Annotated in this window: 114 protein-coding genes, 1 tRNA gene and 1 pseudogene (1 of these 116 running past the window's edge); 57 read left to right on the top strand and 59 right to left on the bottom strand. The window is 70.3% G+C overall.

What is annotated here, in order from left to right; genetic code table 11:
* From AC2YHJ_RS04680 to AC2YHJ_RS04700, 5 genes and pseudogenes are all read left to right on the top strand, one after another.
* Window positions 1–527, top strand: a pseudogene (locus AC2YHJ_RS04680) (hypothetical protein); the annotation flags it as partial.
* Between the two features lie 83 nt (window positions 528–610).
* Window positions 611–733, top strand: a complete 123-nt coding sequence (locus AC2YHJ_RS04685) for a hypothetical protein (RefSeq protein WP_487394302.1) — start codon at window positions 611–613, stop codon at window positions 731–733.
* A 108-nt stretch (window positions 734–841) separates the two neighbouring features.
* On the top strand, window positions 842–3628 hold the full coding sequence (locus tag AC2YHJ_RS04690) for an ATP-dependent DNA helicase (protein WP_487394303.1): 2787 nt from the start codon (window positions 842–844) through the stop codon (window positions 3626–3628).
* Between the two features lie 65 nt (window positions 3629–3693).
* Window positions 3694–4206, top strand: a complete 513-nt coding sequence (locus AC2YHJ_RS04695) for a hypothetical protein (RefSeq protein WP_487394304.1) — start codon at window positions 3694–3696, stop codon at window positions 4204–4206.
* A gap of 22 nt (window positions 4207–4228) precedes the next feature.
* Window positions 4229–5173, top strand: a complete 945-nt coding sequence (locus AC2YHJ_RS04700) for an aldolase/citrate lyase family protein (RefSeq protein WP_487394305.1) — start codon at window positions 4229–4231, stop codon at window positions 5171–5173.
* Window positions 5174–5193: 20 nt separating this feature from the next.
* On the opposite strand, the gene AC2YHJ_RS04705 is transcribed toward AC2YHJ_RS04700, so the two are convergent.
* From AC2YHJ_RS04705 to groES, 6 genes are all read right to left on the bottom strand, one after another.
* Window positions 5194–6378 carry an amidohydrolase family protein gene (locus AC2YHJ_RS04705; RefSeq protein ID WP_487394306.1) on the bottom strand — a complete coding sequence of 395 codons (1185 nt, stop codon included), beginning with the start codon at window positions 6376–6378 and terminating at the stop codon, window positions 5194–5196.
* A complete protein-coding gene (locus tag AC2YHJ_RS04710) occupies window positions 6375–7334 on the bottom strand; it encodes a threonine dehydratase (protein ID WP_487394307.1) in 960 nt (319 codons plus the stop codon). The genes AC2YHJ_RS04705 and AC2YHJ_RS04710 overlap by 4 nt, the downstream gene beginning before the upstream one ends.
* 21 nt (window positions 7335–7355) lie before the next feature.
* Complete coding sequence (locus tag AC2YHJ_RS04715) at window positions 7356–7559, bottom strand: cold-shock protein (RefSeq protein WP_487394308.1); 204 nt, start codon at window positions 7557–7559, stop codon at window positions 7356–7358.
* 197 nt (window positions 7560–7756) lie between these two features.
* Complete coding sequence (locus AC2YHJ_RS04720) at window positions 7757–8734, bottom strand: Bug family tripartite tricarboxylate transporter substrate binding protein (protein WP_487394309.1); 978 nt, start codon at window positions 8732–8734, stop codon at window positions 7757–7759.
* A gap of 112 nt (window positions 8735–8846) precedes the next feature.
* Window positions 8847–10490: a chaperonin GroEL gene (gene groL, locus AC2YHJ_RS04725; RefSeq protein WP_487394310.1), complete on the bottom strand. Its 1644-nt coding sequence runs from the start codon at window positions 10488–10490 to the stop codon at window positions 8847–8849.
* A 49-nt stretch (window positions 10491–10539) separates the two neighbouring features.
* Window positions 10540–10854 carry a co-chaperone GroES gene (gene groES, locus AC2YHJ_RS04730; RefSeq protein WP_487394311.1) on the bottom strand — a complete coding sequence of 105 codons (315 nt, stop codon included), beginning with the start codon at window positions 10852–10854 and terminating at the stop codon, window positions 10540–10542.
* Window positions 10855–11149: 295 nt separating this feature from the next.
* Here groES and AC2YHJ_RS04735 point away from each other — a divergent pair, with 295 nt between their 5' ends.
* On the top strand, window positions 11150–11431 hold the full coding sequence (locus AC2YHJ_RS04735) for an usg protein (protein ID WP_487394312.1): 282 nt from the start codon (window positions 11150–11152) through the stop codon (window positions 11429–11431).
* A 78-nt stretch (window positions 11432–11509) separates the two neighbouring features.
* Window positions 11510–12532 (top strand): 2-hydroxyacid dehydrogenase, encoded by a 1023-nt coding sequence (locus AC2YHJ_RS04740; RefSeq protein ID WP_487394313.1) that lies wholly within the window; start codon window positions 11510–11512, stop codon window positions 12530–12532.
* A 223-nt stretch (window positions 12533–12755) separates the two neighbouring features.
* On the opposite strand, the gene ubiM is transcribed toward AC2YHJ_RS04740, so the two are convergent.
* The 3 genes from ubiM to AC2YHJ_RS04755 are packed head-to-tail and all read right to left on the bottom strand — an operon-like array spanning window position 12756 to window position 15593.
* Window positions 12756–14057, bottom strand: a complete 1302-nt coding sequence (gene ubiM, locus AC2YHJ_RS04745) for a 5-demethoxyubiquinol-8 5-hydroxylase UbiM (RefSeq protein WP_487394314.1) — start codon at window positions 14055–14057, stop codon at window positions 12756–12758.
* 58 nt (window positions 14058–14115) lie between these two features.
* The gene (locus AC2YHJ_RS04750; protein ID WP_487394315.1) at window positions 14116–14811 is read right to left on the bottom strand and encodes a TVP38/TMEM64 family protein; all 696 of its coding nucleotides are present in this window, start codon (window positions 14809–14811) and stop codon (window positions 14116–14118) included.
* Window positions 14808–15593 (bottom strand): glycosyltransferase family 2 protein, encoded by a 786-nt coding sequence (locus AC2YHJ_RS04755; RefSeq protein ID WP_487394316.1) that lies wholly within the window; start codon window positions 15591–15593, stop codon window positions 14808–14810. The genes AC2YHJ_RS04750 and AC2YHJ_RS04755 overlap by 4 nt, the downstream gene beginning before the upstream one ends.
* Before the next feature lie 128 nt (window positions 15594–15721).
* Between AC2YHJ_RS04755 and AC2YHJ_RS04760 the strand changes: the two genes are divergently transcribed.
* From AC2YHJ_RS04760 to AC2YHJ_RS04775, 4 genes are all read left to right on the top strand, one after another.
* Window positions 15722–16810 carry a COX15/CtaA family protein gene (locus tag AC2YHJ_RS04760; RefSeq protein WP_487394318.1) on the top strand — a complete coding sequence of 363 codons (1089 nt, stop codon included), beginning with the start codon at window positions 15722–15724 and terminating at the stop codon, window positions 16808–16810.
* Window positions 16807–19449: a PAS-domain containing protein gene (locus AC2YHJ_RS04765; protein ID WP_487394319.1), complete on the top strand. Its 2643-nt coding sequence runs from the start codon at window positions 16807–16809 to the stop codon at window positions 19447–19449. Before AC2YHJ_RS04760 ends, AC2YHJ_RS04765 begins: the two co-directional genes overlap by 4 nt.
* Entirely contained in the window at window positions 19446–20873 is a 1428-nt protein-coding gene (gene tldD, locus AC2YHJ_RS04770; protein ID WP_487394320.1) for a metalloprotease TldD, read from the top strand. Before AC2YHJ_RS04765 ends, tldD begins: the two co-directional genes overlap by 4 nt.
* 66 nt (window positions 20874–20939) lie before the next feature.
* On the top strand, window positions 20940–21218 hold the full coding sequence (locus AC2YHJ_RS04775) for a hypothetical protein (protein ID WP_487394321.1): 279 nt from the start codon (window positions 20940–20942) through the stop codon (window positions 21216–21218).
* A gap of 6 nt (window positions 21219–21224) precedes the next feature.
* On the opposite strand, the gene AC2YHJ_RS04780 is transcribed toward AC2YHJ_RS04775, so the two are convergent.
* The 3 genes from AC2YHJ_RS04780 to AC2YHJ_RS04790 all read right to left on the bottom strand — a co-directional run bounded on the left by AC2YHJ_RS04780 (window position 21225) and on the right by AC2YHJ_RS04790 (window position 23673).
* Window positions 21225–21464, bottom strand: a complete 240-nt coding sequence (locus AC2YHJ_RS04780) for a hypothetical protein (RefSeq protein WP_487394322.1) — start codon at window positions 21462–21464, stop codon at window positions 21225–21227.
* 103 nt (window positions 21465–21567) lie between these two features.
* Window positions 21568–22911 (bottom strand): glutamate--cysteine ligase, encoded by a 1344-nt coding sequence (locus tag AC2YHJ_RS04785; protein ID WP_487394323.1) that lies wholly within the window; start codon window positions 22909–22911, stop codon window positions 21568–21570.
* 36 nt (window positions 22912–22947) lie between these two features.
* A complete protein-coding gene (locus tag AC2YHJ_RS04790) occupies window positions 22948–23673 on the bottom strand; it encodes a 16S rRNA (uracil(1498)-N(3))-methyltransferase (RefSeq protein ID WP_487394324.1) in 726 nt (241 codons plus the stop codon).
* Between the two features lie 29 nt (window positions 23674–23702).
* Between AC2YHJ_RS04790 and ubiA the strand changes: the two genes are divergently transcribed.
* From ubiA to AC2YHJ_RS04805, 3 genes are read left to right on the top strand one after another with little or no spacing between them, the layout of a single operon-like run.
* The gene (gene ubiA, locus AC2YHJ_RS04795; protein ID WP_487394325.1) at window positions 23703–24602 is read left to right on the top strand and encodes a 4-hydroxybenzoate octaprenyltransferase; all 900 of its coding nucleotides are present in this window, start codon (window positions 23703–23705) and stop codon (window positions 24600–24602) included.
* The gene (locus tag AC2YHJ_RS04800) at window positions 24599–25240 is read left to right on the top strand and encodes a class I SAM-dependent methyltransferase (RefSeq protein WP_487394327.1); all 642 of its coding nucleotides are present in this window, start codon (window positions 24599–24601) and stop codon (window positions 25238–25240) included. Before ubiA ends, AC2YHJ_RS04800 begins: the two co-directional genes overlap by 4 nt.
* A gap of 48 nt (window positions 25241–25288) precedes the next feature.
* Complete coding sequence (locus tag AC2YHJ_RS04805; RefSeq protein WP_487394328.1) at window positions 25289–25705, top strand: type IV secretion protein Rhs; 417 nt, start codon at window positions 25289–25291, stop codon at window positions 25703–25705.
* Window positions 25706–25735: 30 nt separating this feature from the next.
* On the opposite strand, the gene AC2YHJ_RS04810 is transcribed toward AC2YHJ_RS04805, so the two are convergent.
* The 4 genes from AC2YHJ_RS04810 to AC2YHJ_RS04825 all read right to left on the bottom strand — a co-directional run bounded on the left by AC2YHJ_RS04810 (window position 25736) and on the right by AC2YHJ_RS04825 (window position 29823).
* Entirely contained in the window at window positions 25736–26263 is a 528-nt protein-coding gene (locus AC2YHJ_RS04810; RefSeq protein WP_487394329.1) for a hypothetical protein, read from the bottom strand.
* 14 nt (window positions 26264–26277) lie between these two features.
* On the bottom strand, window positions 26278–27579 hold the full coding sequence (locus AC2YHJ_RS04815; protein WP_487394330.1) for a c-type cytochrome: 1302 nt from the start codon (window positions 27577–27579) through the stop codon (window positions 26278–26280).
* A 137-nt stretch (window positions 27580–27716) separates the two neighbouring features.
* On the bottom strand, window positions 27717–28895 hold the full coding sequence (locus tag AC2YHJ_RS04820) for an MFS transporter (protein WP_487394332.1): 1179 nt from the start codon (window positions 28893–28895) through the stop codon (window positions 27717–27719).
* Window positions 28896–29073: 178 nt separating this feature from the next.
* Window positions 29074–29823, bottom strand: coding sequence for an SDR family NAD(P)-dependent oxidoreductase (locus tag AC2YHJ_RS04825; RefSeq protein WP_487394333.1), 750 nt, complete (start codon window positions 29821–29823; stop codon window positions 29074–29076).
* Window positions 29824–29998: 175 nt separating this feature from the next.
* Here AC2YHJ_RS04825 and AC2YHJ_RS04830 point away from each other — a divergent pair, with 175 nt between their 5' ends.
* The 8 genes from AC2YHJ_RS04830 to AC2YHJ_RS04865 all read left to right on the top strand — a co-directional run bounded on the left by AC2YHJ_RS04830 (window position 29999) and on the right by AC2YHJ_RS04865 (window position 36982).
* Window positions 29999–30325 carry a hypothetical protein gene (locus tag AC2YHJ_RS04830; protein WP_487394334.1) on the top strand — a complete coding sequence of 109 codons (327 nt, stop codon included), beginning with the start codon at window positions 29999–30001 and terminating at the stop codon, window positions 30323–30325.
* A gap of 85 nt (window positions 30326–30410) precedes the next feature.
* Entirely contained in the window at window positions 30411–31031 is a 621-nt protein-coding gene (locus tag AC2YHJ_RS04835; RefSeq protein WP_487394335.1) for a hypothetical protein, read from the top strand.
* 67 nt (window positions 31032–31098) lie between these two features.
* Window positions 31099–32109, top strand: coding sequence for a C-terminal binding protein (locus tag AC2YHJ_RS04840; RefSeq protein ID WP_487394337.1), 1011 nt, complete (start codon window positions 31099–31101; stop codon window positions 32107–32109).
* Window positions 32110–32253: 144 nt separating this feature from the next.
* Window positions 32254–33231: a TRAP transporter substrate-binding protein gene (locus tag AC2YHJ_RS04845; RefSeq protein ID WP_487394338.1), complete on the top strand. Its 978-nt coding sequence runs from the start codon at window positions 32254–32256 to the stop codon at window positions 33229–33231.
* On the top strand, window positions 33191–34384 hold the full coding sequence (locus AC2YHJ_RS04850) for a TRAP transporter substrate-binding protein (protein WP_487394339.1): 1194 nt from the start codon (window positions 33191–33193) through the stop codon (window positions 34382–34384). The genes AC2YHJ_RS04845 and AC2YHJ_RS04850 overlap by 41 nt, the downstream gene beginning before the upstream one ends.
* A 106-nt stretch (window positions 34385–34490) precedes the next feature.
* Window positions 34491–35033, top strand: coding sequence for a TRAP transporter small permease (locus AC2YHJ_RS04855; protein ID WP_487394340.1), 543 nt, complete (start codon window positions 34491–34493; stop codon window positions 35031–35033).
* A gap of 5 nt (window positions 35034–35038) precedes the next feature.
* Complete coding sequence (locus AC2YHJ_RS04860; RefSeq protein ID WP_487394341.1) at window positions 35039–36343, top strand: TRAP transporter large permease; 1305 nt, start codon at window positions 35039–35041, stop codon at window positions 36341–36343.
* A 108-nt stretch (window positions 36344–36451) separates the two neighbouring features.
* Window positions 36452–36982 carry a papain-like cysteine protease family protein gene (locus AC2YHJ_RS04865; RefSeq protein WP_487394342.1) on the top strand — a complete coding sequence of 177 codons (531 nt, stop codon included), beginning with the start codon at window positions 36452–36454 and terminating at the stop codon, window positions 36980–36982.
* A gap of 87 nt (window positions 36983–37069) precedes the next feature.
* On the opposite strand, the gene AC2YHJ_RS04870 is transcribed toward AC2YHJ_RS04865, so the two are convergent.
* Together AC2YHJ_RS04870 and AC2YHJ_RS04875 are read right to left on the bottom strand one after the other, a co-directional pair.
* Window positions 37070–37639 carry a DedA family protein gene (locus AC2YHJ_RS04870; RefSeq protein ID WP_487394343.1) on the bottom strand — a complete coding sequence of 190 codons (570 nt, stop codon included), beginning with the start codon at window positions 37637–37639 and terminating at the stop codon, window positions 37070–37072.
* Between the two features lie 146 nt (window positions 37640–37785).
* Window positions 37786–38190, bottom strand: coding sequence for a VOC family protein (locus AC2YHJ_RS04875; RefSeq protein WP_487394344.1), 405 nt, complete (start codon window positions 38188–38190; stop codon window positions 37786–37788).
* A 173-nt stretch (window positions 38191–38363) separates the two neighbouring features.
* Here AC2YHJ_RS04875 and mscL point away from each other — a divergent pair, with 173 nt between their 5' ends.
* Window positions 38364–38864, top strand: coding sequence for a large conductance mechanosensitive channel protein MscL (gene mscL, locus AC2YHJ_RS04880; RefSeq protein ID WP_487394345.1), 501 nt, complete (start codon window positions 38364–38366; stop codon window positions 38862–38864).
* A gap of 34 nt (window positions 38865–38898) precedes the next feature.
* On the opposite strand, the gene AC2YHJ_RS04885 is transcribed toward mscL, so the two are convergent.
* The 3 genes from AC2YHJ_RS04885 to AC2YHJ_RS04895 are packed head-to-tail and all read right to left on the bottom strand — an operon-like array spanning window position 38899 to window position 45198.
* A complete protein-coding gene (locus AC2YHJ_RS04885) occupies window positions 38899–43440 on the bottom strand; it encodes a DUF3320 domain-containing protein (protein ID WP_487394346.1) in 4542 nt (1513 codons plus the stop codon).
* Window positions 43437–43601, bottom strand: a complete 165-nt coding sequence (locus AC2YHJ_RS04890; protein WP_487394347.1) for a hypothetical protein — start codon at window positions 43599–43601, stop codon at window positions 43437–43439. Before AC2YHJ_RS04890 ends, AC2YHJ_RS04885 begins: the two co-directional genes overlap by 4 nt.
* A 28-nt stretch (window positions 43602–43629) precedes the next feature.
* Window positions 43630–45198: a Na+/H+ antiporter gene (locus AC2YHJ_RS04895; protein ID WP_487394348.1), complete on the bottom strand. Its 1569-nt coding sequence runs from the start codon at window positions 45196–45198 to the stop codon at window positions 43630–43632.
* Window positions 45199–45277: 79 nt separating this feature from the next.
* On the opposite strand from AC2YHJ_RS04895, the gene AC2YHJ_RS04900 reads away from it, so the two are divergent.
* Entirely contained in the window at window positions 45278–46234 is a 957-nt protein-coding gene (locus AC2YHJ_RS04900) for a S1C family serine protease (protein WP_487394349.1), read from the top strand.
* 41 nt (window positions 46235–46275) lie between these two features.
* Here AC2YHJ_RS04900 and AC2YHJ_RS04905 read toward each other — a convergent pair whose 3' ends face one another.
* The 6 genes from AC2YHJ_RS04905 to AC2YHJ_RS04930 all read right to left on the bottom strand — a co-directional run bounded on the left by AC2YHJ_RS04905 (window position 46276) and on the right by AC2YHJ_RS04930 (window position 50519).
* Window positions 46276–46452, bottom strand: coding sequence for a hypothetical protein (locus AC2YHJ_RS04905; protein WP_487394350.1), 177 nt, complete (start codon window positions 46450–46452; stop codon window positions 46276–46278).
* Complete coding sequence (locus tag AC2YHJ_RS04910; protein ID WP_487394351.1) at window positions 46449–46973, bottom strand: DUF1003 domain-containing protein; 525 nt, start codon at window positions 46971–46973, stop codon at window positions 46449–46451. The genes AC2YHJ_RS04905 and AC2YHJ_RS04910 overlap by 4 nt, the downstream gene beginning before the upstream one ends.
* Before the next feature lie 55 nt (window positions 46974–47028).
* Entirely contained in the window at window positions 47029–47781 is a 753-nt protein-coding gene (locus tag AC2YHJ_RS04915) for an SDR family oxidoreductase (RefSeq protein ID WP_487394353.1), read from the bottom strand.
* Window positions 47782–47890: 109 nt separating this feature from the next.
* Complete coding sequence (locus AC2YHJ_RS04920; protein WP_487394354.1) at window positions 47891–48322, bottom strand: CBS domain-containing protein; 432 nt, start codon at window positions 48320–48322, stop codon at window positions 47891–47893.
* Window positions 48323–48492: 170 nt separating this feature from the next.
* On the bottom strand, window positions 48493–48750 hold the full coding sequence (locus AC2YHJ_RS04925) for a hypothetical protein (protein WP_487394356.1): 258 nt from the start codon (window positions 48748–48750) through the stop codon (window positions 48493–48495).
* Entirely contained in the window at window positions 48750–50519 is a 1770-nt protein-coding gene (locus tag AC2YHJ_RS04930) for a glucan ABC transporter ATP-binding protein/ permease (RefSeq protein WP_487394357.1), read from the bottom strand. The genes AC2YHJ_RS04925 and AC2YHJ_RS04930 overlap by 1 nt, the downstream gene beginning before the upstream one ends.
* A 201-nt stretch (window positions 50520–50720) precedes the next feature.
* Between AC2YHJ_RS04930 and AC2YHJ_RS04935 the strand changes: the two genes are divergently transcribed.
* The 3 genes from AC2YHJ_RS04935 to AC2YHJ_RS04945 all read left to right on the top strand — a co-directional run bounded on the left by AC2YHJ_RS04935 (window position 50721) and on the right by AC2YHJ_RS04945 (window position 53829).
* Window positions 50721–51686, top strand: coding sequence for a Bug family tripartite tricarboxylate transporter substrate binding protein (locus AC2YHJ_RS04935; protein WP_487394358.1), 966 nt, complete (start codon window positions 50721–50723; stop codon window positions 51684–51686).
* Between the two features lie 95 nt (window positions 51687–51781).
* Window positions 51782–52771: a Bug family tripartite tricarboxylate transporter substrate binding protein gene (locus AC2YHJ_RS04940; protein ID WP_487394359.1), complete on the top strand. Its 990-nt coding sequence runs from the start codon at window positions 51782–51784 to the stop codon at window positions 52769–52771.
* 65 nt (window positions 52772–52836) lie between these two features.
* Window positions 52837–53829 (top strand): tripartite tricarboxylate transporter substrate binding protein, encoded by a 993-nt coding sequence (locus AC2YHJ_RS04945; RefSeq protein ID WP_487394360.1) that lies wholly within the window; start codon window positions 52837–52839, stop codon window positions 53827–53829.
* Between the two features lie 5 nt (window positions 53830–53834).
* Here the strand turns inward: AC2YHJ_RS04945 and AC2YHJ_RS04950 are convergent, their stop codons facing one another.
* Window positions 53835–54182: a hypothetical protein gene (locus AC2YHJ_RS04950; protein WP_487394361.1), complete on the bottom strand. Its 348-nt coding sequence runs from the start codon at window positions 54180–54182 to the stop codon at window positions 53835–53837.
* 150 nt (window positions 54183–54332) lie between these two features.
* A complete protein-coding gene (locus AC2YHJ_RS04955) occupies window positions 54333–54587 on the bottom strand; it encodes a hypothetical protein (protein WP_487394363.1) in 255 nt (84 codons plus the stop codon).
* A 386-nt stretch (window positions 54588–54973) separates the two neighbouring features.
* Between AC2YHJ_RS04955 and AC2YHJ_RS04960 the strand changes: the two genes are divergently transcribed.
* Window positions 54974–55963 (top strand): Bug family tripartite tricarboxylate transporter substrate binding protein, encoded by a 990-nt coding sequence (locus tag AC2YHJ_RS04960; RefSeq protein ID WP_487394364.1) that lies wholly within the window; start codon window positions 54974–54976, stop codon window positions 55961–55963.
* Window positions 55964–55967: 4 nt separating this feature from the next.
* Complete coding sequence (locus AC2YHJ_RS04965; protein WP_487394366.1) at window positions 55968–56606, top strand: glutathione S-transferase family protein; 639 nt, start codon at window positions 55968–55970, stop codon at window positions 56604–56606.
* A 1-nt stretch (window position 56607) separates the two neighbouring features.
* On the opposite strand, the gene AC2YHJ_RS04970 is transcribed toward AC2YHJ_RS04965, so the two are convergent.
* Window positions 56608–57441: a sterol desaturase family protein gene (locus AC2YHJ_RS04970; RefSeq protein WP_487394367.1), complete on the bottom strand. Its 834-nt coding sequence runs from the start codon at window positions 57439–57441 to the stop codon at window positions 56608–56610.
* A 100-nt stretch (window positions 57442–57541) separates the two neighbouring features.
* Between AC2YHJ_RS04970 and AC2YHJ_RS04975 the strand changes: the two genes are divergently transcribed.
* Window positions 57542–58162: a TetR/AcrR family transcriptional regulator gene (locus tag AC2YHJ_RS04975; protein ID WP_487394368.1), complete on the top strand. Its 621-nt coding sequence runs from the start codon at window positions 57542–57544 to the stop codon at window positions 58160–58162.
* A 232-nt stretch (window positions 58163–58394) separates the two neighbouring features.
* Here AC2YHJ_RS04975 and AC2YHJ_RS04980 read toward each other — a convergent pair whose 3' ends face one another.
* The 3 genes from AC2YHJ_RS04980 to AC2YHJ_RS04990 all read right to left on the bottom strand — a co-directional run bounded on the left by AC2YHJ_RS04980 (window position 58395) and on the right by AC2YHJ_RS04990 (window position 62022).
* On the bottom strand, window positions 58395–59369 hold the full coding sequence (locus AC2YHJ_RS04980) for a Bug family tripartite tricarboxylate transporter substrate binding protein (RefSeq protein WP_487394369.1): 975 nt from the start codon (window positions 59367–59369) through the stop codon (window positions 58395–58397).
* 84 nt (window positions 59370–59453) lie between these two features.
* The gene (locus tag AC2YHJ_RS04985; protein WP_487394370.1) at window positions 59454–60908 is read right to left on the bottom strand and encodes a M81 family metallopeptidase; all 1455 of its coding nucleotides are present in this window, start codon (window positions 60906–60908) and stop codon (window positions 59454–59456) included.
* 55 nt (window positions 60909–60963) lie between these two features.
* Window positions 60964–62022 (bottom strand): TauD/TfdA family dioxygenase, encoded by a 1059-nt coding sequence (locus AC2YHJ_RS04990; protein WP_487394371.1) that lies wholly within the window; start codon window positions 62020–62022, stop codon window positions 60964–60966.
* A gap of 141 nt (window positions 62023–62163) precedes the next feature.
* On the opposite strand from AC2YHJ_RS04990, the gene AC2YHJ_RS04995 reads away from it, so the two are divergent.
* Window positions 62164–63099 carry a TAXI family TRAP transporter solute-binding subunit gene (locus AC2YHJ_RS04995; RefSeq protein WP_487394372.1) on the top strand — a complete coding sequence of 312 codons (936 nt, stop codon included), beginning with the start codon at window positions 62164–62166 and terminating at the stop codon, window positions 63097–63099.
* 39 nt (window positions 63100–63138) lie between these two features.
* Here the strand turns inward: AC2YHJ_RS04995 and ypfJ are convergent, their stop codons facing one another.
* From ypfJ to AC2YHJ_RS05010, 3 genes are read right to left on the bottom strand one after another with little or no spacing between them, the layout of a single operon-like run.
* Window positions 63139–63984: a KPN_02809 family neutral zinc metallopeptidase gene (gene ypfJ / locus AC2YHJ_RS05000; protein ID WP_487394373.1), complete on the bottom strand. Its 846-nt coding sequence runs from the start codon at window positions 63982–63984 to the stop codon at window positions 63139–63141.
* Window positions 63985–63996: 12 nt separating this feature from the next.
* Window positions 63997–64734 (bottom strand): aspartate/glutamate racemase family protein, encoded by a 738-nt coding sequence (locus tag AC2YHJ_RS05005; protein WP_487394375.1) that lies wholly within the window; start codon window positions 64732–64734, stop codon window positions 63997–63999.
* Window positions 64734–65654, bottom strand: coding sequence for a TauD/TfdA family dioxygenase (locus AC2YHJ_RS05010; protein ID WP_487394377.1), 921 nt, complete (start codon window positions 65652–65654; stop codon window positions 64734–64736). Before AC2YHJ_RS05010 ends, AC2YHJ_RS05005 begins: the two co-directional genes overlap by 1 nt.
* A 107-nt stretch (window positions 65655–65761) precedes the next feature.
* Here AC2YHJ_RS05010 and AC2YHJ_RS05015 point away from each other — a divergent pair, with 107 nt between their 5' ends.
* Both AC2YHJ_RS05015 and AC2YHJ_RS05020 read left to right on the top strand, forming a co-directional pair.
* The gene (locus AC2YHJ_RS05015; protein ID WP_487394379.1) at window positions 65762–66904 is read left to right on the top strand and encodes a M20/M25/M40 family metallo-hydrolase; all 1143 of its coding nucleotides are present in this window, start codon (window positions 65762–65764) and stop codon (window positions 66902–66904) included.
* A 300-nt stretch (window positions 66905–67204) separates the two neighbouring features.
* The gene (locus tag AC2YHJ_RS05020) at window positions 67205–67477 is read left to right on the top strand and encodes a hypothetical protein (RefSeq protein ID WP_487394381.1); all 273 of its coding nucleotides are present in this window, start codon (window positions 67205–67207) and stop codon (window positions 67475–67477) included.
* Here AC2YHJ_RS05020 and AC2YHJ_RS05025 read toward each other — a convergent pair.
* Complete coding sequence (locus tag AC2YHJ_RS05025; protein WP_487394382.1) at window positions 67468–68697, bottom strand: MFS transporter; 1230 nt, start codon at window positions 68695–68697, stop codon at window positions 67468–67470. The genes AC2YHJ_RS05020 and AC2YHJ_RS05025 overlap by 10 nt on opposite strands.
* A gap of 247 nt (window positions 68698–68944) precedes the next feature.
* Between AC2YHJ_RS05025 and AC2YHJ_RS05030 the strand changes: the two genes are divergently transcribed.
* Window positions 68945–69769, top strand: coding sequence for a DMT family transporter (locus AC2YHJ_RS05030; RefSeq protein ID WP_487394383.1), 825 nt, complete (start codon window positions 68945–68947; stop codon window positions 69767–69769).
* Between the two features lie 80 nt (window positions 69770–69849).
* Here AC2YHJ_RS05030 and AC2YHJ_RS05035 read toward each other — a convergent pair whose 3' ends face one another.
* Window positions 69850–70272 (bottom strand): gamma-glutamylcyclotransferase family protein, encoded by a 423-nt coding sequence (locus AC2YHJ_RS05035; RefSeq protein ID WP_487394384.1) that lies wholly within the window; start codon window positions 70270–70272, stop codon window positions 69850–69852.
* Here AC2YHJ_RS05035 and AC2YHJ_RS05040 point away from each other — a divergent pair.
* The 14 genes from AC2YHJ_RS05040 (at window position 70271) to AC2YHJ_RS05105 (ending at window position 81967) form a co-directional block, all read left to right on the top strand.
* Complete coding sequence (locus tag AC2YHJ_RS05040; RefSeq protein WP_487394386.1) at window positions 70271–71254, top strand: MBL fold metallo-hydrolase; 984 nt, start codon at window positions 70271–70273, stop codon at window positions 71252–71254. The genes AC2YHJ_RS05035 and AC2YHJ_RS05040 overlap by 2 nt on opposite strands.
* Window positions 71251–72654: an L-lactate permease gene (locus AC2YHJ_RS05045; protein WP_487394387.1), complete on the top strand. Its 1404-nt coding sequence runs from the start codon at window positions 71251–71253 to the stop codon at window positions 72652–72654. The genes AC2YHJ_RS05040 and AC2YHJ_RS05045 overlap by 4 nt, the downstream gene beginning before the upstream one ends.
* 72 nt (window positions 72655–72726) lie before the next feature.
* Entirely contained in the window at window positions 72727–73704 is a 978-nt protein-coding gene (locus AC2YHJ_RS05050) for a Bug family tripartite tricarboxylate transporter substrate binding protein (RefSeq protein WP_487394389.1), read from the top strand.
* A 114-nt stretch (window positions 73705–73818) separates the two neighbouring features.
* Window positions 73819–74460, top strand: coding sequence for a YjbE family putative metal transport protein (locus tag AC2YHJ_RS05055; RefSeq protein WP_487394391.1), 642 nt, complete (start codon window positions 73819–73821; stop codon window positions 74458–74460).
* 78 nt (window positions 74461–74538) lie between these two features.
* Complete coding sequence (gene dctP, locus AC2YHJ_RS05060; protein ID WP_487394393.1) at window positions 74539–75513, top strand: TRAP transporter substrate-binding protein DctP; 975 nt, start codon at window positions 74539–74541, stop codon at window positions 75511–75513.
* Between the two features lie 65 nt (window positions 75514–75578).
* The gene (locus tag AC2YHJ_RS05065; protein WP_487394395.1) at window positions 75579–76175 is read left to right on the top strand and encodes a TRAP transporter small permease; all 597 of its coding nucleotides are present in this window, start codon (window positions 75579–75581) and stop codon (window positions 76173–76175) included.
* 148 nt (window positions 76176–76323) lie between these two features.
* Window positions 76324–77601, top strand: coding sequence for a TRAP transporter large permease (locus AC2YHJ_RS05070; protein ID WP_487394396.1), 1278 nt, complete (start codon window positions 76324–76326; stop codon window positions 77599–77601).
* Window positions 77598–78245 carry a DNA-3-methyladenine glycosylase family protein gene (locus AC2YHJ_RS05075; RefSeq protein ID WP_487394397.1) on the top strand — a complete coding sequence of 216 codons (648 nt, stop codon included), beginning with the start codon at window positions 77598–77600 and terminating at the stop codon, window positions 78243–78245. The genes AC2YHJ_RS05070 and AC2YHJ_RS05075 overlap by 4 nt, the downstream gene beginning before the upstream one ends.
* Before the next feature lie 122 nt (window positions 78246–78367).
* Window positions 78368–79501, top strand: a complete 1134-nt coding sequence (locus tag AC2YHJ_RS05080; RefSeq protein ID WP_487394399.1) for an acyl-CoA dehydrogenase family protein — start codon at window positions 78368–78370, stop codon at window positions 79499–79501.
* Window positions 79502–79597: 96 nt separating this feature from the next.
* A complete protein-coding gene (locus tag AC2YHJ_RS05085; protein WP_487394401.1) occupies window positions 79598–80230 on the top strand; it encodes a TetR/AcrR family transcriptional regulator in 633 nt (210 codons plus the stop codon).
* Window positions 80227–80700: a VOC family protein gene (locus AC2YHJ_RS05090; protein WP_487394402.1), complete on the top strand. Its 474-nt coding sequence runs from the start codon at window positions 80227–80229 to the stop codon at window positions 80698–80700. Before AC2YHJ_RS05085 ends, AC2YHJ_RS05090 begins: the two co-directional genes overlap by 4 nt.
* Before the next feature lie 19 nt (window positions 80701–80719).
* Window positions 80720–81070, top strand: a complete 351-nt coding sequence (locus tag AC2YHJ_RS05095; RefSeq protein WP_487394404.1) for a DUF1428 domain-containing protein — start codon at window positions 80720–80722, stop codon at window positions 81068–81070.
* A 14-nt stretch (window positions 81071–81084) separates the two neighbouring features.
* Window positions 81085–81507, top strand: coding sequence for a VOC family protein (locus AC2YHJ_RS05100; RefSeq protein WP_487394405.1), 423 nt, complete (start codon window positions 81085–81087; stop codon window positions 81505–81507).
* A 1-nt stretch (window position 81508) separates the two neighbouring features.
* Window positions 81509–81967, top strand: a complete 459-nt coding sequence (locus tag AC2YHJ_RS05105; RefSeq protein WP_487394406.1) for an SRPBCC family protein — start codon at window positions 81509–81511, stop codon at window positions 81965–81967.
* 7 nt (window positions 81968–81974) lie between these two features.
* Here the strand turns inward: AC2YHJ_RS05105 and AC2YHJ_RS05110 are convergent, their stop codons facing one another.
* Window positions 81975–82343 (bottom strand): ArsC family reductase, encoded by a 369-nt coding sequence (locus AC2YHJ_RS05110; protein ID WP_487394407.1) that lies wholly within the window; start codon window positions 82341–82343, stop codon window positions 81975–81977.
* Window positions 82344–82425: 82 nt separating this feature from the next.
* On the opposite strand from AC2YHJ_RS05110, the gene AC2YHJ_RS05115 reads away from it, so the two are divergent.
* Together AC2YHJ_RS05115 and AC2YHJ_RS05120 are read left to right on the top strand one after the other, a co-directional pair.
* Window positions 82426–83007 carry a dihydrofolate reductase family protein gene (locus AC2YHJ_RS05115; RefSeq protein ID WP_487394408.1) on the top strand — a complete coding sequence of 194 codons (582 nt, stop codon included), beginning with the start codon at window positions 82426–82428 and terminating at the stop codon, window positions 83005–83007.
* A gap of 5 nt (window positions 83008–83012) precedes the next feature.
* Window positions 83013–83672, top strand: coding sequence for a glutathione S-transferase family protein (locus AC2YHJ_RS05120; RefSeq protein WP_487394409.1), 660 nt, complete (start codon window positions 83013–83015; stop codon window positions 83670–83672).
* An 8-nt stretch (window positions 83673–83680) separates the two neighbouring features.
* On the opposite strand, the gene AC2YHJ_RS05125 is transcribed toward AC2YHJ_RS05120, so the two are convergent.
* From AC2YHJ_RS05125 to AC2YHJ_RS05140, 4 genes are all read right to left on the bottom strand, one after another.
* Complete coding sequence (locus AC2YHJ_RS05125; RefSeq protein WP_487394410.1) at window positions 83681–84334, bottom strand: 2'-5' RNA ligase family protein; 654 nt, start codon at window positions 84332–84334, stop codon at window positions 83681–83683.
* Between the two features lie 95 nt (window positions 84335–84429).
* Window positions 84430–84903 carry a Cys-tRNA(Pro) deacylase gene (gene ybaK / locus AC2YHJ_RS05130; RefSeq protein WP_487394411.1) on the bottom strand — a complete coding sequence of 158 codons (474 nt, stop codon included), beginning with the start codon at window positions 84901–84903 and terminating at the stop codon, window positions 84430–84432.
* A 1-nt stretch (window position 84904) separates the two neighbouring features.
* Entirely contained in the window at window positions 84905–86158 is a 1254-nt protein-coding gene (locus AC2YHJ_RS05135) for a M20/M25/M40 family metallo-hydrolase (RefSeq protein ID WP_487394413.1), read from the bottom strand.
* Window positions 86151–87545 carry an amidase gene (locus AC2YHJ_RS05140; protein WP_487394415.1) on the bottom strand — a complete coding sequence of 465 codons (1395 nt, stop codon included), beginning with the start codon at window positions 87543–87545 and terminating at the stop codon, window positions 86151–86153. Before AC2YHJ_RS05140 ends, AC2YHJ_RS05135 begins: the two co-directional genes overlap by 8 nt.
* Window positions 87546–87724: 179 nt before the next feature.
* On the opposite strand from AC2YHJ_RS05140, the gene AC2YHJ_RS05145 reads away from it, so the two are divergent.
* Genes AC2YHJ_RS05145 through AC2YHJ_RS05155 form a run of 3 tightly spaced genes read left to right on the top strand, consistent with a single transcriptional unit; the run spans window position 87725 to window position 89183 of the window.
* A complete protein-coding gene (locus AC2YHJ_RS05145) occupies window positions 87725–88069 on the top strand; it encodes an ArsR/SmtB family transcription factor (RefSeq protein WP_487394416.1) in 345 nt (114 codons plus the stop codon).
* The gene (locus AC2YHJ_RS05150; RefSeq protein WP_487394417.1) at window positions 88066–88542 is read left to right on the top strand and encodes an SRPBCC family protein; all 477 of its coding nucleotides are present in this window, start codon (window positions 88066–88068) and stop codon (window positions 88540–88542) included. The genes AC2YHJ_RS05145 and AC2YHJ_RS05150 overlap by 4 nt, the downstream gene beginning before the upstream one ends.
* A complete protein-coding gene (locus AC2YHJ_RS05155) occupies window positions 88539–89183 on the top strand; it encodes a glutathione S-transferase family protein (RefSeq protein WP_487394419.1) in 645 nt (214 codons plus the stop codon). Before AC2YHJ_RS05150 ends, AC2YHJ_RS05155 begins: the two co-directional genes overlap by 4 nt.
* A gap of 60 nt (window positions 89184–89243) precedes the next feature.
* Here the strand turns inward: AC2YHJ_RS05155 and guaA are convergent, their stop codons facing one another.
* From guaA to AC2YHJ_RS05190, 7 genes are all read right to left on the bottom strand, one after another.
* On the bottom strand, window positions 89244–90824 hold the full coding sequence (guaA, locus tag AC2YHJ_RS05160; protein ID WP_487394420.1) for a glutamine-hydrolyzing GMP synthase: 1581 nt from the start codon (window positions 90822–90824) through the stop codon (window positions 89244–89246).
* 81 nt (window positions 90825–90905) lie between these two features.
* Window positions 90906–91469 carry an N-acetyltransferase family protein gene (locus AC2YHJ_RS05165; RefSeq protein ID WP_487394422.1) on the bottom strand — a complete coding sequence of 188 codons (564 nt, stop codon included), beginning with the start codon at window positions 91467–91469 and terminating at the stop codon, window positions 90906–90908.
* Entirely contained in the window at window positions 91466–92803 is a 1338-nt protein-coding gene (locus AC2YHJ_RS05170; RefSeq protein WP_487394423.1) for an RsmB/NOP family class I SAM-dependent RNA methyltransferase, read from the bottom strand. The genes AC2YHJ_RS05165 and AC2YHJ_RS05170 overlap by 4 nt, the downstream gene beginning before the upstream one ends.
* Complete coding sequence (locus tag AC2YHJ_RS05175) at window positions 92800–93477, bottom strand: haloacid dehalogenase type II (protein ID WP_487394424.1); 678 nt, start codon at window positions 93475–93477, stop codon at window positions 92800–92802. The genes AC2YHJ_RS05170 and AC2YHJ_RS05175 overlap by 4 nt, the downstream gene beginning before the upstream one ends.
* Window positions 93478–93706: 229 nt before the next feature.
* Window positions 93707–95212, bottom strand: coding sequence for an IMP dehydrogenase (gene guaB / locus AC2YHJ_RS05180; RefSeq protein WP_487394425.1), 1506 nt, complete (start codon window positions 95210–95212; stop codon window positions 93707–93709).
* Window positions 95213–95399: 187 nt separating this feature from the next.
* Entirely contained in the window at window positions 95400–96386 is a 987-nt protein-coding gene (locus AC2YHJ_RS05185; RefSeq protein WP_487394426.1) for a tripartite tricarboxylate transporter substrate binding protein, read from the bottom strand.
* Window positions 96387–96405: 19 nt separating this feature from the next.
* On the bottom strand, window positions 96406–97554 hold the full coding sequence (locus tag AC2YHJ_RS05190; protein ID WP_487394427.1) for a mandelate racemase/muconate lactonizing enzyme family protein: 1149 nt from the start codon (window positions 97552–97554) through the stop codon (window positions 96406–96408).
* A gap of 92 nt (window positions 97555–97646) precedes the next feature.
* Here AC2YHJ_RS05190 and AC2YHJ_RS05195 point away from each other — a divergent pair, with 92 nt between their 5' ends.
* Entirely contained in the window at window positions 97647–98630 is a 984-nt protein-coding gene (locus AC2YHJ_RS05195; RefSeq protein WP_487394428.1) for a LysR family transcriptional regulator, read from the top strand.
* 123 nt (window positions 98631–98753) lie between these two features.
* Here the strand turns inward: AC2YHJ_RS05195 and AC2YHJ_RS05200 are convergent, their stop codons facing one another.
* Both AC2YHJ_RS05200 and AC2YHJ_RS05205 read right to left on the bottom strand, forming a co-directional pair.
* Entirely contained in the window at window positions 98754–99434 is a 681-nt protein-coding gene (locus tag AC2YHJ_RS05200; protein WP_487394429.1) for an RlmE family RNA methyltransferase, read from the bottom strand.
* 12 nt (window positions 99435–99446) lie between these two features.
* Window positions 99447–100520 carry a Ppx/GppA phosphatase family protein gene (locus AC2YHJ_RS05205; RefSeq protein WP_487394430.1) on the bottom strand — a complete coding sequence of 358 codons (1074 nt, stop codon included), beginning with the start codon at window positions 100518–100520 and terminating at the stop codon, window positions 99447–99449.
* 170 nt (window positions 100521–100690) lie between these two features.
* Here AC2YHJ_RS05205 and AC2YHJ_RS05210 point away from each other — a divergent pair.
* Both AC2YHJ_RS05210 and AC2YHJ_RS05215 read left to right on the top strand, forming a co-directional pair.
* Window positions 100691–100764 (top strand) — tRNA-Gln (locus AC2YHJ_RS05210).
* 63 nt (window positions 100765–100827) lie between these two features.
* On the top strand, window positions 100828–102603 hold the full coding sequence (locus AC2YHJ_RS05215; RefSeq protein ID WP_487394432.1) for a DUF6538 domain-containing protein: 1776 nt from the start codon (window positions 100828–100830) through the stop codon (window positions 102601–102603).
* Here the strand turns inward: AC2YHJ_RS05215 and AC2YHJ_RS05220 are convergent.
* The 3 genes from AC2YHJ_RS05220 to AC2YHJ_RS05230 all read right to left on the bottom strand — a co-directional run bounded on the left by AC2YHJ_RS05220 (window position 102600) and on the right by AC2YHJ_RS05230 (window position 104302).
* Window positions 102600–103142 carry a hypothetical protein gene (locus tag AC2YHJ_RS05220; protein WP_487394434.1) on the bottom strand — a complete coding sequence of 181 codons (543 nt, stop codon included), beginning with the start codon at window positions 103140–103142 and terminating at the stop codon, window positions 102600–102602. The two genes, AC2YHJ_RS05215 and AC2YHJ_RS05220, sit on opposite strands and share 4 nt — an antisense overlap.
* 204 nt (window positions 103143–103346) lie before the next feature.
* Window positions 103347–103760, bottom strand: a complete 414-nt coding sequence (locus AC2YHJ_RS05225) for a hypothetical protein (protein WP_487394435.1) — start codon at window positions 103758–103760, stop codon at window positions 103347–103349.
* 68 nt (window positions 103761–103828) lie between these two features.
* A complete protein-coding gene (locus AC2YHJ_RS05230; protein ID WP_487394436.1) occupies window positions 103829–104302 on the bottom strand; it encodes a hypothetical protein in 474 nt (157 codons plus the stop codon).
* Between the two features lie 867 nt (window positions 104303–105169).
* On the opposite strand from AC2YHJ_RS05230, the gene AC2YHJ_RS05235 reads away from it, so the two are divergent.
* Window positions 105170–105508: a hypothetical protein gene (locus tag AC2YHJ_RS05235; protein WP_487394438.1), complete on the top strand. Its 339-nt coding sequence runs from the start codon at window positions 105170–105172 to the stop codon at window positions 105506–105508.
* Between the two features lie 60 nt (window positions 105509–105568).
* Here AC2YHJ_RS05235 and AC2YHJ_RS05240 read toward each other — a convergent pair whose 3' ends face one another.
* The 4 genes from AC2YHJ_RS05240 to AC2YHJ_RS05255 all read right to left on the bottom strand — a co-directional run.
* A complete protein-coding gene (locus tag AC2YHJ_RS05240; protein WP_487394439.1) occupies window positions 105569–107839 on the bottom strand; it encodes a hypothetical protein in 2271 nt (756 codons plus the stop codon).
* A 125-nt stretch (window positions 107840–107964) separates the two neighbouring features.
* Entirely contained in the window at window positions 107965–108189 is a 225-nt protein-coding gene (locus tag AC2YHJ_RS05245; protein WP_487394440.1) for a hypothetical protein, read from the bottom strand.
* A 229-nt stretch (window positions 108190–108418) separates the two neighbouring features.
* Window positions 108419–108697: a hypothetical protein gene (locus AC2YHJ_RS05250; RefSeq protein WP_487394442.1), complete on the bottom strand. Its 279-nt coding sequence runs from the start codon at window positions 108695–108697 to the stop codon at window positions 108419–108421.
* A gap of 4 nt (window positions 108698–108701) precedes the next feature.
* Window positions 108702–108800: the final stretch of a recombinase family protein gene (locus tag AC2YHJ_RS05255; RefSeq protein ID WP_487394443.1), read on the bottom strand. Its footprint extends 612 nt past the window's final position; the window shows 99 of its 711 coding nt (coding positions 613–711); its start codon lies off the right edge, out of view — the gene reads right to left on this strand; the stop codon is at window positions 108702–108704.

Genomic DNA, 108800 nt, shown 5'->3' on the forward strand with positions numbered 1-108800 from the left:
CCCCTGCGCCACGCGCCGCGCGCTATACCGGCCCGACGCCGGCTGATCCCTTCGCCGGGCAGATCGACGACATCTTCGAGGCGATGGAAGCCGCCGAGGCCGCGGCGGAACGCGCTGCCTCAGCGCCGCGCGCGACCCGCGCGGCAGCCCCGGCGCCTGCGGCCGAGGCCCCGGTTGCGGAAGCCGAAGCGCCGGCCGCCGAGGCCGCGGTTGCGGCAGCCGAAGCCCCGGCCGTCGAGGCCGCGGTCGCCGTCGAAGCAACCCTCGTCGCGGAACCCGTCGCCGAGGTGCCTGTCGCAGCGAAGCCGGTGGTCGAGGCGCCGCCGGTCGTCGTTGCCGAACCTGCGCCGGAACCCGTCGCGACCACCCCGCCGTCGGCACCCGAACCCGCGGCACCCGTCGCCGCGGCGCCGGAACCCGCACCCGCCCCGGCCGAGCCGGTCGTCGGTGCACCGGTCCAGCCGGTGGTGCTCGGCACCGGGGCCGAGGCCGATCGGCCGAAGCGCCAGGGCTGGTGGCGCCGCTGACGCCACCAACGCGGCACCCCGCGCCCGTTCAGGCGGAAGCGCCTGAGCGGGCGGCGGGTGGCGCAGAGCGATCGGAAGGTGCGATGCCCGCCTCCGGGCCAGTACCGCCGGACGACAGTGCGCCGCAGGTGGATGCGCTGGTCACGGCGTCCAACCGCTTCATCGCGGTTCACGGCGCGTTCGGCGACGAATTCTCCACGCTCTGACGCCACTGACCCGGTCGTGCGCTAAACGCAGTTCGTCACCCGATCGGGCAAGTCCACCCGATCCGGATCGGCTCTCAGCACCACCGCCCCGCCCTGCTACCCTGCATCATGGCTTCCGCCCCGCGACTCCTGCTGCCCGACGTGCCGTCCCTCGTCGCAGGCTTCGGGCGGGCCGTGCTCGTCACCGCCGAGGGCGAGATCGAGACGCTGACCGCCGAGGCCGCGGCGGCGCGGCTGCGCGACGCCGCGCCGCTGCTGGTGCATGCGCCCGCCACCGCCCGGCGCCTCGGCATCGCGGGCATCGAGGCGGCGCACGATCTGCTCGAACTCTTCGCCTTCTGCCGCCCGGCGGAACCCTGCGCACCGACGCCGCGCGGCCTGGCGCTGGCGCTCGACCTGCCGCAGCCGGCGGATGAGGAAGCCGCTGCCGCCCTGCTGCCGCAGATCGCGACCGACCTGCTGCGCCACCTCGCCGACACGCGGGAAGCGGCGCGCAACCGCGACGCGGCGGGCCTTGCCGCACGCATGGGGGAAGCCGGCTGGGCCTGGGCGCCATCGGTGCTCGCAGCACTTGGCGAACCGGCGGCGAAGCCCACCCCGCATGCCTACAAGGTCTGGCGCCGCCTGCCGGAATGGGAGGACAACGCCCCTGCCCCGCCCGCCACGGCCTTTCCGGTGGAACCCGCCGAGGCGCGACGGCGGCTGGCCGAAATCCTCGGCGCCGGGTCGGAACAGCGGCCGCAGCAGGCAGACTACGCATCGGCCGCAGCGGGCGCATTCGCCCCGCGCGAACACCCCGGTGCGCCGGCCCTGGTGCTGGCTGAAGCGGGCACCGGCACGGGCAAGACGCTCGGCTACATCGCACCGGCCAGCCTCTGGGCGGAGAAGAACGGCGCACCGGTCTGGATCTCCACCTTCACCCGCAACCTGCAGCGCCAGATCGACCAGGAGACGGCGCGGCTGTTCCCCGACCCGGAGGAGCGCCGCCGCCGCGTCGTGCTGCGCAAGGGGCGGGAGAACTATCTCTGCCTGCTGAACCTCGACGACCAGACCTCGGGCGGCCCGCCGCCGTATTGGGCAGTGGCACTCGGGCTCGTGGCGCGCTGGGCGCTGGCGACGCGCGACGGAGACCTGCTGGGCGGCGACTTCCCGGGCTGGATCACCGAGTTGTTCGGCCCCGGCGCCGTGCTGCCGCTGGCCGACCGGCGCGGCGAGTGCATCCATTCCGCCTGCCCGCACTACAAGACCTGCTTCGTCGAGCATTCCATCCGCCGCGCGAAATCGGCGCAGATCGTTATCGCCAACCATGCGCTGGTGATGGTGCAGGCGGCCCTCGGCGGCGGGGAGGACGGGCCGCCGCTGCGCCTGGTCTTCGATGAGGGCCATCATCTGTTCGACGCGGCGGATTCCGCCTTTTCCGCCGACCTGACCGGGGCAGAGATGGCCGAGTTGCGCCGCTGGCTGCTGGGCGCGGAAGGCGGGCGATCGCGCGCGCGCGGCCTGCGCCGCCGGCTCGAGGAGCTGATCGGCGACAAGCCCGAGTTGAACGCGCAGCTCGACGCCGCCTTGCACGCCGCACGCGCCTTGCCGCTGCCGGGCTGGCCGTCCCGCCTGCCCGGCGGCGGCAGCGCCCGCCCGGACGAAACCCCGAATGCCGGGGAGGTCTTCCTGCGCGCCGCACGCGAACAGGTGCTCGCCCGCACACAGGAGGCACGCGGCGCCGGCCTCTACGATTCCGAATGCGACCTATTCCCGCTGACCGAGGCGCTGCCGGGTGCGGCCGAAAGCCTGTCGCGGGGCCTGCGCCGGCTGGAGGAACCGCTGGTCTCCCTGCGCGACCGGTTGGCTGCGCGGCTGGAGGATGAGGCAGAGGAGCTGGAAGTCGGCGACCGCATCCGCATCGAGGCCGCCTGCCGCTCGCTCGACAACCGCGCGCTGCGGCCGCTGCGGGCCTGGACGCAGATGCTCGCCACCATCCAGGCCGATCCGCCGCAGCCCGGCGAGCGGCCGGATTTCGTCGATTGGCTGTCGCTCGAACGGCGTGGCGGGTCGGATACCGATGCCGGGATGCATCGCCATCACCTCGACCCCACCGAGCCCTTCGCGCGTGCCGTCGCCGCGCCGGCGCACGGGCTGCTGATCACCTCCGCCACGCTGCGCGACGAGGGGGAGGCCGAGGATGACGACCCCGAGGCGACGTGGCGGGAGGCGGAGGCGCGCACCGGCGCATCGCACCTGCCGATCCCGGCGATCCGCGCGGCCATGCCGTCGCCCTTCGACTACGCGGCGCGGACGCGCTGCCTGGTCATCACCGATGTCGCGAAGGAGAACACCGGCCAGGTCGCATCGGCCTTCCAGGCGCTGTTCCTCGCCGCCGGTGGCGGCGGGCTCGGCCTGTTCACCGCCATCCGCCGGCTGCGCGACGTGCAGCAGCGCATCGCGGGACCGCTGGAGCAGGCGGGCATCCCGCTCTACGCCCAGCATGTCGATGCGATGGACAATGCCACGCTGGTCGATGTCTTCCGCGCCGAGGAACACGCCTGCCTGCTCGGCACCGATGCGATGCGCGATGGCGTGGACGTGCCGGGCCGCGCGTTGCGGCTGCTGGTGTTCGACCGCGTGCCCTGGCCGCGCCCGACCATCCTGCACCGCGAACGCCGGCTGCATCTTTCCGGTGGCCGTCCCAAAGACTACGACGACCGCGTCGCCAGGCACCGGCTGCGCCAGGCCTTCGGGCGGCTGATCCGCCGGGCCGACGACAAGGGCGTCTTCGTGCTGCTGGACCGGTCCTGCCCGTCGCGGCTGCTGCACGGGCTGCCGCCGGGGGTGCTGATCCGCCGGCTCGGCCTCGCCCAGGCGGTGGCGGAAACGCGGGACTTCCTCGCCGAACCGTGACCCCTTCCTTCCGGGGCCGAGCGGGAGCATCTTCGGCTCCTGTTCCCGGCGGGAGGAGAATTTCCATGCCCATGACGCTCGACGATTTCGTGGCCCGTGCGCGGGAGGCTCTCAAGAGCCACCCCGGCCTGGAAGGCCGCATCATGGTCTGCGACCTGGTGGGGGAGGCGCTGAAGGACACCGCCTTCGTCGCCGCCCATATCAACGACAAGACGCCCGAGCGTCAGGTGCTCTACGAGGATCCGGAACTCGGCTTCACCGTGCTGGCCCACGTCTATCACGACGCCAAGATCTCGGCGCCGCACGACCACGGGCCGTCCTGGGCGATCTACGGCCAGGCGGCAGGCGAGACGATCATGACCGACTGGGAATGCCTCGCCCGGCCGACCGAGAGCACGCCGGGCAAGGCGCGGCGCATCAAGGACTACGCGATGAAGCCGGGCGATGCGTATCTGTACGAGCCCGGCATCCTGCACTCCCCGCGCCGCGACGGACCGACCCGCCTGCTGCGGATCGAAGGGATGAACATGGACCGCGTGAAGCGGCTGCCCTACCTGCCGGTGGACGCGGCCGCCTGACGGGCGCGGACAGCCGCCCGCCATGCCCCGCCGCATCAACCGGGCGGTCGAACTCCTGGCGGATGGGCAGGCGATCTACTACGCCGGTCACCATACCGGCCATGTCCTGACTGCCGCCCAGGGCCGCGAGGATGCCGGCACCTGGGCCGACTACATCAATGTCGGCATGGAACACGGCGCCTTCGACATGGCCGGCCTCGCCGAGTACATGCGGGGCCTCGCGGAAGGCGGCCCGACGCGTTCGGGCCACCGCACCCCGGCGGTGATCGTCGAGGCGCCGGTCGCCGGCACCGATGCGGCGAATGTCCGGCACAATGCCTGGCAGTTCCGCCAGATCCTCGGACGCGGCGTGCATGGCGTGCTGCTCTGCCAGGCGGAATCGGCCGACGCGGTGCGCGCCTTCGTCGAGGCCTGCCGCTATCCGGACCATCTCGCGGGCGTCGATACGGGTTTGCCGGGGCCGATCGAACGGATGGACGGCGCGCAGCTCGGCTCCCCCGGCCCAGGGCTGCTTGGCGTCGGGACCCGCGGGCGCGGCTCGGAGCAGACCGCGGCGGCAATCTGGGGCGTGTCGGCCGAGACCTATATGCGGCTCTGCGATCCCTGGCCGCTCGACCCAGAGGGCGAATTGCTGCTCGGCGTGAAGATCGAGAGCCCCGAAGGTGTCGCGCATTGCGAGGAGATCCTCGCCGTGCCGGGCCTCGGCTTCGCGGAGCTGGGTCCGGGCGATCTCTCCCTCTCCCTGCTCGGCCAGCGGGAGGTGCAGCACCCCTATCCGCCGCTGCTGCCCGCGGCGCGTGAGCGCGTTTTCGCGGCTTGCCGCGCCCATGGCCTGCCCTTCCTCGAAGGCTGCACGCCCCAGAACATCGCGGAACGCCTCGACGAGGGCGTGCGCGTCATCGCCGGCGGGCGCGAGGACACGGCCCGGATCGGCCGCGCACATCAAGGGCGCCGCATGCCGGTGTGAGCCCGGCGCGCGGCGAGGCCCTACGCGGCCAGCAGGACGCCGTCCCGCACCACCACGCGCCCGCCCGCGACCACCAATCGCCGCGCGGGTCGCGCCACCACGGCTTCCGCCAGGCTGCGCGCATCCACCAGCACCAGATCCGCGCGCGATCCTGGCGCCAAGCCGTAATCGGCGAAGCCGCAACCCGCAGCGCCCGCGCCGCTGACGCAGTCGAAGGCGAGCGCGATCTCGTCGTCGCGCCGGAAGTTGTTGCGCAGCCCGACCAGCATGGCGCGCTCGAGCATGTCGGGCGAGCCATAGGGCGTCCAGGTGTCGCGGATGCCGTCATTGCCGCCGAAGATCGTCACCCCGGCCGCACGGCATGGCGCGACCAGCGGCACGGGGCGGGAGGCAGGTGCGGTCGTCGCGATCGCCACGCCGAGTTGCGCCATCTGCGCCAGCAGCACGTCGCGCTCGCGTTCCGTGATGTCACCGAGACAGAAGGCGTGGCTGACCACCACCTTGCCTTCCATGCCAAGGGCGCGCGTGCGTTCGAGGATGAGTTCCAGCGAGAAGGCGCCCATCGAGCCCGGTTCGTGCAGATGGATGTCGACCGGCTTGCCGTGCTTCTCCGCAAGGCCGAAGACGATGTCGAGGTGCTTCACCGGGTCGCGCTCGATCGCGCAGGGATCGAGCCCGCCGACGACATCCGCGCCGAGCGAGAGCGCGGCATCGAGTGCCGCCTCCGTCCCCTGCCGGCCGAGCAAGCCCGATTGCGGGAAGGCGACGATCTGGATCTCCTGCAGGCCGTCCATTGCGGCACGGGTCTCCAGGACGCGCTCGACGTGCTGCGTGCCGGCGAGCGTATCCACATCGACATGGCTGCGGATGCGCGTCGTGCCCGCAGCAAGGAAGGCGCGCGCCATCGCGAGCGACGCGGCACCAGCGTCGTGCCCGGTGCGGGCGCGCCATTCGCGCTCGGTGTCGATCTTGTCGATGATGCGCGGGCCGACCTCGTTCACCAGCCAGTCGGGCTGGTGGAAGGTGGTCTTGTCGAGATGCGTGTGGCCTTCGACGAAACCGGGCAGCAGGAGCAGGCCCTGGCCGTCCTCGACCGGGACACCGGTCGTGGCGGCACCGGATGCGGCGATGCGCCCGCCCTTCACCAGCACATCGGTCGCGGCCCCGCCCATCGGGCGGACGTTGCGCAGCAGAAGGTCGGTCATGCAGTCCTCAACACCCAATCGCGAAACAGGTCCAGATCGATATTCCCGCCACACAGCACCAAGCCGACGCGCTTGCCGCGCATCGTGTCCCGTTCCTGCAGCAGGGCGGCAAGCGGCGCGGCACCTGCACCCTCGGCAAGGTTGTGCGTGTCCTGCCAATAGGCGCGGATCGCCGCGGCGACCTCGTCATCCGTCACGGTGACGACGCGCGCAGCACCGGCGCGGATGATCGCGAGCGCCGACGCATCGGGCACGCGCGTCGCCATACCGTCCGCAAGCGTGTCCGCGCGCGGTGTCGTCACCACATGCCCGGCGGCGAAGGACAGCGCATAGGATGGCGCGCCGGTCGATTGCACGCCGATGATCTGCGTGGACAGCCCCAGCAGGTCACGCGCCAGGATGCAGCCGCAGATGCCCGAGCCCAGCCCGATCGGCACATACAGCGCATCGAGCGGCGGCGCGTCGCGGAAGAATTCCAGCGCATAGGTCGCGACCCCCTTCACCAGGTCGGGCGCAAAGGACGGCGCGAATTCCAGGCCCTCGGCCGCGGCGAGGCGCATCGCCTCCTCCCGTGCCGCGTCGAAATCCTCGCCATGTTCGACCAGCCGCGCGCCAAAGGCGCGCATCGCGGCGTTCTTCTCGCTGCTGTTGCCGTGCGGGACGAGGATGGTGACGGGCACGCCATGACGCTGCCCGGCATAGGCGAGCGATTGACCATGATTGCCGCGCGTCGCGCTGACCACGCCCTTCACATGCGGACGTTCGCGCCTCAGTCGGTCCATGTAGACCAGCCCGCCGCGCACCTTGAAAGCGCCGGCGGGGGTGTGGTTCTCGTGCTTGACGTGCACTTCCGTGCCGCAGCGCGCGGCGAGCAACGGCCAGGCGATCCGCGGCGTGGGTGGGAAAGCCTGGTGGACGAGTTGCGCCGCCGCTTCGAGTTCCGCGAGTGTGAACATGTGGCGGCGGCGCGTCGCGCCTTACAGCGGCTTCAGGTTGGTCGCAGCGGCCTTGCCGCGTTCGGTGACGACCTCGTAGCTGAGCTTCTGGTTCTCGTTCAGCCCGGTCAGCCCGGCCTTCTGCACGGCGGTGATGTGGACGAAGACGTCCTTGCCGCCATCCTGCGGAACGATGAAGCCGAAGCCCTTCGTCGCGTTGAACCACTTCACGGTGCCGATCGCCATGCGACCTGTCTCCTTGCGTCGCCCGGCGGCGGTGCTCGCCGCCGAATTGTCCAGTCGCGCCCAATATCGGCTTGAGGGCGACCGGGCTCCCGGAGGCACGGCAAGGCGAGGCCAGACACGATTGGCCCCCGAATCACGCGCAGATTGCGGTCGCCGCGTCAATCAAAGCTGAACCGTCCGTCATCTTCGCGGCCGCGTCACTCGACGCGGATGCCAAGCTCGGGAATGGTCCGCCCCCAGAATGCATGCTCGTCGCGCACCTGTGCGGCGAAGGCATCGGAACTGACCGGCGCGGTCAACGGTTCCAGCCCGTCGCGGCCGAGCTTCTCATGGAAGGCGGGCATCGCGGCGATCTCGGCGACCGCCGCGCGCAGTGCGGCAACCGGTTCGCCCGGCGTGCCCGGCGGATAGAACACGCCGTGCCAGCCGGTGACGTTGTAGCCGGGCAGGCCCTGCTCGGCGACCGTCGGCACGTCGGGGAAGGTCGGCGAACGCTGCGCGCCCGTCACCGCGATCGGACGCAACTGGCCTTCGCGCACCAGCGGGATCGCCGGCGGCGGGGAGGAGATGTTGAACTGCACCGTGCCGTTCACCGCATCCATCAGCGCCGGCGCGGTGCCGCGATAGGCGACGTCGTTCAGCTCGATGCCAGCCATCTTCGCCAGCAGCTTGCCGGCCAGGTGGTTGTTCCCGCCATTGCCCGAATGGCTGAAGGTGACATGGCCCGGGTTCGCCTTCGCCAGCGCGATCAGTTCCTGCAGGTTGGTCGCGGGGAAGCGCGGATTGCCCACCAGGATGTACTGGTAGTTCGCGACGATGCCCGCGGGCACCAGCACGCGCGCGGGGTCCTCGCGCTCGGGCGTGCGATAGACATGCGGGTTGATGACGATGTTCGAGGAAACGGCATAGAGGAAGGTGTAGCCGTCCGGGCGGGCGCGCACCGCGGCCAGCGTCCCGATCGACCCGCCGGCGCCGCCGCGATTGTCCACCACCACCGTCTGGCCGAGCTGCTGCGAGAGGATCTGCGCGAATTCGCGCCCGACGATGTCGGTGCCCCCGCCCGCGGCATAGGGGACGATCATCGTCACCGGGCGGTTCGGCCGCCAGCCGCCCTGGGCGAGCGCCAGCGACGGCGCGAAAAGGGTCGGTGCGAGAAGAAGGCTGCGGCGCTTCATGGGACGGTTCCTGGCAAGCGGTTTTCCGCGCCATAGCACGGCGCAAAGAAAAAGGGGCAGTCCCAAAGGACTGCCCCCAATTCGTTCCGGTCCGGCGAAGGACCGGACGGGATCAGAAGTCCATCCCGCCCATGCCGCCCATGTCGCCCGGGCCACCGGCCGGAGCCGCCGGCTTCGCCGGACGCTCGGCGACCATCGCCTCGGTGGTGATCAGCAGGGAGGCCACCGAAGCGGCGTCCTGCAGGGCGGTGCGCACGACCTTGGTCGGGTCGATGATGCCGGCCGCGACGAGGTTCTTGTACTCGTCGGACTGCGCATCATAGCCGTACTCGTAGGTGTCGGTGCGCAGCACCTCACCGGCGACGACGGCGCCGTCCTTGCCGGCATTCTCCGCGATCTGGCGGATCGGCGACTGGATCGCGCGGCGCACGATCTCGATGCCGACCTGCTGGTCGGGGTTCTCGGCCTTCAGGCCGGCCAGCTTCACCGAGGCGCGCAGCAGAGCCACGCCGCCGCCCGGGACGATGCCTTCCTCGACCGCGGCGCGGGTCGCATGCAGCGCGTCATCGACGCGATCCTTGCGCTCCTTCACCTCGACCTCGGTCGAGCCGCCGACGCGGATGACGGCAACGCCACCGGCCAGCTTCGCCAGACGCTCCTGCAGCTTCTCGCGGTCGTAGTCCGAGGTGGTCTCCTCGATCTGCGCCTTGATCTGCTCGCAGCGGCCGGTGATGGCGGTCTTCTCGCCGGCACCGTCGACGATCGTGGTGTTCTCCTTCTCGATCTTCACGAGCTTCGCCTTGCCGAGCATGGCGAGGGTCACGCTCTCGAGCTTGATGCCCAGATCTTCGGAGATCACTTCACCGCCGGTCAGGATGGCGATGTCTTCCAGCATCGCCTTGCGGCGATCGCCGAAGCCCGGCGCCTTCACGGCGGCGATCTTCAGGCCGCCACGCAGCTTGTTGACGACCAGGGTGGCCAGCGCCTCGCCCTCGACGTCCTCGGCCACGATCACGAGCGGACGGCCCGACTGCACCACGGCCTCGAGAAGCGGCAGCATCGGCTGGAGCTGCGACAGCTTCTTCTCGAAGATGAGGATGTAGGGGTTCTCCATCTCGGCGATCATCTTCTCCGCATTCGTGATGAAATACGGGGAGACATAGCCGCGATCGAACTGCATGCCCTCGACGACGTCGAGCTCGGTCTGGATCGACTTGGCTTCCTCGACGGTGATGACACCCTCGTTGCCAACCTTCTCCATCGCCTTGGCGATCATCTCGCCGATCTCGGTCTCGCCGTTGGCGGAGATCGAGCCGACCTGCGCCACCTCGGCCGAGGTCGTGATCTTCTTCGTCTTGGACTCGAGTTCCTTGACGATCTCGACCACGGCCTTGTCGATGCCGCGCTTCAGGTCCATCGGGTTCATGCCGGCGGCCACGGCCTTGGCACCTTCGCGCACGATGGCCTGGGCCAGCACGGTCGCGGTGGTGGTGCCGTCACCGGCCAGGTCGTTGGTCTTCGAGGCCACTTCGCGCACCATCTGGGCGCCCATGTTCTCGAACTTGTCGGCCAGCTCGATTTCCTTGGCGACGGTCACGCCGTCCTTCGTGATGCGCGGGGCACCGAAGGACTTGTCGATGACGACGTTGCGGCCCTTCGGGCCCAGCGTCACCTTCACGGCGTCGGCGAGGATGTCCACGCCACGGATCATACGTTCGCGCGCCGAAGCGCCGAACTTCACGTCCTTAGCAGCCATTGCTTTCTACCTCTGAATTCTGTTGTCGGATGCGGTGCGAAGCGGCGCCTCAGGCGGCCTTCTTCGCCTCGGCGGTGCCTTCGAGAATGCCCATGATGTCGGACTCCTTCATGATCAGGAGCTCCTCACCATTCAGCTTCACCTCGGTGCCGGACCACTTGCCGAACAGGATGCGGTCGCCGGCCTTCACGTCGAGCGGGCGGATCTCGCCCTTCTCGTTGATCGTGCCCGCGCCGACGGAGACGACTTCGCCTTCCTGCGGCTTTTCCTTGGCGGTGTCGGGGATGATGATGCCGCCGGCAGTCTTTTCTTCCGCGGTGACGCGGCGAACGAGAACACGGTCGTGCAGGGGACGGAAGTTCATGGATGTCCTCTCCTGAGCCTCGGGTTGATGACGGCTCGCCCTGGGAAGCCTGGCCGGTCGCAGAACGCCCCGGCCGTTAGCACTCCCCCCAGAGGAGTGCCAGCGATCTAAGCCGAGGGTCGCGCGACGTCAAGCGTTCGGCAGCACTCGCCACGCACGAGTGCTAATGATCTGAATATACAAGATTTTTCTTGCCTCCTGCTGCGCTGCACATGTCATCCTGTGAAGCAACTCACGGCGCCGCGACGGCGTTGCAGGTAGGAATGGCACGTCACACCACCCTCAAGGGAAAGGAATGACCAAGGTGCTGCAGGGACTGGAACCGATCCTCCGAATCCCCGACTGGCGGATCACGACCGCCGAGTTGCTCTACCACCTGCCCGACCACCCGCATGTTCTGCAGGCTTATATCTGGCAGAAGATCGACCACGCGCCGGATTTCCCCGAGCTGACCCGCTTCCTCGACTTCTGGCGCCGCGAGATCGAAGGCCCGCTGCATTCGGTGCGCGTCGCCTCCTCCGCCCTGACCCGCCCTGCGGAGCTGCGCTACGCCAACGGGGTATTCACCCTTCACTGAGGCGCCGCGCCACGCGACTATGCCCCGCCCGTCGCGCCGCAGAACGCGGTAGCGCAGGTATCGAGGCGGGGAGGCCCCATGCGCATCGCCATGTTCAGCACCAAGCCCTATGACCGCCGCAGCTTCGAGGCGGCGCCGGCGGCCGCGGCGCATGAGATCCTGTTCCTCGAGCCCCGCCTCGCGCCGCTGACCGCGCCGCTCGCCATGGGCGCCGAGGCGGTCTGCATCTTCGTCAATGACGACGCCTCCGCCCCGGTGCTGGAGGCGCTGGCCGCCGGAGGGACCAGGCTGATCCTGCTGCGCTGCGCCGGCTTCAACAATGTGGACCTGGCCGCCGCGCAACGCCTCGGCATCAAGGTCGCGCGCGTGCCGGCCTATTCGCCGCATGCGGTCGCCGAGTTCACCATCGGGCTGATGCTGTCCCTGGTGCGCGGCATTCACCGTGCCTACCAGCGCACGCGGGACGGCAATTTCGCGCTGGAGGGCCTGCTCGGCTTCGACCTGCACGGCAAGACCGTGGGCGTGATCGGCACAGGCAAGATCGGCGCCATCGTCGCGCGCATCCTGGCGGCCGGCTTCGGCTGCCGGGTGCTCGCCTATGACGTCCATCCCGACCCCGCGCTGGTGGCGATCGGCGTGACCTATGCCGACCCGCGCGCGATCGCGGCCCAGGCGGACATCGTGACGCTGCACTGCCCGCTGACCCCCGAAACGCACCACGTCGTCCGCGCCGAGACGCTCGCCATCGCCCGCCCGGGCCTCGTCGTCATCAACACCAGCCGTGGCGGCCTGGTCGATGCCGAGGCGGCGATCGATGCGCTGAAATCCGGCCAGCTCGGCGGCCTCGCCATGGATGTCTACGAACAGGAAGCCGACCTGTTCTTCGAGGACCTGTCGAACGAGATCCTGGCCGATGACGTGATCGCACGGCTGCTGACCTTCCCCAACGTGCTGGTCACCGGCCACCAGGCCTTCTTCACGGCCGAGGCGATGGGCGCCATCGCCGAGGTGACGCTCGGCAACGCGACCCGCGTGGCGGCGAAGGAAGCGCTGGGGGCGTCGGAGGTGACGGTCGCGGCGACGGTGCCGCGGCCCGCGTGAGGCCGGAGGGGCACCGCCCCTCCGGACCACCCCGCCAAAGGCTTAAGGCCTTTGGAAACCTCGATTCCGCCCTCGATCGTGGTCCGCGCGGGCCGGGTTTCTGGACAAGCGGCGATGTTCGCTATATGTTCACAACATCAACTGGGCGAATCATGCCCTGTCGTCGATGTGAACCCAAAGGGAAGCGGCCCGCGGCTCGATAAAGGCCTAAAGCGATAAAAACCTAAAAGTCTAAAGTGCCCCAACCCAAGGTCGTAAAAACCCAGCGGTCAAGGGGGCCGCTGCCCCCTGGTGGGGAGAGGTCCGGAGAGGGGCGACGCCCCTCTTCGCCCTTTTGCCTGCCCGCGCCGTGCAATGGCTTCCAGGAACGGCCCGGCGCGTCCATCAGGCCGGCGACGATCGCCTTGCGGACCGGCGCCAGCACCGCCCCGGCCCCGATCAGCGCCGCGCGCGCCAGGCGTGCCGGCGCCCGGTCATCCGAATACAGCCTGGCCACGGCATTGGTCGCGAGGAACAGCGGCAGCGTCGCGCGCCGATGCGCCGCGGCGTAGCGCGACAGACCCGCCTCCGCGCCGGGATCGGTGGCGCGGCGGATCTCGCCCGCCAGGATCTCCGCCCCCGACAGCCCAAAATTGAAGCCATGCGCGGTAACGGGGTGCATCCCGACCGCCGCATCCCCCAGCAGCGCGAAGCGACGCGCGGCGAAACGATGGGCGTAGGTCGCGACCAGCGGATAAGCGTGCCGCGTCCCCGCCAGCGTCATCGGCCCGAGCCGCGATTCATACCGGCGCGTCACCTCGGCGCCGAAATCATCGGGCGACATCGCCATCGCCGCCTCCGCGACCGCAGGCGGCAGGGTCAGCACCACGGACGACATCGCCCCGTTCAGCGGCAGCATGGCAATGGTCTGGCCATGGCCGAACCATTCCGTCGCGATGCCGCCATGCGGCACGTCGTGGGCGACGCGCGCGACGATCATGGTCCGCCCGAAATCGAGCATCGCCGCGCCGATCCCCGCCCGGCGCCGCGCCTCGGAGAAGCGGGAATCAGCGGCAACGACCAGCCGCGCGGCCACCACCTCCCCGCCATCGAGGCTCACCTGCGCGCCCTCGGGCGCCAGGGACAGGCCGGTCACGGGCCGGCCCGTGACCAGCCGCGCCTCAGTGGTCGCGACGGTCTCGAACAGGGCGCGGCGGATCAGATGGTTCGGCACCAGCCGGCCGAGCGGTTCGCCGTCCCGCCCCGGCGCGAAGCGCAGCGCCAGCGGATTGGCGCCGTTGATCACCTTCGCTTCGCGCAGCGGCGCCGTCTCGGCGGCCGGGATGCGGTCCCAGGCGCCGAGGTCGCGCAGGATCGCCTGCGAACGATGGGTCAGCGCGATCTCCCGCCCGTCGAAAGCGGGGTCCGCGATCGCCGCTTCCGGCGCGCGTTCCAGCAGGGTGATGCGCAGCCCGCTGCCGGCGAGCGCACAGGCCAGGGCGAGGCCCGCCGGTCCGGCCCCGATGATGGCGACATCCGTATCCATGCGGTCTGCTTCCTCCGGACGACCCGCGCCGTCCTTGATCCTGCGCAGAATTGGCGCCTCAGGCGTCGTCTTCCAATGCGCGGCCCGCCTGGTGCCGGCGCAGCAGCATAAGCCCGATCAGCGCCGAGACCACGAACAGCGCGACCCCGAGCCCCAATTGCCAGGCGCCATCCACCCGGATGCCCTTGCCCAGCAGGGCGAAGACCACCGTCTGCGGCAGGTAGCCTATGGCCGACGCGGCCAGGAAGGGCAGCAGGCTGATCCCCGCCATGCCGGCCAGCAAGTTCAGCGCCAGGTTGTTGCCCACCGGCAGCAGGCGGAGCGCCAACGTCGCGCCGAAAGGGCTGCCCGCCAGCACGTCTCGCAGCGGCCGCAACCGGTGCCCGAAGCGCCCGGCAAGCCGCCGTTCCGCCCAGCCCCGCCCGACTGCCCGTGCCCAGAGATAGGAGATCGCGCAACCCACCACCTGGGCGGCGAGCGACAGCGCCGTGCCCTGGACGACGCCGAGCGCATAGCCGCCGAGGAATGCGACGCCCTGGCGCGGCGCGCCCGCGGCCGTCGCCGCCGCGCCGATCGCCACGAACACCAGGTCCCCGAGCAGCCCCTGCCCCAATACCCAGCGATCCACCCAGGCGGTGCCCGGCGCGAGGCCGATCTCGCGCAACAGCAGTCCCGCCGCCACCAGCCCGATGGCGAGGATCGCCAGTTTCAGCAGCGCCGCGCGGCGCCGCCCGGACGCCGCCGGCGCGGTCATGGGGCTGGATCGGTCTCGATAACCGGCCGCCTGCCGCGCCGCTGCAGCCAGGCCATGCCGATCAGGTCGAAGATGCCGACCAGCAGCCGGTCGAGCGTGCCGTAGTTCGACGCGCCGCGCACGCGCGGGCGGTGATTCACCGGTTCGCTGACCACGGCGCCGCCCTGGCGCAGCGCCAGCGCCGGCAGGTAGCGGTGCATGTGATCGAAATGCGGCAGCTCGAGGAACAGGTCGCGCGGGAACACCTTCAGCCCGCAGCCCGTGTCGGGCGTCGCATCCCGCAGCAGGCGGGATCGCACGCCATTGGCGATGCGGCTGGTGTAGCGCTTCACCCCGCTGTCCTTGCGGTTCACCCGGTGCCCCGCGATCAGCGTGCGGCGGCCGGCTGCGGCCTCGGCTTCGGCGCGGGCGAGCAGCCGCGGGATGTCGGCGGGGTCGTTCTGCCCATCCCCGTCCAGTGTCGCGATCCAGCGCCCGCGCGCCGCCTTCACGCCGGTAACGATCGCCGCCGACTGGCCGCAGGATGCCTTGTGGCGGATGGCGCGGACCGGCGCACCAGCTTCGCGCGCCGCGCGCAGCGCCGCCGGCGTGTCGTCGGTCGAACCGTCATCGACATAGACGATCTCATGCGGCACGGCGGGCAGCGCGGCCTCGATCTCCGCCACCAGGGGCGCGATGTTCGGCGCCTCGTTGCGGACAGGGATGACGACCGACAGGACGGGTGGCGCGGCCTCCCCGCCCGCCGCGGCGGGCCCGGATGCGGCGCTGGGCTCGGGAACCATGGGCGGGCGGTAGCAGCCCCGCCCCGCCCCGGCAAGCAGCCCCCGCCGCGGAGCGGCAAGCAACCACTGTCGCGCAGCGGCTGTCACCCCAGGGTGCAGCCCGCCCGCCACTGGCCTATATCGCCGCCATGCCTTTCGATTCACGCGGCGCCGCCGCGCCCACCGCCGAGGATGCCGCCGCCGACCGCCGAGCCGTCGCGCGATGGCTCCTGTTCGTCGCCGCACTGGTCTGGGTCATGGTCGCGATCGGTGGTGCGACGCGGCTGACCGGGTCCGGCCTGTCGATCATGGAATGGGCGCCGATCACCGGCATGCTGCCGCCGCTGTCGGAAGCCGAGTGGAACCGTCTTTACGATCTGTACCGCACCATCCCGCAGTATCAGCTCGTCAACCAGGGCTTCGGGCTGGAGGGGTTCAAGCAAATCTTCTGGCTGGAATGGATCCACCGCTTCTGGGGCAGGCTGATCGGCATCGCCTATGTGGCCGGGCTCGCGTGGTTCTGGCTGCGTGGTCGCATCCCGGCCGGATACAAGCCGCGGCTGCTGCTCCTGCTCGCCCTCGGCGGGATGCAGGGCGCGGTCGGCTGGTTCATGGTCGCTTCGGGCTTCGAGGCTGACCGCACCGCCGTCTCGCCCTATCGCCTCGTGATCCATCTCGGCCTCGCCTTCCTTCTGTTCGGCGTGCTGCTCTGGACGGCGATGACGCTGCTGCGGCCGCGGCCGGATACGGCACCCGTGCCGACCAAGCTGCGCCCGCTGGTGCATGCGGCGGCCGGGCTCGCAGTGCTAGCGATGCTGGCGGGCGGCTTCGTTGCGGGTATCCGTGCGGGCTTCGATTACAATACATTCCCCTTGATGGAGGGCCGCCTCGTGCCGCAGGGCTATTGGGTGCTGGAGCCGGGCTGGAAGAACCTCACCGCCAATATTCCGGCGGTGCAGTTCAACCACCGGCTGCTCGCGACCCTGACGCTGGCCGTGGCGGCATGGGCGGCGTTCGTTGCCATCCGGGCCCTGCCGCGCGGGCGGGTGCGCGGGGCGGTGATGGGCCTCGCCATTGCGGTGGCGCTGCAATACGCGCTCGGCATCGCCACGCTGCTCGCCGTCGTGCCGCCCTGGCTCGGCACGCTGCACCAGGCCGTCGCGGTGCTGGTGCTGACCGGGGCGCTGCTCGCCATCCATGCGCTGCGCCGCCCGGCGCCGCCGGCCGGACCCGAGTGACCCCCGGGGACGCCGCTCTCCGGGCCATCGAGGCCCTGCCCCACGCCATCATGGTGGTCGATGGGGCGGATCGGCTCGTCCTCGCCAATGCCGCGCTGTGGGGGGAAGCCGGGGCGGCCCCGGCACGCTTCCCGCCGGGCACGCCGCTGCGCGACATGCTGCGCCTGCTGGCCTTCCGCGGCATGCTCGGCCCCGGCGATCCGGCCCTGCTTGCCGCGCAGGCCCTGCATCAGGACCGCACCAGCCTGCAACTCCGCCATCTGCGCAGTGCCGACGGCGCCCGCCTGTCGGAGGTGACGAGCCTGCCGTTGCCCGGCGGCGGCTTTGCGCTGTGCTCGGTCGACATCACCGCGCTGCATCGGGCGGAGGCGGCCGCGCGCGCCCGTGCCGCGCTGCTCGAACGCGTGCTGAACAGCCAGCGCGGCGGCGTCGCGCTGTTCGATACCGCGCAGCGGCTGACCGTGCACAACCCCGCCTACCGCCGCCATACGGGCGCGACGCCCGAGATCCTCGCCGGCCGCCCGACCCTGCCCGAGATCATGGAGGCGCTGTCCACGCACGGGGAATTCCCCACCAGCCGCGACCGCGACTACGCCGCGGGAGTGATCGCCGCCGATCGCCGCCGGATGCTGCAAGGCCAGCGCGAGCGCATGGACGGCACCATCGTGCGGTTCCACAGCACCCCCGAACCCGATGGCGGCTTCCTGATCGAGACCGACGAGGTCACCGACCTGCGCCAGGCCGAGGACGAGGCACGTCGCCGCGCCGCCATCCTCGACGGCGTGCTGGAGGCGCTGCCCCACGGCATCAGCGTCTGGGGGCCGGATCGTCGCGTCGCGCTGTTCAACGATGCCTATACGCGGCTGATGGAAGGCGCGCCGCTGCAGGTCGGCGACACGCTGCACGACGTCATCCAGCGCCGCGCCGCGGCCGGCGAATACGGGCCCGGCGAGGCCGAGGCGGTCTATGCGCGGGAGATGGCGCGCGACCTGTCCCGCCCGCAGGAACGCCGCCGGCTGCGCGCCAACGGCACCGCGCTCGACGTGCGCACCGCGCCGCTGCCTGATGGCGGGCACATCTCCGTCGTCACCGAGATCACCGCGCTCTGGCGGGCCGAGGAGGAAGCGCGCCAGCGCGCCCAACTGCTCGAGACCGCCATGGGATCGATGCGCCACGGCCTCGTCGTCTATGGGCCGGACCGGCGGGTGGTGGCGGCCAATGCGCTGGCCGGTCAACTCGCCGGGCATGTGCCCGGGGCGATCCGGCAAGGCGCCACGCTTGATGAGCTCGTGCAGGAACTGCACGCGACCGGCGGACTCGGGCCGGAACCGGAAGCCGGGCGAATCCTGCGCGCCGCCCTCACGCTCGACCGCAGCCGCCCACACCGGATGGTGCGACGCACCCCGACCGGGCGCGTGCTGGAGGTGTCCTCCGACCCAACGCCCGGTGGTGGCTTCGTCGTCACCCATATCGACATCACCGCCCGCGCGGAGGCCGAGCGCGAAGCCCGCGAGCGCGCCGACATCCTGCGGGTGATGCTCGACAACATGCGACACGGTATCGCGCTGTTCGATGCGGAGGGCCGGCTGCTCGCCTGCAATGCTCTGGCCGCCGACCTGTGCGGGCTGTCGCCGGAGGAGGTACGCCCGGGCACGACGCTCGCCGAGATGCGCCGACGGCAGACCGAGCGCGGCGAATTCGCCATGCCCTTCGAGGAAACGCGCGCCGACAGCGCGCTGTGGAACCGCCCGCTGCAGGCGCCCGACCACTACATCCGCCGGCGCCCCAATGGCCGGATCATCGAGGTGGCGACCGACCGCACCCCCACCGGCGGCTTCGTGCGGACCTATACCGACGTCACCGAGGACCGCCATGTGCGCGACGAGCTGGAACGCGCCCGTGCCGCGGCGGAAGCCGCGAGCGAGGCGAAGTCCCGCTTCCTCGCCACCATGAGCCATGAGCTGCGCACGCCGCTCTCGGCGGTGATCGGCTATGCCGAGGCGCTGCTGGCCAACCCCGCGCCGGAGAGCATCGGCGAGTATGCCGGTGCGGTGCGCGAGGCGGGGCGGCAATTGCTGTCCCTGATCAATGACATCCTCGATGTCACTCGCGTCGGCGGCGCCGAACCCGAGGCCGGCATGATCCCGGTCGAGCCGGCCGGGCTGCTCGCCAGCCTTGCGGCGACGGTCGGCATGGAAGCCGAGGCGGCGGGGCTGAGCCTTGCCGTTGAGGCCGCGCCCGGCCTGCCGCGCGCGCGCTGCGACGAAAGGCGGCTGCGCCGCATCCTGAACGTGCTGGCCGGCAATGCCGTGAAGTTCACCCCGGCGGGCGGGTCCGTGCGCATCGAGGCCGCAAGCGACGGGGCAGATGGGCTGCTGTTCCGCGTCATCGACAGCGGCATCGGCATGGAACAGGCCGACATACCGCGCGCCTTCGAACCCTTCACCCAGTTGGAATCCTCTCTCGCCCGGCGCTATCCGGGCTCGGGGCTCGGGCTGCACCTTGCCAGGCTGCTCGCCGAAGCCATGGGCGCGTCCCTCGCGCTCGACAGCCAGCCGGGTGTCGGCACCACCGCGACCCTTCGCCTGCCGCGCGCCATCACCATCTCTGAGAGCGCGGCACCACAGGAGACGACATGACGGCCCTTGCCACCACCGATGCCCTGTTCTTCGGGCTGCTCGACCGCGATGCCGCCGAGGCCCGCCTGCGCGAGGCAACCGAGGGCTGCGAGGATGGCGAGCTGTTCCTGGAATACCGGGAGAGCGAGGCGATCGCGATCGACGATGGCCGCATCCGCTCAGCCTCCTACGACGCGACGCGCGGCTTCGGGCTGCGCGCGGTGTCCGGCGAGGCGGCCGGTTATGCCCATGCCGGCGAATTGTCCGATGCAGCGCTGGCGCGCGCGGCGGAGACGGTGAAGGCCGTGCGCCAGGGCCGGTCCGGCGTGCTGGAGGCCGGGCCGCGGGCGACCAACGCGCGGCTCTATGCCGATGCCAATCCGCTGACGCAGATGGATTTCGCCGCCAAGACCGCCCTGCTGCAGGAGATCGATGCCTTCGCCCGCGCCCGCGATCCGCGGGTGAAGCAGGTGATGGCTTCCATCACCGGCGAATGGCAGGCGGTGCAGATCATCCGCCCCGACGGACAGCGCGTCGCCGACCTGCGGCCGCTGGTGCGGGTGAATGTCTCGGTCGTGGTGGAGCAGGATGGCCGGCGCGAGACCGGATCCTTCGGCACCGGCGGACGCTTCGACTATGCGCGGATCCTGACGGAGGAAAGTTGGAAGGCCGGTGTGGAGGAGGCGCTGCGCCAGGCGCTGGTGAACCTCGACAGCGTGCCGGCACCTGCGGGCGAGATGGAAGTGGTGCTGGGGTCAGGCTGGCCGGGCATCCTCCTGCATGAAGCGATCGGCCACGGGCTGGAAGGCGATTTCAACCGCAAGAAGACGTCTGCCTTCGCGGGGCTGCTCGGGCAGCGCATCGCGTCGCCGGGTGTCACGGTGGTTGATGACGGCACCATCCCCGACCGGCGCGGGTCGCTGACCGTCGATGACGAAGGCACGCCGACCAACCGCACCGTGCTGATCGAGGACGGCATCCTGACCGGCTTCCTGCAGGACCGGCAGAATGCGCGGCTGATGGGCGTCGCGCCCACCGGCAATGGGCGGCGGCAATCCTATGCGCATATCCCGATGCCGCGCATGACCAACACCGTGATGCTCGGCGGCGCGCATGAACCGGGCGAGGTGATCGCGAGCGTGAAGCGCGGCTTGTACGCGGTGAATTTCGGCGGCGGGCAGGTGGACATCACCTCCGGCAAGTTCGTGTTCAGCGCGTCCGAAGCCTATCTGATCGAGGACGGCAGGATCGGCGCGCCGGTGAAGGGTGCCACGCTGATCGGCAACGGGCCGGATGCGCTGACCAAGGTGACGATGGTGGCGAACGACATGGCGCTCGATCCTGGCATCGGCACCTGCGGCAAGCAGGGGCAGGGCGTGCCGGTCGGCGTGGGTCAGCCGACGCTGAAGATGGCGGGGCTGACGGTGGGCGGCACGGCCGTCTGATGAAGCGGTTCATCGTGGCCTGATGCGGGGCCGGCCAGACTGACGGAAACAAACCAGGAGGTCCCGATGATCCCCGCCCCGCCGCTGCCGCCGCCCGAGGCGTTGCTCGACGAGCAGAAGCGCGAGGAGGCCCGGCGCCAGGCGGAAGGCAGCGGGATCGAGACGGTGGCAGATGGGGCGGAACTCGCGCTCGATGTCGCAACGAGCGGGGCGCTCGACCTCGCCGCGCAGGCGGCCGGCGTGGTCGTCGATGCGACGGGTGCGGTGCTTGGCGCCACGGTTGAGGTGGCGAAGGTCTCGCTCGAGGTGGTCGGCGGAATCCTGGGCGGGCTCGCGGACCTCTGATCGCCGTCAGCGCCGCCCGGCCATCGCATCCATGAGATGCTTCTCGCGCCGCGTGAGCATCCGGTGCGCCACCCACCAGGATAGCGGCGCGGCGAGCACGGTGCTCAGCGCCGCCGCGCCATAGATCGCCAGCGCGCCGGCGGTGAAGTCACGCAGCAATCCGGGAAACTGCGTGACGATGACGATGAAGGCGCCGAACAGCACCGCGCTGATCGGCATCCAGGCGATGGCAGCGATCTTCCACATGCGTGCCTCCTGACCACAGGTCAGTCATGCAACGCAGCGCATGCTGATCGGATGCATGCCGATGAAACCGCAATCATCGCAGCGGCCTCCCGGGCCGCGCCGATCAGACCGCCGCTTCGTCGAAGATTCTCGCGACATCGCCGCCCCAGGCCGTCGCATTGCGTTCCAGCCAGCGATCCGCCTGGGTCTGCCCGGTCGCGACGATGGCGTCGAGCGGGTCGAGATGCATCTCCTCCCCCTCCCCGCGCGCCTTCAGCCCGTCGCGGGCGATGGCGAGCACGTCGCGCGCCACGTCCTGCAGCGAACGACCACCAATGCTCGCCGTCAGCGCCTGCGCCGGCACCGCGTTGCGGAGTTCGCGGAGTTCCGCAACCGACCAGCCCTTGGTCAGGGCGCGGGCCGCCTTCTGCGCGGCATCGTCATACAGCAACCCGACCCAGAAGGCCGGCAGACCGGTCAGATAGGCCGGCGCGCCGGCATCCGCGCCGCGCATCTCGAGGAAGCGCTTCAGCCGCACATCGGTGAAGACGGTGGTGACGTGGTCCGCCCAGTCGCCCATCGTCGCCGTGTGGTCCTTGAGCTTCTCGGCACGGCCTTCAAGGAACGCGCGGAAGGACTGGCCCGCCGCATCGATCCACTGCCCCTCGCGCATGATGAAGTACATCGGCACGTCGAGCACCCAGTCGGCGAAGCGATCGAAGCCGAAGCCGTCCTCGAACACCACGGCAGGAATGCCGGTGCGGTCGGGGTCGGTGTCGGTCCAGACCTTGCCGCGCAGCGTACGGTAGCCGTTGGGCTTGCCCTCGGCGAAGGGCGAATTGGCGAACAGCGCGGTCGCCAGGGGCTGCAATGCGAGGGAGACGCGCAGCTTCTCGACCATGTCGGCCTCGTCGCCGAAGTCGAGGTTCACCTGCACGGTGCAGGTGCGCAGCATCATGTCGAGGCCCATATGCCCGACGCGCGGCATGTATTCCCGCATGATCGCGTAGCGACCCTTTGGCATCCACGGCATCTGCTCGCGCGTCGCCAGCGGATGGAAGCCGAGCGGCGCGAAGCCGAGGCCGAGCGGTTCGGCGACCTCGCGCACCTCGCGCAGATGCTCGGCCGTTTCGGCATGCGTCTCGTGCAGCGTGCGCAGCGGCGCGCCCGACAATTCGAACTGCCCCCCGGGTTCCAGCGAGACCGAGGCATCGCCACGCTTCAGCCCGATCGGGTTGCCGCGGTCGAGGATGGGTTCCCAGCCGAACCGCATCAGCCCTTCGAGCATGGCGCGGATGCCGCCGGGTTCGTAGGGCGGCGGCGCGAGGGTGTCGCGGCGGAAGCCGAACTTCTCGTGCTCGGTGCCGATGCGCCATTGGTCGCGCGGCTTGCTGCCGGCGGCGAACCACCCGGACAACTGACGCGCGGAGGTGATCGGCGTGGGATCCGACTCGCCAGGATTCGACATGCAGCCCTTCCGCGGGCGCCGCAGGACGCGGCGCGTTCAGATCCGGTCCCAGTCTCCCGCCAGTGCCTGAAGCACCGCGAGGCCCGCGACTGCCGCCGTCTCCGCCCGCAGGATGCGGGGGCCGAGGGCAACGGCAGTAACAAAGGGACGACGGGTTGCGTCGTCAAGTTCGCCCCCCTCGAAGCCACCCTCGGGCCCGACCAGCCAGCCGCAGGGAAGGCTGAGCGATTCGACGACGTGACGGATCGGCAATGCATTCCTGCGCTCGGCGGCGACCAGCAGCGGCGCGCCGTCCCAGGCATCGAGCGCGGCATGCAGCGGCTGGGCCGGGTGAATCACCGGCACCGACAGCCGTTCGCATTGTTCCGCCGCCCCGCGCGCGATGGCACCCAGCCGGTCGAGGTTCACGCGGTCCACCACGCTGCGCCGCGTGGTGACGGGGTGGACGCTGGCCACGCCGAGTTCCGTCGCCTTTTCCACCACCCAGTCGAGCGCATCGCGCTTCAGTGCGGCGACCACCAGGCGCAGATCGGGTTCCGGGGCCGGGGCGCGCAGGCGCTCACCCAACGCGAAAGCGCAACGATCCTTGCGAAGTGCGGCGACGCGCGCGGCGAATTCGCCATCCCGTGCATTGAACACCGCCACCGCATCGCCAGGGCCGCGCCGCAACACGGTGCCGAGGTGATGCGCCTGGGCCGGCGTGCCGGGGATCTCCGCCCCTTCGGAAAGGCGCGTGTCGAGGAAGAATCGCGGGGTGGACATGCAGGGTCTCCGTGGCCTCTATACGCCGCGTGAGCGGTTACACCGACATCCGCGCCGGCGGCTGGGTCGCGCGCCTGCCCGAGGGCTGGCGCCCCTATGCGCTGTTGATGCGCCTCGATCGCCCGATCGGGTCCTGGCTGCTGTTCCTGCCCGGGCTGTGGGCCTTCGCCATGGTCGCACCGTCCTGGGGTCGTGGGCTCTGGCTGACGCTGCTGTTCGGCCTGGGCGCGGTGCTGATGCGCGGCGCCGGCTGCGTGGTCAACGACCTGTGGGACCGCGACCTCGACCGCCAGGTGGAGCGCACGGCGGGGCGGCCGCTTGCTTCCGGGGCGGTGCGGCCGCAGCAGGCGCTGGCGTTCCTCGCGGCGCTGCTGGTGGTGTCCTGCGGCATCCTGCTGATGCTGACGCCTGTGGCGATCCTGCTCGGTGTGCTGTCGCTGGTGCCGATCGCGCTGTATCCGCTCGCCAAACGGGTGACGGATTTCCCGCAGGCGATGCTGGGGCTGGTGTTCTCCTGGGCGGCGCCGACCGGCTATGCGGCGGCGACGGGCGGGCTGGATGCGGCAGCCATTGCGCTGTGGGCGGCGGGGTTTTTCTGGATCCTCGGCTACGACACGATCTACGCGCATCAGGACCGCGAGGATGACGCGCTGGTCGGCATCCGCTCCACCGCCCTGCATTTCGGGGATCGCACGCGGCCCTTCCTGGTCGGCTGCTACGCGGCGATGGTCGCGCTGCTGGGCCTTGCCGGCTGGCTCGGTGGCTTGTCCTGGTGGTTCGCGCCGGCACTGCTGCTGCCGGCGGGGCTGCTGGCGCGGCAGGTGGTGGCACTCGACATCCGCGACCCGGCGCTGTGCCTGCAGTTGTTCAAGGCGAACCGCGATGTGGGACTGGCGGTGGCGCTTGCCTTCCTGATCGGCCGGCTGTGAGTCCCGAGGACTTCGTCCGCACCCACACCACCATCGCGCGCACGAGCCTGGTGCCGGAGATCGCGCTGCACCTCGCCACCGAGATCACGCCGATCTGGCAGGCGACCGAGACCTGGCTCGCCGAACAGAACATCGAACCACCCTTCTGGGCCTTCGCCTGGCCCGGCGGGCAGGCGACGGCGCGGCTGCTGCTGGACGATCCCTCGCGCGTGGCCGGGCGGCGCGTGCTGGACTTCGCGGCGGGCTGCGGCATCGCCGCGGTGGCCGCTGCCATGGCCGGTGCTGCATCCGTCGAAGCCGCCGAGATCGACCCGCTCGCGCTGGCCGCCGTGCGGCTGAACGCGGCGCTGAACGGCGTGGAGGTCGCGACGCCGGATGGCGACATCGTGGGCGCGCCCCGCCGCTGGGACGTCATCCTCGCCGGCGACGTCTGCTACGAGGCGCCGATGACCGCGCATATCCTGCCCTGGTTGCGCGCCATGGCGGCGGCCGGGGCGGAGGTGCTGCTCGCCGATCCAGGGCGCGCCTACCTGCCCGCCGAGGGCTTGCAGCCGCTCGTGCGCCACGCCGTCGCGACGTCGCTGGAACTCGAAGACCGCACGCTGCGCGAGGTGACGATCCACCGCCTGCTTCCGTGACGCCGCCGCAACATGCTAACCTCCGGCTACTTGTTCGGAGGCTGGATCATGCGCCGTCTCGCCATCGCCATCCTGCCGCTGTTGCTGATGGCCGCCCCCGCAGCGGCGCAACGTCAGAACATCTACGACGCGCAGGGCCGCTACCAGGGCTACACCGAACGCAACGGCAACCGCGTCACCCGCTATGACGGGCAAGGGCGGTATCAGGGCTACACGGAGCACAGCGGCGGGCGCGCGACCACTTACGACGCGCAGGGACGCTACCAGGGATACAGCGAGCGCAGCGGCGACCGCGTGACACGTTATGACGGCCAGGGGCGCTATCAGGGCTACGGCGAGCGCAGCGGCAACCGCGTCCAGACCTATGACGGATCGGGCCGCTATGGTGGCGTGACGGAACGCGGGCCGAGCGGCACGCGCAGCTATGACGGCACGGGGAAGTTCTCCGGGAGCACCTCGCGCTGAAGCGACGGCTTCCGATCATGGCGCCGCGCCTCAGCCGATGGGCCAGTGCGCGTTGACCAGGTCCCTCTGGCGGCGCGCGCGGATCTCGCCCTTGGCCGGCCAGCGTCGTTCCTGGCCATGGGCCTCGGGGTAGTGGCGCCAGCCGAAATTCTGCGGCACGGCGCGGATGCGATGGATCTCCCGCGCCGCCACGCCGCGCGGCACCAGCACTTGCAGCCCGCGCGGATCGGGATGCGTCAGGAACAGCCGGACCGCCTCGGCCGCCGTCATCGGCCGTGGCCAGGCGCGGTAATGCGCGGCGAAGACCGGCTCGGCATCTCCGATGCGGAACTGCACGGCGCAGGATGTGCGGTGCCCGTCGCATTTCAGCACCCGCAGCCATTGCAGGCTGGCCTGGATGTCCGGCACGACCGGCACGCAGAACACCGCACGGCCGGGCAAAGGGTCGCCACCGGCGTGCACTGCCCCTGGCTGCAGCGCAAAGCCATACGCGCGCAGGCCGGACCGGCGGATCGCAGCGGTGTCCCGGCTGTCGGCGATATGGACGAACATGGCCATGACGATGCCCTCCGCTACCGCGTCGCGACGTCCAGGAAGCGCAGCAGCGCAGCCAGGTCCTCAGCGTTGCCGACTGTCTGCACCGGCATCTTGGTCCCAGGCGTCACCACATCCGGCCCGCGGGTGAACAGGTCGGCCACCGTCTCCGGCGTCCAGACGATGTCGCCGCGCGCCAGCCGGTCCGAATAGGCATAGCCGGCGACGCTGCCCATCCGCCGCCCGAACAGCCCATGCAGCGTCGGCCCGGCCATGTTGCCACCCTCCGCGGTCAGGGAATGACAGGCCGCGCAGGCACGGAAGACGCGCGCGCCATGGGGGTCGAGGCCCTCGGCCAGCGGCGCATCCACCGCATCGCCGACCGGCCCGATCATGCGACCCGCGAGCGCATCCCAGCGCCGCACCCGTCGATCCGCCCCGCCGGTCCACAACGTCCGCCCATCCGCATCGAAGGCGGCCGACCAGACCGGCGTGCCGGGGCCGTCGAGCGTGTGCAGCAGGCGGCCCTCCGGCAGGCCCAGCACCGCGACGGAACCGCCCAGCGAGGCCGCCGCCAGCAGCGTGCCCGCCGCATTCACCGCCAGCGCCACCACCGGCCGTCCCAGCGACAGCACCTCCCGCGCTGCGCCGGCCGGCGGGATCAGCCGCACCGCCCCATCCACGCCCGCCGCCGCCAGCCCGCCATCCGGCAGCGCCGCCAGGGCGTTCTGCGGCAGGGCGAATTCGGCGATCACCTCATCCGGCCCCCAGGCGCGGATGGTGCCGTCGAAGCCGGCGCTGGCCGGCACCCCATCGGCGCGGAAGGTAACGGCGTTGACGTTGCCGCGGTGGCCCTCGAGCACCCGGGCCGTCCCGTCCTCCGCCCAGAGCCGCACCGTCCCGTCCCAGGATGCGGAGGCGATCACGCCATCCCGCGCCGCCAATCCCGCGACCGGCCCGTCATGTCCCAGCAGGACGCGTTGCGGCACGCCATTGCGCGGGTCGGGGCCCCAGACCGCGATCCGGCCATCCTCCCCGCCCGAGGCCACCCGCCCATCCGGCAGCGCCGCCAGCGCATTCACCGCCCCGGCATGCCAGCGCACCACCGCGCGCGCCCGTCCCGCCGCGAGGTCCCAGAAGATCACCGACTGGTCGAAGCCGGCCGAGGCAAGCGTGCCCGGCAGCACGGCCAGCGCACGGACGGGGCCGCCATGGACGGCGGCACGGTCCTGCGCTTGTGCCGGCGCGACTATCGCGACCAGCAGGGCGAGGACTTGGAGCAGCCCCGCCCCGCCCCGCCCCGTGCTGCCTTCCGCTCCCTCGCGCGTCATCGGCATCATCGCAAATCCCTGGCATCGGTCGCGCGGCGGGATCGACGCACCTTCGCGATCGTCGGCGAACCACGCGCAAAGCCTCGGCCTTTTGGGCGCCGAATTCCAGCCATCGCCTGAGGCCGGGAGGACGCAGCCGCGTGGCCTCAGGCCGGCGCCACGCGCGGCGGCGCCTGCAGGCGGGACAGCAGCAGCAGCGCCGCGACCAGGGCAAGATTGACCGCGCCCGCGACCGAGCCCGCGATGAAGCCGGGCACGTAGCTGCCCGTCAGGTCGAAGCCGACCGCGCCCTGCAACCCGCCGGCGGCGTGGCCGAGCCAGGCGAATGACAGGATGATCCCCATCAGCGCCCCGCGCCGATGGGCCGGCGTCAGGGCGCGCGCGCTCACCAGGATGCTCGTCATCACGCCGGCATAGGCGAAGCCATAGACCACGCCGAAGCCCATGAAGCCGCCCCAGGTCTCGAACTGGGTGAAGGCGGCGACGCCGATCAGTTGCAGCGCCGAGGCCACGGCCCAGGACTGCACCGGCCCAATGACGTCGCACAGCTTGCCATAGGCGATCCGCCCACCGATGGCGGCGACCAGCATCGCCAGCATCACGCTGCCCGCATCGGTCGCCGAGATGCAGAAGCCCTGGATCAGCGGCATCAGGTGCATCAGCGGGACGGCCATGCAGGCGCAGCAGAAGAAGACGGCGGCGCTCAGGATGGGTACGGCGACGCGGACCGGGACCGGTGGTGCCGATGCTACGCCGGCCGCCGCCCGGGCCGCCGGGGCTTCCCGCATCCGCGTCGCGAGCGGCGTCAGGATGAGCAGCGTCCCGCCCCCGAGGGCGAGCAGCGCGCCGCGCCAGCCGAAGGCGTCGATGAGATAGGCCGAGAGGAACGGCACGCCCCCCTGCCCCACCGCCTGGCCGGCGGCCGCGATGCCGATGGCAAGGCCCGCCATGCCCGGAAACCAGTTGCCGACGGCGGCGAAGAGCGGCGCGAAGATCGCGCCGCCGCCCAGCATCCCCGCGATGAAGAACACCGCATAGGCCTGCCAGGGGGACGTCACCTGGGAAGCGGCCATCAGGCACAGGCCCGTCGCGATGGATGCCGTCATGCAGATGGCGCGCAGGCCGATGCGATCGGCGACGAAGCCCATCGCGGCGCTGCCGAGGGCAAGCCCAAGCAGGCCGAACGAGTTGATGGCGGCGATATCGGCGCGCTTCCAACCCTCGGCGAGTTCGATCGGGATGAAGAAGGCGGTCAGGCCGTTGACCAGCGTGCCCATGATGAGCGCGAGCATCAGCGCGGCCGAGGACACGATGAACCAGGGCATGCACGACCTCCGCGATGGGGGTTCACCCACGCATCGGCCAGCATCCACCTCCGTGCCCGGAGCCGCTGCTATCGAGATCACAGCGCGGCATCCGAGGCGCACCCGGCGCGCGGCGCTTGTCCACCGTCAGCGGGGGCCGGGGGGGGCGCCGGCGATGCCCCCCTTCAAGCCCCCGGCGTCACACCACCATTCCGCCACTCACATGCAGCAACTGCCCGGTGACATAGGCCGCGGAGGGCGAGGCCAGGAACGCGATCGCCGCCGCGACGTCGTCGGGCGTGCCGAGCCGCTTCAGCGGAATCCGCGCCGCGATCGCATCCCACTGCGCCTGCGTCATAGCCGCATGCGCCCCGGGGTCCTTGCGCGTATAGCCCGGCACCACCGCATTGACCGTCACATCCGGCGCCCATTCCAGCGCGAGCGCCTTGACCAGCGCTTCCACCGCCGCCTTGGCCGCGGCCGAGGCCGGGAAGGCCGTCACGTCGTTGCGGAACAGATGCGCGACGAAGGAGGACACGGCGACGAGCCGCGGGTCCCTGCCCTGCCGGAGGATCGGCCCGGCCTCCCGCGCCAGGCGCAGGAAGGCGAGCGCGATGGCGTCGTGGCTCTTCGCGAAGCCTTCGTCGGTCAGGGATGCGACGGCCGTCCGATCCGCGAAGCCGGCATTGGACACCACCACGTCCAGCCCGCCGAGCAGCCCAGCCGCCTCGCGCACCGCCTGTTCCGGCGCGCCGGCTTCCGACAGGTCGCAGAAGATCTCGAAGACCTCGCCGCCACGGGCGCGGATGGCCTCGGCAGTGCGGGCGGAGCCTTCACGGTTACCGCGCGTGTGGACCGCGATCGCTACGCCCGGCCCGGCCAGTGCCCGGCAGGCGGCCGCACCGATGCCGCTCGCCGCGCCGGTGACCAGGATGTTCCGTTGCCCCATGCCGTTCGCCCCATGCCGTTCCCAGGATCCGCCGGCGCCGTCGCGCCGCTCCGCGGAAGTATAGCCAGCCGCCCAGCCGGCTGACGACGCCACCCCAGCGGCGTGATGAATGGCGGCTTGCGCGATTTATCGCAATTGCGGATCATTCGCATATCAACCACCCCGGATGCCCGCCATGCCCCGCCTCTCCCTCCTGCCGGTCGCAGCCTTCGCCCTGGCCCTCGCCGGTTGCGAGACGCAGCAGCAGATCCTCGCCGACGAGCAGGGTGTGGCCACCCAGGTCGCGCTGCAGCGCGCCCGCTTCGAAATGAACTGCCCGACCGCGACCGCCGAGGTGCTGTCGAGCCAGCTGCTGCAGCCGATCGCCTGGCGCGGGCTTGAGCGCGCGGAATACATGGTCGGCGTCAGCGGCTGCGGGCGGCGCGCCACCTACATCTCCGTCTGCCAGCTTGGCTCGCCGAGCTGCCTTGCGATCCAGCCGCGGACGCAGATCACAAACTGAACGATCCCGCATCGGCGCCGCCGCGACAGGATGGCCCCCGCCCGGCATGATGGCGGCGGGGTCCATCCTGGAGGGTGCCGCTTCGATGACGATGACGGCGCCCGGCGCTTCGATGCTCGCCAGCCTCGCCTTGCTGGTGGCAGGCTGCGCCGCACCGGCGGAACCGCCTGATGGCGACATCCGCATCCGCTACGCCGTCACCGGGCAGGTGCGGCAGGCCGATGTCGTGCTGCGCCAGCAGGCCGACGCCCGACATGGCTGCATGATGGCCCAGCGCCTGCGCCTGCCGAGCGGGACCGGCCCGGCCCCGCGCCCCGACCAGCCGCCGAGCCACGTCGCCGGCTACTCCGTGGTGTTCGGGCCGGACTTCCCGCCGGAGATCGCGCATCTCAATCCTGAATGGATCGCCTACGGCCCGCAGACGCGGTTCTCGTTGGAAGTCTTTCCTCGTCCCGGCGCGCTGGAGGCCGAAGGACCGGTCACGCTCGGCCGCGCCTTCCGCATCACCGTCGCCGCCGGCGACCGGCTGTGGGAACGCAACGTCGCGGAGGACGGCCCGGCCACCGATGCCGTCGTGACCATCGCGCCCGACGGGCTGTCGGGCCACTTCCGCGTCGCCGGCCTGGTCCAGCAGATCCCGCACAACCGCATGCCGGACAGCGAGGCCATCGCCGTCGCCGGCACCTGGCGCTGCCCCGCGCGCTGACCCCGGCCCGCCTTGCGCCCCCGGTCGACCGCCCGCATCCTCCGCCGCAGATGATGGAGGAAACCGCGTGACGCTGACTGTGGTCGAGCCCGAGGGGCTCTATCCCGACACCTCGCTCGAACAGCGGATCATGGGGCCTTCGGTCCGCATCCTGCAGGGCGCGTGCAAGACCTCCCTCGCCGAACTGCCCGACGAGATCTGCCAGCAGGTCGAAGGGCTGATGACGCTGCGCATGGCGGTGCCGGCGGACCAGATCGCGCGCTTTCCGAAGCTGAAGGTCATCGTGCGGATGGGCGTCGGCTATGACCGCGTCGATCGCGTGGCGGCCGCCGCGCGCGGCATCAAGGTCTGCAACGTGCCCGACTACGGCACGCAGGAAGTCGCGGAATTCGCGGTGCTGATGGCGCTCGCGCTGCGGCGCGGGCTGACGATGTACCACGACACCCAGCGCGGGCCGAACCCCGCACCCTGGGCGGTGATGCGCCACCCGGCGGTGCGCCGGCAGGATGTGCAGACCTTCGGCGTGCTCGGCCTTGGGCGCATCGGCACCGCGGCAGCGCTGCGCGCGAAGGCGCTGGGCTACCGCGTCGTGTTCTATGATCCGGCGCTGCCCAATGGCGCGGATCGCGCGATCGGCGTGACGCGTTGCCGCACGATGGACGAGATGCTCGCCCAGGCCGACGTGCTGTCCATCCATTGCCCGCTGACGCGCAACACGCGCGGCCTGGTGGGTGAACGCGAGCTGCGCCTGCTGCCGCAGAACGCGGTCGTCATCAACACCGCGCGCGGGCCGATCCTCGACATCAATGCGCTGGAGCAGGTGATGAAGGAGGGCCACGTCGCCGCCGCCGGCCTCGACGTGATCCCGGAAGAACCGCCGGCCAACAACATTCCGAACCTGCTGCGCGCCTATCGCGACCGCGAGGACTGGCTGACCGGGCGGCTGATCATCTGCCCGCACATCGCCTTCCACACGCCCGAGGCATGGGACGATATCCGGCTGAAGGGTGCCGAGACGATGCGCGACGTGCTGGTGGAAGGGCTGTCCACCAATGTCATTCCGCCGGAGAGTGATTGAGAGGTTCTGGGTTGCCCCCGGCGCCGGCGCAGGCCGGCCCCGACCCCGCCGCCTGGCCGGTTTGAGCCGATCACCGAATCCGGCGTAGCCTCATCACGAAGCCGCGGGCCCGCGCCGCGGCGCAAGGAGAGGATACGCCGGACCATGACGATGCATCGCCGCGCCCTGCTGGGTGCTGCCGGGGCCGCCGCCCTGGCGCCCGTCGCCAACGCCCAGACGCGCTGGCAGATGGCCACCGCCTATGCCGACGGCAATCTGCACACCCGCAACATCCGCAGCTTCATCCAGGAGATCGAGCAGGCAAGCGGCGGGCGGCTTGCGGTGCAGCTGCACAGCAATGGCGCGCTGCTGCGCATGCCTGACATCAAGCGCGGCGTGCAGACCGGCCAGGTCCAGATGGGCGAGATCCTGCTGACCGCCTACGCCAATGAAGACCCGATGTTCGATGCCGATGCGCTGCCGCAGCTGGTGACGAATTTCGCCCAGGCGAAGAGGCTGTCCGACCTGCAGAAGCCCTTCATCGAGACGCGCTTCGGCCGGCAGGGCCTGTCGCTGCTGTACATGGTGCCCTGGCCGGCTGCCGGTCTTTATGCGCAGCAGGAGGTCACGAGCCTCGAACAGCTGCGCGGGTCGCGCTTCCGCACCTATTCGCCGATGACCAATCGCTTCGCCCAGTTGATCGGCGCGCAGCCGACGCTGGTGCAGTCCGCGGAACTCGCACAGGCCTTCGCCACCGGCGTCGTCCAGGCGCAGGTCACCTCGGCAGCGACCGGCGTCGATACCTCGGCCTGGGACTATGCCCGCGTCTTCACGCCGCTCGGTTTCACCATGACGAAGAATGCAGTGTTCATCTCTCGCCGCGCGCTGGAAGGGCTGCCGCGCGACGTGCAGGATGCGATCCGAGCCGCTGCGGTGCGCGCCGAGGCGCGTGGCTACGAACTCGCCGAAGCGGCACAGCGCGAAACCGAGGCGGCGCTAGCCTCACGCGGTATGCGGGTGACGCAGCCGACGCAGCAGCTTCTCGATGATTGCGCCCGGGTGGGCCGCATCATGGCCGATGAGTGGGTGACGCGCGTCGGCGATGACGGCCGCCGGCTGCTCGAACAGTACCGGGCCGCCTGAACGGCTGCGTGCCCGGCGTGCAACGGCGCGCCGGGACAGCCCAGGACGAAGGCAATCGTGCCGCCGCCTGATCATTTCCAAGGCGGCATTCCTCTTGCGCCGTGCAAGGCACGACGCCGAGAATGCCCCCGTTCAAAACACTCAAACTGGGGGCTTCCGTATGCAATCGATCCGCCGCCGCGGCTTGCTCGCGGCCACCGGCAGCTTGGCCGTTGCCGCGTCCGGCACAGCCCAGGCCCAGACCCGCTGGCAGGTCGCCACCGCCTATCCGGACGGCAATTTCCACACCCGCAACATGCGCGAATTCGTCGATGCGGTGCAGGCGGCCTCCGGCGGCCGGCTCCAGATCCAACTGCATTCCAACGCCTCCCTGCTGCGCATGCCAGACATCAAGCGGGGCGTGCAGACGGGCCAGGTGCAGTTCGGCGAGATCCTGCTGTCGGCCTATGGCAACGAGGACCCCTTCTTCGAGGTGGACAGCGTCCCGCAGCTGGTGACCAGCACGGAGATGGCGCGCAAGCTCGCCGAGTTGCAGAAGTCCTATGTCGAGGCCCGGCTGCAGCGTCAGGGATTGTCGCTGCTCTACTGGGTGCCGTGGCCGCCGTCCGGCTTCTACAGCAACGCGCCCATCGACACCGTCGACGCGCTGCGCGGCACCAAGATGCGCACCTTCAACGTGCTGACCAACCGCTTCGCGACGCTGTGCGGTGCGACGCCGACCCTGGTGCAGCAGGCCGAGGTGCCGCAGGCCTTCGCCACCGGCGTGGTGAATGTGATGGTCACCTCGGCGGCCACCGGCGTCGATGTACAGGCATGGGATTTCTGTCGTGTCTTCACGCCCATCGGCTTCACCCGCACGAAGAATGCGATCTTCGTGCAGACGCGCGCCCTCCAGGGACTGCCCGCCGATGTGCAGGCGGCGATTCGCACGGCCGCGGCGGCCGCCGAGGCGCGTGGATGGGCGATGTCGGACGCCGAGACGGTGAGCCAGCAGGCCACCCTCGCCCAGCGTGGGATTACAGTGCAGCAACCCAGCGCGGCACTGATGCAGGGATTGGCGCGGATTGGCGCTACCCAGGTCGATGAATGGGTCGCCAAGGCCGGTGACGAAGGCAAGCGGCTCATCGACTCCTACCGCGCCGCCGTCGCATGATCGGCAGCGGGCGGCCCGCCGGCCGCCTGCTTTTGCCCACGAATGAGCCTCGAGACCACGGAGCGCCACGCATGACCCCGAAACCACAAACCCCGGGGCATCGGCCATGACCGGGATTCGCCGCGCTCTCGATGCGCTTTATTCGCTGGCCGCCGGTCTCGCTGCGCTGTCGCTGCTGCTCATCTTCCTCGTGATGATGGCCCAGGTCGTGATGCGCGAGCTGGAACTGCAGTTCCCCGGCGCCGACGACATCACCGCCTATCTCTGCGTCGCCACCACTTTCTTCGCGCTCGCCCGTACCTTCAAGAACGGCGAGCTGATCCGCGTCGGTATCTTCATCGAGAAGCTCCCCGGCGGGCTGCGGCGCGCCGTTGAGGTCGCGGTGCTCAGCCTCGCCGCCGTGATGATGGCCGCGATCACCTGGTTCACCCTGCAGGACGTGCTCTTCTCGATCGAGATCGAAGAAGTAGCGCAGGGCACGGTGCCCTTCCCGACCTGGATCCCGAAATCGGCGATGCCGCTCGGCGCCGGTATCCTGCTGATCGCGATTATCGACGAACTGGTTCGTGTCCTCTCGGGCAGGCTGCCCGAATACGTGCAGGCCGCGCTTGATCGTGCCGCCCGCGGCGACTTCTCGGCCGAGGTCTGATCTCCATGGAACTTCTCACCCTCGCGCTGCTGCTGCTGGTGCTGCTGTGCATGCTGCTCGGCTTCGGGCTCTGGATCTCGATGAGTCTCGCCGCGGTCGGCTACGTCGCGATCTCCACCATGCATCCGGAACCGGGTCTCTTCCTCGCCACGGCGATGTGGGATTCGACCAGTTCCTGGACGCTGTCCGCCCTGCCGATGTTCATCTGGATGGGCGAGATCCTGTTCCGCACCAAACTGTCGGAAGAATTGTTCAACGGCCTTTCGCCCTGGGTGCGCTGGCTGCCCGGGCGGCTGCTGCATGTGAACGTGCTCGCCTGTGGCATCTTCGGTTCGGTCTCCGGCTCCTCGGCGGCGACCTGCGCGACCGTCTCAAAGATCGCGCTGCCGGAGCTGCGCAGGCGCGGATATGACGAAGGTGTCGCGATCGGCTCGCTTGCCACCTCGGGCACGCTCGGCATCATGATCCCGCCGTCGATCATCATGGTGGTCTACGCCGTGGCGGCCGAGGTCTCGATCGTGCGCGTCTTCATCGCCGGATGCCTGCCGGGGCTGCTCGTGATGGTGCTGTTCAGCGCCTACATCGTCGTCTGGGCGATGCTGAATCCGCAGAAGCAGCCGGCCAAGGAACCGGCGCTGCCATTCATGGACAAGCTTCGCGTCAGCGCCCAGCTCATCCCCTGCGCGCTGCTGATCATCGCGGTGATCGGCACGATGTTCGTCGGATGGGCGACGGCGACGGAAGCCGCGGGCTTCGGTGTGCTGGGTTCGCTGATCCTCGCCGGCGTGACAGGCACGCTGTCCTGGCGCAATTTCATGGACAGCCTGATGGGTGCCACGCGCCTGTCCTGCATGATCATGTTCATCCTGGCGGGCGCGGCCTTCCTGACCAAGGCGATGGCGCTGACCGGCATCCCCGCCGCGCTGGCGCAGGGCGTCGCAGCGTTGAACCTCGGCCCCTATGGCATCATCGCGGTGCTGACAGTGGTGTACCTGATCCTCGGCACTGCGCTGGATGGCGTTTCGATGATCGTGCTGACCACCTCGGTCGTCATCCCGATGGTGCAGAGTGCCGGCTTCGACCTCGTGTGGTTCGGCATCTTCATCGTGCTGCTGGTTGAGATCGCGGAGATCACGCCTCCCCTTGGATTCAACCTGTTCGTCATGCAGACGATGACAGGCAAGGAGCAGACGGAGGTTGCCTGGGCCTCACTGCCCTTCTTCCTGATGCTTGTCGTCACGGTCGTGCTGATCACGGTGTTCCCCGTGACGCTCGTCACCGGCCTGCCGGAGTGGCTGCTGGCACGCTGACCCCGCCCGCGCGCCCTTCGCCGCGCGGTGAAGGGCGTGTGACCTCCTTCATGGCGCGCGCGCGCCCGCAAGGCGTAGCCTTCCTGTCTGGGAACAGGAGGCTACCTCATGTATCTCGACGTCCCGTTCGTCAGCCAGCTCGACTTCGGCGGCAACCAGCACCTCGATGATCCGACCGGCTGCTGGTACGCCAGCGCCTGCATGATCGCCTACAGCTTCGAGGCCGGGCCGCGCCAGGGTGTGCCGGCCCTTTATTCACGACCGTTGCCGCAGGCCGACGGCACCACGACCACCGGCCACTGGACCTTGGCCTACGGCTGGCTGCCGACGCTCATGGCCAATGAGCATCTGGTGGAATTGGATGGCGGCCTGCCGGCCTCAATCCCCGAGTTGGACCTCGCGCTGCGGAAGTGGGGCCCGATCTTCATCCCCTGGATGAAGACGCATGGCGGCAGCACCTATGGCCATGTCTCGGTGATCATCGGCGCGCATGACGCCAGTATCATCTTCCACGATCCCGAGAATGCGCCGCGCAGCGAGATGGCGCTTGAGACGATGCGCGCGCAACTTGCCCAAGGCTGGCCGCTGCTGCGGCGGGACGCGCTGCCCTTCAGCTACGGGGTCGCGGTGAGCGGCTGATGCGACCGGCATCCTTGCCGGGCGTATCCGCAGGCGGGGTTGGTGGGGCGGCCGCGTCCCAAACCAAAGTGCCGCCGGCGGGTGCAGTCATTCCGCCGGCGCCCGCGCCCGCACGCGTGACCGGCACCAGAAGTGCCGCGCCACGAAGAACACCAGCGCGGTACCCGCGATGGCGCAGATCGTCCAGAACAGCCGCTCGACGCCCAGCCAGGCGCCGAGGAACCATCCCGCCGTCACAAAGCTGCCCGCCCACAGGCCGGCCGCGAAGAAGTTCAGCACGGCGAAGCGCAGCCGGCTGTAGCCCGCCAGGCCGCAGACGATCGAGGCGACATTGCGGATGCCGTAGAGGAACCGGAAGGTCAGGATGAACAGCGTGCCGTATTGCTCGAGCAGACGGTTCGCGCTTTCGACCCGCGGGCGGGATTTCGGGAAGCGGCGCAGGATCCCCGGCCCGTAGCGGCGGCCAAGATAGAACCACGTCTGGTCGCCGAGATAGGACCCGAGCCACACCGACGCCAACAGGATCCACGGATCGACCAAGCCGACCGTCGCCCCGATGGCGGCAGCCGCAAGCACGAAGGTTTCCCCTTCGAAGAATGCCCAGAGCGCGGCGCCGAGATAGGCGAACGCGCCCCAATCGGCCCAGAACTCGGCCAAGAGGAAGCCCCCGTGTTTCTTGCGATCAGCATGCCCGCTGGCGCGGCCCAAGGGAATGACGATCGGACCAGTCTCATCCTTGAGAGGGCGCGAGACGGCATCTGTCAAGCTGCCCGGCCCGGATGCACCGCGTGGCGGTCGCGTCACTACCCGGGCGCGGGCCAGTCCGACCGCTCGAAGCGCTGCACCTCCAGCGTGTATCCGGCCGGATCGCGGAAGAAGAATGAGGTGACGCGGTAGGTCTCGGACAGTGCCGGGGCCGTCGCCACCTCGACGCCTGCGGCCTTGAGCCTCGCGTGCCAGCCTTCGACATCCTGCACGACGAAAGTGACGATCGCGCCGCCCTGCACGCGTGGGTTGTCCGTCACGCGCGGCGCGCGTGCGCGACACACGCCAAGGAAGGCGCGCGCACCCGATGCCGGCGCATAGATCCGGCAGGACCCCTGGTCCTGCACCAGAGCAAGGCCGAGCACATCCTCATAGAAGAGCCAGGATGGCTCGGGGTCCTCGGCATAGAGGAAGGTGACGAGTTGATCGAAGGGAGCGTGCATCCGCCCAGGATGAACGCGCCGGCCCGCACCGGCCAGACCGCGCATGCGGGCCTGGCGTCTCGGTGATCGGCCCGGCCATGCCTTCTTCTGGTCACGCCGTTGAAGACGCGGGATGATCACGGTGCTGCCCGCCCGGGCGGCCGCGCGATTCTCCTGGGAGAGGGCAACACCGCATGAGCGACCTCGCGAACAAGATCACCAGCCAGATCCCGATCAAGGAGCCGGAGTGGCTGAAGGAGTTCAAGGCCTTCATCATGCGCGGCAACGTCATCGACCTCGCCGTCGGCGTGGTGATCGGTGCCGCCTTCACCGCCATCGTCACATCGGTCGTCGAGGATCTGTTGAACCCGATCGTCGGCATCCTGATGGGGGGGATCGACTTCTCGAACCTGTTCGTCGTGCTGTTCGGCGAACGGCGTGCCTCGCTTGAGGCGACGCGCCAGGGCGGCGCCTCGGTGCTGGCGATCGGTTCCTTCCTGAATGCCGTGATCAAGTTCGTGATCGTCGGCTTCGCGGTGTTCTGGCTGGTGAAGCTGCTGAGCAAGCTGCAGGCCTCCCAGGCGGTGGAGAAGGCCAAGGCGGCGCCGGCGCCGACCGCGTCGGAGAAGCTGCTCGCCGAGATCCGCGACGAACTGAAGGCGGCACGCGGCGCCAGCCCGCCCCCGACGGCCTAAGCAACGGCCACCGGGCGGGCAGGCGTCCGTCCGGTCAGGCGAGCCGGATCGTTCCCGCCCCCACCAGCGCCGCGAGCCGCGCGGCGATCGCCACCTGCGCCCCGGCATCGAGGCCGAGCAGCGCATGGATCGCCGTGGCGAGTTCCGCCTCGGTCATGGTGCCGCGCCGGGCGAGCAGCGCCTCCGCCGCGGCGGCGATCTCGGCGGGCGGCACCGCGGCGGCGCGGCGCAGATGGGCGGCGGCGGCGCGGCGGTCGCGCGGGGCGACCTTCGTCGCGGCTGTGGCAAGCAGGCCGGCGGCCTCGGTCACGCCATGCTGCGACTTCGCGATCCCCATCGCCTGGCGGATCGCCTCCTTCTCCTTTGGCGCCAGGGAATCGCGCCCAGCGGCGAGGCGCAGGCGCTCGGCGAGGCTGTCGGCGGTGAGCGGCGCCTCCACCGCCACCACCTCCGCGATCGCAGCGGCCAGCGAGGCCGCAGGCAGCGCATCGAGCGGCCCCTGCGCGAGGGACGGGGCAGCCTCACGATAGGGCTCGGCGAGGCCTGGGTCGGGCGGCGGCGCCGGTGCGGCAGTGGCTTCCGGCGCGGCAGCAACCGGCGCGGAACCGAGCGCCGTCCGCACCTTCGCCGCCTCCGCATCCGGTCGCGCATACCAGGCGAGCGACCAGGCGCGGGCCAGTTTCCAGCCCATCATCTCAAGTGCGCTCGGGCGGCCGCGTTCCCGGTCCCGCGCGCAGCGCAGTGCGGCCCAGTCGCCGGCATCGGCCTCGATGCCGAGCTCGTAGCCCTGCTCCCCCTTCGCCGCGACGTCGAGGAACAGCCCGGCAAGGCCGACATGCGGGACGGGATCCTTGCCGGCCTCGCGCACAGCCTCGGAGATGGCATCCGCGATGGGGCTGCCGGTCGCGGCACCACCACCGCGCGGCGCCGCGGCAGGCGCACCGGCGAAGGTCAGGAAGGTCTTGAGCGCGGCGACGCCACGGCCCGAAGCGCGCTCGGTATCGATGTCGTCGCCGCCGATGCCCGAGAAGACGACGCAACGCTTCTTGGCCCGCGTGATCAGCACGTTAAGCCGCCGCTCGCCGCCATCCATCGACAGCGGCCCGAAGCGCATCGCGAGCCGCCCATCCTTGTCTCGGCCGTAGCCGACCGAGATCATGATCGCGTCGCGCTCATCGCCCTGCACGTTCTCGAGGTTCTTCACGAAGAAGGGCTCGTCGGCGTGGTCGGTGAAGAAGGCGTCGGCGGAGGGCTCCGCGCGGCGCGCCGCCTCGATCGCATCCATGATCGCGTCGCGCTGGCGGATCGAGAAGGCCGCGACGCCGAGCGTGTCGCCGGGCGTCTCCTTCGCGTGGCGCATCACCGCCTGCGCGACGGCTTCCGCCTCGGCGCGGTTGACGCCTTCGCCGGTCTCCCATGCGCCATCGACGCGTACCAGCGAGAGGCCGAGTTCGGCCGAACGCGGGCGCGGTGATGGCAGCACCAGCAGGCGGTTCTCGTAGAATTCCTGGTTGGATGTCGCGATCAGGCTCTCATGGCGCGACCGGTAGTGCCAGCGCAACATCGCCGAAGGCACGCCGCGCGCATTGCACAGGCCGAGGATGGATTCGACGTCGCGCGCCGCAACGGCCTCGGGCGCGTCCTCCGGTGCGATATCGTCCTCCTCCCCCGTCATGCGCTGGAAGAAGCGGGTGGGCGGCATCTGCCGGTCGTCGCCCACCACCACCACCTGGCGGCAGCGCGCGATGGCGCCGAGCGCATCGACCGGCTCGATCTGCGACGCCTCGTCCATCACCAGCAGGTCGAAGGTCAGTCCCGGCCGCAGCCCATGCGGCGGTGCAAGGAACTGCGCGACCGACAGCGGCGACATCATGAAGATCGGCTTGGCCTGCTGCACAGCCGGTGCTGCGCGGAGCAGCAATTCGCGCACGGGAAGGTGGCCGCGCTTCTTCTCCATCTCGCCGCGGATCACCGTCATGCCCGGCGCGCCGTCGCGCACCTGCTTGACGCGATCGGCATGCGCACGCGCGGCCTCCGCACGGGTCAGCGACACGCGCGCGCGATCGGCCTCGCGGAATTCGGTGACCACCCGGTCATAGGCGGCGGCATCAAAGGCGGCGAGGTCTGGATGCTGCGCCGTCGTCGCGCGCAACAAGCCCTCATGCAAGGCATAGGCGAAGGCGTCTTCGGCCGTGTCAGGCGACAGGCGGCCATCCTGCAGGCGTTCGACGATGGGCTCGATGCCACGCGCCTCGGCGCGCGCGCGGCGCCAGCCCTGCCAGAGCGGCAGCGCCTCCGGCTGCCCGGCCCAGGCGCCGAGCCGGTCGGACAGCGCGGCGAAGGACGGATCGGCGGTGCCGAAGGCGGCGATGGGGTCGAGGCCGGTCGCCTGCTGCAGTTCGGTCCAGGCGGTCGCGGCCGCTTCCAGCACGGCAGCGTCGCCGGGCGGCGCCTCGGCCGCCAGCGCGGCGGCGGCGGCCGGCCCGTGCTTCTGGCGCCACAGGATCAGCGCCGACATGGCGGAGGGATCGGTGTCCTCGCCCCGCCACAGCCGGCCGAAGGCCGCCTGGCCCAGCGCATTGCCACTGCGCACGCGTTCCCGCGCCGCCTGCCCCGCGATGGCGGCATCCAGCGCCGCGAGCGGATCGGCACCGTCGCGCGCGACGCGCGCCGCGACTGCCTGCGCTGCCGACCGGCTGGAATTCAGGAAGCCGAAGAAGCCGCCCGATGTCGCAAGCGTCGCGCGCGCTTCCTCCAGCCCGCCGACATCGAGCGCACCGGGCTTCAGCCGCGCGTCGCGCTTAGCGATGGCGAGTTTCGCGACGGCCTCGGTCAGCGCCACCAGCGGCGCCGGATCGGCGCGCCAGGCAGCACTTCCCATCGCCGCCCTGTCGTGGTCCGGCGCTTCGCGCAGTGCGGCGGCAGACCGCAGCCGAGCCGCGATGGCCGCCGGCCCCGCCGTGCCGCCTGCCTGCGCGCCGGCGGCAGCGAAGGCGCGGATCCAACCCGGCAGGCGCATCATCAGCCGGTCGGCGTCGGCCGGGCCCAGATCCGCCGTCACGCCGCGCCAGGGGTTGTTGGCGCCATCGGCTTCGGTGGCGCGCGCCGCGAGGTCGCGCACCGCGTCGCGCTTCGCCGCGATGGTCGCGCCGTCCCAGGTCGCGGCGTCGAGCGTGAAGTCGGGCACCGATATGCCCTTGCGGCGCAGCCCGACCAGCGTGCCGATCACCTGGTGCAGCGGCACGCCGGATGCCGCCGCGGCGCCGCGCATCGCCGCCGCGTGGCGGTTCAACCGGCCACGCAGTGTCGCCAGCCGGTCGATCACGGCCTGCCGGTTGGGCTTGGGCGGCGGCGGCAGGGCGAGTGTCGCGCGCAGCTCGTCGAGGACGGCGCGCTTCGACTGCTTCTCGGAATGCAGTTCCAGGCAGGCAGCGCCGAGGCCGATATTCTCGAGCCGCCGCTTCACGACCTCCAGCGCGGCGAGCTTCTCGGCGACGAACAGCACCGACCTTCCGTCGAGCACGGCCTGCGCCAGGATCGTCGCGATGGTCTGCGACTTGCCGGTGCCCGGCGGTCCCTGGATCACCACATGGCCGCCGCGGCGCACGGATTCCGCTGCCAGCGCCTGCGACCCGTCCATGTCCACGACATGGTCGAGCCGTTCGACCGGGATCGCTTCATCCACGTCGGCGTCATCGGGGAAGGTGGGCTGCGTCGTCAGCGCCTCCCCGCCGACCAGCGCGCGCACCAGGGGGTGGTCGGCGAGCCCGGGATTCTCCTCCGGCCCCAGGTCGCGCCACATCAGGAACTTGGCGAAGGAGAACAGGCCGAGCGCAAGCGCATCGGCATCGACCGACCAGTCCGGGCGATCTTTCACCGCGCCCGCAACGGCCTCGGCCCAGGCGGTGGGGTTGTACAAGGCCTCATCGAACTCGGGCAGCGCGGTGTTGAAGTTGACCTTCAGCATCTCGCGCAGGGACAGGTTCTCGGCGACCTCGGTGGCACCGGCGCGCAGGCGGAAGGTCTGGGACACGCCCTCGCGTTCCAGCATGACCGGCAGCAGCGCGAGCGGCGCGCGGCGTTCCGTCTCGGGTGTGGCGGGATCGCGCCAGGACAGCGTGCCGAGCGCGAGGTAGAGCGTCGGCACGCCAGTCTCCTCGCGCGCCGTGCGCGCATCGGTCATCAGGTCGCGCAGGCGGCGGGCGAGGTCCGGCGGCGGCAGACGGACGCGCAGCAGCTCGTCGCGCTGCCAGTCCTCGCGGCTGATCGTGTCGTCCGCGCGGGTGACGCCCTCGGCCTCGGCGGCGGCCTTGCTGGTGCGCTTGCGGGTGCGGCGCGGCTTGCCTTCGGCGGGCGCCTCGGTGGTGGGTGTCGCGGGTACTTCCTCGCCGGCGGCCTCGAAGCCGAAGGCACGGCCGGCGGCGAGCGCGGCTTCGACGAAATCCGCGTCCTCGTCATCCAGGATGACGACGCCACGCGAACGCCCGGGCTTCGGCAGCGACAGCAGCCGGTTGCGGGTGGACAGATCGAGCAGGGCGCGGCGCGCCTCTTCGAGGGCCTGGCGAAGGTCCGTCATGGCGTGTCCTGATTTGCCGGCGGGTGCGGATTCCAGCCGAGGAGAAATTCGAAGAAACGACTGATGGCATGCCAGAGCAGGGCGATCAGCACGACCTTCCCGACCTCACGCGCGGTGACCAGTTCGGCCAGGATCGCGTCGGCGGCGATGGCGGCCAGCACGCCGCAGAACAGGACCGCGCAGATCTCCCTACGCATCCGCCGCACCCAGCAGCCGCCGCAGCCGCAACTCCTCGAGGTCCAGCTCCTCGACCAGCCGCGTCATCAGCTCTTCCTCCAACCCGTCCTCGTCCCGGTGACGGATCAGCCGGTTCCGGCCGGCGCGCAGCGCGTGCAGGCGGTGTTCGAGCCGCGACGCACGCTCGGCGGCGATCGCACCCTGGTTGATGCCGTCCAGCAGCCGCACGCGGTCGCGGTATTCGGCCAGCAGGTCCTGCGCGATGGCGCCGGACAGCACGTCCTCGGCGCGGCGCTCCATCTCCCGCAGGGAGGCATGGGCGATCAGCGTGCGCGCAGCGGCTTCCTCATGCGGCATGGTGGTGCGGCGCTTTTCCTCCGCCCCCAGCCGCCGGATCAACCATTCCAGCGTCGTGCCCTGCAGCACCAGCGTCGCGAGGATGGCGCAGAAGGCGAGGAAGACGAGCAGGTCGCGCTCGGGGAAGGTCACCGGCAGCGCGAGTGCCGCGGCCAGCGAGACGACCCCGCGCATCCCCGCCCAGGAGATGATGATGGAATGGCTGAGCGGTGGCATCGGGTCGCGCCGGCGCACCGATGGGATCTGGCGCGGCAGCCAGGTCGCGGGCAGCACCCAGAGGAAGCGCGAGACGATCAGCACGGCGGAAATGGCGAGCGCGAGCAGCGCGAGGTGCCAGTTCTGATAGTCGTGCAGCCGGCCGAGGATGCCGTTCAGCTGCAACCCGATCAGGATGAAGATCAGGCTGTTCAGCACGAATTCGATGAACTGCCACACCGTGCGGGAATCGCGCCGCGTCCGGGCCGAGAAACCGTGCTGCGCACGCCCGAGCACGAGCCCCGTCGTGACCACGGCGATGACGCCGGACACGTGCACCGCTTCGGCTGCGAGGAAGGAGCCGAAGCAGGCGATGAAGGATGCCGCGGTCTCGAGCAGCGTGTCGTCGAGCCGGCGCGCCGCGCGCACCACGAGCCACCCCGCCACCCAGCCGATCGCCGCCCCCCCGACGGCGAGCGCGAGGAAGGAGAGCCCCGCCTCCGTCCAGGAAAAGCTGCCCGCCAGCGTGGCCGCCACCGCGAAGCGGTAGAGCACCAGCGCCGAGGCGTCGTTGATCAGGCTTTCGCCTTCCAGCACCGTCACGATGCGCCGCGGCAGGCGCAGGCGCTGCAGCACGGCCGCCGCGGCGACTGCATCCGGCGGGGCGACGATGGCACCGAGCGCGATCGCCGCCGCCCAGGGAAAGCCCGGGATCAGCAGCTTCACCACGACGCCGACACACACCGCGGTGAAGAGCACGGCGCCCACCGCCAGCGCGAGGATGGGCCGGATGCTGCCCTTGAAGGCATGCCAGTCGGTCCGATAGGCGCTGGCCTGCAACAGCGGCGGCAGGAAGAAGGCGAGCGCGATCTCAGGGTCGAGTTCGACCTCCGGCATGCCGGGGATGAAGGCGAGCACCATGCCGCCGAGCACCAGCACGACCGCATAGGGCAGCCGCGTGCGGCGGGCGAGGAGCGCGAAGCCGACGCAGGCCGCCATCAGCGCGAGGAGAACTTCGACGATTGCCATTGCCGCGAACCTGCCAAGCCGGGAACGGCCTGGGAAGCGGCCCCTGTGATTCGCGACGAAGATTCCCATATTGGGAAGCATGCTCGACGCCCCCCTGCCTGCCACTGACGACCCGCTGCTCGATGCCTATTCCCGCGCCGTCATCGCGGCGGTCGCACGGGTCGGGCCGGCGGTGGTGCATGTCGCGACGCGCCGTAGCGGGGGCGGCGGGACGGGCTCGGGCGTGGTGATCTCGCCCGACGGGCTGGTGCTGACCAACGCCCATGTCGTGGCCGGCGCCGAGGCGCTGGAGGCCACCGCGCCGGATGGCCGGCGCTTCGCGGCCCGGCTGCTGGGCCAGGACCGTGCCACCGACATCGCGGTGCTGCGTGCCGAGGCGCAGGGCCCGCTGCCGGCGGCGGAACTCGGCCATTCGGCCGGGCTGCGGGTCGGCCAGGTCGCGATCGCGATCGGCAATCCTCTCGGCTTCGCCAATACCGTCACGGCCGGCATCATCAGCGCGACGGGCCGCGCGCTGCCTGCGCATGGCGGCTGGCCCGTCGAGGACCTGATCCAGACCGATGCGGCGCTGAACCCCGGCAATTCCGGCGGTGCGCTGGCGGATTCCGCCGGTCGCGTGATCGGCATCGCGACGGCGGTGATCATGGGGGCGCAGGGGCTGTGCTTCGCCGTCGCGGCGGACACGGCACGGCATGTGCTCACCCAGGTGCTGCGCTTCGGGCGGGTGCGCCGCGCGGTGCTCGGCATCGCGGTGGAACGTGCGGCGGTGCCTGGGAGGCTCGCGCATGCGGCGGGGCGGGACGGTCAGGGCTTCGGCGCGCGGATCATGCGCGTCGCCCCCGGCGGGCCGGCAGCGGCGGCGGACCTGCGCGAAGGCGACGTGATCCTCACGATCGACGGCATTGCCGCGACCGGCGCGGACGCCCTGCTGCGCGCCCTGATGGGCGAGCGCGTCGGTATTCCCGCCGAGATCGTGGCCCTGCGTGGCCAGGAGGTGCTGCGCGCGACCGTGGTGCCGTCGGAACGTGACGGATAGCCGCGCCGCTCCACGCCAGCCGAGAACGCCCCCGCGCGGCGCTACTCGCCTTTCCTGCCGCGCCACACTGCCAGCGCGATGGCAAGCACGATGCTCACCAGCACGATGGTCGCCATCATGCCGCGCACCACGCCGAAATTCGGGCTGTCCTGCGCGACGAACAGGGCCGCGACGCTGCCGCCCAGATCCAGCAGGAAATCCACCGCCGAATTGATCATGCTGGCCTGCCCTTCCCTTCCAGTTCCTCAAGCCGCGCCAGCGCGCCCTTGAGCAGGCCGATCAACTCGTCGAGTTCGCGCTCGCGCATCAAATCCACCTTCTCGTGCAACAGCGCAATCTCGGCCTCGGCGCGGATATTGACCTGGTAGTCGGCGGTGGCGCGGTCGCGGTCGAGATCGGCGGAGCGGTTCTGGCTCATCATGATGATGGGCGCCGTGTAGGCGGCCTGGAAGGACAGCAGCAGGTTCAGCAGGATGAAGGGATAGGGATCCCACGCACCGCCGCCCGCCAGGGCATTGCCGATGATCCAGACGCCAAGCAGGCCGCTTTGCACCACGATGAAGCGCCAGGACCCGACCGTCGCCGCCACGGTATCTGCAAGCCGCTCGCCGAGGCTCGGGGTTGCCGGGGGCCCGCCCGCGCGGCGGCGGCGGCGCGACCGCGCGAGGACGGCGCGCAGATGCGTGCCAGGCACCCCGCCACCATGGTGATGCGTGTGCCGCGTCGCGCTGCTGGTCATGGACCCGTCCTGGACAGTGACTGCCGGTGCAGCGTGGAACCGGGCGCGCCGTCACTCAATGGCTTGATCGCAGGGTCCCGCCATCGACATGGATCACCTGGCCGGTGATGTAGCGCGCCCGCGGTGAGCACAGGAACGCGACCAGAACGGCAAGGTCGTCCGGTTCGCCGATGTAGCCGACCGGCACCTCCTTCTCTGCCCAGGCGCGGCGGGATTCCTCGGTCGGCATGACGCGGGCGTCGATCTGTTCGGAGCGCAGGCGGCCGGGCGGCACGCAGTTCACCGTGATGCCGTCTTTCCCCAACACGCGCGACAGCGCCTTGGACCAGATATGCACGGCCCCGTTCGGCGCATTGGCGGGGTTGATCGAAAAGGGCTCGTCCGTGCCGGTCAGGCTGACGATGCGGCCCCATTTGTTGGCCTGCATGGCCGGGATCAGCGCATGGGTGATGCGGCGGCCAGCCTGGAAGTTCAGCTCCATCGCCTCCTCCCACACCGCATCGGCACCAAGGTCCGTCTGCGGGCGCGATCCGCCGGCATTGTTCACCAGAATGTCGCAGCGCCCGAAATGGCCGAGCATCGCATCACGAATGCGCGGGGCGGCATCCGGCGTGCAGATGTCCTGTTCGATGATCAGCGGCGTGGCGGAGGGTGGCAGTTCGGCCGCCAACGCCTCGAGCAGATGCCGCCGGCGGGCGAGAATGGCGAGGCGGCAGCCCTCCGCGGCCAGCATCCTGACAATGGCGCGGCCAAGGCCGGCCGAAGCGCCGGTGACAAGGGCGACCTTGCCGGTGAGTTGAAGATCCATGGCGGGCAGGCTCCTGCGAAAGCGTGTCGCAGGAGAGTCGCACGCGGCGCCCGTCGGCGCGACCGGTGCGGTGACGCGGGACGGGCCTGCCCCCGCCCCGCAGTGCCACCTAGGCCGCCGTCACGAAGGCGCGCAGCGATTCCGCCTCGTTCTCCGCTTCCTCGATGCGGGCCTTCACCAGGTCGCCGATCGAAACCATGCCGGCGAGCCGGCCCTGCTCCATCACCGGCAGGTGGCGGCAGCGATGCTCGGTCATCATCGCCATGCCTTCGGCCACCGACATCGCCAGGGTGGCGGTCACGAGGTCGGCGGTCATCAGGTCCCGGGCGGTGCGCGACAAAGCGATCGCGCCCTCTCGCGCCACGGCGCGAACGATGTCGCGTTCGCTGATGATGCCAAGGACGTGGCCGTCCTGATCGCGCACCAGGGCGGCGCCGATGCGATGCTGCGCCAGGGAACGCGCGATCGCCGTCGCATCCTCTCCGGGGCCGACGGAGAACACGTCCTCACCCTTGTGACGCAGGATGTCCTTGATGTGCATATCCGCTCCCTCCTCCGCCGCGGGCCGGGGGGCCTGCGGGACGCGGTCACGGGATGCGCCGGGGGCAGCAGCGAGGCGAGGGGTCCGGCGAGCCCTGTCCGCGCAACCAGAAGGCGAGTGTGCCAGGGCCGAATGGCGCGGTGCAAGCAGGAAGCGCCGCGAGTCGCGGATCAGTGAGCCGCATCCGGCGCCTCGGCCAGCCAGCGCACCGCATGCCGCGCGGCGGCGAGGGCCGCGTCCCGCGTCGCGTAGGATTGCGCCGAGAAATACTGCACCGGCGTCCAGGCGCCGGCATCCTCGGCGTCGCGGCGGAATTCCTCGAAGCCGAAACTGCCATCCGGGCGGCTGAAGATGTCGACGCAACGATCCGCCTGGGCGTTCTCGATGCTGGCCAGCACGACCCAGGACTGGTGGATCCGGCGCGACATCAATGCGCCGGCGCGGCGGCTCCGCCCGCGAGTTGCGTGCGCACCAGTTCCGCGAAGCGCCCGTCAAGCGCCACCAGTTCGGCGAAGGGCCCGCGCTCGGCGACGCGGCCGCCGTCGAAGACCAGGATCTCATCCGCCTCGCGCACGGTGGACAGGCGGTGGGCGATGATGAAGGTGGTGCGGCCCGCCATCAGCGCGGCGAGCGCCTTCTGCACGCGGGCTTCCGTCGCGGCGTCGAGCGCGGAGGTCGCTTCGTCCAGGATCAGCACGGGTGGGTTCTTGATCAGCGCGCGCGCGATGGCGAGGCGTTGGCGCTGCCCACCCGACAGGTTGGACCCGCGCTCGCCGACGATGGTGTCGTAGCCCTGGGGCTGGCGGGTGATGAAGTCATGCGCCTCGGCCTGGCGGCAGGCGGCCTCGATCTCCTCCTGCGTCGCCTCGGGGCGGCCGACCAGCAGGTTTTCCCGGATGGTGCGGCTGAACAGCATGGATTCCTGGAACACCACGCCGATGTTGCGTCGCAGCGATTCGAGGCTGATCCGCCGCAAATCGTGGCCATCAAGGGTGATGCGGCCTTCGGAGGGGTCCCACAGCCGCTGCAGCAGCGCCATAGCGGTGGACTTGCCCGCGCCGGTCTGGCCGACCAGAGCGACGGTCTTGCCGGGTGCGGCGGAGAAGGAAACGTCGCGTAGGATCGGCGGCCCGCCCGGATAGGCGAAGCCGACGCCTTCGAAGGCGACATGGCCTTGGGCCCGGCCGATATCGACGGCGTCCGGCGCCTCCGGCACCGTCGAGCGGGCATCGAGCACACCGAACAGCTCGGCGATGCGCGGCTGCACGAACACCATGTGGGAGACGAAGCCGACCGCCCCTTCCATCCGCCCGATCAACAGCGTGGCGAAGCCCATGAAGGACACGATCTCGCCGACCGTCGCCTGGCCGCGCACATGCAGCACCGTGCCATAGACGAAGATGGCGATGACGCAGATGGTCGATGCCGCCCGCGTGAGGACGGCGACGATCGCCCACCAGTTCAGCACCGGGAACTGGTGGTCCAGCACCTGGCGGATGATGTCGCCGAACATCCGCGCCTCGGAATTCAGGCGCGTGAAGGATTGCACGACCACGACGTTGGACAGCGCATCCTGCGCATTGCCGGCGAGGCGCGAATGGAAGGCCTCGACCTGCGCCTGCGCATCCTGGGTGCGGCGGATCACCAGCGTCGAGACGACGGCGAAGACGATGACCAGGACCACCAGCAGCAGGCCAAGCCGCCAGTTCATCACCATGGTCAGCGGCAATAGCACGATCAGCGAGACGAAGGTGATGATGTGCTCGCGGAAGAAGCCGAGCCACAGGCCGAACAGGTTGTCGGTGCCGACCAGCATGATCTTCATCAGCCGGCCGGACTGCGTGTCGCCATGGAAGGACAGAGGCAGCGACAGGACATGCTGGAAGTAGTCGTGCATGACCTTGAGCCGATTGCGATGCGCCATGCGGTCGGCGAACAGCCCGACCGCGACATTGGCGGCGATGCTGGCGAGGCCCACCACCGCCCAGATCAGCAGCAGCGACGTCGCCTCGGACCACAGCGCGCTGGGCTCCATCCTCTCCGACCGGGCGAGCAGGTCCACCACGCGGCCGAACAGCACGGGTTCGAGGAATTGCAGCCCGGCCAATGCAAGCGCCGCGACGCCGAGGCCCCAGGCCATCGGGCGGTCGGCACCGAGCAGCCACAGCACGCGCCCGTAGAGCCTCAGGAACCCCATGCGGTCGCGTCCCCCTGTCCCCAGAACCGCAACCGCCGACCCGCGCCCGGCGGCGGATCGCGCGGCGGTTGGAGTCGGCACAGTAGAGGCTTTTCACGTCGTGCGGAATCGCCCGACCGGTGGTGGCGGCTTGTCGAGCACCCGCAGGCTGGGGCACCAATCGTGCAAAGCCGCATCCAGCGGCGAACGGGATGGAACGCCATGACACCAAGCCGCCGGGCCATGCTGGCCGCCGCAGCCGCGCTGCTGCCCCTGCCTGCCCTCGCCCAGTCCTGGCCGGCGCGCCCGCTGCGCCTGATCGTTCCCTTCCCGCCCGGCGGCGGCACAGACATCCTCGCGCGCATCCTGTCCGAACGGCTCGGCGCGCGGGTCGGCCAGCCCGTGCTGGTCGAGAACCGGCCCGGCGCGGCGGGCAACCTTGCGGCCGAGGTCGCCGCGCGCGCCGAACCGGACGGCCATACGCTGTTCTTCGCCTCGATCGGCACGGCGGCGATCAACCCGACGCTATACCGCACCGCGAGCTTCAAGCCCGAGGACCTCGCACCGGTCGCGCTGTTCGGCGACCTGCCGAATGTTGTCACGGCGAATCCCAGCGCGCCGTGGAAGACCCTGCCGGAATTCATCGCCGCGGCGAAGGCACAGCCGGGGCGGCTGACCTACGGGTCCTCCGGCTCCGGTTCCTCCCTGCATCTGACGGCGGAGCTGTTGAAGCTGCGCGCGGGCATCGACCTGCTGCACGTGCCCTTCCGCGGCGGCGCGGCGATGCTGACCGAACTCGTCGCGGGACGGATCGACATGTGCGCCGGCAACCTGCCGACGGCGATCGGGCTGATCCGCGACCGGTCGCTGCGCCCGCTGGCCGTGACGGGGCCCGACCGCAGCCCGGCCGTGCCCGAGGTTCCCACCGTGTCCGAAGCGGCGCTGCCGGGCTTCGAGGCGGTGGCCTGGTTCGGCGTGCAGGTGCCCGCGCGCACGCCCACGCCGTTGATCCTGCGCATCAATGCGGAGATCAATGCGGTCGCCGAGGACCCCACGACACGGGCGCGCATGCTGGACCAGGGTGCGGTCGCGCGCGCTGGCACGCCGGAGGCCTTCGCGGACTACATCCGCGCCGAAACGGCGAAATGGGCGGAGGTGATCCGCGCCGCCGGGGCGACGGTGGATTGATGCCGGACAGTTGATCCGCAAGCCCCGCCGGGCCAGTTTGGCCGCATTGGAATAAGGCGGCCCGCGACGACGGGCGCCGGGAGGAGTTCAGGACCATGATCGACCGCCGCGCCCTGCTGGGCGGGATTGCCCTCGCACCCCTCGCCCGCCCGGCATTCGCCCAGGCCTGGCCGTCGCGGCCGATCCGCCTCGTCGTCGGCTTCCCGCCGGGCGGCACGACCGACCTTGCCGCGCGCGTGATGCTCGAACCGCTGACGACGCGCCTCGGCCAGCCCGTGGTGGTGGAGAACCGGCCCGGCGGTTCGGGCGGCAATGTCGGCGCCGACGTCGTCGCCAAGGCGGAACCCGATGGCTACACGCTGCTGATGCAGACCGTGTCCTCGGGCGCGATCAATTTCGGCCTGTATGGCGCGCGCATGCCGCACAAGCCCGATGACCTCGCCGGCGTCGCGCTGGTGGTGAAGGTGCCCAACGCGATCTTCGTCAACAACGACCTGCCGGTGCGCACGCTGCGCGAGCTGGTGGATCTCGCGAAGCGCCAGCCCGGCAAGCTCAACATCGGGTCCTCCGGCGTCGGCACGTCGCTGCACATGACGGGCGAGCTGCTAAAGCAGGCAGCGGGGATCGACCTGACCCACGTACCCTTCCGCGGGGCCGGGCCGATGATCCAGGAGATCATCGCCGGGCGCGTCGAGGTCGGCGTGGACAACCTGCCTTCCGTCATCGGCCATCTGCGCGACGGGCGGCTCCGCCCGCTGGCCGTGACGACGGCGACGCGCACCCCCGCGCTGCCCGACGTGCCGACCACCGCCGAGGCCGGTTTCCCCGCCGTCGAGGCGACCGCCTGGTTCGGCATCTGCGCGCCTGCGCGCACGCCGCGCCCGGTGATCGACCGCGTCGCGCAGGCGGTGAACGCATCCCTCGCCGACCCGGCTGTGTGGCAGAAGATGGCCGATCTCGGTGGCATGAAGCCGGACCTGACGCCGGACGGGCTGTCCACGCCCGCGACCTTCGACACCTTCATCCGCGCCGAGATCGCGAAATGGGGCGAGGTGGTCCGGCGCGGCAACATCACCGTCGACTGACCACGCGACAAGAAGGCCGGGGAGCACCAGGCATCCCCGGCCGATACGGGAAGGATGACGACACCATGAGGATAGCCCGCCGCGGCGTGCTTGCCGCCCTGCCTGCCGCGCTGGCCGCGCCGCGCCTCGCATCCGCGCAGGGCTTCCCGTCCCGCCCGATCCGCATCGTCATTCCCTTCACGCCGGCGGGCACCACCGATCTGGTGGGACGGCTGACGGCGGAGATGCTCGGCCGGCGGCTGAACCATCAGGTGGTGGTGGACAACCGGCCGGGTGCCTCGGGCAATGTCGGGGCGGAATTCGTCGCGCGCAGCGAGGCCGATGGCCACACGCTGCTGCTGACCACGATCGGCACCGGGGCGATCAACTTCGCCGTCTTCCGCGACCGCATGCCCTACAAGCCGGAGGACCTCGCCGCCGTCGCGCTGATGACGCGCGTGCCGAACGTGCTGATGGCGGCGAACAACACGAATATCCGCTCCGTCGCCGACCTGGTGCGGGAAGCCCGCGCGCGGCCCGGGCGGATCAACTACGGCACCGCCGGCATAGCGACCTCGCCGCATGTGGTGGTGGAGCAGCTACGCCTGGCGACCAACATCGACATCACGCATGTGCCGTATCGCGGATCCGCGCCGATGCTGACCGAGATGGTGGCCGAGCGCATCGAGATCGGGATGGACAACATCCCCTCAGCGCTCACCTTCATCCGCGAGGGGAAGATCCGCGCCATCGCGACCACCGGCGCACAGCGCAACCCGTCCCTGCCGGATGTCCCGACCGTCGCGGAGCAGGGCCTGCCGGGCTTCGAGGCGACCGCCTGGTTCGGGGTGCTCGCCCCCGCCGCCATGCCGGCGCCGCTGGTCCAGCGGCTCGGCGCGGAGCTGAACGCCATCGCGCTCGACCCCACCTTCCGCCAGCGGATGGAGAGTTTCGGCGCCGAGCCGCCGCGCCTGACGCCCGATGGCGGCACCAGCCCCGAGGCCTTCGCCGCCTTCCTGCGCGCTGAGATCGCGAAATGGGCCGATGTGGTGAACCGCGCCGCCATCCGCGTGGAGTAGGAGCGCTATCGCATCAGGTCGGGGATCTGGAAGGCGAGGATGATCGCCACCACGCCCGAACCCAGCGCAATGAAGCCGCCGCGATGCATGGTGGCGAGCCGCTCGCGCACCACGCCCACCAGCACCGTGCCGGCCATCGCGCCGGTGCGGCGGTTGATGACCCAGCGCAGCGTCGGGCTTTTGACGCGTTCGATCAGCAGCACGCCACGCGCGCGCAGGCCGTCATCGGTGTCATCGACAAGTGCGGCCTCGAAGCCCTTGCGCGCGGCGGAGGCCAGGACGACCGCCAAAGCACCCGAGGCCAGGGCCAGCACGCCGGCCAACCCGACCACCACGGCAACGACCAGCGCCATCGATTCGTCCCTTCCCGACCGGCCCGCAGAATGCCGGGGGGCTGAATTGTCGCTGCGCACTGGATCACAGCCCGGCGGCAGGATGGCCCGGCACCGGGGCGCGGCTGTCGGTGAAGCGGCCCTGACGCCGCCCTTGGAGATCAGTCGGGCCTAGAGGGCCGCGACGATATAAGCACCGGCACCGATGAGCAGGCCCCAGAGGGGCAGCGAGAACACCACCGCCATCACGAAGCCGATGGCCGGGGAATCATCCCGCACCACGTCGGGCGCGAAGGCGTCGGCCGGCAAGGTTCCCGCAACAACGGCGGGTTGAACCACCCGGGCAGCCTTGTCGCTGCCCATGGCATGGTCCGACGTCGCGGTGTCATCAACCGGTGCGGCGTTTCTCAAGGCCAGCGCAACCATGGGTGTCCCCCGTCATTCCCGGCGCCCGATCCCCCCGGGCGCGCGATGCCACGCTCAATTGCAAGGCGCCTTCCGATGAGCGTCACCGGCCCTTCAATCGAACCGGCTCGCGCCTTGCGTGCATACACAGTATCGTGAGGTCTCGACGACTGTCACTAAAAATTGAAATTCAGGACTGAAATCGGGGCGTTTAATTTTTGCGACATTCCTGCGTTCTGACCTCGACCGTCGGGCACATCGGACGCGATATGCGGCCTGCCGCATTCCTGGACGCGACAGATCAAGGCCATCGCGGCATAAATCGTGACATCAGGCGCGTGGAGCGGCCGGGGAACGGCAGCGGCGCTGCGCAGGGGCGACCAACGCCCCGCCTAGGAGGACGCCATATGTTGCTGAACCGCCGCACGCTTGTCGGAAGTCTCGCCGCCCTTCCCGTGCCCGCCCTGGCACAGGACGGTCCCTTTCCATCGCGCCCGGTCCGCATGATCGTGAACTTCCCGCCCGGCGGGACGACCGACATCGCCGCGCGCATCTATGCCGAGCGCCTGCAGGCGCGGCTCGGCCAGCCGGTGCCGGTGGAAAACCGCGGCGGCGCGACCGGCAATATCGGATCCGAGGCGGTCGCGCGCGCCACCCCCGATGGCTACACGGTGCTGAGCACCGCCGTCTCCCCGGCGGCGATCAACTACGCGCTGTTCGGCGCGCGCATGCCCTACAAGCCCGAGGATCTCGCCGCAGTCGGGCTGTATCTGCGTGTGCCCAACGTCATCATGGTGCATCCCTCCCAGCCGATCCGCACCATCCAGGACCTGGTGGCGGCGGCGAAGGCGCAGCCCGGCAAGCTGAACTACGGCAGCGCCGGCAGCGGCGGGTCACCGCATATGGCGATGGAGATGTTCATGCTGCGCACCGGCACGCGCATGACGCATGTGCCCTTCCGCGGGGCCGGGCCGATGCTGATCGAAGCGGTGGCCGGTCGGCTCGAAGCCTCGGTGGACAACATCCCCTCCTGCATCGGGCATATCCGCGACGGGCGGCTGCGCGCGCTGGCCGTCACCGGGCATGTGCGCTCCTCCGTCCTGCCTGACGTTCCGACGCTGGCCGAGACCGTGGTGCCCGGCTTCGAGGCGACCGCCTGGTTCGGCATGCAGGCCCCCGCCCGCACACCACGCGCGGCGATCGACCGGCTAGGTGCTGAGATCGATGCCATCAGCAAGGAACCGATGGTGCGATCCAAGCTCGCCGAGCTCGGCGCCGACCTGCCGAACCTGACGCCGGATGGCGGCACCTCGCCGGCGACCTTCGAGGCCTTCATCAAGGCCGAGATCGAGAAATGGGCCGAGGTGGTGCGCGCATCGGGGGCGACGATAGACTGAACGGATGCAACGCACCTTCTACGGCTGGGCCACGCCGAATTCGAACCGCGTGACGGTGATGCTCGAGGAATGTGGCCTCGACTACGCCGTGCGCGGGGTGAACATCCGCAAGCGGGAGCAGTTCGCCCCGGAGATCCTCGCGCTAAACCCCTATGGCAAGGTGCCGATCCTGGTCGAGGATGCGCAGGATGGCTCCGCCCCGCTCGTGCTGTTCGAAAGCGGGGCGATCCTGCTGCATCTGGCGGAGACGCAGGGCGTGCTGCTGCCGCGCGAACTCCGCACGCGGGCGGAGGCGATGGCCTGGCTGATGGTGGCGCTGACCTCGCTTGGTCCGTACACCGGCCAGGCGCATCACTGGACCGACCTCGCGCCGGAGAAGCCCGAGGCGGCGCGCGCCCACAGCCTCGCATTGGTGGATCGCGTCTATCGCCTGCTCGACGGGCGGCTGGCGCAGGTGCGCTTCCTCGGCGGCGACGCCTATTCCGTCGCGGATGTCGCGGCCTTCCCCTGGGTGGCACGGGCCGGCTGGGCGGAGCGGCGCATCGAGGACACGCCGAACCTCGCGCGATGGTTCTCCGAGGTCGGTGCCCGGCCCGCCGTGAAGCGCGGCATGGCACAGCCGAAGGGCGCGGTGCTCGCGTAACCTATCGCGGTTCGGCCGGCGCACCCGGCGGGCCGAACAGCATGCGCAGCTTGTTCCGCACACCACGCGCACGGCGCAGGTCGCGCAGCATGTTGCGCCATTCGTGGAAGGCGATGGTCACCGGATTGATGCTGAGCACCGGCGTGGTCAGGCCGTAGCGGCAGGGTTCCTCCTCCGCTTCGGCGGTGTAGGTGCCGAAGATGCGGTCGAAGATCACCAGCATCCCGCCGAAGTTCCGGTCGAGGTACCGCTCGTTGCTCGCATGGTGGACGCGATGGTTGGACGGCGTGTTCAGCACGTATTCCAGCCAGCCGAGCCGCGGCACCGTCTCGGTATGGATCCAGAACTGGTACAGCAGGTTCAGCGCCAGCGCACCGAGCACGCCAGCCGGATGGAAGCCCATCAGCGGCAGCGCCAGGAAGGGCAGGAAGCCGCCGCTGATCTCCGACGTCCAGCCGAGCCGCACCGCGGTCAGGAAGGTCAGGTGGTTCGGCGAGTGATGCACCGCATGCGTCGCCCAGAACCAGCGCACGCGATGATGCAGCCGGTGGTGCCAGTAATAGACGAACTCCGTCGCCAACAGCAGAAGCGCCAAGCCCCAGGCGGTGTCGAGCGGCACCGTCCAGGGTCGGATCTGCCAGACCGCCATGAACAGCGCCACCACCAGCCCGCCGGCGAGGATGCGCTTCACTGCCTGGCCGATGGCGACGCCGATCGAGGCGAAGCCCTCCCCCCAGGGATAGGCCGTCCCGCGCAGCCGACGCCAGAACAGCGCCTCGAGCAGCCCGACCGCGACCAGTACGGGCAGGGCAAGAAGCAGGATGTGCTCGGGCATGGGTTCGTCTCCGTGGGCGATTGCAGCGCCTCGTCGTCACACCCAATATCTGAGCGTTGCTCGGCTTTCTCCACTCGCATCCGGCCCGGCGGAGGGTTACATGGCGAAACAGGCCAAGCCCGTGATTTCGCTGCGCAAATCACCGACCCAAGCGCGTGCGCAGGGGACGGTGGACACCATCCTCGAAGCGAGTGCTCAGATTCTCCAGAAGGAAGGCGAAGCGGCGCTGACCACCAACCGCATCGCCGCGCATGCCGGCTTTTCCATCGGCACGCTGTATCAGTATTTCCCCAACCGCGAGGCGATCCTCGCCGCCATGGCGACCCGCGAGCAGGCGCATATCCTCGCGAGGCTGGAGGCGGTGCTCGCGCGGCTCGACCCCGCGGAGCCGGAGCCGACGGTGCGCGAGGCGATCGCCGCCCTGCTCGGTGCCTTCCGCGGACGGCACGGCGTGCGGCGGGCGATCATCCTCGGCGTGATGCGGCGCATGCCCGACGATCCGCAGGCATCGGCGGGTGTGGCGGAACCGTTGCTGGCGGCGCTGGAGGCGCGTTGCGCGGGGCATTTCCCGCCGCTGGGCGAGGCGGGGCGGTTCGTGCTGCTGCGGGCGATCTCCGGCGCGGTAAGGGCGGCCGCGATCGAACGAAGTCCGCTGCTGGGGACACCGGCCTTCGAGGAGGCGCTGGTCAGGCTGGTCATGGGGATGCTGATGCGGGCGTAGCGGAGGGGGCCTGGCCCCCTCCCCCCTGTCGTCATACCAATGGTCGCATCGGTTGATCTTCGGCCCGATGCCCCGCATCGCACCGCGAGCGCAAAGCGCGACCGCGTCCAGACCGCCCGCTGCCGCCAACGCGACAGGGCATGGCGCGAAGGCAAGCCGCGCGGATGCGCGGCGCCCGCCGTCTGAGGGACGCAAAGCAGGTACCGGCGGCCAAACAATTCGGCCGCTGGTATCAGTCGAGACGCGCGCCCGACCGCCGCACCACGTCCCGCCACTTCTCGTTCTCCGCCGCGATGAAGCGCTCGAACTCCGCCGGGCCCAGCGCCCGCGGCTCGTTGCCGACTTCGCGCAGCTTCGCCTGCACCTCGGGCTTGCCCACCGCCGCGATCGTCGCCTGCGCGATGCGCTCGATGATCGGGCGGGGCGTGCGGGCCGGCGCCTGCAGGCCGAACCAGGCCACGGCCTCGAAGCCCGGAAAGCCGCTGGCCGCGACGGTCGGGGCCTGCGGCACGGAGAACCAGGGTTCGGCCGAGGTGACGGCCAGCAGCCGCACGGCGCCCGAGGCGATGTGCGGCAGGTAGGCGGGCAGGTTGTCGATCGCGATCTGCACGCGGCCAGCGAGGAGTTCCGGGATGACGCCGCCTGTGCCGCGGAACGGCACATGGGTGATGTCGATGCCGGCGAGGGTCTTCAGATACTCGGCGCAGAGATGGCCGGAGGTGCCATTGCCGGGCGTGCCGTAGTTCAGCGCGCCGGGGTCGCGCTTCGCAAGCGCGATCAGCTCCTGCAGCGTGCGCACCGGCACCTGCGCATTCACCATCACCCCATTGGCAACGAGGCTGACCATCGCGATGGCAGCCAGGTCCTCCTGCCGGAAGGGCATGCGGCTGTAGAGGAAGTGGTTGATCGTGACGGTGCCGATCGTCGCCATCAGCAGCGTGTGGCCGTCGGGTTCGGCCTTGGCGACGGCGTCGGCGCCGATGTTGCCGCCGGCGCCGGCGCGGTTCTCGACGACCACGGGCTGGCCAAGGGCGGATGAAAGCTGCTCGGCGATGACGCGGCCGGTGACGTCGGTGGCGCCGCCGGCCTGGAAGGGGACGATCAGGCGGATCGGACGGTTCGGCCAGGGGGCCTGGGCGTGCAGCGCGGCAGGGGAGGCGAGCAGGGGCAGCGTGCCGAGCGCGGCGCGGCGGGTGATGCGCGTCATGGGGGCGTCCTCGTTCGTTGGCGCGGGGGCGCTAACCCGGGCGCGCCGCAGGCGCAAGCGCGCGGGGAAACGTTTCACCTCCGGTCAGCCGAGCCAGTCGCGCGGGACGTGGCGCCAGGGCAGCGCGGTCAGGTCGAGCGCGGCCGGCCCCGGCGCATCGCACTCCATGATGGCGACGCAGCGCTCCTTGAAGGCCGCGCGGAAATGGTTCTTGCCCTTGTTGGCCAACAGGCGCGTCGCGCCGAGGTCGATGCCGTGCAGCGCGAAGAAGCCGGGATCGACGGCGGATTCCTTCAGCGAGGTGCAGATGACGCGGAGATTGCCGACGCGCAGCACGCAGGTGGGACCGAGATCGACCGGCGCGCCGCGTTCCATCGGGCCTTCATTGACGAAGCGGCCATCGGTCAGGCGCTCCACCTCGACATCGACGATCACGGGGCGGCCGAAGGATTCGGTGACGGTGGCCCCCAGGTGTCGCGTCAGCGCCGCGCCGACGCCGGCCTCCTGCGCCGCGGCCACAGAGGCCGGGTCGTGCAGGAAGGCGAAGACCGATGGCACGTCCAGCTTCGCCGCGACCAGCGTGCGCAACATCTCCGGCGTGTCGGCGATGCCGCCCGACAGCGGATTGTCCGCCGGGTCCAGCAGCGCCACGAGCCCCGGCGGCGCGGCAAGCGCCTGGCGCAGCGCCGTGGCCGGATCGGGCAGCGTGACGGCGAAGCGCGCGCGGCGCGACGCGATGGCATCCGCCAGCCGTTCGGCGAGATCACGTGCGGCGCCGGCATCCTCGGCGAACACCATCCCCGACGGGCCGGCTTGCGGGCTGTCGCCCCAAGCGAAGCCGCCGAAGATGCTGGCATCGAGGATCGGCGCGCGTTCCGCCGCCGCGGCCTCGGCCCACACTTCCGCCATCGGCCCGGCTTCATGGCGCATGTGGAAGCTGTGCAGCACCATCGGCCGCTTGGCGATGTGCCCATGCGCGCGTGGCGCGCCCGACAGCCGGCGTTCCAACTGCCGCAGCGCACGCATCGCCGCCGCGTCCATGTCGATATGCGGATAGGTGCGATAGGCCGAGGCGCCGTCGAGCCATTCGGCGATCTCGGGCGCCATGTTGGCATGGAAATCGAAGGATGCGGTGATCGGCACGTCGCGCCCGACGATGGCGCGGATGCGGGCGATGGTGGTGGCGTCCGCCTCGGGGTCGCTCTCGGTCACGCAGGCGCCGTGCAGGGACAAGTAGACACCGTCGAAGCGCTGCGCCTTCAGCGCCGCCTCCACCTCCTCCCGCCAGGCGCGGATCGCGTCATCGGCCATGGGGCCGCCGGGCTGCGCGCCGGTGCAGGCCAGCACCGTCGCGCGCCAATCCGGTCGCGCGCCGAGGAAACCATGCAGCGCGCCGAGTTCCGTCGCGGTACCGGCGTAGCGTGCGAGGTGATCCGCGCCGCTGCCCCATTCGCGGCTTTCGAAGGCGCTGCGCGGAGTGGGAACGGGTGTGAAGGAGTTCCCTTCGAACCACAGGCGGGCAACGGCGATGTGCGGCATGGCGCGATGTTAGGCGCGACGCGGGAACTGCCAAGGCCCCGGCGCCGCGCGTTCGTCACCAGCTCGCATCGAGCGGCGCCGACAGCGCCACGCCCGGCACCCGGATGCCGGCCGGTCGGCCCGCTTGCGTCGCCCCCTGCCAGGCGCGCGTATAGACCTCGGGCAAGGCCGGCCCGTCCGGGCAGGCGAGCCACAGGCGGTAGAGGTGACGGCGCTTTTCGACCTCGGGGAAGTCCTCGAAGGCCGTGCGCGAATGCATGATCCAGTGGTTGCTGACGAACTGGATATCGCCGGGTTGGAAATCCATGTCGAGATGGATCGCCGGGTCCTCGGCCAGCGCATCGAGCGCGTTGCAGGCGGCTTCGAGCGCGGGGGTGGTGCGCGGCACCTCGGGGAAGCGCTGCGCCTTGACCATGGTGCTGCGGACATAGGTCGCGACCAGCCCGCCATCCGGCATGGGCGTGAAGACGGGCACGGCGTACCAGGGCTCCGCCCCCTCGGGCACTTCGCCGCGCCGGTCGCGATGGACGGGGGCGAGCAGCTCCGGCAACAGGTCGGGATGGCGCGCCAGCATCTCGTTGTAGAGCGCCCAGGAGCTGACCAGGCTCGACTTGCCACCCGCCTTGGAGGGCTGCAGGCAGAGCAGGCCCACCACATCCGAGGCATCGCAGTGATAGGGCAGCCGCGCGGCCGTCTGGTAGCCGCGATGCGTCGGCTTCGCGTACTCGCCGCCGATATCCTTCACATGGCCGAGAATGTGGCCCATCGCGTTCTGCGAGACCGGCTCGCCCAACTCGGCGCCGAGGCCGACATAGGCGCAGGCGCTCTGCCGGCGCGACCAGCGGCCAACGGGGACGCCGCGCAGCAGGAAGAAACCGCGGCCACGCAGCACGGCGTCACGGATTTCCGCGACAAGGGGGGCGAGCGCCGGCGCGTCGAGATCGCCAGGGCCGATCGCGGCGATGTCGATGTCGCTCGCGGCCAGGCGCGCGGAGGCGGCGTCCAGCGCGGCGACCTCATCGGCAGTGAGATGCCGCAGCCAATCGGTGCGGCGCGCCACCTCCGGGCCGTACCAGAGCGCGGGTCCGCTGACGGGATGGAGGGCATCGTTCATGGCCATCGACTGCTTCCTTGGTTTCCTCGCCATCGGGGAGCCTAGGCCCGGCCGCCGGCCAGGGACAGGGCAGCCGCGCCGATGGCGCTATGCACCGCGTGGCCGCGTGTCAGAATGTCCACGGAACAAGGAGATCCCCCGATGCGCCGACGCCCCATCCTGGCCGCGCCGTTCGCGCTCGCTGCCCTGCCCGTCGCGGCACAGGCGCCGCTGCGGCTCTACACGGCGGGGGCGGGCAGCGCCTTCCTGCCCTATGGCGAAGGGCTGGCGGCCTTCCTGGCGAAGCAGGGCGTCGCCGTGACCGTCGAACGCAGCGCCGGGTCGCTCGAGAACCTGGCCAAGGTCGAGGATGACGCTGGCGCGCTGGGCACGGCCTTCCTCGGTTCGGCTGCGGATGCCGTGGCGGGGACGCCAGCCGCCGGCGGGCGGGTGCATGGGCGCGTGCGCGCACTGTTCCCGATGTACGAGACGTCCTTCCAGGTCGGCGTGCTGCGGAGCACCGGCATCAGCGGCTTCGCCGGGCTGGCCGGCAAGCGCGTCGGCGCGGGCCCGGCACGCGGACCGGCCGAAACCTTCCTGCGTGCCGCGCTGGCCGCGGCGGGGATGGACGCGACGATCGTCTCCGGCGATCCGGCCGAGATGACGCGCATGCTGCTGGCCGGCGAGATGGATGCGTTGTGGCAGGGCGCGATCGTGCCGATCCCATCCCTGGTCGCGGCGCAGCAGCAGGCGGATGTGGTGGTGTTCGGGCTGGAGGCACCACTCGTCGCGGTGGTGCGGGCGCGACTGCCCTACCTGGCAGACACCACTATCGCGCCAGGCACTTATCGCGGTCAGTCGGCGCCGATCCTGTCCTTCGCGGCTTGGAACTTCGTCGTCGCGAATGCGGGGCTGTCGGATGACGCGGCGTATCGCGTCACCCGCGCCGCGCTGTCCGCGACGGACCCTCGTGCCGAGATCCACGCCAGTGCCGCCGGCACGCGGGCGGAGAACGCGCCGGCCAATGCCGTGCTGCCCTTCCATCCCGGTGCCGCGCGATACTACGCCGAGCGTGGGATCACGGTGCGCGCAGGCTGATGGGGTGAATGGCCGGCCGGCGGGGAGCCGCCGATCGCCTCATCCGCCGGAGAAGGTATCGCAAGCCTCGATCCGCCCGCTCTCCAACCCGCGCCGGAACCAACTGACGCGTTGCGCCGAGCTGCCATGCGTGAAGGTCTCCGGCGAGACATAGCCCCGACTGCCGCGCTGCAGCCGGTCGTCGCCCACCGCGGCCGCCGCGTTCAGCCCTTCCTCGATGTCGCCGCGTTCGAGGATGTTGCGCGTCTCGTGCGCGCGACGTGCCCAGACACCGGCCAGGCAATCGGCCTGGAGTTCCACGCGCACCTGCAGGGCGTTCGACGCCGCCTCCCCCTGGCCGCGCCGGGCCTGCTCGACGCGGCCGAGCACGCCGATCAGGTTCTGCACATGGTGGCCGACCTCATGCGCCACGATGTAGGCGGCGGCGAAATCGCCATTCGCGCCGAGGCGCCGCTGGAGATCCGCCATGAAGTCGAGATCGATGTAAACGCGATGGTCGCGCGGGCAGTAGAAGGGTCCCATCTGCGCCTGGGCAAAGCCGCAGCCGGATTCCGTCGCGCCGGAGAACAGCACCAGGCGCGGTTCCTGATACTGCGCGCCGCGGCGGGCGAATTCGGCGCGCCAGACCTCCTCCGTCTCGCCCAGCACCTGCGCGATGAAGCGGCGCCCGGCCTCGTCCTGCGGCGACGCTTGGCGCTGCGTCACCTGCGGCTGCGGCGCACCCCCCTGCCCTTGCAGCAATTCTCCGGGATCGACGCCGAGCAGCAGGGCGATGACCACGAGGACCACCGTCCCGAGCCCTCCGCCCACCGCCACGCCGCGACCGGACATGCGCTGTCCGCGACGGTCCTCGACATTGTCGCTTTCCGGCCCGTCGAGACGCATGATGGTCCTCCGCTACCCGTCACCCCGCAACAACGCGGCAAGCGCCGGAGAGATGCCTGCCGCCGAGCGCCCCACCGGTCGGGCGTAGGTTCCCGCGCCCGGCTTCGGCAGGCCCAGCGCGACCAGCATCTCCGCCATCCGCACGCCGCAGGCCATGCCGTCCAGCAGGGGCACCGGGGCGGCCTCCTGCAACCGGTTGTCGAAGCCGGCGAGCGCGGCACCAGCGAGCACGACCGAATTCGCACCCTCGGCCGCCAAAGCCTTCGTCGCCGCCAGCACCTTGGTGCCGACGCTGTCCGGCTCGGCCACCGCCTCGGGCGGCGTGGCGTTCACTGCGATGATGTCAGCGAGGCGTGATTCGAGACCGTAGCGCGCGACGAGCTCGCGATACATCTCGATGCCGCCGAAGGTGACGATGCCGAAGCGCCCACCCAGCATGCAGGCAGTCAGGCAGGCCGCCTCGGTCATGCCGATCACCGGACAGGGCATCAACTGCCGCGCGGCGTCCAGCGCCGTGTCGTGGCTGACCGCGAGCAGCACCGCATCGACGCTGCCGGCGTGTTCGGCGAGCAGTTCCAGCACCGCATGCCCGGCGATCGCATTCTCCGCCCGCGTCGAGATGACGGCGGGGCCGAAGCGCGGCGTCGCCGGGACGATCTCGGTGCCCGGCGCGGCGGCGGCGCGTGCGGCCTCGGCGCAGGCCTCGGTGATCGCCTCCGTGGTGTTGGCGTTGGCGACCAGCAGGCGCATCAGCCGGGCTCCGCGACGGTGCGGCGCGAATGCGCCATGGTGATGCGCAGGCGCCGGAAATCCTGCGCCGCCTCGGGTGCATCGGGCTCCGCCTCGACCAGGCTGCGCAGCTTCCACACCAGATGGGGGTTGAACAACAGCAGGTCGCCCGGGCGTGGTTCCAGCTTCAGCATCAGGCCCGGTTCTGCACAGACCGCATCCAGCAGGTCGAAGGCCGGGCGCAGCCCGACGGCGAGCGGCGCGGCACCGGGCTGCGGCGCGCTCGCCGCCTGCTCGACCGCATGGCGCGTGTAGCGCGCGGCGAAGGCGCCTTCCGTCACGGTGAAGACGGCACGCTGCACCGGCTCGCCTTCCTCGATGAGCGGCGCGGGCTCGTAGAGTTCCGCCAGCGCGGCGCGGTCACGGCGCATCACTTCGTTGTGCACCGCGCCGGCGGAGACGAGCACATGCGGCGGCGCCTCGGGCCCATTGGCAAGGCAGAGCAGTGCGATGGCGTCGCAGGCCTCGGTATGGAAGCGCGGCGGGCCGGACCGCGTGCCGGCCTCGGCGGGGGGTTGGCCGATCAGGCGCTGCACGGCCGGCCCCGATCCGTTCAGCGGCCTGCCGATCTGCATGCCGAGGGCGAGCAGCGCAGCTTCCGCCGCCGCCGCCCCATGCCGGTCGAAGGGCAGCCCGCGCAGCAGGCAGAAGCCGCGGCCGGTATCGAGACGCGTGGTGACATCGGCGAGGATCGGCGCGAGGCGCGTGAGCGGCGGCACCGGGGCGCTCGCCTGCGCCGCAGTCAGCGCGGCTTCGAGCTCGGCGGCTTCCTCGGTGCCGACAGGCACCATCCAGTCCGCGGCGGACAGCTCGGCGGCGGTCCAGACGGCGGCGCCGGTCTGGGGTGCGGGCCTCGGGCGGGGTCGCGTGGGGGGGTTCATGCACGCATTGGTAGCATGCGCCGTGTGCCGGGTCACAATCCGGGCCGGTCTTGCCCGATCCTCCGGGCCGGTGGAGGCTTCGCGCCGAACCGTGCCGGAGATGCCGCATGACCGCCTACCCCGCCACCGCCCTGCCCTTCGATGCCGATGAGATTCTCGCGCGGCTGATGCGCTGGTCCGCCTGCGAGAGCCCCACCTTCGACGCGGCGGCGGTGAACCGGATGATGGACCTCGCGGCGCGCGACCTGGCGCTTCTGGGTGCGCGAATCGACCGCATTCCGGGGCGCATGGGCCTTGGCGACTGCGTGCGCGCGCGCTTCCCGCATCCGGCGGGCGATGCCGCGCCGGGCATCCTGGTGCTGGCGCATCTCGACACGGTGCATCCCATCGGCACGCTGACGAAACTGCCGATCCGTCGCGAGGGCAACAAATGCTACGGCCCGGGCATCCAGGACATGAAGGGCGGCACCGTCCTGGCGGTGGAGGCCATGCGCCAGATCCTCGCCGCCGGCATGGCGACGCATCTTCCGGTGACGTTCCTGCTGACTTCCGATGAGGAGATCGGCAGCCCGTCCACCCGCGACATCATCGAGGCCGAGGCGGCGCGCAACCGCTTCGTGCTGGTGCCGGAACCGGCGCGCCCGGATGGCGGCGTGGTAACGGGGCGCTATGCCATCGCGCGCTTCAACCTCAAGACCACGGGGCGGCCGTCGCATGCCGGCGCGCGGCTGTCCGAAGGGCGCAGCGCGATCCGCGAAATGGCCAGGCAGATCGTCGCCATCGAGGAGATGACGACGGAGGACTGCACCTTCTCCGTCGGCGTCATCCATGGCGGGCAATGGGTGAACTGCGTGTCCACCACCTGCGAGGCGGAATCGCTGTCCATGGCCAAGCGCCAGGAGGACCTGGACGCCGGCGTGCAGCGCATGCTCGGCCTGCGGTCGGGTGCAAACGACGTGACGCTGGAGGTGACGCGCGGCGTGACTCGCCCGGTGTGGGAAGCCGACGCCAAGGGCATGGCGCTGTTCGACCAGGCGCGGAAGATCGCGAACGACATCGGCTTCGACATCAACCCGCAGAGCAGCGGCGGCGGGTCGGACGGCAACTTCACCGGCGCGATGGGCGTGACGACGCTCGATGGCCTCGGCGTGCAGGGCGCGCTTGCGCATACGCTGGAGGAGCATGTGCTGATCGACAGCCTGGTGCCGCGGGCGAAGCTGCTGGCGGGGCTGATGACGACGCTCGCCTGACGGCGTTCCGCCGTCAGGCAGGTCTTTGCTTTGCCCTCAGACGGCGGGCGGGCCGCATCCGCGGCCCTTGCCTTCGCGCCGTGGGCTGGTGCGCCGGGGAGGCTGACGGGTTGGGCGCGGTCGCGCTTCGCGCTCGTGGATCGCGGCGTGGCCGCGATCCGGGGTGACGCGCAGACGCACCGCTGAAGCGGTTCACAGGCATTTGGCAGGGCAGGCCACAATGCCTTGCCCTTCGCTTGCGTATTTCCGACCTTCTCGGCGGCTGCGGCGCCTCCGCGGCCGTCACGAGGGGAGAAAGCCATGAAGGCTCCAAGCCGGGACGTGATGCTTCTGGCCCTGTCGCTCGCCGGCGCCGCGATGGCGCAGATGCCCACCACCGCCGCGGCGCAGGGCGCGATACCTGTGCAGTACCACCCGGAGATACAGGGCTATCAGCCCGCTCCGCGCTACTATCAGGCACCGCCGCCGCGCCAAACCTGCTGGACGCAGAACCAGCGCGTCTTCGTTGGCCGCGACAGCTGGGGGCAGCCCGTCTATCGCATCGTGCCGCGCCGCGTCTGCGGCTATCGCTGACGCCCGGCCAGCAGCACCAGCGTCGCCACGCCCTGCAACCCCGCGGCGGCGATGAACAGCAGCGCCGGGTCGATCGCACGCAACACACCGAAGCCACCCGGCGCGAAGGCATAGAAGGCCTGGCCGCAAGCCGTCAGCAACGCGACCGCTCGCGCCGTGTCGGCTGGCGCGAAATCCGACTGCGCGATCAACGGCGGCAGCGACGTCGCATTGCCGAGGCCCAGCCCGAACAGCGCGATACCGGTCAGCAGCAGCGCCACATCAGTCCCGCCCGCCGCCAGCAGCACCAGCGAGCCGACCAGTTGCAGCGCGTAGTTGCCGGCAGCCGCATCCCGCCGGTTCATCCCCGGCCGCAGCACCCACCCCATCCCGGTCCGCCCGATGATGGCGCAGACCGTCATCAGCCCCGCCGCCACCCCGGCCTGCTGCGCGCCAAGCGGCGCCACCAGCATCGAGAGCAGGTGCGCGATCAGCCCGACCTGCGCGAATAGGCCCAGCGTGCTGCCCAGCGCGAGCGTCGCGAAACGCCGCTCGCGCCACAGGCCACGAGCCGGCATCGGTGCCGCAGCAGGCGCGTCGCGCACCGCCGCGGCGACGGGCGCGGCCTCCCCATCCGGGCGCTGGCCGAGTGCTGCCGGCCCCGATGCGAGGTAGCGTCCCGCCAGCCACCACAGCGCCGCCGCCATGGTCAGCCCCACTAGCGCCGCGGCGATCGGAAAACCGAAAGCACCGATCAACATCACCCAGAGCGGCGAGAGCACCACGCCGCCCACGCTTGCGCCGTTGTAGGCGGTGCTGAGCGCGGCGGGGCGCCGGCGAATGAACCAGGGGGAGACGATGGCGTTGATCGCCGCGGCACCCGTCATCGCCCAACCGGCGCCGCTGATCGCCGTCGCCGCGAACAATTGCCATGGCGCGCCGGCCAGCGCCCAGCCGAGCACGCCCAGCGCGGACAGCGCACCGCCCAGGCGCGTGACGCCGGGCACGCCGAAGCGGCGATGGATCGCCGGCAGGTTGCCCACCACGACAGCGCCGAGCAGGAAATGGCAGGTCACGGCGGCGGAGACGAGCGGGATCGACCAGCCGCGCGCCTCATGCACCGCGAAGAGGAAGACGGGCGGGCCATAGAAGCCGACGCCCCAGCCGAAGACGGCAACGGTGAAGGCCGCCCAGACGACGCGCCAGCCGGTGAAGGGCTGCGCCATGGTGGCGGCGCTCATGCGGCGTGCCTTGCGAAGATCATGTGGATGCCTCGTCGGTGAGGCGCGCAGCATGACCCGCGCCGCGCGGCGCATGCTGCGGGCGACACCGAAGCATGCGTCGATGCGCTGGCGTCATCTTCGCCATGGTGCCCCCTCCCCGCCTGGACGGCATGCCACCACCGCCGCACTCTGCGGGACGCTACGCCGGAGGGCAGCGCCGTCAATGCATGAGGTGAGATCGGGCAATTTGCGCGGCGGCGCGCTGATGGCTGTCGCGGCCGTGATCTTCGCCGCCGAGGCATTGGCGATCCGCCTGATGACGGCGCGCGGCATTCCGGTCGAGATGCAGGTCTTCGCGCGATCGCTCGGGCAGTTGTTCTGGGTCGCGCCGCTGATCGCGGGATCAGGGCTGGCGGTGTTCCGCACCAGGCGGCCAGGGCTGCACCTGCTGCGCGGCGTGTCCTCCCTGCTGACCTGGGGCTTCTACTTCGCCTCCTTCGGGCCGCTCGACCTCGCCACGGCGACGGTGCTGTCCTTCACCAACGTCATGTTCACCACGCTGCTGGCGGGCCCGGTGTTGGGCGAACGCGTCGATCGCTGGCGCTGGGCCGGGACCATCGCCGGCTTCATCGGGGTTGCGGTGATGCTGCGTCCGGGGACGACGGTGTCCACGCTTGGTGTCGGCCTGGCGCTGGCGGCGGCGATGACCTGGTGCGGCATCACCCTGACATCGCGCGTGCTGGCGCAGCAGGATCGCAACGTCACGATCATGGCCTGGGTCGGGATGATCACGACGGCCGGGTCGGCGCCCTTCGCGGTGATGGCCTGGACGCCGCTCGGTCTGGTGGATGGGCTGATCCTGCTGGGTGTCGCCTGCTTCGCGCCCGGCATCATTTGGATCGTGACCAGCGCGTATCGGCATGGCGAGGCTTCGGCCATCGCGCCGTTCCAGTATCTGCGCCTGATCTTCGTGACGGGCTTCGGCTGGCTCTTCTTCGCCGAGGTGCCGGATGGCTGGACCTGGGCCGGTGCCGCGGTGATCCTGACCGGCGCCTTGATCGTCACGCTGGCCGAAGCGCGCCGCCGCTGACGCCTCGATTGCGCGGCAATCGCCCGAAGATGCAGGAGCCTTCGTTGCGGGGTGTGCTCGAGAGGCCGCGCCCCTCGACCTTATCCGGCATATCCCGACGCAGCGATCGCCGCATCCAGCGGCGCGCTGTCGAAGACGAAATCCGCGTATCCGCGACGCAAGCGCTGCACGTATTCCGCCGCCGGCGGGCCGGGGCGGTGGCGGATTTCCTCATAGGTCCAGGCCATGCCGCCGCCCGGCAGCGCGATGCGCGTGCGGGCATAGGTGTGCGGCCCCTCGAAGCCATCGAGCGCGTCGAGGTCCCGTGCCGTGATGCGCCACAGCCCCACCGGGCAGGCGGAATCCGCGTCGCGTTCGATCAGCGCGAATTTCCGCAACACCAATCGCCAGCCGGGAAGCAGCAGGCTGCCGGCCACCACCGCCTCGGGGCAGCGGCGGCGCATCTGGTCGTGCCACAGGTTGCTGCCATAGGCTGCGTAGGGTTCGGGAAGGAAGTCATTCATGCAGGCACCTCGGCCGGTCGATCGGATCGAGATAACGATCCTCGTGGACAACGTCACGGACACGCTCTCCTCCACCCCGTCCTTCGTGACGCGCGAATGGGTGCGGCTGCAGCGCATGGGCATGAAGCGCAGCTCCGGCGCCGCCATCTGCTGCGCCAATCATGGCCTGTCGCTGGTGATCGCGGTCGAGGCCGATGGCGAGCGCCGCAGCATCCTGTTCGACGGCGGCCCGGTGGACTACGCGGTGGAACGCAATGGCCCGCGCCTTGGTGTCGACTTCGCCGCCATCGAGGCGGTGGTGCTCTCCCACGGCCATTGGGACCATGCCGGCGGCCTGCCCAAGGCGATCGAGATGATCCGCGCCGCCAATGGCGGCGAGGCGGTGCCGCTGCACCTGCATCCCCGCATGTTCCGCGAGCGCGGCAGCCGCCAGCCCGATGGCGGCGTGCTGCCGATGGATCGCGTGCCCGCGCCCGATGAGTGGGCGGCGTTGGGCGCCGTGCCGCTTGTGTCGCGCGAGCCCGCCGTGATCGCCGGCCATGTGCTGGTCAGCGGCGAGATCCCGCGCGTCACGGAATACGAGGTCGGCTTGCCCGGCCAGGTCGCCCGTGATTCCGAGACCGCGCCCTGGCAGCCCGATGAATGGCTGCCGGATGAACGCTTCATCGCGGTGAATCTACGCGGCAAGGGGCTCGTCGTCTTCTCCGCCTGTTCGCATTGCGGCATCGTCAATGTGCTGCATGAAGCACGGCGATTGATGCCCGAGATCCCGTTGCACGCGGTGATGGGCGGCTTCCACCTGGCCGGCACGAATGAGCGCGTGATCCCGCAAACCGTCGCCGATCTCGGCGCCTTTGGCCTGCATTGGATGTTCCCGTCCCACTGCACCGGCTGGCGCGCCCTGAACGCGTTGGAACGCGCCCATGGCGAAGGCGTTGTGGTGCCGGGTGCGGTCGGCAAGACCTTCGTGCTCGACGCGTGATCCTCCTCCTGCAAGCGGCGCCGCTGCTGCTGCTGCTCGGCCTGCTGCTGCTCGGCCGCGCGGGGCCGCTGGTGGCGGTGCTGGCGGCGCTGCTCGCAGCGCTGCCGGCGGCCTTCGTGTCGCTGCCCGGCGGCACCGGCTTCGCACCGTTCCTCGCGGAGGAAGCCGCGCGCGGCGTCTTCCTGGCCCTGCAACCGATCGGCGTGGTGGTGGGCGGGCTGCTGTTCCACGCGGCGGTGGATGGCCGCGGCGACACCGCCGGGCAGCAGGCGGCGACGCCACGGGCGATCTTCACCGCCACGCTGCTGATGGGCGTCTTCATGGAGAGCGTGACCGGCTTCGCCGTCGGTGCCGTCTTCGCGCTCGCCGCGCTACGCGGCATGGGGCTGCGCGGGCCGCCGGCGGCGGCGCTGGCGCTGCTGTCCCTGTGCTTGATCCCCTGGGGTGGGCTGGGGCCTGGCACGGCGCTGGGGGCGGCGCTGCTTGGCGTGCCGGCGCAGGCGATTGCCACGCTCACGGCGCTGCCGAATGCGGCCTGGGTGCTGGCGCTGGGGCCGGTCTGCTGGCGGCTTTCCGCGGCGGCGGGGGTCCCGGTGCCAGCACCGGAACGCGCCGCCCAGATGGCGATGCTGGCGGCCATGGCGGCGATCCTGGTCGCCGGCCACTGGGTGCTGCCCTTCGAGGTGCTGGGCATCCTGGCCGCCGGCGCCCCACTGCTGGCCGCGCTGTGGCTGGCGGACCCGCCGGGCGATGCCGCTGCCTGGCGTCGCGCGGCCGCGGCGCTATGGCCCTATGCGCTGCTGACGGTCGCACTGCTCGGCGCGCGCGCGGTGCCGCACCCGCCGGCCTTCCATCCCTATGAGGGCCTGCCCGCCTTCCCGGTGACGCATGTGGCCGTGGTGCTGCTGGTGGTGGCCGGCGGCATCCTGCTGTCACGGCCCGATGCGGGGCGGCGCGCGCGGGATGCGATGAAGCGCGCGGCCCGCCCGGCGGCGGCGATGTTGCTGTACGTGCTGTTCGCACGCTGGATGGCGGGCAGCGGCGCAACCGGGGCGCTGGCCGGTGCGGCGGCCGGGGCGCTCGGCGGCCTCGCGCCCTATGCGGTGCCGGTGCTGGGGCTGGCGGCGGGGGTGGTGACGGGCAGCAATGTCGGATCGAATGCCGCGATGATGCCGGTGCAGCAGGCCCTGGGGCTGGCGGCGGGGCTGCCGCCGCTGCTCGCCCCGGCGGTGCACAACTTCGCTGGCGCGGCTGGGGCAGGAATGTCCTTCGCGGGGACCGCGCTGGTCTGCGGGCTGCTCGCGGATGGCACGCGGCCGGCGCAGATCTGGCGATTGCTGCTGCCCTCCATCGTCGCGGTGATCGTGCTGGGCTGGGCGACCGTTGCGCTGCTGCGCTGACCGGGGTCTTGCCTGGCCGGGCCGGCGCCCGCAGGCTGGCCCGAGAAGCAAGAACAGCACCGGAGAAACGCCATGCCCCGCATCACCCGCCGCGCGGCGCTCGCCACAGGGGCCGGCCTGCTCGCTGCCCCCGCGCTGCGCGCCCAGCCCGCCTTCCCGAACAAGCCGCTGCGGATCATCGTGCCCTACCCGCCCGGTGGGGTGACCGACATCATGGGGCGTCTCGCGGCCGAGGCGATGGGCCGGCATCTCGGCCAGCCCGTCGTGGTGGAGAACCGCGCCGGCGCCGGCGGCAACATCGGCGCCAAGGTCGCCGCACAGGCGGAACCGGACGGCTACACGCTGTTCCTCGGCACCATGGCGACGCAGGGCGTCAATCCGGTCCTGTATCCCGATCCGTCCTTCGATCCGCGCCGCGACCTCGCCGGGGTGGGCATGATGGCGGACATGCCGAACGTGCTGGTCTGCAACCCGCGCCGCTGGAATCCCGCCAATGCGCAGGAGGCGATCGCGCGCATGAAGGCCGAACCCGGCAAGATCCTGTTCGGATCGGTCGGCAACGGCTCCTCGTCGCACCTGTCGCAGGTGATGCTGACGCGCATGGCTGGGCTCGAAGTGGTGCATGTGCCCTATCGCGGATCCTCGCCGGCCGTGGCGGCGATGATCGCGGGCGATCTCGACCTGCTGTTCGATTCCTCCGCCACATCCGGGCCGCATATCAAGGCTGGCACGCTGAAGGGCCTGGCCATCACGATGAACCGACGGATCGAATCGCTGGCGGACATTCCGACGCTGGAGGAATCCGGGGTGCGCGGCTACCACCTCGGCGTCTGGACCGGGGTGCTGACGCAGGCGCGCGTCCCACGACCGATCCTGGACCGGCTGCAAGACGCTTTCGCGAAGTCGATGGACGCTGCGATGCTGGAACGTCTGCGCGCCAACTTCACTGAACCCCTCATCATTCCGCCCGACCAGTTGCAGTCATGGCTGAACGAGGATGCGGAACGTTGGGTGCGCATCGCGCGGGATGCTGCGATCCGTCCGGATTAACCTGTCCCGGATATGGACGCCGCATTGCAGTGTTGAAACTTGCCGTGCGGCGCGCGGTGGCTAGCGTGCGCGCCAATTCAGCCTGCCCATTCGGGGCGGCGCCGGGAGTGACGCATGGACGGCCTGATCGCGGCGGCGCCGCGCTTTTTCGAGATCCTTTGGTTGAACATCGTGTTGTCTGGCGACAACGCGGTCGTGATCGGCATGGCGGCGGCCGGGCTGCCGCTGGCGATGCGCAACAAGGCCGTGATGTTCGGCATCATCGCCGCGGCGGTGCTGCGCATCATCTTCTCGATCTTCGCGACCTATCTGCTCGGCCTGTGGTGGATCGCCTTCCTGGGCGGCGCCGCGCTGATCTACATCGCCTGGACCTTCCTCAAGGAACTTCTCCAGCACGGCGAGGAGGAATCCGGCGAGGAAGCCGAGGCGAAGGAGAAGACGCTCGGCCAGGCGCTGTGGCAGATCATCGTCGCCGACGTGTCGATGAGCCTGGACAACGTGCTGGCGGTGGCGGCGGTCGCACGCAACGACATTGTCATGCTGGTTGTCGGCCTGACGATCTCGATCGTGCTGATGGGCCTGCTGGGCGGCTTCCTGGCGCGGTTGCTCGATCGTTTCAAGTTCATCGCCTATGTCGGCGTGGCGCTGATCGCCTGGATCGGCCTGGAGCTGATGTGGGAAGGGTCGATCAACGCCAATGCGGCGTTGCATCTCGGCCTGCCGCTGCCGGCCCCGCATGCCGAGGTGGCGCATTGATCTCCCGCCCGGCCTTCGCGTAGGAGGCTGGGTAGGCGGGCGGCACATGACGCCGCCCGCAAGGGAGAGATCCAGGATATGACCCTGACCCGCCGCGCGGCCTTCGCCGCGCTTGCCGCCGCCGCCATGACCGCCGGCCCGGCGCTGGCGCAGACCACCATCACCATCCAGCACCCGCTGCCGACCCAGAGCCACTACGGCGCGGGCGCCGCCGCCCTCAAGGAATCCTTCGAGCGCGCCACCGGCGGACGTTACCGCGTCGTCATCCAGCGCAACGACAATGAGCGCGAGATCGTCGAGAGCGTGCAGATCGGCACGGTCGAATGCTACATCGGCTCGACCGGCCCGGTCGGCAATTTCGTCCCCGCCGTGCGCGTGGTGGACGTCCCCTTCCTGTTCCGCGACTACCCGCATGCGCGCGGCGTGCTGGATTCCGAGATCGGGCAGTCGATCCTCCAGCAGTTCAACGCGCGCGGGTTGGTCGGCGTGATCTGGATGGAGAACGGCTTCCGCCACCTGACCAATTCGCGGCGTGAGGTGAATGCCCCGGGCGATGTGCGCGGCCTCAAGGTCCGCACCATGGAGAACCAGGTGCATATGCGCGCCTTCACGACGCTCGGCGCGCTGCCGACGCCGATGGCCTTCTCCGAGCTGGTGCCGGCGCTGCAGCAGGGCACGGTGGACGGCCAGGAGAACCCGATCCCGGTGATCGTGGCGAACAACCTGAACCAGGTGCAGCGCTACCTGACGCTGACGGGGCACGTCTACTCGCCGGGGCTGCTGATCTGCAATCCGGCGATGATGCAGCGCCTGTCGCCCGCCGACCGCACCGCTTTCATGGAGGCAGCGCGCGCCGGCCAGCAGGCCAACCGCGACCGCGTCAGCGCGGATGAGGCTTCGGGCGTCGAGGAACTGCGCCGCCGCGGCATGCAGGTGGTCACGCAGGTCGATACCGCTGCCTTCCAGACCGCGCTCGCGTCCGCCTTCGCGCAGTATGAGCGCGAACTGGATGCCGCCACGCTGCGCCGCATCCGCGACTGGCGGCCAAACTGAGCGGCTGATCCCGCCGACCAGGGCGCGGCCTGGCGCCGCGCCCCGCATGCTGCCTGGGGGTTCTGATGAATGCGATGAATGTGCTGCCGCTGCAGATGACGGTGGCGGTGACGCTCGCCACAGTCGCCTTGGCGCTGTGGGTCGCCTCGGGCGACGGGGCGCGCGCGGCCATCCGCGGCGCGATCCTGCAGGCCGATCGGGTGAGCACGGCCATCGCCGCGCTGCTCGCGAGCCTGGCGCTGACCGTCGCCGTGCTGGCCGGGCTGTGGCAGGTGATCGCGCGCTTCGCGACGGAAACCCCCTCCATATGGTCGGAGGCGTTGGTGCGCACGGCGCTAATCTGGATGGCCTTTCTTGGTGTCGCGGTGGCGCTGCGCGCGGGTGCGCTGGTGTCGATCGACGTCGCGCACCGCTATTCCAGCGGCACGTTGCGGCGCGCGCTGGAAGCCGCCGCGCTCGCCGCCGCGCTGTCGATGCTCGGCATCATGTTCTGGTTCGGCTGGATCATGGCCGAGCGGGTGCAGTTCCAGGAGATGGCGGGGCTCGAGGTCTCGATGTCCTGGGGCTATGCGGCCATTCCCGTCGGAGCGGTCTTCGCGATGATCGGTGCCGTCGCACATTTCCTGGACCGCCGCTCCGAAGAACTGGATCTGGCCGTATGACACAACAAGTCCTTCGGCGCGGCCCCGCCGCGCCGCGAGCGCAAAGCGCGACCGCGCCCAACCCGCCCGTCGCCGCCAAGGCAACAGTGCAGGGCGCGAAGGCAAGCCGCGCGGATGCGCGGCGCCCGCCGTTTGAGGGCAAAAATCAATGAGCCCCGCCATGCTCACGGCGATGCTGGTGCTGTTCGCCGCCAGCATCCCGGTCGCCCTCGCCATCGGCATCGCCGCGGTCATCGGCATCGCCGGCTTCACCTCCTTCCCGCTCATCGTCGCCGCACAGCAATTATTCGTCGCGCTGGACAAGTTCCCGCTCGCCGCCATTCCCTTCTTCATCCTGGCGGGCAACCTGATGGATGTCGGCGGCATCTCCCGCCGGCTGGTGGAATTCGCGCGTTCCATCGTGGGCGGCGTGCAGGGCGGCCTGCCGGCGACCTGCGTCGTCACCTGCATGATCTTCGCGGCGATCAGCGGATCCTCGGTCGCGACCACCTTCGCGATCGGCGCCATCATGATCCCGGCCCTGGTGCGCGCCGGCTATCCGGTCGCCTTCGCGGCGGCGCTGCAGGCGACGGCGGCGGAACTCGGCGTCATCATCCCGCCCTCGATCCCGATGATCCTGTATGGCGTCACCACCCAGACCTCGATCCCGGAACTGTTCATCGCGGGCTTCGGCCCGGGCATCCTGATCGGCGGGGCGCTGATCGTGACCGTGCTGGTGTGGTGCCGCATCAAGGGCTGGGGAAAGGAGGACGGCATCGGCCGCCTGCCCGTCCTTGCCGCCACGCGGCAGGCGGCCTTCGCGCTGGTGATGCCGGTCATTGTGCTGGGCGGCATCTATGGCGGCATCACCACGCCGACCGAGGCATCGGTGGTCGCGGTGATCTACGCGCTGATCATCGGCATGTTCCTGCACCGGGAAATCGGGCCGCGCGACCTGTTCCCGATCTTCCGCAAATCGGTGATCAGCAGCGCGGTCATCATGTTCATCATCGCCTGCGCGGCGCTGTTCTCCTGGCTGCTGAACCGGCAGGGCGTGCCGGACGTGGCCGCCGAATGGCTCACAACATCCTTCGACACACCGGCAGCCTACCTGCTGGTGGTGAATCTGTTCCTTTTCGTCGTCGGCATGTTCGTGGAGACCTCGGCCTCCATCATCGTGCTGGCGCCGATCCTGGCCGATGCGGCGCAGAAGCTCGGCATTGACGGGGTGCATTTCGGCACGGTCATGGTGGTGAACCTCGCGCTCGGCATGATCACGCCGCCCTTCGGCGTGAACCTGTTCGCCGCCGCGCAGGTGGCCGGCTGCGGCGTGGACCGGATGATGAAGCCGCTCGCGGTCTTCATCGCCGTGGTCTTCGCCTGCCTGATGGTGATCACCTACATCCCCGCCATCACCCTGACCCTGCCGCAGATGGTGTTCCGGTGAGCATCGGCACGCCCGAGGCGCTGAAGCACCTGCGGCGCGACCCCATGCTGAAGACGGTGATCCGCCAGGTCGGCCCCTGCACGCTGACCGTCGCGAAGCGCCAGCCCTATGAGGCGCTGGTGCGCGCCATCGCCCACCAGCAAGTGCATGGCCGCGCGGCGGAAGCGATCCTCGGCCGCTTCCTCGGCTGCTGCGCCTGCACGGGGTTTCCCTCGCCGGAGGCGGTGCTGGCCCTGACGCCGGAGGCGATGCGCGCCTGCGGCCTGTCGGGCAACAAGGTGCTCGCCATCCGCCACATTGCGGAGAAGGCGGCAGCCGGCGTTGTGCCGACCCGCGCCGCCGCCCGAAAGCTGAGCGATGACGAACTGGTCGAGCGCCTGGTGCCGCTGCGCGGCGTCGGGCGCTGGACGGTCGAGATGCTGTTGATCTTCACCCTCGGCCGGCCGGACATCCTGCCGGTGGATGATTTCGGCGTACGCGAGGGCTATCGCGTCGCCGCGGGCCTCGATGAACAGCCCAAGCCGCGTGCCTTGGCCGAGATCGGCGAGGCCTGGGGGCCGTATCGCACCACCGCCGCCTGGTATTTCTGGCGCGCGGCGGACCTGTCGAAGGAAGGTCGCTTCAAGGCGCCAAAGGCGATCTGATCGCTTCGATCGTCAAGCACCGTCGCGCGGGCAGGCTCTGTGCACGTTGCGCAGCAGCGAGCATGGGTGTTCGAGTGCTCCCGCCCGACGCAACCTGTCGGTCCGCATGAGTGGGTTGAGCCATGATCCGTGATGTAGCCGCACAATCGGCCCGCCTCGCCGCCGCGCGCACCCTGGTCGAGGACATCCTGATCCCCGCCGAGGCCGCGATGGATGCCGAGGATCGCATGCCTGAACCCGCGCGCGCGGCGCTGCGCGCACATGGGCTGTTCGGCATCTCCATCCCCGAGGCGCATGGCGGGCTCGGCCTGACGATGGAGGAAGAGGCCGGGCTGATGCTCGTGCTCGGCCGCACCGCGCCGGCCTATCGGGCGGTCTATGCGCTCAACAGCGGCGGCGCGGCGCAGATCCTGCTCCGCGCCGGGACCGATGCGCAGAGGGATCGCTGGCTGCCGGGCCTCGCGCGCGGCGACCTCATCGCCTGCTTCTGCCTGTCGGAAGCCGAGGCCGGATCCGACGCCGCCTCATTGACCACCACCGCGCGACGCGAAGGCGGCACCTGGCGCATCAGCGGCCGCAAGCGTTGGGTCACCAATGCGCCCGAGGCCGGCATGCTGATGGTCATGGCGCGCACAGGAGGCGAAGGCGCGCGCGGGATCTCCGCCTTCGCCATCGACCCGGCGACGCCCGGCATCGAGGTGCTGCCCGCCCAGGCCAAGATGGGCATGCGCGGCGCGCAGGTGGCCGATGTCGTATTCCACGACGTCGTCGTGCCGGCCGATGCACTGGTCGGCGCGGAAGGCGAAGGGCTGAAGCTCGCACTCGCTGGGCTCGACAAGGTGCGGCTGCATCTCGCGGCCTTGTCGGCGGGGCTGATGGAACGGCTGATCGATGAAGGCCGCCGCCACGCGCTGAAGCGCCGCCAATTCGGCAAGCCGCTCGCCGAGCAGCCGGCCGTCGCCGCCCTTCTCGCCGACAGCATGGCGGAGGCACTGGCCGCGCGCTGCATGGCGCTGGAGCTCGCCCGCGCACGGGACGACGGCACGCTGCGCTCGGCCGATGCCGCCGCGGCGAAGCTGTTCGCCACCGAGGCGCTGGGCCGGGTCGCCGACCGCATGCTGCAGGTCCATGGCGGCGAGGGCTACATGGCCGGCAGCGCGGTCGAGCGGCTGTACCGCGACGTGCGGCTGCTGCGCATCCTCGACGGGACGTCGGAAATCCAACGCATGGTGGTGGCGCGCGGGCTGCTGCGCTGACGGTTCGCGCCTGAATGGCGCGTCCGCCGCACAATCCAGCGAGCGGGCAGATTCGTGGCTTGCGGAGCATACCAACTGGTCGGTATGTTTCGTGGCATGGAAACGAAGCCGCCTCGCCGCGCCGATGCCAGGGACCGCTTGCTGGAAGCGGCGCTGACCATCCTGCGTACGCGCGGCTACGCCGCCACCACGGTTGACGAGATCTGCGCCGCCGCCGGCGTGACCAAGGGCGCCTTCTTCCACCACTTCCGCAGCAAGGAGGATCTCGGCGTCGCGGCCGCCGCACATTTCAGCGCCTGGCTCGAAGCGCTGTTCACGCGGTCCGGCTGGCGTGACCACGCCGACCCGCTCGCGCGCGTGCTGGCCTACATCGATTTCCGGATCGCGATCTTCCGCGGGGCGATCCCACACTTCACCTGCCTGCTCGGCATGATGGTGCAGGAGACCTACGCCACCAATCCGGCGATCCGCGCGGCCTGCGAGGCGGGCATCCACATCCATGGCGCGCCGCTTCAGGCGGAGATCGAGGCGGCCATGCAGGCAAGCGGGCTCACGGACTTCACCGCCGAAGCGCTCACCATCCACATCCTGGCGGTGATCCAGGGCGCCTTCGTCCTCGCCAAGGCGGATGGCGGACCGGATCGCGCCGTCGAGAGCCTGCGGCACCTGCGCCGCTACGTCGAAATGCTGTTCGCCACCTCACAAGCCCGGGAAGGAAACGACGCATGACGCAGATCGCCACCAGTCTCTGGTTCACCAGCCAGGCCGAGGAAGCCGCGCGCTTCTACTGCGCCACCATTCCAGGTGCTGTGCTCGGCGAGATCGTCCGCATTCCCGCCGGCGGCCCGGGGCCTGGCGGCGGCGTGCTGCTGGTGGAATTCAACCTGAACGGCACGAAGATGCTGGCGATGAACGGCAGCCCCGGCGAGGCCTTCACCAATGCGGTCTCGCTCTCCGCATTGTGCGCCGACCAGGCCGAGCTCGACCTTATATGGGATGCGCTTGTCGAGGGCGGCCAGGCGCAGGCCTGCGGTTGGTTGAAGGACCGCTACGGCGTCGCCTGGCAATTGGTGCCGGAAGCACTGCCCCGGCTGATGAAGGCCGGCAACGAAGCACAGCGCGGGCGCGTTATCGCCGCGCTGATGCAGATGGTGAAGATCGACGCCGCCGGGCTCGAAGCGGCGTTCAACGCATCCTGACCGGGAAGGACACAATCCAATGTATGTCGATGGCTTCTTGCTCGCCGTGTCGAACGCGAAGAAGGAGGAGTATCGCCAGCACGCGGAGAAATCCGCCGTGCTGCTGAAGGAGCACGGCATGACCTCCATGGTCGAATGCTGGGGCGACGATGTGCCCGAAGGCACCCTCACCTCCTTCCGCATGGCCGTGAAGCAGGAGGCGGACGAGACCGTCGTCTTCTCCTGGATGACCTGGCCATCGAAGGAAGCGCGCGACGAAGGCTGGAAGAAAGTCATGGCCGACCCGCGCATGAAGATGGATGCCGGCAACATGCCCTTCGACGGCAAGCGCATGATCTATGGCGGCTTCAAGGTCCTGGTGAACGTCTGAGAAGGAGGCGCAGCATGCCCATCACTCCCTATCTGTTCTACGAAGGCCGCGCCGAGGAGGCGATCACCTTCTACGGCAAGGCACTCGGCGCCGAGGCTGTCATGCTGATGCGCAACAGCGACAGCCCCGAAGCACCGCCGCCCGGCATGCTGCCGCCGGGTTCCGAGAAGAAGATCATGCATGCCGAGCTGCGCATCGGCGGCGCCTCGCTGATGGTGTCGGACGGGCATTGCGCGGGGGCGGCGAAGTTCGCCGGCTTCGGCGTCTCCCTGCCGGCGCGCGACGCGGCGGAGGCCAACCGCTTCTTCGCCGGGCTGTTGGATGGCGGGGAGGTGCGCATGCCGATCTCCTCCACCTTCTTCAGCCCCGCCTTCGGCATGGTGCAGGACCGCTTCGGCGTGCTGTGGATGGTCGGCGTGTTCGAGGAGAAGGCGTGAGATGGACCAGACGCTCGACCTGGTGATCGAACGCGAGATCGATGTCGCACCGGCCAACCTCTGGGCCTGCTGGACCCAGCCGAAGCTAATGGAACAGTGGTTCTGCCCGGTGCCATGGAAGATGACCGACATCGACCTCGACCTGCGGCCGGGTGGGCATTTCCGCGGCGTCATCCGCGGGCCGAACGGGGAGGAGATGCCCAATGCCGGCTGCTACCTCGAGGTGGTGCCGGACCGGCGGCTGGTCTGGACCGACGCGCTGACGGGCGGCTATCGCCCCTCGGGCGGCGGCTTCATGACGGGGATCATCACCTTCGACCCGATCCTTGGCGGGACGCGGTATCGCGGCCTTGTCCTGCATGCCGATGCGGAGGCCCGCGCCAAGCATGAGGCGATGGGCTTCCACGACGGTTGGGGCAAGGCGGCGGACCAGTTGGCCGCGCTTGCCCGCACCCTGTAGCCGCCGGTCAGTCGCGTGGCACCTGCCCAAGCGCGGCGGCATAGTCCGCCGCGTCGAAGCCGACGATCAGCCGGTCGCCGAGTGCCAGCACGGGTCGCTTGATCATCGAGGGCTGCGCTTCCATCAGCGCCAGCGCGCCGGTTTCGGTCAGGCCCTCCTTCTGGGCGTCGGGCAGCTTGCGGAAGGTGGTGCCGGAGCGGTTCAGCAGCTTCTCCCACCCCACCTTCCCGGCCCAGGCCTTCAGCGTCGCACCGTCGATGCCCTTCATCTTGTAGTCGTGGAAGTCGTGCGCAATGCCGTGGCTCTCAAGCCAGGCGCGCGCCTTCTTCATTGTGTCGCAGTTCTTGATGCCATGGATGGTGATCGGCGCTGGCACGGTGGGGGCCTCCGGTGATTCGCCGCCCGAGCCTACGCCAATATCGCGCGCCATCGCGCCCACAACGGAGGAGAACGCACGCATGGCCGAACTGGTCTTCACCGTCTTCACCAGCCTGGACGGCTATATCGAAAAGCCCGGCGGCGTCTTCGCGCCCCCGCCCTGGTCGGAGGAAGTCGGGCGCGAATGGTCCAACCGCGCGCTCTCCCGCGCGAAGCACCTGCTCTATGGACGGGTGAACTTCCAATTCAATAAGGGCTTCTGGAGCCCGGCGGACACAGACCCGAATTCCGTCGCCGCTTCGATCCCCTATGCCGGGACGATGAACGCGCTGCCCAAGACGGTGCTCTCGCGCACGCTGACGGGCGATCCGGGCTGGAACGGCCGCATTGCCGGCCCCGACCTCGCGGCCGAGGTGGCACGGCTGAAGCGCGAGGTGACCGGCGGCGACATCTTCGCCTTCAGCGGGGCGGGGCTGGCGCAGGCGCTGTTCTCCGCGGACCTCGTGGACGAGTTCTGGCTGATGCTGACGCCGCAATTCTTCGGCGACGGCAAACGGCTGTTCCGCGAAGGCCGACCGGAAGCCGCCATGATGCTGGTGGAATGCCAGCGCCTCGACGTCGGTTCGGTGATCCTGCGCTACCGCCGCGCCAAGGGAGGCTGACAGCGATGGCCCTCACGCTCTACGCCCACCCCTTTGCCGCCTTCTGTCAGAAGGCGCTGGTCGCGCTGTACGAGAACGCGACGCCCTTCGCCTACCGCCACATCGATCTTGGCAAGGCGCAGGATCGCGAGGCGTTGATCGCGCTTTGGCCCTTCCGCAAATTCCCGGTGCTGGTGGATGGCGATGCGACGGTCGTGGAATCCAGCATCGTCATCGAACATCTCGACCGCCATCACCCCGGCCCGGTGCGCTTCATTCCTGCCGATGCGGATGCGGCGGCGGAAGTGCGGCTGCTCGACCGCGTCTTCGACAACTACGTGCTGGTGCCGATGCAGAAGGTGGCGACCGATCCGCTGCGCCCGGACGGTGGGCGCGATCCGGTCGGCGTCGAACACGCACGCGCGACGCTGCAGACCGCCTATGCCTGGCTGGAGCGGCACCTGGCCGGCCGGCGCTGGGCGGCGGGCGATGCGTTCACTTTGGCGGACTGCGCCGCCGCGCCGGGATTGCTCTACGCCGACTGGTCGGAGCCGATCCCCGAGACATGCCCAGGTTTGCGCGCCTATCGCGCGCGGCTGCTGGCGCGGCCGTCCTATGCGCGCGTGCTGGAGGAGGCGCGGCCATACCGGCACTTCTTTCCGCTCGGGGATCCGGGGCGGGATTGAGCCAAGCGTCATCCTCCCAGCGGGAAGACCTCGACCACCTGATACTCCTCGGCGCTCCAGACCAGCGCGAAGTCGCGCACGGTGAAGCGGATGGGCTCGATGGCGCGAGAGGGCAGTCGCTGCGCCCCGCGCGCCAATGTGACGTGTGGTGCGATCTCCATCGGTATCGTGCACCCTGGTCGCGCCATCGCCAGGCGGAGCTGCCGATGCAGTTCCGCGATGGCGGGACTTTCGGCCCTCAGCACCAGCGGGCTGTCGCCATCGCGGTGCAGCGGCGCGAAACTGACCGCTTCGCGACAACAAACTTCAAAGGGTGGCATGGTAACGCGCCGCGCGGCCATGATGGCCCCATACCGGGCCGCGGGGCGGACGCGCAGCGCGATCTCGACGAGAAGCAGAGAAAGATGGAGGCGCTCCCTCCCGGTTGGGCTCCACGGGCCAGCAAGGCCCGACAGGATGCTGCCCTGCACCCGCAGCATCCGCTCTGCCGTTTCGGCATCCGGCCGGATGCCGAAGTAGAGCGGCCAGGAATGCTTCTTCGTCAGTCCGGGAAGATCGAGGACGCCTTGCATGTGCGTGACCCTGCACTTGTACATCCCCCTGCGCCGCAGATTAGAACAAATCAAGAACTTCATGCAAGGCTCGTGAGGCTCGCGGACCATCGTCGATCAGGAGCTGAAGCGTCACGACGCGTCGCAACTAAGGCCTGTCGTACCGGCATGAGACCGACGCTGACGACGATCGCGGCGAGCGGCGCTTATGCCACCACCGGCGCCACCACCGCCTTCAGCAGCGCCACGGCATCGCGCGGGTTCAACCGCACCTGCAACCCGCGCTGTCCGCCATTCATGAACACCAGATCATGCGCGAGCGCCTGTTCCTCGATCGCAGTGCGCACCGGCCGCGCCTGGCCGAAGGGGCTGATGCCGCCGACCTTGTAGCCGGTGACGCGCTCGGCCTCGGCCGGCTTCATCATCTGCGCCGACTTGCCGCCGAACGCCGCGGCCAGGCGCTTCATCGACACCTCATGATCCGAGGGGACGATGACGCAGGCCGGCTTGCCATCGACCAGCGCCATCAGCGTCTTGAGCACGCGCGCGGGGGATTCGCCCAGCGCCTCGGCCGCCTGCAATCCGATGCTGTCCGCATCGGGATCGTAGTCGTAACTGTGGACGGTGAAGGTCGCACCCGCCTTCGCCAGCGCAGTGGTCGCGCGCGTCGCCTTCGACATCTCAGCCGGGCACCGAGAGATAGTCGATCGCGCACATCACCTGCAGCTTCAGCACCGCGATCGCTTCATCGATGGTGACGTGTTCGTTGTCCGTCCCCATGCTGAGCGGCGAGGGCCCGCAGATCACCGCGGGAATGCCACGCCAACGCCAGTAGCGCGTATCGGTGCCACCCAGGCTGCACACCGGTGGCGCGTCGAGGCCCAGCAGCGCGCGGGTGTTGGCCCGCAGGATTTCCGCCATCTCGCCGAAGGGATCGGTGCTGCTGGCGGGGTAGCTGTGATCCTCGTTGATCGTCAGCGTGCAGCCGAATTCGCCGGCCAGCGCGGGCAACTCGCCCCGCACGCGGTCGCGGTCGGGACCGACGGGGAAACGCATGTCCACATGGACGGTGCAGGCGGTCGGGATCTGCGTCGCCTTGCGCCCGCCTTCGATGATGCCGGCATTGACGGTGATCCGCAGCGCGTTGTCCGCCGCGCCCTGCCCCAGGATCGCGTCCGCCGCCGCGACGCTTTCGGGGGACCGCAGCACGGCAGCGAAGTCTTCCGGCATCTCGGCCAGCCTACGGTGGTATCGGTCGTAGAGGGCCTGCGTCGCGCCGACGACCTGCTGGATCGGGTTGTTCGCGCGATGCGGATACCCGCCATGCCCGCCGGGCCCGGCGGCGGAGAGCGAGAAGCGCAGCGTCCCCTTCTCCATGAAGCGAAGATTGCCAAGGCCGCTCGGTTCCCCGTTCAGGCAGCAATCGCCGGTGATCGCCTCGGCATGCTCGTCGAACAGGTATTTGGTGCCGTAGCGACCGCCGGATTGCTCGTCCGACACCACGGTCAGCGTCAGCGCGCCACACAGCCGGTCGCGATAGGGATGCAGCAGGCACCAGGTCAGGATGGAGGCGAGCGTGCCGGTCTTCATGTCGGAGGCGCCGCGCGCGACGATGCAGCCATCCTCGATCCCAGCGGCCCACAGCCGCTCGTCCGAGACGGGAAACACATCCATGTGGCCGTTGAGGACCAGATGCCGCCCGGGCCGCGCCGCATCCCAGCGGCCGATGATGTTGGGCATGTCCTCCCGCGCCGCGACGGTGCGATGCGGCAGGCCGAAGCGGTCGAGGATGCCGCGCACGAAATCCGCCGCCTCCCGCATGTCGCCCGGCGGGTTGACCGAGCGGATACGCAGGAAGTCGCGCAGCAGGGCGATGACGTCGTCGCGCCGTTCGTCGATGTGGCGGCAGAGTGCCGCCTTCAGCACGTCAGGCATCCATCACCTTCTGGTGGAAGCCCAGCGCTTCCTCGATCAGCCGCGCATGGCCGAGCAGATCCGCATCGCCATGCGGGCGCCCCACCAGTTGCAGCCCGACCGGCAGACCATCCTGCGTCACCCCGCACGGCACGGAGATCGCCGGGCAGCCCGTCAGCGTGATGGCGAAGGTCAGGAACATCCAGTCGATATAGGTCGTTAGCTTCTCGCCGGCGATCTCGGTCGGGAAGCGTTGCTCCACCGGGAAGGGCGGCACGGCGACGGTGGGGCAGACCAGCAGGTCGTGGTTGTCGAAGAAACGCGCGACGCGGTGGAATAGCGCGGCGCGGACGCGCATGGCCGTGATGATCTCATCCGCCGTCAGCGTCAGCCCCTTCTCGATGTTCCAGACGATGTCGGGGTTGATGCGATGGCGCTCCGCCGGCAGCAGGGCGCCACGGACATCGGCGAACAGCAGCGCGCGCAGCACCTGGAAGCAGTCGATGGCACCGGAGAAATCCGGGGCGGCAGCCTCCACCGCGGTGCCCATGGCGGTGAAGCGGGATGCCGCGGCCTCGCAGATCGACGCCACCGCCGGGTCGATCCGTCGCAGCCCGAGATCGGCGCTGAAGCCGATGCGGCGCGGAGGGCGGCCGCGTGCCATCGCTGCCTGGTAGCCGCCTTCCGGCACCGGGCGTGACAGCGGATCGTGCGGCGTCAGGCCCACCATCGCATCCAACATCAGCGCGAGGTCCGGCACGGTGCGCGCCATCGGCCCGTCCACCCACAGGCTGTCGAAGGCGGGCAGCCCATCGCCGCGCGGCACCACGCCGGCGCTCGGGCGCAACCCGACCACGCCGCAGAAGCTTGCGGGGATGCGCAGCGACCCGCCGAGGCAGGAGCCGTTGGCGAGCCATACCTCGTGCGCCGCCAGCGCGGCCGCCGCGCCGCCCGAGGAACCACCGGCCGTGAAGCCGAGGTTCCACGGGTTGCGCGTCACGCCCCAGACCGGGTTGAAGGTGTGGCTGCCGGCGAATTCCGGCACGTTCGACTTGGCGAGCGGAATGGCGCCGTTGCCGCGCAGCGTCGCGACGGTGCGGTCATCCTGCGCCGCGATGTGGTCGGCGTAGATCGGCGAGCCCAGCGTGGTCAGTTGCCCGCCGACGTCGTTGTAGTCCTTCACCGCGATGGGCAGGCCGGCGAGCCAGCCGGGATGGTCCTTCGCCTCAGCCCGGAAGCCCCGCGCCTCGTCGCGCGCGACGTCGAGGAAGCGGATCGGCAGGGCATTGACCCGCGGCTCGACGGCTTCGATGCGCGCGGCGGCGGCCTCGACCATGTCGAGCGGCGAAACCTCCCGCCGGCGCAGCCGTGCGACGGCCTCGGTCGCGGTGAGTGCCCACAATTCCATCCTGCGTTCCCCCCCCGGCCCGTCACCGTTCCCAAGCGCCACGATGGGCGTGCCCCGGGGACGGCGCAACCGGCGCCGCGGCGCGACTGGGCGCGCATGGCATCGGTTGCCCTTGACCCGCGGCATTGGGTTTATTATTTAGCCATTATGCTAATTAGCAAATGAGCTAAATACGCCAGATGACCGACCCTCTCAGCGTGACACTGGCCGCGTTGGCCGATCCCACCCGCCGGGCGATCCTCGCCCGGTTGAGCCAGGGCGAGGCAACGGTGAACGAGCTGGCCGAACCATTCGACATCTCGCTGCCCTCGATCTCACGGCATCTCAAGGTGCTGGAAGGCGCGGGGCTGATCACGCGGGGGCGCCATGCGCAGTGGCGACCGTGCCGGCTGGAACCCGGGCCGCTGCAGCATGTCGATGGCTGGCTGGAGAAGTATCGCCGCTTCTGGTCGGGCAGTTTCGACCGGATGGAAGCGCTTCTGACCGAGCTGACCGAGGCGCCAAAAGGTGGGAGGAAGCAATGAGCGCCCTTCGCGAGGACGAACTCCTGATCGAGCGCGCATTCGACGCGCCGGCCGCGCTGGTGTTCCGCCTCTGGGAAAGCCGCGATCACATGCTGAGGTGGTGGGGCCCCGAGACCTTCACCGCGATCGAACTCGATTGGGAACTGACCCCTGGCCGGCCGTGGCGAGGTGCCATGGCGTCGCGGCAATACGGCGTTTCGAGGTTCGGCGGCGTGATCCGCGAGGTGGAGAAGAACAGGCGCATCGTCTTCACCTTCCAGTGGCGCGAGGATTCCGGTCTCCATGACGAAACGCTCGTGACCGTCACCCTGGCCGAGACGGATGGAAGGACAGTCCAGACGTTTCACCAGGCGCCATTCCCGACCGCCGCGATCCGCGACAGCCATGTCGGCGGCTGGAATTCGCTCTTCAACAAGCAACAGATCTACGTCGAGAACATCGCCGTGGCCGAGCAGAACGGAGTGCGCACATGATCACGCTCACGACCTACGCCTGGGTTCCGGATTTCGCGGCGCCTCTCATGCGCGCGTTCCGCGTGCGCTGGGCGCTGGAGGAGGCCGGCCTGCCCTACGAGGTTCGCACCCTGACGCTCGGGCCCGAACAGCGGTCGCCCGAACATCTGGCGCGACAGCCCTTCGGCCAGGCGCCCGCGATCGAGGAGGACGGCCTCGTCCTGTTCGAAAGCGGCGCCATCGCTCTCTACATCGCGGAGAAGAGCGAGACGCTGATGCCGCGCGACCGCATCGGGCGGGAGCGCGCCACCGCTTGGGTGTTCGCGGCGCTCAACTCCGTGGAGACCTGGATCCAGCAGCTTGCGAGCATGGACTTCTTCCATGCGAAGGAAGCCTGGACAAAGGAGGCGCGCCCGATGGTCGAGAAGCTGGTGCGCGATCGCCTGGGACAGCTGGAGACTGCCCTCGGCGCGAAGGACTATCTCGAAGGACGCTTCACCGTCGGCGACCTGATGATGGTCGACGTCCTGCGCATCCTCGATCACACCGACCTGCTCGGCAGCTATCCCGGCCTCGATGCCTACAGGCGGCGCTGCGCGGCGCGGCCGGCCTTCCAGCGGGCGATGCAGGCGCAGATCGAGGGCTTCAGGACCGCGGCGTAGCAGCGGCGCAGCGGGCGTCCGGTCCGGCCAAAGCGGCGGCGATCGCCGCCGCCTGCCTCCTCACTCCCACTCGATCGTCCCGGGCGGCTTCGACGTAATGTCGTAGGTCACCCGGTTGATCCCCCGCACCTCGTTCACGATGCGGTTCGACACCCGCGACAGGAAGGCCATGTCGAAGGGATAGACATCCGCCGTCATGCCGTCCGTGCTGGTCACCGCGCGCAGCGCGCAGGCCTGGTCGTAGGTGCGGCCATCGCCCATCACGCCCACGGTGCGCACCGGCAGCAGCACCGCGAAGGCCTGCCAGATCGCGTCATACAGCCCGGCGGCGCGGATCTCCTCGAGGAAGACGGTATCCACCTTGCGCAGCAGGTCAGCCTTGTCCCGCGTCACCTCGCCGGGAATGCGGATGGCGAGGCCCGGCCCCGGGAAGGGATGGCGGCCGACGATCTCCTCGGGGATGGACAGCTCGCGGCCGAGTTCGCGCACCTCATCCTTGAACAACTCGCGCAGCGGCTCGACGAGGCGCATGCGCATCCCCTCGGGCAGCCCGCCGACATTATGGTGCGACTTGATGGTCACCGACGGCCCGCCGGTCGCCGACACGCTTTCGATCACGTCCGGATATAGCGTGCCCTGGGCGAGGAAATCCGCCCCACCGAGCTTGTTCTGCTCCTCCTCGAACACCTCGATGAACAGGCGTCCGATGGTCTTGCGCTTCACCTCCGGGTCGGTGACGCCGGACAGCTGGCCGAGGAACAGCTCCGACGCGTCGCGATGGATCAGGCGGATGTTGAAGCGGTCGCGGAAGGTCTTCACCACCTGCGCGCTTTCATTCGCGCGCATCAGCCCGTGATCGACATAGATGCAGGTCAGCTGGTCGCCGATCGCCTCATGGATCAGCACCGCGGCGACCGAGGAATCGACGCCGCCCGACAGCCCGCATACCACGCGCCCGGTGCCGACCTGCGCGCGGATCTTCGCGATGGTCTCGGCGCGATAGGCCCCCATGGTCCAGTCGCCGGCGCAGCCGCAGATGCCATGGGTGAAGTTCTTCAGCAGTGCCGCGCCATGCGGCGTGTGCACCACCTCCGGGTGGAACATCGTGCCGTAGAAGCGGCGCTCGTCATCGGCGATGACGGAGAAGGGCGCGCCCTCGCTGGACGCGACCGACCGGAAGCCCGGCGGCAGCGCGGTGATGCGGTCGCCATGGGACATCCACACCTGCTCGCGCGCACCCGGCGCCCAAACGCCCTGGGTGATGGCGCATTCGCCGGTCACGTCCACGAAGGCGCGGCCGAATTCGCGATGGTCGGACCCTTCCACCACGCCGCCCAGCTGCGCGGCCATGGTCTGCTGCCCGTAGCAGATGCCCATCACCGGCACGCCATAGGTGAAGACATGCGCCGGCGCCTTGGGGCTCTCGCCCTCGTTCACCGAAGCCGGGCCGCCGGACAGGATGATGCCGCGCGGCGCGAAGGCGCGGATGCGGTCCTCAGGGGCGTGGCTGAACGGCCAGATCTCGCAATAGACCCCGCTCTCGCGCAGGCGGCGCGCGATCAGCTGCGTCACCTGGCTGCCGAAGTCGAGGATCAGCACATGGTCGTGCCGGGCGGGGGCGGAAGCGGTGGGGTCGGCCATGGCGGCGTGAAGCACAGGCGGGCGCTTCGGGCAAGACGAGTCGCGCAGGAGGCCCCGTACCGCCAGGAGGCAGCGAGTGCCCTACCGCTCCTGCACCGGCGCCGTCGCGGCCAGCAAGGCCTCGATCGGATCCCAGACGAAGGCGGCCTGTTCCACCGTCTGGCCGCCGACGCGGATGTCCTCGTGCGCCACCTCGCGCCCGCCGAGGTGGCGGTAGAACCAGCGCGTCGGATTGTCGGCCAGCACCCACAACATGGCCGACCGGCAGCCCACGGCGCGCAGATGCGCCCCCATGGCGCGCATCAGTCGCCGCCCGGCCCCGCGTTCCCGCCAATCCTCCAGGAGGTAGAGCGTCTCCACCTCCCCTTCCGCGATGCCCGGCCGCCGCGCCCGCCCGCCGGAGGCGAAGCCCACCACCGTCGCCCCGTCCGGCGCCTCCAGCCCGCCGGCCACCGCGACGAAGACCGCATGGCCTTCGCGCCGATCCAGCACCGCGCGCTGGTAGAATCCCGCCAGGCGTTGCGCCGACAGCCCGGCCAGATAGGCATCGGGCAGGATGCCGGCATAGGTCGAACGCCACACCGCCGCGTGGATTTCCCCGATCGCCTGCGCGTCGGAGGGCCGGGCGCGGCGGATGCTGATCACGCGCCGCGCTCCAGCACCGCGCAGAAGAAGCCGTCGGTCCCCTGCCCGCCCGGCGACAGGCTCAGCCAGGGGCCGGCGCAGGGCGGGTCCACGCCCGGACGCAGCGACGCCCAGAGCCGCTCCAGCGGAACCGGAACAAAGCCAGGGGCACGCGCCAGGAAGCGGTCCATCTGCTCCTCGTTCTCCTGCGGCAGGAGGGAACAGGTAGCGTAGACCAGCCGCCCGCCCGGGCGCACCAGTTCCGAGGCCTTGTCGAGAATCTGGTGCTGCACCGCAACAAGCTCGGCGAGGTCCTCCGGCCGCGTGCGCAGCCGCGCATCGGGATTGCGCCGCCAGGTGCCGGTGCCGGTGCATGGCGCATCGACCAGCACGCGGTCGAAGGACCCGGCACGCCGCTTCGCCCAGCGATCCCCAGGTGCGAGCAAATGCCGCTCCGCATTGTCCACCCCGGCGCGCTTCAGCCGCCGCGCCGCGCCTTCCAGCCGCGCGGCGGAGGTGTCGCAGGCAGTAATCCGGCCGCGATTGCCCATGGTCGCCGCCATGGCGAGCGTCTTGCCCGCCGCCCCCGCGCAGTAATCCGCCACGCGCATCCCGGGCCGCGCATCGGCCAGCAGGGCGATCAACTGGCTGCCCTCGTCCTGCACCTCGACCAGCCCGTCGCGAAAGGCCCGGGTGCCGGTGACCGGGCGGCGCGAGGGCAGCCGCAGGCCCCAGGGGGAGAAGGGTGTCGGCACCACTGCCAGCCCCTCCCCGGCCAGCAGCGTGGCTGCGGCGTCGCGGTCCGTCCGCAGCAGGTTGGCGCGCAGGTCGAGCGGCGCTTCCGCCTCCAGCGCCGCGGCTTCCCGCTCGAGTGCGGGGCCGAAGCGCGCGGCGAAGGCCGGCAGCACCCAATCCGGCAGGTTCAGCCGCGGCCCCTCGGGCATGGCCGGGTCGATCAGCGGCCTGCCGTCCAGCGCGGCTGCCACGCGCCGTTCGGCGGCATCGAGCGCCGCCGGCCCGTAATGCGAATCATCGAAGGCGGCCTCCGCAGCCTGTCGGCCCCGGCCGTGGTCGCCGCCGCGGCCGAGCAGCATCTGCGCCAGCAACAGCAGCCGCGGCGTCGGCGTCACGCCGAGCCGCCCGAGATGCCATTCCAGGCGCAGCTTCTGCCGCACCACGCCCCAGGCGCGTTCCGACACTTCCCGCCGGTCGCCGCCGCCGATGAAGCGGCGAGCGCGGAAGAAGTCGCTCGCCACCGCATCGGCGGGGCGGCGGCGCGCCTCGGGCGCGAAGCACTGTTCCTCGAGCACCGCGATCAGGTCGATCGCGGCGGCAGTCCGTGCGGATGGTGTCACGGCAGCAGGTCGGCCAGGCCGGAAAGGTCCCGCAACACCGGCACGCCGGCTTCCGCCAGGCCGTATTCGTCCGGTGCCCCGGCGCGATTCACCCGCACCACCTGCATGCCGCCCGCATGCGCCGCCTGCGCATCCCAGGCATTGCCGGACACGAAGACCAATCGGTCCGCCGAACAGCCGAACTGCCGCGTCGCCAGCCGGTACACCCGGGGGTCGGGCTTGAAGATCCCAACAGATTCCACGCTCAATACCTCATCCACCAGCGGCGCGAGTCCCGCCGCCTCAATCGCATCGGCCAACATGCCGGGCGTTCCGTTCGACAATATGGCGACCGCAACCCCCTTCGCGCGGATCGCCGCCAACACCTCCGCCACCTCGGGATAGGGCGGCAGGGTGTGGTAGGCCGCCATCAGCGCCGTCTCCAGCGCTGCATCGGCGATGCCGTTGCTGGCGAAGACGAAGTGCAGCGCATCGCGGGTGCAGAGCCAGAAATTCTCGTAATGCGCGGCCCCGGTCAGGCTGCGGACCCAGGTGTATTCCAACTGCTTCGCACGCCATTCGGCCGACAGCGCCTCCCACCGCGGGCCGAGCCGGGCGGCCTCCCGCGCCATCGCCGCATTCACGTCGAGAAGGGTCCCATAGGCGTCGAAGACGATCGCTTCGGGCGCAGGCATGGCACAGGCTCCTGACGCCGGGCGCCGACCCTGCGCCACTGCGCCGGGGTGCCGCTCCCACGCCCTGTCGATACGGGCATCTTCGCCCATCCGGGCCATGCGTCGCCCGGACGGGATCTGCCCCGGCCGCGAGCATGGCCGAGACGGCCGCGCCGCGCCAAGTATCGCCTGCTGGAATCGCTGCTGTTCGCTTCACCCGATCAGGCGGTCCGCCTGCTCGGGATCTGCCTTATCCCTCAGCGCGGTAGTTCGGCGCCTCGCGCGTGATCGCGACGTCGTGAACGTGGCTCTCCCGCAGGCCGGCGCCGGTGATGCGGCGGAACCGCGCATTGGTTTGCAGGTCCGGCACCGTCGCGCAGCCGGTGTAGCCCATCGCCGCACGCAGGCCGCCGACCATCTGGTGCACCACCGTGCCCACCGGGCCCTTGTAGCCCACGCGCCCCTCGATGCCTTCGGGCACCAGCTTGAGCGTGTCCTGCACCTCGGCCTGGAAGTAGCGATCGGCCGACCCGCGCGCCATCGCGCCCAGGCTGCCCATGCCGCGATACGATTTGTAGGAACGGCCCTGGTAGAGGAACACCTCGCCCGGCGCCTCATCCGTGCCGGCGAAGACGCTGCCCATCATGGCGCAGTCAGCCCCGGCGGCGATCGCCTTGGCGAGGTCGCCGGAGGTGCGGATGCCGCCATCGGCGATGACCGGCACGCCCTTCTCCCGCGCCGCCGCGGCACTTTCCATCACCGCGGTCAGCTGCGGCACGCCGACGCCGGCGACGATGCGCGTCGTGCAGATCGAACCCGGCCCGATGCCGACCTTCACCGCATCGGCACCTGCCTCGATCAGCGCGAGCGCGCCTTCGGGTGTTGCGATGTTGCCGGCGACCACCTGCACGGAATTGGACAGGCGCTTGATGCGCTCCACCGCTTCCATCACGCCGCCAGAATGGCCATGGGCGGTGTCCACCACCACGACATCGACCTCGGCGGCGATCAGCAGCTCGGCCCGGCGGAAGCCGTCCTCACCGACGCCGGTCGCCGCACCGACGCGCAGCCGACCCATCGCATCCTTCGACGCGTTGGGGTTGGCCTGCGCCTTGTCCATGTCCTTCACCGTGACGAGGCCGACGCAGCGATAGGCGTCATCAACCGCCAGCAGCTTCTCGATGCGGTGCTTGTGCAGCAGGGCGCGCGCCTCGTCCGGGCGCACATCCGGGCTGGTGGTGACCAGGTTCTCCCGCGTCATCAGTTCATAGACGCGCAGGTTCGGATCGGTGGCGAAGCGGACATCGCGGTTGGTGACGATGCCCACGAGACGGCCCGAGCCGCGTTCCACCACGGGAATGCCGCTGATGCGGTAGCGGTCCTGCAGGGCGCGCACCTCGGCCAGCGTCTGGTCGGGATGCACGGTCAGCGGGTTCACCACCATGCCCGATTCGAACTTCTTCACCTGGCGGACCTGCGCGGCCTGTTCCTCGGGCGTCAGGTTCTTGTGGATGACGCCGATGCCACCGGCCTGGGCCATGGCGATCGCCATGTTGCCCTCGGTGACCGTGTCCATCGCCGCGGAGACCAGCGGGATGTTCAGCGTGATCTCCCGCGTCATGCGCGTGCGCGTGTCGGTCTGGGAGGGCAGCACGGTGGAATAGGAGGGCACCAGCAACACGTCGTCGAAGGCGTAAGCCTCCTCGATCATGCGAGGGCCGCGGCGGGGGGCGTCATGCGTGCTGTCGGGAGCCATGGGGGACCTTTCAACGATCCGAACCTTGGCGGCCCTCCATAGTGCGGTGCGGCACAGGGGGCAAGTGGCAGCTGGGTTGCAAGAAAGGAAGGGCGGGGGAGGGGAACCTCCCCCGAATCCCCCTCCCTTCTTTGGGGAGTTGGGCTGGGGCGCGGGTGGGTAGGGCGGTCTCGATCGAGATGGGCGCCTAATCCGGCGTGATCCCGCCCTCCCGCACGATCCGCTCCCATCGCGGAATGTCCGCCTCGACGAGGGCCCGCAACTCCCGCGGTGTGCCGGCCACCGGGTCGAAGCCGAGTTCCGCGAGACGCGCCCGCACCGCCATTCCCCCCAGCGCGGCACGCGATGCCTCGGCCAGGCGCGCGGTCACGCCCTCCTGCAGGCCCGCCGGACCGACCAGCGCATTGATCAGCGCGGCATCCACCTGCGGGAAACCGGCCTCGGCCATGGTCGGCACATCCGGCAGCAACGCGGACCGCGTCGATCCCGTCACCGCCAGGGCGCGCAACCGTCCGGCGCGGACATGCTCGGCGATGGCCGGCACGGTTCCGAAGGCGGTCAGCACGCGTCCCGCCAGCAGATCGGTGATCATCGGTCCGCCGCCGCGATAAGGCACGTGCAGCCAGGTGAAACCCGCCGCCTGGCGGAACTGCTCGCCCGCCATGTGGACCGCCGTGCCATTGCCGGCGGAACCGAAGGTCACCTCCCCGGGCTTGGCGCGCGCTTCCGCGACCAGTTGCGCCACGGACTGCCATGGTGCGGACGCCGGCACGACCAAGGCGAGCGAAGCGCGCACCAGCAGTGAGACCGGTGTGAAGTCGCGGCGCGTATCATAGGGCAGCCGTGCGCCCAGCAACCCCGGATTGACCAGGAAGGCGGTGTCCACCACGCCGAACGCGGTGCCATCCGCCGGCGCCGTCGCGATCGCCTGAGTGCCGGTGACGCTCGCCGCCCCGCCGCGATTCTCGACCACGAAGGACTGGCCGAGCGCGTTCGTCAGTTCCTGCGCCAGCAGCCGCGCGGTGATGTCGCTCGCGCCCCCCGGCGGATAGGGCACGATCAGCCGCACCGGGCGCGCCGGCCAGGCCTGCGCGCGGGCAAGACGGGTCGCGGCAAGCAGCAGCCCACCCGCAAGCAGGCCGCGGCGGCGCGTCGTTCCAGTGATGTTGGCCATGTTTCTCCCCTTCCCGGCGCTACGCCGCGCCGAGCCGCCAGTGATCCGTCATCCAGGGTTCAAGCCGCGCCGGGTCGAGTTCGAACCCCAGGCCCGGCCGGTCCGGCACGGCGATGCAGCCGTCCGCATCGGGTTCCATCGGGCCGAGCAGGTTCAGCAGCGGGTTCGGCGTGACGTCGATCTCGATGAAGGGATAGGGCAGCGGCCCGCCGCCACGCCGCGCCGCCAGCAGCGCGCCCATCTGCATCGCGGCATGCGCGTTCACCAGCGTGCCGAAGACATGCGGCATGACCGGCACGTCGAAGGCATCCGCCAACGCCGCGACACGCCGCATCCCCGTGAAGCCGCCGCAGACGGTCAGGTCCGGCTGCAACACCGAGAAGGTGCGCGCGGTGAGGAAATCGCGGAAGGCCGCCAGGCTGCCGAGCGCCTCCCCGCCCGCCATGGCGCAACGCGCCGCCTGGGCGACAGCCTGGTAACCACCGATATCCTCGGGCTGCAAAGGCTCCTCGATCCACAGCAGGTCGGCGTCTTCCATGTGGCGCGCGGATTCGATCGCCGCACCGACCGTGTAACCCTGGTTGATGTCCACCATCAGCGCGACATTCTCACCGACCTGGCGACGCATGGCGCGCATCGCAGCACCGTCCTTGCGCGGGGCGGCGCCGACGCGCGGCTTGATGGCACGGAAGCCGCGGCGCAGCAGCGCGTCCACCTGCGCGGGATAGGCGCCGTAGGGATCACCGCCCTCCGCGATGAAGGGACCGGAGGCATAGGCGAGCATGCGATCCCGCAGCGCGCCGCCGAGCATGCGCGCGACGGACACACCCTGGCTGCGCGCGGCGAGGTCGTGCAGTGCCATGTCCATCGCCGAGACCGCCATCATCGCCGCGCCGCGCCGGTCATAGGCGAGCGTGCCCGCCATGGCCTGGTACAGCCGCCCGTGATCCCGCGCGGGCTGGCCGAGCACGAGCGGCGCAAGCTTCGCCCGGATGAAGGCCGCGGCGGCGAAGGGCGAGGAGAACACCTCGCCCCAGCCGCTGCTGCCATCCTCGCCGATCAGTTGCAGCAGCAGGAAGTCGCGCCGGCGGATGAAGGTGGAGGCATTGCCGAGCGCCGGGCTGGGCGCGAAGCCGACATGGAAGCCCCGTATGGCTGTGACCTTCACCGTTCCTCCAGCGCCGCACGTTGCGCGGAACGTGCAAAGCAGATGACATACTGTCAAATAGATGAATTGCTCATATTCATAGGCAAATGGTTATGATCTTGAACCTTCGCGAGCTGGAAGTCTTCCGCGCGGTGATGGAGGCGGGCAGCGTGACGGCCGCAGCCGCGTCGCTGGGCATGACCCAGCCGGCCGCCAGCAAGATGCTTCGCCAGGCCGAGGTCCGGCTGGGCTTCGCCCTGTTCCGGCGCGAGCGGAAGCAGTTGCTGCCGACACCCGAAGCGCATGCCCTGCTGCCGGAACTGCTCGGCGCCCTCGCGGCGATCGGCGGCGTGCAGCGGCTGGCCGATGCCCTGCGCGCCGGCCGCAACGGGCAGGTGTCGCTGGCCGCGGTGCCGGTGCTGGCGACCGCGCTGCTACCGAAGGTGGTGCGGGATTTCCGCGCGTCCTGGCCGGGGATGATGGTGCGGCTGCGGGCGATGACAGCGCTCGAGGTCGTCAATCAGGTCGCGGATCATCAGGTGGATCTCGGCGTCCTCCTGGGCGGCACCGGCGATCCGCGCGTGGAAGCGCGGCTGCTGTGCCGGTCCGGCATCGGCTGCGCCTTGCCGGGCGACCATCCGCTGGCGGCGCGGCCGAGCCTGTCGCTGGCGGAGCTGGCGGGGGAGACGGTGATCTCGCTGGGCTCGCGCCAGCCGGTCGGGCAATTGGTCCAGGCAGCCTGCGCGGCGGTGGGTCTCACCGGCTGCGTTTCGATCGAGGTGTCGCAATCCTCCATCGCATGCGCCCTGGTGCGATCCGGCGCCGGGGTCGCGATCCTGGACGGGTTCGGCCTGTCCGAGGGGCAGGCTCAGGGGTTGGTGGCGCGGCCGCTACACCCGGCAATGCCGCTCGACGTCACGCTGGTGGCGGCGCGGAACCGCGTGGCGTCGCGTGCGGTGCTTGCGCTGCGGGAGGGGTTGGAGAAGGCCGCCGCCGAAGGCGAATACAGCCTCGATGCCGGTGACAGGAGCCGACCGGGTGCCCGGCCGTCACGGCCGGAATTGGCTGGACGTCGGCGTCACACGAGAATAGGATGAAAATCCTGCTGCATCACGCTAGGCGGCAGGGCGCTCTTTGATCCTTCAATCCGCCCTCAGACTTTTCTTCCCCACCTCTGGAATTTGTCCAAAGCAGCACACGTTTCCGTGATGTTGCGCGCATCACTCCCGCCCGCGAAACCCTGTCGCCACCACATAGAGCTCCGCGCTGTCCTTCCGGCTCGCCGGCGGCTTCATGTGCCGCACCGTGGCGAAGTCGCGCTTCAGCGTCGCCAGCATCTCAGCCGTCGTCCCGCCCTGCAGCACCTTGGCGATGAATGCCCCTCCCGGTGCCAGCACCCGACGCGCGAAGTCGAGCGCGATCTCGGCCAGCCCCATGATCCGCAGATGGTCGGTCGCCTGGTGCCCGGTGGTGTTCGGCGCCATGTCCGACAGCACGACATCCGCCCGCCCGCCCATCGCAGCGATGGTGCGTTCCTCGGCCTCCGTTTCCTGGAAGTCGCCTTGCAGCACGGTCGCCCCGGGCACCGGGTCCATCGGCAGGATGTCGATCGCGACAACCTGCCCGCGCTGGCCGACCGCCTGCACCGCCACCTGCGTCCACCCCCCCGGCGCGGCGCCGAGGTCCACCACCCGCAGCCCCGGCTTCAGCAGCTTCAGCTTCTGATCCATCTCCAGCAGCTTGAACGCCGCGCGGGACCGTAGCCCGGCTTCCTTCGCCGCCTTCACATAGGGGTCGTTGAGCTGCCGGGTCAGCCAGCGCTGGCTGGCGGTGCTGCGGCCTTCGGCGGTCTTCAGCCGCGTGGACATGCCCCGGCCGGAGCCGGGCGGTTGCTTCGCCATGATATAGTTCCTTCAGCGCCCAGCGCGGCGGCGCGGCGCGGCGCGCTCGGCGCGCATCATCCGGGTCAGCATGCCTTCCCGCAGGCCGCGATCGGCGACCGTGATGCGCGGCGTCGGCCAGACCCGCCGGATGGCGGCATACACCGCGCAGCCCGGCAGGACGAATTCCACCCGGTCCGGCCCAACGCAAGGGTGCTGCGCGAGCCCTTCCCGCCCCAGCGCGAACAGATCCCCCAATGCCAGGTCCGCCGCCTCGCATTCCAGGGTCTTGCCGTCCACCAGCGGGCGCTTGTAGCGCGGCAAGGCCATCGCGACGCCAGCGAGCGTCGTCACCGTGCCCGAGGTGCCCATCAGCCGCACCCCGCCGGCGCGGATCTCCTGCCCGATGCAGTGGACGCGGTCGAATTCCGCCAAATGGTGGGCGACTTCGTCCACCACCTCGCAGAAGCCACGCTGCGTGAAGCAGTCCTGGCCCGCCCGCTCGGCGAGCGTGACGACGCCGAGCGGCAACGACAGGTAGCCGATCAGTTCCGGCGGCGCCCCGGCGCGTGGGCCGTCCGGCACGCGGATCCAGGCGATTTCCGTGCTGCCGCCACCGATGTCGAACAGCAGCGCCCGGCGGTCCGGCGGCTCCAGCAGTGGGGCGCAGGATTCCATCGCGAGTTCGGCTTCTTCCCGCGCCGAGATGATGCGCAGGTGCAGCCCGGTCTCGTCCGCGATGCGCGACAGGAAGGCCCGCCCATTGGTGGCGCGCCGGCAGGCCTCGGTCGCCACGGCCTCGAACCGGCGGACCGGGCGGCGGGCGAGCTTCTCGGCGCAGGCCCTGAGCGCGGCCGCCGCGCGGTCCATCGCCCCGTCTGCGAGGCGGCCGGACTGGGCCAGCCCTTCCCCCAGCCGGACGATGCGGCTGAAGGAATCGATGACCCGAAAGCCCGATCCGGTCGGCGCAGCGACCAGCAGCCGGCAATTGTTGGTGCCGAGGTCGATGGCGGCGAAGGCCTGTTGCCCGTGCTCGGCCCGCGCGAAGACCGGCGCCGCCGTCTCGGGCGGGGCGTCGGGGGCGTGGCGTGCAAAGTTCTCGGTCATTCCAAGGTCCGGACCGGCGGCGCCTGCCGCCAATCGCACAGTCATGATCCGGAGATGTGGGGCTTGGAGCAAGCGCTTTCCATTCTTGCCGCCGCATAAGCCCCTGGCCGGTGTTGCCCGACCGGTCGGGCGGTGCTACATGCGCGCCCCCGGCCAGTGCCGGACCCGCTTGGGGGATAGTTTAGCGGTAGAACTCCCGGCTCTGACCCGGGCAGCCTTGGTTCGAATCCAGGTCCCCCAGCCAGTTTTTCCCCAAGCACCTGACAGCGCAGCATCTTCCGTCGCGGGACAGCCACGTGAGGCCGTCTTGTCCGTTGCGCTCCCACCACGCTCCCGCCACGGCCACCTTACGCGCAAGCGCGGGGTCTTCTATTGGCGACGCCGCTTGCCCGGTCGGCGGGACTGCGAGGTCGCTCTGAGCCTTCGCACCCACCGCTACCGGGAGGCGGAGCATCGGGCCGCCATTCTGGACGCGGCCTTCGACGAAGGATGGGAGCGAGCACGGGCGGCGATGGCGGAGACGACTGATGACGCGGCGCGGCTCGCCGCGATCCTGCGGGACTACCTCCGGGAGACCCTGGCGGCTGACCTGGCGCCCGTGGCGCCGCCCTACGGGCCGGTCCCTCGCGGCATGATGCCCGCCGGGCTGGTCGAAGACGGCCTGTCCGATGTCCGCATGGCCCTGGCGGAGCGCAATCCCCGGAACTTCAGTTTCGAGATTGACCGCCTGATGCGGCAGCACGGGCTTGCCGAGGAACTGCGCGACGGCCTCGGGATCGGCTTCATGGAGGCGCAGGTCCGCATCCACGAGGAAGTGCTTCGTCGGATGCGAGGCGAGGCCCCGATGATCCTGCTCGATGCCCCGGAGGAAGCCCCCGCGCCCGCCTCCCGCGCGACGCTAACCGACCCGCCGCCCACGCCCGCGGCGGTTGCCACGGCCTCGGCACCCTTGGCTTCAGCCCTGGTCGAGCCGTTCTTCGAACGCCGGGCTTTGATCGACAAGACGCGGCAGCAGGTCATGGGCCAGGAGCGCGGCACTGTCGCGAGGTTCATTGAGGTCGTCGGGGACCGCCCTGTCAGCGCATACGGACGCGGCGACGTGACCCGCTTCCTCGATACGCTGCGGCGCCTCCCGAACGTCTATGGCCGCTCCCCGAAGGACAAGGCGAAGACCGTCGCGGACCTCATTGCGGAAGCGGACGCCGCGAACGCGAAGCGGCTGACCGACAAGACGGTGAAGCGGCATCTGACCGCGCTGTCGCAGTTTCTCCGCTTTGCGCGGGACGCGAGCCACATCAGCAACGCTCAGTGGAGAGAGATGGTCGAAGGCCACCGCTTCCGCGTGGAGCGCGGCGCGCGGACGCAGCGAGACGCCTGGACCTCGGAGGAACTGACAGCCCTCTTTGCGTCGCCGGTCTGGACTGGCCGCGACCTGCGCCACGTCACGCAGCCCGGCACACACATTATCCGCGATGCGAAGTTCTGGCTGCCGATCCTGGCGCTGTTCCACGGTGCCCGCTTGGAGGAGTTCGCGGACCTCTATCGCCGGGACGTGGGATGCGACGGCGGGACGTGGTTCTTCCGCATCGAAGAAACCGAGGGCGATGCAGCGGCGGGGAAGCGAGCGCGCACGCTCAAGACCGAGAACGCGACGCGTATCATCCCCATGCACGCGGAACTGATACGCCTCGGGTTCCCGCAATATGTCGCCAACACGGCGCCGAAGTCTGACGATCCGCTATTCCCCGACCTGCCGCCCCAGGGGCTGGACCAGAGGCGCGGCGCCCGCTTCACGCGCGACTTCCGCTACTACCGCGGACAGGTGGGGGTCTATCGGCCGGGGGTCGGAATGCACGCCTTCCGGCATACCGCGATCACGCGCCTCACTGATGCGATCACGGATTTCCAGCAGAAGCGCCACCGCGACTATCTCATGGGCCACGGCGGCAGCGGGACGGAAGGCGACGTGCGCTATGACAAGGGGCCGGGCCTGAAGGCGGTGGCCGCGACGCTGGCGCTGTTGCAGTTCCCCGAAGTGGACCTGTCACGCCTTCACGTCGCGGCCGAGGATGGCGCTGGCTAATCCTGCGCCGCGCGGCGCGCTTGCTTCCTCGCCAGATGGTCCCGCCACGCGGAACGCCACGCCTTGCTGTCCGTGCGGGGCATCACGACCACCGCGGGGAGTGTCTTGGCGAACGCCCGCAGCGCCGCCTCCCGGCTCGCGCCGCGCGCCACGACCTCTCCTGTGCGGCTGTCGATGATGATCTGGCGCTGGCTTGCCGGGTCGCGTTGGAGGATGAACGACGCACGCGCCCACGGATCGTCGCCGATCTCGATGCTGACGAACGGTGTTCCATCCTCGGCCTCGAACGGTGCCGACGTGAAGTCCCGCCGCAGCCCGAAGACCCGCCGCATGAGCGCGTCATGTGTGCGCTGCGCCCCGACACGGCGGGCGTTCTCTCCGTTCGCCATGCGCGTCGCGCACCGGGCTGCCGCGCGAGCGGCCATGTGTTCCCGGCGGCGGGTGCGCTCCGCCTCGCGCCGGGCGGCGGCCTCCGCCTTGTAGAGCGCGTGTTCGGCGGCCCGCTGCGCCTTGCGGTCGGCGGTGGTGTCGGTGGTCATGCTGTGATCCGTCTCTGCCAGCGCGCCGGGATGGCGCGGTCGGATCATGGCGACCCTAGGCGATCATGCCCATAGACTAGGAAAGTAAGCTGATGATTAGTCTGCGGATCGCTGTAATGTCTTGAGATACCTATGCGTTCCGCAACACAGGACGAAGTCGAAACGATATGTCGCGAATTTGTGATTGTCGTGCCCGGCGGGACCTCACCGCCGCCGCTTCGTCCCGCTCGACCTGTCGCGCTTCCTGACCGCCTCAGCATCCTTCGCGGCCTTCGCTTCGACGTCCGCCCGGAACCCTTCGAGCCAAGCCAGCGCCGCGGCTGACAGTTCGGGCATGGGCAACCGCTCCGGCGGCGGAGTGCGGTAGCGATCCAACTCGCCAGCCGCAACCACGTTGGACGCGATATCGAAGGCTAGCGCCACCGCGGCCGACAGGCTCAGGAACGGCCGCCCGGTTGCATCCGGCACAGCGTCGATCAGGCGCATCACGCGGTCCGCATCGCCCAGCGTCAGCGTGACGCGCCGCGGATAGTCCAGGGGGCTGCGGCGGGCCACCGCGGGGAGCGCGGCGAAGTCGGGTTCCGGCGGAAGCGGCGTGGCGTTGAGGCGCGGGGGCATAGGGCATCTCCGAATGGATTGAGGACGGCGGGTCCCTCGCGGGGAAATCCCGCCGCGCGTTGTGTTGATCAGGCTGCGCGCAGCGCCACGCGACGGCGCGTCGCCTCTGCCACCGAGACGACTTCAAGGTTCGATCGGCGCAGGTTCAGCGGGTTGCCGTCGAGATAGAGAACGGTCTGACCGCGCTTCGCATCGGTCAGGATGCGCGCGAGTGTGGCAGTGGGGCGGTCGCCCGGTTGTCGCGCGTTCGCGCCGATCGCGTGGGCGCTTCGGCGCACATAGAAGTTTCCCTTGCCATCGGAGTTCAGAAGCCAGACGTCGCCGATGGTGGTCTTGATGCGGTGCCAGTCGCTCGCGTCGAGGATCATGGATTTGCCGCGCCCATAGGTGCCGTGAAGCGTGACCTCGAACGCCGCGCCGCCGCCGAGGATGCGGGCCTTCGTCGTCTTCGGGAGGACTGCGCGGCCGTTCGAGCGGCGCTTGCGGGGACGCGGTGCGAGGTCCGTCGCCGAGGCGGCGGACTGGGCTGCGGTGGTCTGCATGGGATGCTCCGGGAATGGAGCGCGATCCCGCTCCCCCCCGCAGTCCGGGTGGATGCGGGAAGGCGCGACGATGGGTGGCGGGGCGGGTCCGACCCCGAGGACGGAAGGGCAAGACACGGGGCTGCCCCGTGTCGTGCGTGGAGGGCGTCTAGGCGCGTGCCAGTAGGTCAGGGGCGGCGGAGACAGAACCGCCGTTCTGTGCTGCCACGTGCCCGGCGCTCGGGCCTGTCCATTCCTGATAGGGGCGAAGGCGGAGGCTGTGCGTGTCCGTCTCCGTGAGCGTGAAGCGCGCGGCGCGCTCGATGCCGCGGACAGTGAAACGCAGTCGCCCGTCGTCGCCGCAGACCTCCGCGGGTCCTGACAGGCCCGCAGCGACCATTGCGCGGCAAAGCCGCCGCAGCGCGTCCGTTCGGTGCGAGGCGGAGAGGTCGTTGCATGACACGGTCTCGATGCCGTGGCGCATTCGTGTGGTGATCCGATGCGGGGGTGTCGCCGAAATGGAGGGATCCATGGGTGCTCCTGTGAGAGAGCGCTCTCTTGCCCCCTCCCCGCTGCGGGTGGAGCAGCGGAGGCGCCGGGTGTCTGTGGGAAGCCGGAGGATGGAGAGCGCTCTTGCGCTCCCGCTGACGAGGGCGGCTGGTTGGGTAGGCGCAAGGAATAGACCTGCGGGCCGTTCCTTAGAGTTCATTGAGTTTTCCCGAGGCTTGTCGGGAGGTCGGAAGAATTGACGCTCGCCCGCCAGCGGGCTTCGGCGGTCGGATCGGCGTGACGCCCGCCCTTGCCTCGGCGCATCGGGCGCGAGAGGCTCGTGGCGAATTGGAGACGCCGGGAATGATAAGGCTTGGGCTGATTGCGTCAGCGGCAGGGATGCTGGCGACCATGCCGCTGGGCTCTGCCCATTCGCAGAGCGGCGTGACCAACGAGATGCGAGCGCTTGCTGAGGATTTCGTTGTCTATCTCAGCGTTGAACGTTGCGCGGAGCGCCGCCTGAGCGCGGAGGGGATGCGCGCCGTTGACCAAGAGATGGAGCGCCGCCTTCGTCCTTTGGCGACCGATCCGGTCGCAAGCGGGTTCTTTCGGGGAGTGCGCTGGGCCACTGAGCAGCGCTTCATCTCCGCTGCGCCGGTTCAACGCGACGCGGCCTGTCACGGTGTCGTCGAGAAGTTCATGGACATGCTGCTCCGCTGGCGTGCCGGGAACCAATAGGGGCCATCCGCGGGTGACGGAGACGGGCGCGGAGAGGACGCCCCCCCCTCCGCATACCGCTCAGTTCCGCATCGCCGCCCGTTCCTCCGCCGTGATCTGCCGTTCGCGGAAGCCGAAGCGATAGGCAAGGCGGTAGATGGTGATCTCCTGGCCGTTCACGACGGGCCGCTCGGGGATCACGCGGAACCGGGTCTCGGCGCCGTTCGTCAGGCCCGCCGTGTCGGTGGCTGCGTGGCCGCCCCCGAGGTCGATAGGAGTTCCCCGCTCCACGCGCCGGAAGTGTTCCATAAGAAGCACAACGGCTTCCTCCGGGTTCGTCGGGACCCGCACGCGCTGCCCTCCGAGGTCCACTTCCTCGCCACCTTGCAGGATGATCCCGCCGGGGATGACGGTGCCGTTCCCGCTGTGGACCACAGGCCGAAGACCCATCGCCGCCATCCGCGGATCATCGCCCAGGGCCATCCGCCCACCACCCGCGAACAGCCCATTGAACACCCGCGCGCCCGTCCGCATGTCGTCCTGCGCGGTATCCAGGGTGTTCTCGTCACGTCCGGTCCCAGGGTTCCGCACGGTGATCCCGCCGGGCACCCGAGGCGCCCCATCGGAATGCGTCCGGCTCGGCTCGCCGTTCTGCCCCACGCCATCACGGCGAAGCACCGCACGGACGCTGCCATCGGCCAGCGGCAGGAGGTCCACGCGCGACTGCATGTCGCGGATGGAGCCACGCACCGCCGCATCGACGTCGCCCCCGATCTGCTGCGCGTATACCGCTGCCTGATGGGCGTTGGTTTCGAGCGCGGACTGGAGACCGCCGTCGACGGAGATGCGCGTGTTGCTGGTGAACCACGAGCCGGACGCGCCGACGTGTTCGCGGAGACCCGCTGCGATCTGCGTGCGGGCGCGCTCCTCGGCCTTCGCCTGATCCGACTGGCTTGGATAGAGCCGGTGCCAGGTCGTCTCGCGCAGGTTGCGCTCGGCGTTGTTGCCGCCGAGACCGGCGATGCGCTCGACCACGCGCTCCACGGGGAGGTTCGTGGTGGTCATCATGTCGCTGACGACGCGGTAGGCCCCGCGGTGTTCCTCAGGGATCAGCGTCAGGGCGAAGTCACGGGAGCCCGTGCGTGCCCCCTCGACGGTGCGGAGGAAGCGGATGGCTGCGGCCTGTCCTTCCGGGTTCGCCGTGTCGGCAAGCGCGGAGCGGACCTGCGCGGTCATCGTGTCGGACACCGCGCCCAGGCGGGCGACCAGCGTGCCGACGCGCTCCGGGTGGGACAGCAGGGTGATCCCCGTGCCGCCCGCTGCGTTGCCCGGCTCGGTCGGCTGCGCGCCCAGGAAGGCGTCGATGTGCTGACGCACGACGGATGGGTCGGGAGACCCGGCACCCGCCACCCATTCGCCTAGGCGGTTCACGGCTTCCTGCTGACGGATCAGCGGGCGGGCGTGGGCCTCCAGGGTGCGGAGGACACGCTGCCGGTCTTCCTCGCCGCCATACTGCGCGTGGGTCCGCGTGATATCCTCTTGGATCGTGACAATGTCGGCGGGCGAGCGCGCCGCCGCGATGCGGTCCTCGATCTGGTTGTAGGCCGCCGCACCGGAGACCGTGCGGGAATGCCGCACGCGTTCCATGAGGCGCCCTTCGAGCGTCACGAAGGACTGCTCGTTGTCCTCGCGCCAGGACCGCCCGTCGCGCCCGCTGCCGGGCTGCTGAAGGGCCGTGAGGAACCGCTGGGCTCCCGCTTGGTCGCCCGTCCGCACAGCCCCTTCAATGGCGCTGGTGACGAACGCGGAGCCGCGGTTGCGGTCCCCGCGCGCGATGGTGGCGGCTTGCTCCGTCCACTGGGCAATGTCCTGCGCGGACCATTCGCCGGACGCCACGCGGCGCCCGATGACGCCGCGGAGGTCGTGCTCACCCTGCTCCACGACAGCGCGGGCGCTCTCGTCGCGCCGGGAAGTGATGCCCCGCTCGACGACGGTATTCAGGGTCGCGAGCGCGTGGCGGTCGAAGATCGGATCACCGGAGCCGCGACCATAGGTCGAGCGCATCCAGTCCTCGGTGGCTCGGCGGAGGTCCCCGCCGATGGGCGTCCGGTCATAGACCTCGCGCCGCCAGCGGTCACCCAAGTCGAGGCCCTGGCGCTGGCCTAGGATGGTCGCACGGGTGCGCCGGTAGCGCTCGTTGTCGGTCATGTCGTCGCCCGGCGTGGCGCCACTCAGGGCATCCGACGCGGCGCGATTGTCGACGACCTCGTTCTCGCGCTGGATGCCCTGCATGGTGATCTGGTGATCGACGCGGGCTTCGATGGTCTCGACCTCCGCAGCGGAGCGGATCATCGTGTTGATCGAGGCGAACGCGCCGCCGAAACCTGAGAAGGCGGATTGGATCGCTTGGAGGCGAGTGCCTGACATGGTGGTGGTTCCTCTCTCTGTCGTGGCGATGGCGGGGAAGCGCGGCGCGATCAGTGTCCGGCGAGGTCCGCGCGGTATCGCGCCAGAACCGTGTCGAGTTCCCCGCGACGAGCGAGGATGGCGGCGACGCGGAGTGCGCTGCGGATCGCTTCGGAGGCGGGCAGAAAGGAGCGGCGGGAGGCCGCGCGCATCGCATCGGCGACGGCGGCTAGGTTCAGGGCGTCTTCCTGCGTGGATCGTATTGAGATGGTCGGATAGGTCGCGAGGGGCGACATGGCGGCGTCCTTCTGGAATGCAGACTGAGAGAACAGGGGCGCGCGTGTGCGCCCGCGATTGCGGATGGCCGGGTCTTCGGTGGTAGGTCGGACTAAATGACTGCGCGACAGACGGTTGCGTCGGCAGCGCCGGATCGGCCGTTCTCGGCGGCAGAGCCGACTAACTGACTGCGTCGCCGACAGATGCGGGTTGGCTCGCGAGGAAGGCGCCGCTGCGCCTTGTGCTAGGTCAGTGCGTGAAGGCGAGCGCGGCCAGCAAGAGCGGCGCGGCGATCTGCGCGATCGGCCCCACGCAATCGTGCAGCATCTCCCGGCCGCTGGTCCCGAGGCGCGGCCCCGGCAGCGGCTCCGGGTAGAACCCGCCGACTGTCGGGGCGTGGATCACGACGGGGTCGCAGGGCACCGCCTCGCGGTTCTCCGCACGGGCCAGCGCGGCGGCTGCGGCGCGGGCATCACATGCGGCCTTAATGGCGGCGGCGGAAGCGGTGGGAGCGGGGAAGCGGCTCACGGGGTCAGCCCTCCGCGCTCGTGGCGCCGACGCGCAGCATGACGCGGCGAACCGCTGTCGCGGTCCATCCGGCGCCGCCGCGCGGCGTGGGGATGCCTTCGGA

Source organism: Roseomonas sp. SRI_022 (assembly GCF_057586215.1).

Coding starts and splice junctions, on each gene's coding strand:
- AC2YHJ_RS05080 (WP_487394399.1), top strand. CDS start 78,368: ATGATCCGTGATGTAGCCGCACAATCGGCCCGCCTCGCCGCCGCGCGC.
- AC2YHJ_RS04970 (WP_487394367.1), bottom strand. CDS start 57,441: ATGCCCGAGCACATCCTGCTTCTTGCCCTGCCCGTACTGGTCGCGGTC.
- AC2YHJ_RS04785 (WP_487394323.1), bottom strand. CDS start 22,911: ATGTCGAATCCTGGCGAGTCGGATCCCACGCCGATCACCTCCGCGCGT.
- AC2YHJ_RS04810 (WP_487394329.1), bottom strand. CDS start 26,263: ATGGCCATGTTCGTCCATATCGCCGACAGCCGGGACACCGCTGCGATC.
- AC2YHJ_RS05050 (WP_487394389.1), top strand. CDS start 72,727: ATGCCCCGCATCACCCGCCGCGCGGCGCTCGCCACAGGGGCCGGCCTG.
- AC2YHJ_RS04905 (WP_487394350.1), bottom strand. CDS start 46,452: ATGATCAATTCGGCGGTGGATTTCCTGCTGGATCTGGGCGGCAGCGTC.
- AC2YHJ_RS04710 (WP_487394307.1), bottom strand. CDS start 7,334: ATGTTCACACTCGCGGAACTCGAAGCGGCGGCGCAACTCGTCCACCAG.
- AC2YHJ_RS04715 (WP_487394308.1), bottom strand. CDS start 7,559: ATGGCGATCGGCACCGTGAAGTGGTTCAACGCGACGAAGGGCTTCGGC.
- AC2YHJ_RS05065 (WP_487394395.1), top strand. CDS start 75,579: ATGAATGCGATGAATGTGCTGCCGCTGCAGATGACGGTGGCGGTGACG.
- AC2YHJ_RS04830 (WP_487394334.1), top strand. CDS start 29,999: ATGCCCCGCCTCTCCCTCCTGCCGGTCGCAGCCTTCGCCCTGGCCCTC.
- AC2YHJ_RS04895 (WP_487394348.1), bottom strand. CDS start 45,198: ATGGCAATCGTCGAAGTTCTCCTCGCGCTGATGGCGGCCTGCGTCGGC.
- AC2YHJ_RS04845 (WP_487394338.1), top strand. CDS start 32,254: ATGACGATGCATCGCCGCGCCCTGCTGGGTGCTGCCGGGGCCGCCGCC.
- AC2YHJ_RS04700 (WP_487394305.1), top strand. CDS start 4,229: ATGCCCCGCCGCATCAACCGGGCGGTCGAACTCCTGGCGGATGGGCAG.
- ybaK (WP_487394411.1), bottom strand. CDS start 84,903: ATGTCGAAGGCGACGCGCGCGACCACTGCGCTGGCGAAGGCGGGTGCG.
- AC2YHJ_RS04750 (WP_487394315.1), bottom strand. CDS start 14,811: ATGACCGCGCCGGCGGCGTCCGGGCGGCGCCGCGCGGCGCTGCTGAAA.
- AC2YHJ_RS04690 (WP_487394303.1), top strand. CDS start 842: ATGGCTTCCGCCCCGCGACTCCTGCTGCCCGACGTGCCGTCCCTCGTC.
- AC2YHJ_RS05155 (WP_487394419.1), top strand. CDS start 88,539: ATGATCACGCTCACGACCTACGCCTGGGTTCCGGATTTCGCGGCGCCT.
- AC2YHJ_RS04720 (WP_487394309.1), bottom strand. CDS start 8,734: ATGAAGCGCCGCAGCCTTCTTCTCGCACCGACCCTTTTCGCGCCGTCG.
- AC2YHJ_RS04855 (WP_487394340.1), top strand. CDS start 34,491: ATGACCGGGATTCGCCGCGCTCTCGATGCGCTTTATTCGCTGGCCGCC.
- AC2YHJ_RS04950 (WP_487394361.1), bottom strand. CDS start 54,182: ATGGCGCTGGTCGTTGCCGTGGTGGTCGGGTTGGCCGGCGTGCTGGCC.
- AC2YHJ_RS04695 (WP_487394304.1), top strand. CDS start 3,694: ATGCCCATGACGCTCGACGATTTCGTGGCCCGTGCGCGGGAGGCTCTC.
- AC2YHJ_RS04985 (WP_487394370.1), bottom strand. CDS start 60,908: ATGCCGCACATCGCCGTTGCCCGCCTGTGGTTCGAAGGGAACTCCTTC.
- AC2YHJ_RS04980 (WP_487394369.1), bottom strand. CDS start 59,369: ATGACGCGCATCACCCGCCGCGCCGCGCTCGGCACGCTGCCCCTGCTC.
- tldD (WP_487394320.1), top strand. CDS start 19,446: ATGACGGCCCTTGCCACCACCGATGCCCTGTTCTTCGGGCTGCTCGAC.
- AC2YHJ_RS04780 (WP_487394322.1), bottom strand. CDS start 21,464: ATGTGGAAGATCGCTGCCATCGCCTGGATGCCGATCAGCGCGGTGCTG.
- mscL (WP_487394345.1), top strand. CDS start 38,364: ATGAGCGACCTCGCGAACAAGATCACCAGCCAGATCCCGATCAAGGAG.
- AC2YHJ_RS05220 (WP_487394434.1), bottom strand. CDS start 103,142: ATGACCACCGACACCACCGCCGACCGCAAGGCGCAGCGGGCCGCCGAA.
- AC2YHJ_RS05125 (WP_487394410.1), bottom strand. CDS start 84,334: ATGGTCCGCGAGCCTCACGAGCCTTGCATGAAGTTCTTGATTTGTTCT.
- AC2YHJ_RS04775 (WP_487394321.1), top strand. CDS start 20,940: ATGATCCCCGCCCCGCCGCTGCCGCCGCCCGAGGCGTTGCTCGACGAG.
- ypfJ (WP_487394373.1), bottom strand. CDS start 63,984: ATGCGTCTCGACGGGCCGGAAAGCGACAATGTCGAGGACCGTCGCGGA.
- AC2YHJ_RS04960 (WP_487394364.1), top strand. CDS start 54,974: ATGTTGCTGAACCGCCGCACGCTTGTCGGAAGTCTCGCCGCCCTTCCC.
- AC2YHJ_RS05195 (WP_487394428.1), top strand. CDS start 97,647: ATGATCTTGAACCTTCGCGAGCTGGAAGTCTTCCGCGCGGTGATGGAG.
- AC2YHJ_RS05205 (WP_487394430.1), bottom strand. CDS start 100,520: ATGACCGAGAACTTTGCACGCCACGCCCCCGACGCCCCGCCCGAGACG.
- AC2YHJ_RS04740 (WP_487394313.1), top strand. CDS start 11,510: ATGCGCATCGCCATGTTCAGCACCAAGCCCTATGACCGCCGCAGCTTC.
- AC2YHJ_RS05145 (WP_487394416.1), top strand. CDS start 87,725: ATGACCGACCCTCTCAGCGTGACACTGGCCGCGTTGGCCGATCCCACC.
- AC2YHJ_RS05115 (WP_487394408.1), top strand. CDS start 82,426: ATGGCCGAACTGGTCTTCACCGTCTTCACCAGCCTGGACGGCTATATC.
- AC2YHJ_RS05090 (WP_487394402.1), top strand. CDS start 80,227: ATGACGCAGATCGCCACCAGTCTCTGGTTCACCAGCCAGGCCGAGGAA.
- AC2YHJ_RS05085 (WP_487394401.1), top strand. CDS start 79,598: ATGGAAACGAAGCCGCCTCGCCGCGCCGATGCCAGGGACCGCTTGCTG.
- AC2YHJ_RS05005 (WP_487394375.1), bottom strand. CDS start 64,734: ATGCGCCTGCTGGTCGCCAACGCCAACACCACGGAGGCGATCACCGAG.
- AC2YHJ_RS04735 (WP_487394312.1), top strand. CDS start 11,150: ATGACCAAGGTGCTGCAGGGACTGGAACCGATCCTCCGAATCCCCGAC.
- AC2YHJ_RS04975 (WP_487394368.1), top strand. CDS start 57,542: ATGGCGAAACAGGCCAAGCCCGTGATTTCGCTGCGCAAATCACCGACC.
- AC2YHJ_RS05245 (WP_487394440.1), bottom strand. CDS start 108,189: ATGTCGCCCCTCGCGACCTATCCGACCATCTCAATACGATCCACGCAG.
- guaB (WP_487394425.1), bottom strand. CDS start 95,212: ATGGCTCCCGACAGCACGCATGACGCCCCCCGCCGCGGCCCTCGCATG.
- AC2YHJ_RS04965 (WP_487394366.1), top strand. CDS start 55,968: ATGCAACGCACCTTCTACGGCTGGGCCACGCCGAATTCGAACCGCGTG.
- AC2YHJ_RS05105 (WP_487394406.1), top strand. CDS start 81,509: ATGGACCAGACGCTCGACCTGGTGATCGAACGCGAGATCGATGTCGCA.
- AC2YHJ_RS04920 (WP_487394354.1), bottom strand. CDS start 48,322: ATGCACATCAAGGACATCCTGCGTCACAAGGGTGAGGACGTGTTCTCC.
- AC2YHJ_RS04910 (WP_487394351.1), bottom strand. CDS start 46,973: ATGACCAGCAGCGCGACGCGGCACACGCATCACCATGGTGGCGGGGTG.
- AC2YHJ_RS04995 (WP_487394372.1), top strand. CDS start 62,164: ATGCGCCGACGCCCCATCCTGGCCGCGCCGTTCGCGCTCGCTGCCCTG.
- dctP (WP_487394393.1), top strand. CDS start 74,539: ATGACCCTGACCCGCCGCGCGGCCTTCGCCGCGCTTGCCGCCGCCGCC.
- AC2YHJ_RS05030 (WP_487394383.1), top strand. CDS start 68,945: ATGGCTGTCGCGGCCGTGATCTTCGCCGCCGAGGCATTGGCGATCCGC.
- AC2YHJ_RS04685 (WP_487394302.1), top strand. CDS start 611: ATGCCCGCCTCCGGGCCAGTACCGCCGGACGACAGTGCGCCGCAGGTG.
- AC2YHJ_RS04820 (WP_487394332.1), bottom strand. CDS start 28,895: ATGCCCTGGTTCATCGTGTCCTCGGCCGCGCTGATGCTCGCGCTCATC.
- AC2YHJ_RS05135 (WP_487394413.1), bottom strand. CDS start 86,158: ATGCCTGACGTGCTGAAGGCGGCACTCTGCCGCCACATCGACGAACGG.
- AC2YHJ_RS04865 (WP_487394342.1), top strand. CDS start 36,452: ATGTATCTCGACGTCCCGTTCGTCAGCCAGCTCGACTTCGGCGGCAAC.
- AC2YHJ_RS04885 (WP_487394346.1), bottom strand. CDS start 43,440: ATGACGGACCTTCGCCAGGCCCTCGAAGAGGCGCGCCGCGCCCTGCTC.
- AC2YHJ_RS05175 (WP_487394424.1), bottom strand. CDS start 93,477: ATGCCTGCGCCCGAAGCGATCGTCTTCGACGCCTATGGGACCCTTCTC.
- guaA (WP_487394420.1), bottom strand. CDS start 90,824: ATGGCCGACCCCACCGCTTCCGCCCCCGCCCGGCACGACCATGTGCTG.
- AC2YHJ_RS04925 (WP_487394356.1), bottom strand. CDS start 48,750: ATGTCGCGCCGGATCCACCAGTCCTGGGTCGTGCTGGCCAGCATCGAG.
- AC2YHJ_RS05010 (WP_487394377.1), bottom strand. CDS start 65,654: ATGAACCCCCCCACGCGACCCCGCCCGAGGCCCGCACCCCAGACCGGC.
- AC2YHJ_RS05230 (WP_487394436.1), bottom strand. CDS start 104,302: ATGCAGACCACCGCAGCCCAGTCCGCCGCCTCGGCGACGGACCTCGCA.
- groES (WP_487394311.1), bottom strand. CDS start 10,854: ATGAACTTCCGTCCCCTGCACGACCGTGTTCTCGTTCGCCGCGTCACC.
- AC2YHJ_RS04955 (WP_487394363.1), bottom strand. CDS start 54,587: ATGGTTGCGCTGGCCTTGAGAAACGCCGCACCGGTTGATGACACCGCG.
- AC2YHJ_RS05040 (WP_487394386.1), top strand. CDS start 70,271: ATGCAGGCACCTCGGCCGGTCGATCGGATCGAGATAACGATCCTCGTG.
- AC2YHJ_RS05015 (WP_487394379.1), top strand. CDS start 65,762: ATGACCGCCTACCCCGCCACCGCCCTGCCCTTCGATGCCGATGAGATT.
- AC2YHJ_RS05095 (WP_487394404.1), top strand. CDS start 80,720: ATGTATGTCGATGGCTTCTTGCTCGCCGTGTCGAACGCGAAGAAGGAG.
- AC2YHJ_RS05140 (WP_487394415.1), bottom strand. CDS start 87,545: ATGGAATTGTGGGCACTCACCGCGACCGAGGCCGTCGCACGGCTGCGC.
- AC2YHJ_RS04935 (WP_487394358.1), top strand. CDS start 50,721: ATGACACCAAGCCGCCGGGCCATGCTGGCCGCCGCAGCCGCGCTGCTG.
- AC2YHJ_RS05225 (WP_487394435.1), bottom strand. CDS start 103,760: ATGCCCCCGCGCCTCAACGCCACGCCGCTTCCGCCGGAACCCGACTTC.
- AC2YHJ_RS04915 (WP_487394353.1), bottom strand. CDS start 47,781: ATGGATCTTCAACTCACCGGCAAGGTCGCCCTTGTCACCGGCGCTTCG.
- AC2YHJ_RS05235 (WP_487394438.1), top strand. CDS start 105,170: ATGCTGGCGACCATGCCGCTGGGCTCTGCCCATTCGCAGAGCGGCGTG.
- AC2YHJ_RS05150 (WP_487394417.1), top strand. CDS start 88,066: ATGAGCGCCCTTCGCGAGGACGAACTCCTGATCGAGCGCGCATTCGAC.
- AC2YHJ_RS05185 (WP_487394426.1), bottom strand. CDS start 96,386: ATGGCCAACATCACTGGAACGACGCGCCGCCGCGGCCTGCTTGCGGGT.
- ubiM (WP_487394314.1), bottom strand. CDS start 14,057: ATGGATACGGATGTCGCCATCATCGGGGCCGGACCGGCGGGCCTCGCC.
- AC2YHJ_RS04875 (WP_487394344.1), bottom strand. CDS start 38,190: ATGCACGCTCCCTTCGATCAACTCGTCACCTTCCTCTATGCCGAGGAC.
- AC2YHJ_RS04900 (WP_487394349.1), top strand. CDS start 45,278: ATGCTCGACGCCCCCCTGCCTGCCACTGACGACCCGCTGCTCGATGCC.
- AC2YHJ_RS05025 (WP_487394382.1), bottom strand. CDS start 68,697: ATGAGCGCCGCCACCATGGCGCAGCCCTTCACCGGCTGGCGCGTCGTC.
- AC2YHJ_RS05100 (WP_487394405.1), top strand. CDS start 81,085: ATGCCCATCACTCCCTATCTGTTCTACGAAGGCCGCGCCGAGGAGGCG.
- AC2YHJ_RS04705 (WP_487394306.1), bottom strand. CDS start 6,378: ATGACCGACCTTCTGCTGCGCAACGTCCGCCCGATGGGCGGGGCCGCG.
- AC2YHJ_RS04860 (WP_487394341.1), top strand. CDS start 35,039: ATGGAACTTCTCACCCTCGCGCTGCTGCTGCTGGTGCTGCTGTGCATG.
- AC2YHJ_RS04835 (WP_487394335.1), top strand. CDS start 30,411: ATGACGATGACGGCGCCCGGCGCTTCGATGCTCGCCAGCCTCGCCTTG.
- AC2YHJ_RS05035 (WP_487394384.1), bottom strand. CDS start 70,272: ATGAATGACTTCCTTCCCGAACCCTACGCAGCCTATGGCAGCAACCTG.
- AC2YHJ_RS04850 (WP_487394339.1), top strand. CDS start 33,191: ATGACGGCCGCCGGCTGCTCGAACAGTACCGGGCCGCCTGAACGGCTG.
- AC2YHJ_RS04760 (WP_487394318.1), top strand. CDS start 15,722: ATGCCTTTCGATTCACGCGGCGCCGCCGCGCCCACCGCCGAGGATGCC.
- AC2YHJ_RS04990 (WP_487394371.1), bottom strand. CDS start 62,022: ATGAACGATGCCCTCCATCCCGTCAGCGGACCCGCGCTCTGGTACGGC.
- groL (WP_487394310.1), bottom strand. CDS start 10,490: ATGGCTGCTAAGGACGTGAAGTTCGGCGCTTCGGCGCGCGAACGTATG.
- AC2YHJ_RS04945 (WP_487394360.1), top strand. CDS start 52,837: ATGAGGATAGCCCGCCGCGGCGTGCTTGCCGCCCTGCCTGCCGCGCTG.
- AC2YHJ_RS04940 (WP_487394359.1), top strand. CDS start 51,782: ATGATCGACCGCCGCGCCCTGCTGGGCGGGATTGCCCTCGCACCCCTC.
- AC2YHJ_RS05200 (WP_487394429.1), bottom strand. CDS start 99,434: ATGGCGAAGCAACCGCCCGGCTCCGGCCGGGGCATGTCCACGCGGCTG.
- AC2YHJ_RS05055 (WP_487394391.1), top strand. CDS start 73,819: ATGGACGGCCTGATCGCGGCGGCGCCGCGCTTTTTCGAGATCCTTTGG.
- AC2YHJ_RS04825 (WP_487394333.1), bottom strand. CDS start 29,823: ATGGGGCAACGGAACATCCTGGTCACCGGCGCGGCGAGCGGCATCGGT.
- AC2YHJ_RS04805 (WP_487394328.1), top strand. CDS start 25,289: ATGCGCCGTCTCGCCATCGCCATCCTGCCGCTGTTGCTGATGGCCGCC.
- AC2YHJ_RS05120 (WP_487394409.1), top strand. CDS start 83,013: ATGGCCCTCACGCTCTACGCCCACCCCTTTGCCGCCTTCTGTCAGAAG.
- AC2YHJ_RS05240 (WP_487394439.1), bottom strand. CDS start 107,839: ATGATCCGCTCCGCTGCGGAGGTCGAGACCATCGAAGCCCGCGTCGAT.
- AC2YHJ_RS04755 (WP_487394316.1), bottom strand. CDS start 15,593: ATGGTTCCCGAGCCCAGCGCCGCATCCGGGCCCGCCGCGGCGGGCGGG.
- AC2YHJ_RS04815 (WP_487394330.1), bottom strand. CDS start 27,579: ATGATGCCGATGACGCGCGAGGGAGCGGAAGGCAGCACGGGGCGGGGC.
- AC2YHJ_RS05070 (WP_487394396.1), top strand. CDS start 76,324: ATGAGCCCCGCCATGCTCACGGCGATGCTGGTGCTGTTCGCCGCCAGC.
- AC2YHJ_RS04930 (WP_487394357.1), bottom strand. CDS start 50,519: ATGGGGTTCCTGAGGCTCTACGGGCGCGTGCTGTGGCTGCTCGGTGCC.
- AC2YHJ_RS05020 (WP_487394381.1), top strand. CDS start 67,205: ATGAAGGCTCCAAGCCGGGACGTGATGCTTCTGGCCCTGTCGCTCGCC.
- AC2YHJ_RS04790 (WP_487394324.1), bottom strand. CDS start 23,673: ATGTCCACCCCGCGATTCTTCCTCGACACGCGCCTTTCCGAAGGGGCG.